This window comes from Micromonospora sp. NPDC049051 (assembly GCF_043197575.1).
GTDB lineage: Bacteria > Actinomycetota > Actinomycetes > Mycobacteriales > Micromonosporaceae > Micromonospora.
Window position 1 is genome coordinate 230,686 of sequence record NZ_JBICTL010000006.1, and the last position, 115,343, is coordinate 346,028.

The window sequence follows — 115,343 nt, forward strand, 5'->3', positions numbered from 1 at the left end:
CACCGGGATGCTGATGACGGCCGCGATGCCGAGGCTGACCGCCCAGGTGGCGAGCGTGTCCAGGTACTCGCGGACGAAGTCGGCGTCGTTCAGCAGGCCCCAGAGCGCCTGGGCGACCGCGGCCGGGCTCGGCAGCCCGGACGCGGGCACCACCTCGGCCGCCACCACGGCGGCCCAGCCGGCGATCAGGAGGCCCAGGCCCGCTGCTCCCCAGATCACCGGCTGGCCGCGCCGAAGCCCGCTGCGGATGGCGCTCATCCAGCTCGCTCGTAGATGAGGCCGGACGTATCCACCTTCTGGCTGATCGCACCGAACTCGTGGGCGATGTCGGCCATCTTCTGCAGCGCCGCCGCGTCCACCTCGCTGGACAGTTCCTCGAACTGGCTGGCCCGGATCGCCTCGACCGTCGTCTTACCGAATTCGGCGGCCATCGCCTGCCACTCCGCCTCGTTCGCCGGGTCCAGGATCTGGCTCAGTGACTCGTCCATGGCGGCTCGGAACTTCTCGATCCGGTCCGCGTTCCCGGCGACGAACTTCTCGGATGCGACGTAGTTGGCATAGTTGATCCGCCCCTGCACGTCCGCGTACGGCTCGCCGAGCCAGACCGCTTGGCCCTTGCGCACGAGGGCCTGGCCGATCGCCCCGCTGGCGTTGATCGCGTCGACCGCGCCGCCCTCCAACGAGGTGGCCATCTGCGCACTCGGGATGTTCACATACTTGATCTTCGTGTCGTCGCAACCGGCCTTGCGTACGGCGGCGCTCGTGTAGACCTGGCCTGGGCCGTTCAGTTCGGTGACCCCGATGGTCTTGCCGACCAGGGCGCAGTAGTCCTTCGCCCCGCTCTTGGTGGAGGCGAAGACCCCGCGGCTGCGCTCCGGGTCCGGCGTCGCCGGGTTGAAGTACGCCCCAATCACGATCTTGACCTTCACCCCCTGCGAGGCGGCCACGATGGCACCCCAGCCGCCGGAGAAGGCCAGGTCGACCTGGCCGGAGTCCGCCGCGGCGACAGCCGACGCGGCGGAGGCGAGGGTGACCGGCTCCACGGCGATGCCGTGCTTCTCGAAGATCCCCTTCTTCAGCGCCCAGACCAGGGTGATCTCGTTGGGGAAGCCGATCTGGGTGACCTTCAGCGGCTGCCCCAGGGACTTGTCGGTGGCCGTGGCCGAACCGCCGTCGGAGAAGCAGCCAGAGAGTACGAGCATGCTGGCGGTGGCCAGCGCGAGGCCGAGGCGTCCTCGTCTCATCAGTTGACCTCCCGGGCGGCGGGGCGGGGAATGGTCCCGTCCTCGACGAAGTCCTTCTGCAGCCTGTTTCGGTGCGCTACGCACGCTGGAGTCCACGGTGGAAACCATGGGAATGTCCTCCACTGAGTTGACAGGCATCCCGAGCGGGTGGCCGAGCCGGTCCGCGCGGAATCGCCGGCGATGCGGACGTCAGCGTGGTCTACCGGGCCGGCGGGTGTCCGCATTCGGTGGCGGGTCGCCTGATATGGGGGTTGAGAGAAGTGCGACGGCGTCCGATCGGATTGGAACGATCGGGCTTACTGGGTGACGCGGGCCAATTCCGCCAGGACCGTCGTGACCGGCAGTCAAATGGCCCGCGTCTCGGTCACGGACACCAGGGGGACGGCGGCCGTGCCGACAGTTAATCAGCGTGAAATGTTTGATCCGAATCCTCTATGCGAGATGGCATCTTGTCAAGTGATCCATCTGGTGCGGCGTCCCAGGTCGCGGCATGGTTCCCCTGCCCGGGGCAGGCGGCGGCCCTGACCGCGCGCGGAGGCTCGGATGCTGCTGCTGCGGAGGGCGCGCGGCCGCTGGGCTGGCGGATCAGCCGGGCCGCCTCAGGTCACGCGAAGGGCCGGAGCCGGCGCAGTTCGCTGATTACGGCGCCGTCGGCGAGATGGATCGCGGCGAACAGGCCCGTGACGCCGTTACGGACTGGTCGTGGGCGTGCCGCCAGGACATGCCCGGCATCATCGGCGGCACCGGCTGCGAGCGGTCCGACGCGTGAATTGACTTCCCGTCCACACGCAGCACGACGGCCCGTTCGGCCGGTTGTGGTGCTGAATCTGTCGCCCGTGATCGTCGCCCGGCTGCTGCCGCCGGGATCGCGTGTGCTGCCCAGAGCGAACAGAAGGGCAGCCCGCACTCAATTGCGGGCCGGATCACTCCGGCGGGAATCCGGCTTGGCTCTTGGCCTCTGCGTCGCGGGGTCGGACTGTTCGAGGTCTCGTTCCCTCTTGTCCGTGTGGTTGCCGCTGCTGGTCACGAGGTGCGAATCGTGGTGCGGTGCCTGCGGCGGTCGGGTGTTCGGGGGGTCGTCCGGGCCTGGTCGGCCGGGGTCCGGGCGGCTGGGTTCCGGGCGGCTGGGTTCCGGTCGGCGGCGGGGCGGCCGGCGGTGCTTGCCCACCTTCGGGTGGGGCGACTGTCCTACGGGGGTGGCCGTGGCCATCGGGCCACGGCCACCCCCGCTCACCGCGGCGGACGGCACGCGGTCCGCCGCGGTGGACAGCGGTCACCGAGCCAGGGCGACCGCGCGGGGGACGATGCCACCGGCGTCGAAGGCCGGGGGCAGACCGAGGTCACGGTCGATGACCAGCCAGAGTCGGATCAGGTCCCGCTTGCGCTCCGGCTCCGGGTAGTCCTGGTAGTCCGTACGGGCGTGCATGATCGTGTAGTTGTTCAGGAACTGGATGTCGCCGGGAGCGAAGTTCATGTTCAGGACGAACTCCTCTGAGTTGTTGAGTTCGTCGAGCAGGTCCATCGCCTCGATCTGGGCCGGCGTGAGCTCGGGAACCCCTTCGCCCCGGGGCGCCGACTCGATGTACGCCCGGCCGTAGTGCGCGAACAGCTTGCCCTGCTCGTTGCGGCCGAAGATCGGGCACTGGAAGAAGCTCTCCGGGCCGTTGCCGGAGCGACGGTCGTGCCACCAGTCCTCGGCCAGGACCTCGGCCAGGTCCGGGCGGCGCCGCACGATCTCGTCGTGGACGGCGACGGAGCTGACGATCGTGCTGACACCGCCGGACATGGCCGGGCGGATGCAGAGCAGCCCCACGATGTCCGAGGAGTCGGCGTGGTAGTCCAGCCGGGCGTTGGTCTGGAACCCGCGCACGAGCGGATCGTTGCGGTCCACCCCCTGATCCCGGATGTGGATCAGCAGGTCGTCCTCAGACTTCTGGTGGATCGGGATGCCGACGTAGAGCCCGATGCCCCAGTACATCAGCTCGGCCTGCCGTTCGGTCAGTCGCTCGACCGGCACACCACGCACCAGGACGAACCCACGGCCGTCGACCAGTTCGTCGACGGCGCCCTCCAGTACGGGAGCGAGCGTGGGCAGCACGAAGTTCTCCTTCGTGATCTCCCGCAACCCGATCCCGGGCCGGTCCACCGCCGCCAGCGCCGTCATGAGCTCGGCGACGTGCCCGTCGGTCAGTTCGATCTTCCAGTCCGGGCTGTTGACGATCTCGGGCCCACGCCATGCCGCTGGGCCGCCCACCACCTTGACCACGTCAGATCCTTTCATCGATGGAAAACTAGGTAAGACGTGTGAAGACGTTCTTCTGCTGGAGGTACTTCTCCATCCCGACGCCGCCGAGCCCGCTCTGCTTGTATCCCTGGGAGCCGATCGCCACGCCGCCGGTGCCGAACCACTGGTTCACGAAGACCTGCCCGGCCGCGAGGGAGTCCGTGACCGTGCCGGCTGTGGTAAGGCTGCTGGTGAACACTCCGGCGGTCAGCCCGTACCGCGAGTCGTTGGCCAGCCGGATGGCCTCCGCGGTGTCGTCGAACGGAGTCACGGTCACGACCGGGCCGAAGATCTCGTCCACCGCCGCCGGACAATTCGGGGCCACGTCCGCGAGCACCGTCGGGGGGATGTACCAGCCGTCGCGGCGTACCGGGTCGTCGTACCGCACGCCCCCGGTGAGGACCGTGGCCTGCTCCCGGCCGATCTCGACGTACTCCCAGATCTTGTCCCACTGGCTCGCGCCGTTGACCGGCCCCAACTGGGTGTCCGGGTCGAGCGGGTCCCCAACCACGAAGGACTCGGCGTGGGCGACGAACGCGGCGAGGAACTCGTCGTACACCAGCCGCTGCACCAGGATCCGGGAGCCGGACGCGCAGATCTGACCGCTGTTCGAGAAGCCGCCGATCGCACTCCACATGGCCGCGGAAGGCAGGTCCGCGTCGGCGAAGACCAGGTTCGGGTTCTTGCCGCCGAGCTCCAGCACCGTGCGTTTGATCGACGCCGCCGTCAGGCCGAGGATGTGGGCGCCGGTCTGCACCCCGCCCGTCAGCGACACCAGGTCGACGCCGGGGTGCGTCACGAGGGCCTCACCCACGACCCGTCCCGGGCCCGGCAGCACCTGCACCGCGCCGGGCGGGAACCCGACCTGCGTGATCAGTTGCGCGAGGCGCAGGAACGAGGCCGACGAGAGTTCCGCCGGCTTGAGGATGGCGGCGTTGCCACCCGCCAGGATGGCGGCCATCCGCTGCACCCCGGTCCACAGCGGCCCGTTCCACGGCAGGATCTCGAGCACCACGCCGACCGGCTCCCACCGTGACCGGTGGTGCACCACCGGGTCTCCGGTGTCGACGGCGGCCCCGGCCCGGAACGAGGCCCGGCTGGCGAAGTAGTCGAGCGCCTCCAACGACACCGCGATGTCGTTGGAGCGCACCCCGCTGATGGCCTTCCCACCGTCGACGGCCTCGAGGAAGGCGAGTTCGTCGGCGTGCTTCTCGACCAGTTCGGCCAGCCGCCGCAGCAGGTCGCCGCGGTCCCTGCCGGTCAACCGCGACCACGCGCCGCCGTCCACGGCCGCCCGGGCGGCCGTGACCGCCTGCTCGATCTGGCCGGCGTCGGGCACGGAGAACCGTCCCACCACCTGCCGGTTGTGCGGTGCCACGAGCTCACCGACGCCACCGGAGCCGGCCACGAGTCCGTCGCCGAGCAGGATGGGGAACGGGTCCGTGCCGAACAGCGACCAGCGCGGATCGGTGCGGCCGTTCGTGCTGTCAGCCATCTTTTCTTCCGTCCCGGGGCGTCACGGCATGCGCTCGTAGGCGGGCAGGGTGAGGAACTCGGCGAAGTCGTCCGCCAGGCTCACCTCGACGAAGAGCGCGCGGGCGGAGGCATAGCCGGCGGCGTCGAACGTCGGCCCCTGGGCGGCGGAGATCTTGGCGATCTCCTCGTCGATCACCTGCTCGACCAGGGCCCGGGTGACCGTACGCCCGTCGGCCAGCGCGGTGTCGTTGTGCACCCACTGCCACACCTGGGAACGGGCGATCTCGGCAGTGGCGGCGTCCTCCATCAGGTTGAAGATCGCGACCGCGCCGAGCCCGCCGATCCAGGCCGCGAGGTACTGCAGTGCGGCGCTCACGTTGTTCCGCAGGCCGGCCTCGGTGACCTGCCCGCCGGCCGACCGCACGTCCAGCAGCGCGGCGGCGTCGACCTTGACGTCGTCGCGGGTCCGGTCGAGCTGGTTCGGTGTGTCCCGCAGGAAGCCGTCGAAGACCTCCCGGCACAGCGGCACGAGGTCGGGGTGGGCCACCCATGACCCGTCGAACCCGATCGTCGCCTCGCGGGTCTTGTCCTCGCGGACCTTCGCGAGCGCCGTGGCGTTGACCTGTTCGTCCCGGCGGCTGGGGATGAAGGCCGCCATCCCGCCGATGGCGTGGGCACCCCGCGCGTGGCAGGTCCGCACCAGCAGCTCCGAATAGGCCTGCATGAACGGCGCCGCCATCGTGACCGAGTTGCGGTCGGGCAGGACGAACTCCGACCCGCGGTTGCGGTACTTCTTGATGATGCTGAACAGGTAGTCCCAGCGGCCGGCGTTGAGCCCGGAGGAGTGCTCGCGCAGCTCGTAGAGGATCTCTTCCATCTCGAACGCCGCCGGGATGGTCTCGATCAGCACCGTGGCCCGGATCGTGCCCTGCGCGATGCCGCGCTCCTGCTGGGCCCAGACGAAGATGTCGTTCCACAGCCGGGCTTCCAGGTGGCTCTCCAGCTTGGGCAGGTAGAAGTAGGGGCCCTTGCCGGCGTCGATCTGCCGCTGCGCGCAGTGGAAGAAGTAGAGCCCGAAGTCGACCAGCGCGCCGGCGACCGGCTGGCCGTCGACGAGGACGTGCTTCTCCCGCAGGTGCCACCCGCGGGGCCGTACGACGATCGTGGCGAGGTCTTCACCGAGGGCGTAGGACTTGCCGTCGGGCGTGGTGAAGTCGATGGTGCGGTCCAGGGCGTCCCGGAGGTTGAGCTGGCCCGAGACGACGTTCTCCCAGGTCGGGGTGATGGCGTCCTCGAAGTCGGCGAGCCAGACCTTGGCACCGGAGTTCAGCGCGTTGATCGTCATCTTCCGGTCGGTCGGGCCCGTGATCTCGACCCGCCGGTCCACCAGGCCCGGGGCCGGAGGCGCGACCCGCCAGTCGCCGGAGCGCACGTGCGCGGTCTCGGACAGGAAGTCGAAGTTGGCGCCGGCGTCGATCTCGGCCTGCCGCTTGACGCGCAACGCCAAGAGTTCGTCGCGCCGGGCGCCGAACCGGCGGTGCAGTTCGGCGACGAACGCCACCGCCTCCTGGGTCAGGATCTGATCGAACCCCGGCGCGAACTCGCCGGTGATCGTCACGTCAACGTTCTGCTGGTCGCTCACGGGCTGAACCTCACTGTTTTGTTCGCCGGTCACCGGCGTCCCGGGCCCCGCGACGATGCTCGCGCGGGTCGTCCGTCGGGCCGTCGAACACTCAATGGATGAGACGCTATCTCGTATTACGACATGCTCGTTCATCCTCGCTGGGCTGTCAACCCTCCTTGCCTGGAGGAGCCCGGGTCGGGGCCCGACCGCGGCGACCTCGAAGGAAACCGCCGCGCGGCTCGACACCGGCACACCGGTACACGAAGGCGACGGCGTCGCGGACCGGCTGCGGTACGACATCGGGTCCCCGGCCGCGCATGCGCCGCACGCGTGGCCGGGGACCCACCGAGATGCTGGAGTCGAGTCGGATGTGCGGTGACCGCCTGCGGCTCAGCGGGCGGCGTCGGCGATGGCGTCGACGGCGCGCAGCGCCAACGCGGTGATCGTCAGCATCGGGTTCAGGCCGGCGCCCGTGACGAACAGTCCGGCGCCTGCCACGAACAGGTTCGTCGTGCCGTGCACGAGGCCGCGGTCGTCCGCCACCGAGGTGGCGGGATCCGTTCCCATCCGGGTCGTGCCGTGCGCGTGGCCCGCGAACATCCCGCCGGGTACCGCCGACGGAGCGCTCGCGATCATCGTCGCTCCGGAGGCTTCGAGCAGTCGTACGCTCGCCGCGACGAGGTGTTCGATCTGTGCGATGTCCTCCGGGTGCCGGCGGTACCGCATCCGCACCGCGGGAGTGCCGGCCGAGTCCCTCCGCTCCGGGTCGAGCACGACCCGGTTGTCGGCCTGCGGCAGGTCCTCACCCAGGGAGTACACCGCCTGGTGCCGGGTGTAGGCGTGTGCCGCGAACTCCATCAGGCCCTGACCGTAGGCGGGCACTCCCGCCGGCAGCGGTGCCATGCCGCCGAGCGCGCGGGCGAAGAGGAGCGGTCCGCCCGCGAACGACACCGGCATGCCGCCGTGCAGCACTCCTCCTCGCCGGAAGCCGGCTCCCGCACGCCAGGGGCGGTCCTCGTTCAGGTCGTCGACGGCGACCTGCTGGGCAGGGCCGGAGTCGACGTGCAACTGCTCGTCGTAGACGCCCCAGGCGACGCCGCCGGTATGGAACGTCAGGTGCCGGCCGACCTGGTCGGAGTCGTTGCCGAGCCCCCGTCTGTGGTGCGTGGACGTGCTCTGCAACAGCAGTTTCGCCACGTAGACCGCGTTGTTGGCCAGCACCACGACGGAGGCCGGCTGCTCGCCGGCGGTGCCGTCCGAGCGCAGGTAACGGACCCCACGCGGTCGACCGCTCACCGGATCGCAGACGACCTCGGTGACCAGCGTGTCACCGGCGAGCCGCAGCCGGCCGGTCCGCAGCCCCAGCGGCAGCGCGAAGACGCTCGAGGACGCCTTGGCGTCGCGGTGGCAGGCGTAGTTCGTGCACAGACCGCAGCGGGAACACCCGGACCGCTCGCCGCGAGCTGCCGACAGGATCGCGGCCGGCGGCTGGTACGGGTGCCAGCCCAGGGACCGCGCGGCGTCGTCGAGGAGGGTCGTGCCGGGTACCCGGCGGACCGGCCGCTGCGGGAACGGCCCGCGGCGGGGCGGTTCGAACGGGTAGGTCCCGGCGTCACCGCTGACGCCGATCAACTGCTCGGCCGCTTCGTACCACGGCGTCATCTCGTCGTAGTCGATCGGCCAGTCCTCGACCGAGGAGCCGTCCGGGATCCCCACCGTACTCGCGACCCGGAAGTCGGACGGGTGGAAGCGGTACGCGAAGCCACTCCAGGCGAAGGGGCCGCCGACTCCGCGGTTGCGTTTGAGCCAGGTCGCCGTCGTCGCGGCACCCTCGAAGTCCAGCACCTCCGGGTCGGTCCACAGGTGCTTGCGGTCCACGGAGTTGACGAGTTCGTCGTCGGTGTAGTCGTCGGGTCGGGCCGGCTGCGGGCCGGCCTCCAGCCCGACGACGTCGAGGCCGCGTTCGGCGAGCGCCGCGGCGATCGTGCCGCCCGCGGCGCCCAGGCCGACGACGACGACGTCGACATGTTCATCGATAATCATGACTCTCGCTCTCGGGGTGGACCCGCCCATCCGAAGTAGGCCCAGCCGAGCCCGCCGCGGTTGACGCCCCAGCGTGGGTGGGCGAGGAACCCGTCCCACGCCCATGCGCGCAGCCGCTCGAACAGCTCGCCGGACTCGGTCTCGGCCGTGGCGAGCCACTGCTCCTCCCGCCCGGATGCCGCGGTGAGCGCGGCGCGCAGCGCCGCCGCCCAGGCGCAGTCCTCGGCGGTGAGCCGGCGCTGCACGTACGCGACGGTGTCGGCCACGACCGGACCGCCCGGCTGCGGCGGGTACGGCAGGACGCGGTCCAGCAGGCGGGCCAGCACTGCGGACTCCGCGGCGTCCAGCGGCCCGCCGTCGGGGCGGCCGGCCTCGACGTCAGGTTGGGGCACGTGTGCTCCTCAGTGGGTGGAGGCGGCTTCCTTGGCCGCCTTCGGCCGCATGACCAGCTGGAAGACCTCGCTGCGCAGCCGGGCGAACTCCGGGTCGAGCTTGGTCTGGACCTGGTCCCGTGGGCGCGGCAGATCGACCGCGAGGTCGGCGATGATGCGGCCGGGGTTGGCTGCCAGGACGACGACCCGGTCACCGAGATAGACGGCCTCGTCGATGTCGTGGGTCACGAACCCCACGGTGACCTTGTACTCGTCACGTACCCGCAGGACCAGGTCCTCCAGGTCGGCCCGGGTCTGGGCGTCCACCGCCGCGAACGGCTCGTCCATCAGCATGACCTGCGGCTGGACGATCAGCGCGCGGGCGATGGCGACGCGCTGCTGCATGCCACCGGACATCTGGTACGGGTAGAGGTTATGCGTGTCCGGCAGGCCGACCGCGACGAGGGCGTTGTCGACGCGCTCCCGCACCTCCGCCTTGCTCAACTTGTACGCCGCAGCCGCCATCGCCAGGTTCCGCTGCACGGTCAGCCACGGGAACAGCGAACGGGAGTAGTCCTGGAACACGACGGCCAGGCCCATCGGGGGCTTGGTGACGGCCTGGCCGCCGAGGGTGATCTGCCCGCTGGACGGTGGCAACAGCCCGGCCATCATCATCAGCAGGGTGGACTTGCCGCAGCCGGAGGGTCCGACGATGGAGACGAACTCCTTCTCGAAGATCTCGATCGACGTCGCCTCCAGCGCGAGTCGGTCGCCGTAGGTCTTCGACACCCCATCCGCTGTGAGCATCATGGTCGCTTCTCCTTGTTTCTGTGCGCCCGTCATCAAAGACCGCCCAGTCCGGTTCGCCGTTGCCACCGCACCGCACGCCGCTCCAAGGCGGTGAAGGCCATGTTGAGCAGGATGCCGATCAAGGCGATGAGCAGGAACGCGGACCACATCCTGACGTACTCGAACGTGCTCTGGAAGATCGCGATCTGGTAGCCGAGACCCTCGGTCGTCGCGTACAGCTCGGAGACGATGACCAGGATCAGCCCGATCCCGATGCTGACCCGCAGCCCGGTGAAGATCTGCGGCGACGCCGCGGGCAGGAGCACCCTCCGGTAGAGGGTGGGTCGGCTCAGCTGCATGCTGCGGGCGCTGCGCAGCCAGGCCGCGTCCACCCCTGCCACGCCGTCGGCCGTGTTGATCAGGATCAGCCACACCGTGCCGAAGAAGATCAGGAAGATGTTCATGCTGTCGGCGATGCCGAAGATCTGCACGGCGATCGGCAGCAGCACGACCTTGGGGGTGGCCATCCAGAACCTGATCACCGGATGGAACATCCGTGCCGTGAGTCGACTGCGGCCGATGATGAAGCCACAGACGATGCCGACGACGACGGCGAGCCCCCAACCGCGGGCCAGCCGCGACATGCTCGGTACCACCGTGTCGTAGAACAGGTCCGACAGGAACAGCCGCTGCCAGTCGGACGACAGCCACATGACCTTGAACTCGGCCATGACCTCGGACAGTGGGGGGAAGTACCTGGTCGGGCTGGTGCGCGCGACCGCTTCCCAGAGCAGCGGCACGATCGCGATCAGCCAGACGTTGGCGATCGAGGCCGACATCCGCCGCAGGGCCCGGCGCACCCGTACCGACGGGGGCACCTGCCGCAGCGCGCGGACCTTGGTCAGTTCGGCCGCCTCCGCGCTGGCGTGGCCGACGGGGCTAGCCAACGGGGGCCCACTTCACGATGCGCCGCTCGGCGGCGGCGATACAGGTGTACATGATTGCTCCAAGTGCGCCGATGCACAGCACGCCGGCGTAGACGAACTCGGCCATGAGCGCGTTCTGGTAGCGCAGCATGACCGTGCCGACACCGGACTTCGCGCCCAACAGCTCGGCCGACAGCACCACGACGAGCGCGGTGCCGGAGGCGATCCGGATGCCCGTGGTGATCGACGGCAGCGCGCTGGGCAGGACGACGTACAGCTGCCTGCGCCACCACGACCACCGCATCGAGCGGGCCGCGTCGAGGCGCATCGGTTCGGTGTTGGCCACGCCGTAGACGGTGTTGATCAGCACCGGCCAGAAGATCGCGTAGATCGCGACCGACACCTTCATCTCGACGCCCAGCCCGAACAGCAGGATCGCGATCGGGATGAGCGCGGTGGCCGGAATCGACCGGAAGGCGTTCACCGCCACCGCGCTCGGCCGGGCCAGACCCGGCGTCGTGCTGGTCAGCAGACCCGCCGCGACGCCCGTCACGGAGGTGATGACCAGCGCGAGCATCCATGCCAGCAGGGTGTTCCCGATGCCGACGACGAACTCTCCGTCGGAGAGAAGGTCGGGAAAGTGGGTCAGGACGGCCCACGGGCTCGGCAGCGACCCGCTGGGAACGACCTCCAGCAGGTGCAGGATCTGCCACCCGAGCAGGACCGTCGCGATCCCCAGCAGGCCGAGGCCGATGCCCGTCAACCTCTTCAACATGTGCTCCTCCTCCGTGCGGGCAGCCGCGGCACCGGTCTAGGCCTGGCGTGCGAAGGCGGGGACGACGTCTTCCCACTTGGTCTCGCCAGGGATCAGCTTCTGGTCGACCAGGACCTTCACGAGCGCCCGGTACGGATCCATGGAGACCTTGCCCTCGTAGTCGGACTCCGGCTCCTGCTTGATGATGTCGACGGGCTTCTTGCAGAACTTGGCCAGGACGGGGAAGCGCTTGTCGTCGTTGGCCGGGTCGTTCGCCGATTCCGAGGCCTTCTGCATGCCGTCGGCGAACCGCTTCGCGGTGTCCGGGTTCTTCTGCACCCACTCGGACTTCGCCAGGTAGAACGCGGTGGGGATCGGGCCGGTCCGCACGAAGAAGGGGTTGCCGAGCGACACGGTCGTGCCGGCCTTCTGGCCCTCGCTGACCTGTGACGCGGTGACCTGCGCGGCCTCGACCCGGTTGCCGACCACGGCCGGCAGCAGCTGGTCGAACGGCAGTTGGGTGAACTTCGCCGTGGACTTCTCGCCGACCTCCTGCTCGATCCAGTAGTTCGTCATCGCGTGGCCGATCGAGTTGAGGCCGTTGATCGCGATGGTCTTGCCCTGCAACTGCCGTACGGAGGTGATGCCGCTCTTGGCGTTCACGATCAGGCCGTTGGCCTGTTCGGTCGACAGGGCGCTGTTGCCGACGATCTGCACGGGCTCGCCCTTGCCGATCGCGGTGAAGGAGGTCAGGGCGTTGACGAACGCGACGTCTGTCTCACCGGCGGTCAGGGCGGCCAGGGCGGCCGCTCCGCTCTGCACCGGCACGAGTTCGACGTCCAAGCCGTCGAACATCTTCTGATCGATGCCCCAGGCGATCTGTTCGTTGCACAGTCCGATGGTGGTGACCCGGAGCTTGCCCGAGTTGGTCCCGTCCGAGCCGGAGCTGTCGGAGTTACACGCTCCGACCGCCAGGGCCATGGTGGCTATCAGTGTCACCGACGCGAATCGCTTCATTTGAGATTCTCCTCGACCAAGTGCGAAGGGGGGTCTGGCACTTCTGTCCTGATGGCGGCCGCCGCTCGATGTGGCGCTGCTCTCAGGGGGTCTGTTGGGTGAGAGGGTGGCACGGCCCCAGGCCGGAGTCAACGTTATGCGTAATGCCATCTTGCAGGGCAAGACGTCGACCTGGTGCCGTCGGGCGTCCGCGCGACGTCCTAAGCGGGCTGAGAATCGGTACATAGCCGTGCATTCGGGTCAGGCTGTGGCCGGCATCGGCCGGGGGCGCGGGTGCCGATGCCGGCCACAGCCCTGCCAGTCCCACTGCGCGGGCTGGCGGGAGAAGGTCACAGGTCGAGAACGAGCCGCTCCGACGTGCACCGACCGACGCAGATCATCATGCTGCGCCCGGCGAGCCGTTCCTCCGCGGTGAGCAGGGAGTCGCGGTGCTCGGGGGTGCCGGCGAGGACCCGGGTCTCGCAGGCCCCGCAGTAGCCCTTCTCGCAGTCGTAGGTCAGGCCGGGCACCGCCTCGCGCACCACCTCGATCAGGCGCTTGTCCCGGGGCACGGGCAGGGTCACCCCGGTACGGGCCAGGTGCACCTCGAAGGCGGTGTCGGCCGCCGTGTCGAAGTGGACCTCCAGATCGTCGCCGGCGGTGAAGCGCTCCACGTGCAGCTGGCCGGCCCGGTCGGCCGCGGCGCAGACGCGTTCCACCGCACCGATCATCGCGCTCGGCCCGCAGCAGTAGACGGCGGTGCCGGCTGCGGTGGCCCCGATGAGGGGGGCCAGGTCGGGCAGGCCCGCCTCGTCCTGCGGAAGCAGGGTGGCCCGGTCGCCGGCCAGGGCGAGCAGGTCGTCGGCGAAGGCCATGGAGGCGCGGCTGCGCCCGCCGTACACCACCCGGTAGGGCAGCTGTCGACGGGTGGCCTCGCGGACCATGGCCAGGACCGGGGTGATCCCGATGCCGCCGGCGAGGAAGAGGTATTCGTCGGCGTCGACGAGCGGGAAGTGGTTGCGCGGCCCGCGCACGGTCAGGGCGGCCCCGGCGCGGGCCAGCGCGTGCAGTTCGACCGAGCCGCCCCGGCCGGCGGGCTCGCGCAGCACGCCGATGCGGTAGTGGTCGGTCTCGCCCGGGTCGCCGCACAGCGAGTACTGCCGGATCCGCCCGGAGGGCAGCCGTACCTCCAGGTGCGCGCCGGGCGCCCAGGCCGGCAGCGGGTCGCCGGTCGCGGCGGCCAGGCGTACCTCGATGACGTCGGTGGCGGCCGGGGTGACGGCCGTGACGACCAGGTCCAGGTCCCTGGCCGGGCCGGCCGGAGCGGCGCCGCCCGTCGTCCCGGCGGCGCGGGGGCCGGGGGTGAACACGGCGGGGATGGCGTCCCAGCCGCTCTGGTTGCCCCGGGTGGGATAGCCGACCAGGCCCGCTTCGACGATGCGGTAGTCGGGCAGCCGGGTGAGCACCTGGGTGATCATCTCCTGGAACATCAGCCGGGCCAGGTGAGCCCCGGCGCAGCGGTGGCTGCCGATGCCGAAGCTGAGGTGCCGGGCCGCGTCGCGGTCGAGCCGGACCTGCTCCGGGTCGGGGAAGACGGCCGGGTCGTGGTTGGCGGCGACCCAGGGGATGAGGATCCGCTCCCCGGCGGCCACCGGACAGCCGCCGACGTCGGCGTCGGCCCGGGCGGTACGCGCCATCGACTGCGACGGGGCGAAGACCCGCAGGAACTCCTCGGTGGCGGTCCGCAGCAGGTCGGGGGAGGCGATCAGGCGTTGCCGCTGCTCGGGGTGGCGGCTCAGGTGCACCAGCGTGGATCCGGTCAGCGAGGTGGTGGTGTCCACCCCGCCGGCGATGAGCAGCCCGATCACCGAGACGAGTTCGTCGACGTCGAACAACTCGCCGTCGGCGCGGCGCTGGTTGGCCAGGTAGCTCACCGCGTCGGTGGTCGGCTCCGCCCGGCGCTCCTGGACGAGGTCGCGGATCCGGGAATCCATGTACGCCAGTCCCTCGGCGCCGCGGCGGGCGCGTTCGCTGCCGGGCAGAGCGGCGAAGATGTCGTGGATCGGGCCGGCGAGGCGGGCCCAGTCGGCCTCGGGGAAGCCGAGCCAGTCCAGGGTGACCGCGGCGGGCAGCGGATTCGTCAGGTCGCGGACGAAATCCACGGAACCCTGGGCGATGAAGTCGTCGATGATCCGGGTGGTGTGCCGGGCGACCATCGGCGCGAGCTTCGCGACCGCCTCCTGGGTGAGCAGCGGGTTGATCAGGTTCCGGTAGTCGGTGGCGGCCGGCGGGTCCAGTTCGATCGGGTACTGCTCCAGCCCCGGGCCGCGGGGGATGACGATGGCGGTGCCTGCGCCGCCGGCGGTGGACCGGGCGGAGGAGAAGGTGTCGTCGTCACGGGCCACCCGCACCACGTCGGCGTACCGGGTGGTGTAGACGAAGCCACCGTGGGCGTCGGTGCGTCCGACCGGGCAGCTCTGCCGGTACGCCCGGTAGTAGCCGACAGGGTCGGCGTTGCACCCGGCGGAATGGTGGTCGAAGCGGTCGGCTGCCGGGACGGGCGGCGCGACGAGTGGGGTGTCAGTCATGGTGGGGACTCCACAGCTGCGGTGTCGCGCGGTGTTTCCCAGCCGCGCCACTGGGTGTGTCAGATGCCGAGCGTAATGTGTCTCACATTGCGCAACAATGTTTCATCATCAGACTTTCGTCTGGTAGATGGCCTGGTCAGAAGGTCAGGACGGCCTTGCCGACCGCGCCGGCGCGCACCGCCGCCACCGCCTCGTTGATCTGCTCGAACGGGATGTGGGTGAGCAACCGGTCCACCGGGAACCGGCCGGCGGCGTGCAGGTCGAGCAGGCGGGGCAGGAACACCTGGGGCAGACTGCTGCCACCGATGATGCCGGTGACGCTGCGCCCGTTGAGGATGCTGCGCCACTCGAAGCTCATCCGCTCGCTCGGGCCGACGCCGACCACGCCGGCGCGACCCAGCGGGCCGAGCGACTCGACGGCGGTGCGCAACACGTCCTCCCGGCCCGTGGTGTCGATGGCGAAGTCGAAGCCGTACGGGGCGATGGCTCGCAGCAGCTCGCGCGGGTTCTCGGTGGCCGAGTGCACGCCGTGGGTGGCGCCGAGCAGTCGGGCGGTGTCCAGTTTGTCGGCGTTGACGTCGACGGCGGTGATGGTCGAGCAGCCGCTGACCCGTGCGGCCATGATCGCCGCGACACCGACCGCGCCGGCGCCGAAGACCACCAACGAGGAGCCGACCGGCGGGCGGAGCACGTTGAGCACCGCACCTGCGCCGGTGCCGAACCCGCAGCCGAACGGCCCGACCACCCGTAGGTCGGTCTGCTTGTCGATGGGCACCACCGCGCGGGCCGGGGCGACCACGTGGCTCGCGAACGACGACTGACCGAGAAAGTGCCCGTTGACCGGCTCGCCGGCGAGGGACAGGGCCGAGGTGCCGTCGGGTCGCCGGCCGCTGAAGTTGACGGCGTCGAAGTGGTGGCAGTACGCCGGGCTGCCGCTCAGGCAGAGTGGGCAGGTGCCGCAGGAGGCGAAGCTCATCGTCACGTGGTCGCCGATCGAGATGCCGGTGACCTGGTCGCCGACCTGCTCGACCACCCCGCTGCCCTCGTGGCCGAGCACCGCCGGAGTGGGGAAGAACGTGGCGAACTCCAGGTCCGTCCCGCAGATGCCGACGCTGTCCACCCGGACCAGCACCTCGGTCGGTCCCGGGCCGGCGAGGTCGACGTCCCGGAGGGTGAACGGGCCACCCGCCTCTTCCAGTACCGCAGCAGTAATTCGCACGAGGACTCCCTATGTATCGCAAAACGAGACAGCATATTGACATGCGGAACACGGAGGGTCAAGGATGCCCCCATGGCTGACCTGGACATTTCCGCTGCCCACCAGTTGATCGACGGGGTCTGGGCACCCGCTGCCGACGGCGGTGAGGTGCCCGTGCTCGATCCGGCGACCCGCGAGCGCATCCAGGCGGTGCCGCGCAGCGGGGCCGTCGACGTCGACCGTGCCGTCGCCGCTGCCAGCAAAGCCGCTCCGGCCTGGGCGGCGACCAGCCCCAGCGAGCGCGGAGCGATCCTCCGCCGCTGGGCCGACCTGATCGCCGCCAACGTCGAGACCCTCGCCGCGTACGAGGCCCGGGACGTGGGCAAGCCCCGGTCCGCCGGGCGCCTCAACGTCTACATCGCGCACGGCATCATCGACTACTTCGCCGGGGCGGCCGACAAGCTGACGGGGGTCACCCTGCCCAGCCGTACGCCGGACTTCTTCGGCTACACCCGGCTCGAGCCGCACGGGGTCTGTGCCGTGGTGCTGCCGTGGAACGTGCCGGCCGTGCTGACGGCCGCGAACGTGGCGCCGGCCCTCGCCGCCGGCAACACGGTGGTGCTCAAGCCCTCCGAGGTGGCCCCGCTCGCCCCGTTCGCGTTGGCCGAACTGGCGCAGTGGGCCGGCCTGCCGCCGGGGGTGCTCAACGTGATCACCGGCCTCGGACCCGAGGCGGGCGCCGCGCTGACCGGTCATCCGGGCGTCCGGCACATCAGCTTCGTCGGTTCCACCGTCACCGGGCGGGCGGTCATGCGGGCCGCCGCCGAGAACCTGGTGCCGGTGAAGCTGGAACTCGGCGGAAAGTCGCCGAACGTCGTCTTCGCCGACGCCGACCTGGACGCGGCCATCCCGGCGATCGTCGCCTCGATCACCGAGAACGCCGGGCAGAACTGCTACGCCGGCTCCCGGTTGCTGGTCGAGGAGTCGATCCGGGCCGAGGTGGTGGAGCGCGTCGCCGCCGGCATGGCCGCGGTGCGGACCGGCCCCTGGGATCAGGACCTGGACATGGGGCCGCTGGTCAGCCAGGCCCAGTACGAGCGGGTGCGCGGCTTCCTGGCCGAGGCGCCAGCCGCCGGGGCCCGCCTGGTCACCGGCGGGGAGAAGGCGACCGAGGCGCTCGGCGACGGCTGGTTCGTCGCGCCGACCGTCTTCGACCAGGTCGACTCGGGCATGCGGCTGGTGCGGGAGGAGGTCTTCGGACCGGTCCTGGCCGTGCAGGGCTTCCGGGAGACCGCCGAGGCGGTGGCGCTGATGAACGAGACCGACTTCGGGCTGCTGTCCTGCATCTGGACCAGCGACGTGTCCCGCGCGCTGCGGGTGGCCGGGCAGGCCCGCAGCGGACAGGTGGCGGTGAACCAGTTCCACGACGCCGGGGTGATCGGCTTTCCCTTCAACATGCAGAAGGAGAGCGGCTTCAGCCGCGGCGGCGGTTACGCGGCCCTGCGCGAGTACACCCAGGAGAAGGCGGTCGCGGTCCGCCTGCTCGATCGACCCTCGGCGTGACCGGGCGGGAGCGGTTCGCGTAACGCCTGGTGAGGCGTTGACAGAGCGCCGAGCCGCAGGCAAAGTACCTCGCTAATGCGAGACCGATCACAATTCAAGACGGCATATTGGACTGTAACCCAGGCGGGCGGGCCGGGCGGGTGATGGTGCGGACGGGCCCTGACGTCCTGCGCCTGCGCTGTCCGCCCGACCCCGGGTCCGGACCGGCGGAGGTCGTCGAGGTGCCCGCCGCCGCGCTCCACCACCTCGACCTGCTCCAGCGCCGCTCCGCCGTGCCCGCCGGTGTCGGCGCACCACCACCACCAAGGCGAAGGGACCCACCATGCTCACACGTATCGGACGAGGCCGGGCGGCGCTGGCCGCCACCGCCGCCGTCAGCCTTGCCCTGGTCGGTTGCGCCAGCAACGACGCGACCGCCCCGGGCGCCTCGGCGGGCCAGAGCACCACCACCGTGCTCGCCGGCCAGCCCGACGTCAACGGTGACGGCAAGGTCGTCATCGGCGTGCTCAGCCCCGGCGACATCAACGACAAGGGCTACTACGAGAGCTTCGTCGTCGGCGCGGAGACCTTCGCCAAGCAGAAGGGCTGGGAGATCATCAAGCGCGGCAAGGTGCCGCTCAGCGAGGCGCTCAACGCCGCCCGGGCCCTGTGCCAGCAGGGCGTGGACATGGTGGCGCTCGGGGCCTCCGAGCTCAAGGACGCCATCCCCGCCTCCGAGGAGCCGGTCTGCGCGAAGACCGCCTGGTACGTGCCGTCGTCGGAGAACATCGCGCAGACCCCCCGGGTGATGCTCTCCAACGACGATCCGAGTCACGCCGCGTTCGCCGGAGGCTACGCCGCCGGTCTGCTGATGAAGGAGCAGAACGCCACCAAGGCCGGGTTCGTCACCGGGCTCGAGGTCGACTTCGCCATCAACGCGGCCAAGGGGTTCAAGGCCGGCATCCGGATGGCCGTGCCCCAGGCCGACGTGGTCACCACCTACACCGGTGACTTCGACGACTCGGCCAAGGCCCGGGAGGCCGTGCAGGCGCAGATGAGCCAGGGCGCGAAGGTGATCTTCCCGTACCTGGGCGGGGCCACCGACGCCGCCACGAAGTTGGCCAACAGCCGGAACATGGTCACCCTCACCCCGGGCACGGACCGGTGCGCCTCGACCGACCCGCGCTTCGACATCTCGGTCATCTACGACCCGGGCGTGTACTTCACCAGCGCGCTGAACCTCTTCGCCGACGGTCAGCTCACCCTCGGCACCACGAAGAAGTGGCGGCTCGGCGTCGACCCGTACCCGGCGATCAAGTTCTGCGCCGACAAGGCGGAGCTGGCCAAGCAGATGGAGACGTTCGTCGCCGACATCGCCAGCGGAAAGATCAACATCGCGGCGGAAATCGACCGGCTCGGCTCCTGACCCGGCCACGACCTACGAGGTGCTACGGACTGTGGACGTTGACGACCAGGTGACGCCGGCACTCACCCTGCGCGGGGTCAGCAAGCGCTTCGGTCCGGTCGTCGCCTGCGACGCCGTGGATCTCGCCGTACGGCCCGGCGAGATCCACGGCCTGCTCGGCGAGAACGGGGCCGGGAAGTCGACCCTGATGAAGATCCTCCTCGGGCTGGTGCAGCGCGACGCCGGCACCATCCTGCGCGGCAGCGAACCGGTGGAGATCTCCACCCCGCAGGTCGCCGCCGATCTCGGTCTGGGCATGGTGCACCAGCACTTCAGCCTGATCGAGCCCCTCACCGTCTGGGAGAACGTCATCCTGGGCGATGCCGGGCGGGTCCACCGGGCCGCCGCCTGCGCGCAGGTGGCGGAGGTGGCCCGCCGGTACGGGCTGCCGATCGACCCGCACGCCCGGGTCTACCAACTCTCCGCCGGGGAACGGCAACGCGTCGAGCTGATCAAGTGCCTGCGCCGCGACCCGTCCGTGCTGATCCTGGACGAGCCGACCTCGGTGCTCACCCAGGCCGAGTCGGCCGAGCTGTTCACCGTGCTGCGCCGGGTGGTGCAGGCGGAGAACCGCGCGGTGATCCTGATCAGCCACAAGCTCGCGGAGATCATCTCGGCGACCGACCGGGTGACCGTGCTGCGCCGCGGCACCGTGGTGTTCCACGCGGCGACGGCGGAGACCACCCCGCAGCTGCTGGCCCGGCAGATGGTCGGCCGGGAGGTGTCGCTGCAGAGCGAGAGCGCCGCCCTGGGACTGCTGCCGGTGGCCACCCCCGCAGCCAGCCCCGCCCCCGCGGCCAGCCCCGCCCCCACGGACGCGACCGCGCCGGCGGAGACGACCGCGTCGGTGGCCGGACCGGCGGCGTTGCGGCTGCACGAGATCAGGGTGCTGGTCGGCGGCCTGCCGTTGCTTGACCGGCTCAGCCTCGACGTCGCCCCGGGCGAGATCGTCGGCCTGTACGGGGTGGAGGGCAACGGCCAGGCCGCCCTGGGTGACCTGCTCTCCGGGCTGGTGGTTCCGGACTCCGGCACCGTGGAGGTCGGCGGCCGGCCGGTCGATCTGGCCCGCGCCGGCGCGCTGCAGGACGCCGGCCTGGGCATCGTGCCCGAGGACCGGCACCGCTCCGGGGTGGTGCTGGACATGAGCATCGCGGAGAACCTGGTGATGAAGTCCCTCGCCGGGGTCTGCACCCGGGGGGTGCTCAGCCGCCGGCGGATGAACAGGATCGCCCGCCGGCAGATGGCCGAGTTCAACGTCGTCGCGCCGTCGCCGGACACCCCGGTGCGCAGCCTCTCCGGCGGCAACCAGCAGCGGGTGGTCCTGGCCCGCGAGCTGTCGGCCGGCCCCAGGGTGCTGGTCGCCGCGCAGCCCACGCGCGGCCTGGACGTCGGCGCCATCGAAGACATGTACCTGCGGTTGCGGCGCGCTGCCGCGGAAGGGGTGGCGGTGTTGCTGATCTCCACCGAGCTGGAGGAGGTGATGGCCCTCGCCGACCGGATCGCGGTGATCTCCTCCGGCCGGATCGTCGGGGTGCTTGCCACCGCTGAGGCCACCGCCGAACGTCTCGGCATGCTGGTGGGCGGGGTGAGCCACTGATGGCCGTCACCGACGCCACCGGCCGGCGGCTGCTGCACCGGCTCAGTCCCGGGGTGGGCGGCTGGCAGGTCGGCGCGGCCACGGTGGTCACCGTGGCCATCTCCGTCGGCCTGTGCGCGCTGCTCATCGCGGCCACCGGTGGATCCCCGACCGCTGCCGGCAAGGCGCTCTATCAGGGCGGCATGGCCACCCAGTCGGCGTGGACGAACTCCCTGCTGTACGTCGCACCGCTGCTGCTGGTCGCGGTCGGGGCCTGTGTCAGCGCCCGCTCCGGATTCTTCAACATCGGCCAGGAGGGGCAGGTCCTCATCGGGGCGCTCGCCGGCGCCTGGGTCGGGCTGCGGTTGGCGCTTCCCGGGCCGCTGCTGCTCGTCCTGGTGCTGCTGGCGGCGCTGCTCGCCGCCGGCGCCTGGGCCGGGCTCAGCGCCCTGATGTACCGGTTCCGGGGAGTCAACGTCGTGGTCAGCACCCTGCTGATGACCTTCCTGGCCCAGCAGCTGGTGGCGTTCGTGGTCAACACCCCGTGGCTGTTGCAGGAGTCCCGGATGGGCAACGGGGTGATCTCGCCGCAGTCGAACCCGCTGCCCGCGAACGCCTGGCTCGGCTCGTTCGGCGAGTTCCCGAACCTTCAGGTCAACGCCGGGCTGATCCTGGCTGTCCTGGTCACCGTCGCGCTCGCGGTGGCGATGGTCCGCACCCGGTGGGGTTTCCGGCTGAAGATGCTCGGCCTCAACCCGGTGACCGCCCGGCACGCCGGTGTGCGGGTCGGCAGGCTCGGCGGCCTGGCCCTGGCCACCTCGGGCGCGCTGGCCGGCCTGGCCGGGGCGCTGCTGCTGACCAGCCCGGTCGGTACGCACCGGCTGCAACCCGGCATGTCGCTCAACATCGGCTGGGACGGCCTGCTGGTCGCCCTGGTCGCCCGGAACAACCCGCTGCTGTCCATCCCGGTCGCGCTGCTGTTCGGCGTCCTGCGGGCCGGCGGCGGCTTCCTCGCCTCGACCGGCGTGCCGTCCTTCCTGGTCGACGTGGTCAAGGCGCTGCTGGTGCTGGCCTTCGTGGCGCCCCCGGTGCTTGTCGCGGCGCTGCGTCGGCGCCGGGCGGGCACGGCGACGGGGACCAGCGCCACCACCCCGGTCGAGCCTCCCCGCGCAGCGTCCCCGACCGCCGGGGACGACGCCGCGGCCGGGCCGGACCGCGCGCAGGTCGCCGGCGTGGCCAGCGACCCCGGTCACGCGAGCAGCCAAGACGTCATGGAGGGCAGGCCGTCATGAGCGCCGCCGACAACATCGCCACCATCCTTTCCAGCGGGGCCCGGCTCACCGTTCCGTTGGCGTTCGCCGCCTGCGGCGAGTACGTCGCCCAGCGCGCCGGCACCCTGAACATCTCCGTCGAGGCGATGATGCTCGGGGCCGCGTTCGGGTCGGTCGCGGTGGCCAGCGCCACCGGCAGCGCCAGCGTCGGGCTGCTGGCCGGCGCTCTGGTCGGGATGGCGGTGGCGTTCGTGCACGCCAACCTCTCCCACCGGGCGCAGATGAACACGTTCGTGGTGGGCCTGGTGCTCAACGCCCTGGTGCTCGGCCTCACTAGCTACCTGATCACGATCAGCAGCTTCACCGGGCACCAGGTGTGGCAGGTCGACCTGCCGGTGCTGCGGGACGTCCCGGTTGTCGGGCCGCTGCTGTTCGTGCAGCGCTGGCCGGTGTACCTGCTGCTGGTGATGATCCCGCTGACGTGGTGGTTGCTGGAACGCAGCCGCTGGGGGCTGGAGTTGCGGGCGGTCGGGGAGAACCCGCAGTCGGCCGACGTGAGCGGGATCCGGGTCAACCACCGTCGCCGGCAGGCGCTGCTGTTCTGCGGGCTGCTCGCCGGGCTCGGCGGGGCGTACCTGGCCGTGGGGGAGGTGGGCTCGTTCAACCAGAACATGACCGCCGGCCGGGGCTATCTGGTGATCGCCGCCGTGATCTTCGGGGCGTGGCGGCTGCGCCGTACCCTGATCGGCTGCGCGGTGTTCGGCCTGGCCGACGCGATGCGGTTGGCGCTGCCGGCGCTGGGGATCACCGTCAACTCGCAGCTGTTGATCGCCGCGCCGTACCTGCTGGCCCTGCTGGCGATGCTCTTCTTCGCCACGAAGGACCAGGAGCCGAGGGCCCTGGCCAAGCCGTTCCACCGCGGCACGGTCTGACCGTTCCGCCGACGCCGGGTCCGGCGGCGCCGCCGTACCGCAGCACATTCCGGTACGGCGGCTCGCCGGTGCGCCCCGCCATGCTGTCGCCCTTCGACGTCGCGCTGGGTAGAGTTCGTGATCCGTGCGACAACAGGTGCGAGGTGACGCGATGGCGGGCAGGGGCGGAGCGGAGAACGGCGACGCGCCGGCGATCCAGACCGTGCAGCGGGCCGCGACCATCCTGCAGGCGTTCTCGGCTGAGCGGCCTCGGCTCACCCTGGCCGAACTCACCGCCGACCTGAGGATCAGCCGGGCGACCGCCCACCGGTACGCCCGGGCGTTGCGCGCGGCCAACCTGCTCCGGTTCGACCTGGCCACCACCACCTACACGCTGGGCCCGCAGATCCTCGCGATGGAGGCGGCGGCCCGGGCGGCCCTGCCGATCGTCACCGCCGCCGAGCCCTACCTGGACCGACTGACCGGGCTGACCAACCAGAGCACGGTGCTCAGCGTGTGGAACGGGGAGAGCCCGACGGTGGTGCGGTGCATGGACAACACCAACGGTGACGTGCGGCTGAGCGTCCGCACCGGAACGCCGCTGGACCTGACCCGCTCGGCGCAGGGCCGGGTGTTCTGCGCGTACCTGTCGCCGGCCGAGACGCCGACGGTGGCCCGGCAACTCCGCCTGTCGAAGGAGTTGCGCGCGGTGGTGGAGCAGGTCCGCCGGGACGGGTACGCGGTCAACTCGCCGGAGGATTTCGGGGTACGGGTGCTGGCGGCGCCGGTGTTCGAACGTACCCAGGTGGTGGCGGCACTGGCCGTGCTCGGCACCAGCGTGGCGTTGGCCGGCGCGGCCGAGGTCGCCGTGCTGCGCCAGCTGCGGCAGGTGGCCGGGGAGCTGTCCGAGGAACTCGGCGCGGTGGGCGACTGACCGGTCGCGGCGTCCGGCCCGCGCGTCCCGGGGCGGTTACGCCTGGGGCGGGTGGCCGTTGCCGTTGACGCTGCCCAGCTCGGCGGTGACGACCGTGGCGGTCCGTTGCAGGGCGGTGGCGAGCAGGCTGTCGGTGCCCTCGGGGACCGAGGTGGTGGTGCCGACGATGGCCATCGCGGCGATCAGGGTGTTGCTGCGGAAGATCGGTGCGGCGATGCTGCGGACCCCGTTGACCGAGGGGGTGTTCGCTGAGATACCGGTACGCTTGATCTTGGCGATCTCGCGGCGCAGTTCGGCGGAGGCGGCCAGATCGTCGGCGAGGCCGGGCACCTCGGCCTCGGGCAGGAAGGCGCAGAAGACCCGCCCCTGCGCCGACTCGGTGCGCGACAGCCGCGAGCCGGTGCGGACGCTGACCCTGATCACCCGGTCGGTGTTGTCGTCGGCGCGGACCACCACGGCGGTGTCGCCGTCCCAGACGCTGAGCACCACCGTCTCGTCGATCTCGCGGACCAGTTGCTGCATGTGCGGCCCGGCGATGCTGATGACCGGCATCGCCGCCCGGGCGGCGGAGGAGAGGGTGAGGATCTGCGGACCCAGGGAGTAGAGCCCCTCCCGCTCGTCGTAGCGCAGCAGGTTGCTCTCGCGCAGCGCCTTGGTGTAGCGGTGCGCGGTGGCCTTGCTGGTGCCGAGGCTGGCGGTCAGCTCGTTGAGGCTGAGTCGCGGGCGGGCCGCAGTGAACGTGTTGAGGATGACCGCCGCACGTTGCACGGTCTGGATCGCCGGAGCGCTCTGGTCCGAGGTCTTCTCCGACGGAGGGCTGCGATCCGCCATGGGGGTTCCTTCTTGCGTAAGCTGAGACAGCATCATGGCATATGGTACCTCACTCTGTCGATGGGGTGTGGTATCGCACCGCGATCCCCGCGTACGCACGGGCGAAGCGTAGTAGTTCGGTCACCGCGTACCGGTCCCGGCGCGGGTCCCGCGGGTCCCCACCCAGCGGTGCCGGGCCCAGCCGGACGGTGGGCACGCCCCGACCGCGTAGCACCACCCCGTCGGTGGAGCCGGTCCAGCCCCGGATCGGAGCCGGTGGCGCCCCGTGCACGGCCAGCCAGACCGCGTGCGCGTGCCGGCTGACCGGCGCGTCGTTCGGCGTGGCGGCGGCCTCGTGCACCGCCCAGCCGTCCACAGTGAGCCGGCAGTCGCCCAGCGGGGTGTGCCGCAGCGCGTCGGTGAGCAGGTCGCGCAGCGTGGCGGTGATCGCCGCCGGGTCGTCGCCGGGCACGGTGACCAGGTACAGGTGCAGATCGAGTTGGCCGGGCAGCAGATCGGGTTTCCCGGGCTGGCCGGCGCGGATCGAGCCGACGCCGACCTCGGCGCCGACCTGGTCGGTGCGCCCCGCCCGCTCGCGCAGGTGCTGGCGGCGAAACGCCTCCAGCGCCGCCAGCACCGGTCCGAGATGCAGGATCAGGCCACCCGGGGGCGCCGCGGTGTCCCGCGCCAACGCCGGGTGGTGGCGGGTGGCCAGCCGTACCCGTAGGAACATCGCCCCCGGCTCGGCGGTGAGAATGCCGGGCGGGCCGCTCTTGGCCACGACGGCGGCGGCGGGTGCCGGCCGGTGGTCGAGGTGGTGCGCGACGCCGCCGGGGACCGGGCCGGTGGGGTGGTTGCGGTGCGTGCCGGCGGCGGCGAGCAGCAGGGTCAGCCGGTGCGCCTGCCCGGCGGTCCGCAGGGCGTACGCGGCGGCGGTGAACCCGACCAGGGCGGCTGCCGCGGCGGCGCGGGCGACGCCCAGGCCGAAGCCGTCGACCACCTGCTCCGGGTCGGCGGGTGCGGGTCGCCGCAGCGCGGGGACCGGCTCGGGGCGGCCGGTGATCGGCTCGTCGAAGGCCGCCGCTCCGGTGAGCGAGGTGTCCAGGTGCGAGTAGAACAACAGCTCGGGGGGCCCGGAGCCGAGGGCGGAGCCGGCGACCAGGTTCGCGCTGTCGGGCAGCGCGTCGCTGACCGGCAGCGGCTCGACCTGCCAGGACAGCTCGGGCCAGCGGGCGGCCGCGTACGCGGCGAGGCGTTCGGCAGTGGCCCGCTCCCGCCCGTACGGGCTGGGCTCGGCGGCCAGCACCGCGAGGGTGTCCAGGATCGCGTCGCGGTCGATCGCGTCGTCGACGGCCCGAAGCAGTGCCGCCGGTGTCTCCCTGACCATGGCCACCCTTCCCGCCGGTTCCTCTAATTCAAGATGACATCTCGTATGTTGACATAGCCCGTCCGAGGTCTCTAGCGTGGCGTGACATCAGCGACACCGCTATTCATGCCGAACCCGCAGGTCTCGAAGGTGACCGGGCGGCAGGCGGTGCGACAAGCCACCGACACGCGGGAGGACCGATGGCCTACGTGGTCACCGACGAGTGTGTGGACGTGCAGGATCGGTCCTGCGTCGAGGAGTGTCCGGTCGACTGCATCTACGAGGGCGACCGGATGATGTACGTCAACCCCGACGAGTGCGTCGACTGCGGGCGCTGCGAACCTGTCTGCCCCGTCACCTCGATCTACCACTTCGACGACCTGCCCACCGACAAGGCGCACTTCGGCCCGATCAACGCCGAGTTCTTCCTCGAGATCGGCACCCCCGGCGGGGCGCGCAAGATCGGCCGGGTCGGCCGGGACCACCCGGCGATCACCGAGAGCGCCACCTGATGGCCGGGCAGATCGAGGTCGACCTCGCCGTCATCGGCGCCGGGCCTGCCGGCCTCTACGCGACCTACTACGCCGGGTTCCGGGGCATGAGCGTGGCGGTCATCGACTCGCTGCCCGAACCCGGCGGCCAGATCGCCGCCCTGTATCCGGAGAAGGACATCTTCGACATCGCCGGCCTGCCGGCGATCAAGGGCCAGCAGCTCGTCGACGCGCTGCTCACCCAGGCCGCCACCGCCAAACCGACGTATCTGCTCGGGGAGAGCGCCGTCGACCTGACCCCCGGCGACGACCACGCGCTGATCGGCACCGACGCCGGCAGCCAGGTCCGGGCCAAGGCGGTGCTGCTGACCGCGGGCATCGGCACCTTCACCCCCCGCGAACTGCCCGTCGGCAGCGAGTATCTCGGGCGGGGCCTGCGCTACTTCGTGCCCCGGCTGGAGGACCTCGCCGGCCAGGACGTCGTCGTGGTCGGCGGCGGCGACTCGGCCGTGGACTGGGCCCTGGCGCTGGAGACGTACGCGTCCAGCGTCACCCTGGTGCACCGCCGCCCGCAGTTCCGCGCCCACGAGCGCAGCGTCACCATGCTGGAGCGCTCCAGCGTGCGCATCCGCACCCCGTACGAAGTCGTCGCGGTCACCGGCGAGCCGACCGTCACCTCGGTCACCATCGCCGAGGTCCGCGGCGAGGGCCGGGAGGAACTGCCCGCCCAGGCGGTGGTCGCCGCGCTCGGCTTCATCGCCGACCTGTCCGCGATGGAACGCTGGGGCCTGCGGATGCGCCGCCGGTACATCGAGGTGGACCGGTCGATGCGCACCAACCTGCCCCGCGTCTTCGCCGCCGGGGACATCACCGACTACGACGGCAAGGTACGGCTGATCTCCGTCGGGTTCGGGGAGGCCGCCAGCGCGGTCAACAACCTCGCGCCACTGGTCAACCCGGGACTGAGCACCGTTCCCGGGCACTCCTCGGACGCCGCGTGAGCGCCCCCGTCGCGGACGTCGCGCCGCGCCGCACCGCCGGCCCGCACCTGCTCGCCACCCGGCGCGGGATGGCCCGTCTCGCCGACGACGGCACCGCCGAGCTGCTCGACCTGCCGTACCCCGACGTGGCCGCGCTGTTGCGCGCCGGCGCCGGACTGACCCCGGCCGCCGAGGCCCCGGCCCTGGACCGGCTGCCCCTGGACACGCTCGCCGGGGACCTCGTCGCACCGTTGGGCAGCACCCGCGCGATCTGGGGGGTGGGCCTGAACTACCACTGCAAGGCCCGGCTCACCGGGCGGGGTGTCCCCGAACAGCCGCTGCTCTATCTCAAGGCCGCCAGCGCCGGCTGCGGCCCGGACGCGGTGGTGCCGCTGCCCACCTCGGTCAGCGCCCAACCGGACTACGAGGGAGAGGTCGCCCTCGTCATCGGCACGCGCATGCACCACACCCCGCCCGAGCTGGCCTGGGCGCACGTCGCCGCGATCACCGCCGCCAACGACCTCACCGCGCGGGACGTGATGAAGGCGTTGGGGAACCCCACCCTCGCCAAGAGCTTCCCCGGCTTCGGCGCGCTGGGCGCCTCCGTGCTCGACCTGTCCGCCGTTCCCGACCGCGACGCCATCACGGTGCGGACCACGGTCAACGGCGAACTGCGTCAGGAGGCGAGCACCGCCGACCTGATCTTCCCGGTGCCGGAGCTGCTCGCCTGGATCTCCCGGCACGCGGTGCTGGAACCCGGTGACGTGGTACTGACGGGCACTCCGGCCGGCACCGGACAGGACCTCGGCCGCTTCCTCACCCCGGGTGACCTGGTCGAGGTCACCGTCGGTGGGGTGCTGCCGCTGCGTACCCGGTTCCGCGCCGAAACCCCCGACCCCGACACCGCGCCACCGACCGGCGTCCTTCCCGCGGCGTGATTCGCCGCCGATTCCGAGAGTGAGACCAACCTGATGACCGAGAACTCCCCCCGGTACGACCTGGTGCTGGCCGGCGGCGCGGTGTTCGACGGCGCCACCGGCGACAGCCGGACCGCCGACGTCGCGATCGTCGGTGACCGGGTCGCCCGGATCGCCCCCGGCCTGGCCGCCGCGGGCACTGAGGTGATCGACTGCACCGGCCGGTACGTGCTGCCCGGCCTGATCGAGGCGCACACGCACATCTTCGCCGAGGTGTCCAAGGTGGGCGCCCCGCCGGACGAGGCGCACCTGCGCCGGGGCGTCGTGGCCGCCTGCGACGCCGGCACCGTCGGCGCCTCCACGTTCGCCGCCTTCGAGAAGTACGTCGCAGCCCCGGCGCAGCTCCGACTGGTGAATTTCCTCAACGTCTCCGTGCTGGGTCTGATCGACTTCCGCTTCGGCGAGCTGATGAACCCGGGGACGCTGGTGCCGGAGGACGCCCTGGCTGTCGCCGCGGCCAACCCGCACCGGGTACGCGGCTTCAAGATCCGGCTCTCCGAGGACGTCGTCGGCCTGGAGTGGCGGCCATTGCTCAAGCGCTCCCTGGCGCTGGCCGCGGAGGCCGGGCTGCCGCTGATGGTGCACATCGGGGAGACCCCGGAGCCGCTGCCGGTCATCCTAAACGAGCTGCGGCCCGGTGACGTGGTGGCGCACTGCTACACCGGCAAGCCGTACGGCATCCTGCGTGACGGCACCGTCCTGCCCGAGGTGTACGCCGCCCGCGAGCGCGGGGTGCTGTTCGAGTCCGCGCACGGCAAGAGCAACCTCAGCTTCGCCGTCGCGAAGCCCGCCATCGAGCAGGGCTTCCTGCCCGACGTCATCACCTCCGACACCAGCGCCCGCAACTGGCGTGGCCCGGTGTTCGACCTGGTCACCAGCATCTCCAAGCTGCGCGCCCTGGGCATGACCATGGCGCAGATCGTGCCACGGGTGACCTCGGCGCCGGCCCGGCTGCTCGGGTTGGACGCCGAGGGCTACGGCAGCCTGGTCGAGGGCGGGCCCGCGCACGTCACCGTGCTCGCCGACGCCGAGGAGGCGGTACTGCCGGACGCGGCCGGCAACAGCATGCCCGCCGTACGGCTGGAGCCGGAGGTGGTGCTGCGCGCCGGAGCGCGGATCGCCACCGTGCCGTGGCGCGGCCTGCCGGCGGATGGCGCGTGAGTCGACGATGACCGCGCGCGACCCGCTCGGGACGCACCGGGCCCGCCGCCGACTGCGCATGGCGCTGCGCGACGGCGGGCCGCTGGTGGGCACCTTCCTCAAGCTGCCCGGCGCCGACCCGGTGGCGCTGGCCGCCCGGTCCGGGCTCGACTTCGTCGTGCTCGACCTGGAGCACTCCGCGCTCGACGAACGCACCGTCACCGGCCAGCTCCGGCTCGCCGCGACGTCAGGCCTGCCCGCGCTGGTACGGGTGCCGTCGGTGGATCCCGGGCAGGTCAACCGCCTGCTGGAGGCCGGCGCGGTCGGCGTGCAGCTCTCCACCGTCCGGGCCAGTGCCGAGACGCGGGCGCTCGCCGACGCCGTCCGGTACGCCCCGGTCGGCCGTCGCAGCATCAGCCTGGCCCACCCGGTCGCCGGGTACGGCGACGGCGGGCTCGACGCCTACCTGGCGGCCGAAGCGGCCGACCCGCCGCTGCTGGTCGCCCAGATCGAGACCGCCACCACCGACGACCCGCTGTCGCAGTTGCTGGCCGGCGTGGACGTCGCCTTCGTCGGCACCACCGACCTGACGGTGAGCCTGGGCCTGTCCGCCCGCGACGACCCGGCGCCGCTGCTGGCCCGCACCGGGGAGGTGGCCAGGGCGGCCGGCGCCGCCGGTGTCGCCCTGGGCGGGTGGGTGTCGCGGCACAGCCCCGAGGCCCTGGCCCGGTACGGCCTGACCGACGCCCGGTACCTGGTCGTCGGTTCCGACCTGCAGCTGCTCGGCGCCGGCCTGCGTGGCCTGGTCGGGCGGTCCTGAACCCGTGGAAGGGGACTGACATGCTCAATCCGCAGCTCTACCGCACATCGGTGAACTGGGACGACATCCCGGCCACCGACGTGCGCCCCGGCGTGCGCCGCAAGGTGTACGCGACCGACGAGGTGCTCTTCGCCTGGCACGAGCTGGCCGTCGGGATGGACCTCAACCCGCACCACCACGACGACTTCGACCAGCTGGTGCTGATCCTGGGCGGTCGGTGCAACTACTACGTCGACGACGTGGCGCACCCGATGGGGCCGGGGTCGATGCTGCTGGTGCCCCGGGGTGCCGTGCACTACATCGAGCCGACCGAGGGGCCGTGCATCAACGTGGACGTCTTCGCTCCGCCGCGGGCGGACTTCCTGCCGTACGCCTGGCGGCCAGGGCAGAGCTGACCGGACGGCGGCCCGCTCGCCGGGCACCCGCGGACCGGTGGCGTGGGCACGGACGGCGCCCTGGTCGGCACGAGCCGGGTCGCGGCGGTGACGGTCGCTCCGGAGGGCGCGACGGTCGCCGTGCCGTGCCCGGTCGGGCGAAACATGCCGGCAGGCGTGGCGTGATGAGCTACAGACGGTAACTGAACTGACATAAGACCTGCTCTTGACAGGTGACAGCCTGCAATAGGAGCATCAGAGCGCGAGATGCTGTCTCGCATAACGTAGAAGGCGGTGGGTGATGACGCAGCAGTCGCCGGTACGCCCGCACGGCGAGCCCGGTGCCGGTGCGATGATCGACGAGGACTGGAACGCACTGCGGTTCCGGGTGCACCGTTCGGCGTACCGAGACCCGGCGGTGTTCTCCGCGGAGGTCGCCACCATCTGGGGGCGCACCTGGCTCTACCTCGGTCACGATACGGAGATCCCCAATCCGGGCGACTTCAAGACCCGGACCCTGGGCGGACGACCGTTGATCTTCGTCCGGGACTCGGACGGGAAGGTGCGCGCGTTCCTCAACTCCTGCCCGCACCGGGGCACGGTGCTGTGCCGTCACAACGAGGGCAACGCCAAGTTCTTCCAGTGCTTCTACCACGCCTGGGCGTTCAGCAACTCCGGTGACCTCGCCGCGCTGCCGGGCGACGAGGCGTACCCCGACGACCCGGCCTTCCGGGCGTCGATGTCGCTGCGTGAGGTGCCCCGGCTGGACATCCACGAGGGCTTCGTCTTCGTCTCCTTCACCGCGAACGTGCCCGACCTGCTCACCCATCTCGGCCCGGCCGCGCACTACATGTCGCTGACCGCCAAGATCGGCGAGCAGGGCTTGACGACCCTGCCCGGCGTGCAGCTCTACAGCGTCAAGGGGAACTGGAAGCTGGGCGTGGAGAACGCCATGGACGGCTACCACTTCGCGCCGACCCACAACACCTTCGTCGGCTACCTGCGGGAGACCGGCTTCGCCGTCACCGACGACGACCAGTACGCCTACGACCTCGGCGGCGGCCACGGTCTGCTGGTGCTGACCGGGCACAACGGCCGCATCGGCATGGTGTGGGAGCCGCGCTTCGGCGACGAGGAGAAGGTCCGCACCGACGCCAAGCGCCGCGAGATGGAGGCCCGGCTCGGTCCCGAACTGGCGGCCGAGGTCGCCGACGCCAGCCGGATCCTCTACGTCTTCCCCAACCTGTTGCTGTTCGACCTGGAGGCACTGACCATCCGCCAGCTCGAACCGGTCGCCGCCGACCGCACGGACGTCCGGGCCTGGCAGTTCGTCGAGGTCGGCGAGCCGGAGTCGGTGCGCGCGCTGCGGATCAAGACGATGGTCAGCTTCGTGGGCCCGGGCGGCCTGGCCACCCCGGACGACATCGAGGCGTACGAGGCGGTGCAGCGCGGCATCGTGGCCACCGCCGACGCGACCGACCCGGACCACGACTGGAGCGACATGTCCCGGGGCATGGCCAACGAGAAGCAGGGCAACCAGGGGCGATCCATCGACGAGGGCGCCATGCGCAGCTTCTGGCGGCACTGGGCCGACCGGCTGAACATGCCCACCAGCGTCGTCGGCACACCCCCGGCCGGCCCGCCGAAGCCCGGGCCGAGCGCGCAGCTGTCCGGCGCCGGTGCGACGACGGAAGGGGCATGAGCGCGATGTCGTCGACACCCGTCAGCCGCAGGGGAGTGGTCAGTGTGGGATCGCGTGAGGTGACCCGGGCGGAGGTGGAGGACTTCCTCTACCACGAGGCGCACCTGCTCGACACATGGCGCCTGGACGAGTGGTTCACCCTGTTCGAGGAGGGCGGCCGGCTGGAGGTGCCGACCACCGACTGGGCCGGCTGGGCCGCCGACACCGCCGGCTACTTCGTCTGCGACGACTACGAGCTGATCCAGGCCCGGGTCAAGCGGCTGAAGAGCCGCAAGGCGCACGCGGAGAACCCGCACTCGCGTACCCACCGGATGGTCTCCAACGTGGTCCTGCTGGAGGCCGGCGAGGAAACCATCTGGATCAACGCGAACTTCGTCATCCACCGCTACCGCGACGGCGGCGCCTACACCTACGTCGGCCGCTACGAGCACGTGCTCAAGGTCGATCCCGACGGGCTGCGGTTCCGGGCCCGCCGGGCGGTGCCGGTGATGGAGTCGATGGACCCGGGCGCGCGTCTGAGCTTCATCCTCTGACCCGGAAGGCACCTCCGATGATCACTCACATGCTGGTCTTCCGGTTCCGCGACGACCTGCCACCCGGCGCGGCCGAGTCGGTCCTGGCCGAGCTGGAGACCTTCCCCGACCGGTACCCGGCGATGCGCAACTGGCGTAGCGGGATCAACATCAGCAACCGGGACACCACCATGACCCACGGCTTCGTCGTGGAGTTCGACACCGAGCAGGAACTGCTCGCCTACCTCACCAGCGAGTCGCACGAGCGGTTCGTCCGGGAACGCTGGCGCCCCGTCATCGAACGCCAGGCAATCGTCACCCTCCCCGGGACCGGGGACGCGTCACGCACCGAGAGGAGTCGCTGATGTCCACCGAGGCCGCCACCCGCCGCCGTGGCCCGTACGGGATGGAGTACGCCCGAATCGAGGTGCCGGACCTGGCCGCCTCCATCGAGTTCCTCCAGTACCACGTCGGCCTGCAGTTGGAACAGCACGACGACGAGTACGCGTTCCTGCGCGCCGACATCGAGCACCACAGCATCGAGCTGGTGGCCGCTCCGCAGCGCGAGGTCTCCTGGACCACCGCGGTCGGGTTCAGCGTCGAGTCCGAGGCGGTGCTGGACGACCTGCGGGAGCGGGTGACCGCCGCCGGCCACGAGATCCTGGAGCTGGCCGACCGGGTCAAGGGGCTGGTGCAGGCCGGGTTCGCCGTGCGCGACCCCAACGGGCTGATCGTGGAGCTGTTCACCGAGTTCGTCGAGTACGCCGAGCCGCCACTGATCGAGCTGCGCCCGCTGGACCTGGTGCACCCGTTCCTCGCCACCGACAAGTACGAGGAGACCCTGGACTTCTACTCCAACGTGCTCGGGTTCCTCGTCTCGGACCACGTCGGCGACGTGACCGTCTTCCTGCGCTCCGAGGACCGCTACCACCACAGCCTCGCCCTGCAGCGCAACAAGGAGTTCTACGTAGCGCACCTGTGCTTCATGATGAAGAGCTTCGACCACGTGATGCGCGGCCGGGCCCGGGCCCAGTACAAGAAGGTGCCCATCGCCTCCGACCTGGTCAACCACTCGGCCTCGACGTCGATCGCCTTCTACATGCACGACGTGCGGCACGGCCCGCGCTACGAGCTGTGCGACCGGCACCGGGTGTTCACCCCCGAGGAACACGAGACGCACCGCGCCCGGCGGATGGCGGTGGACCCGCGCAACATCGACGTGTGGCGCCCGGCCGCCGACGACTGGGGACGCTTCTGAGCCGCGGTCCGTGGAGCGGCTCGTCCCCGCGGTAGGCGACGGCGTGGACATCCGTCGACGGATGTCGCCTGCCGTGCGGGGGCCCGTGCCTGGGCCGGTCGACGAGTTCCTGCCACGAGCACATCCACGTCGGGCGACCCGCCTCGACCGTCACGGCACCGCTCACCACAGAGCCGGACGCGGCACCACCCGCGTCCGGTGCGGCGGGAGGCCGCGCGGAGAAGGACCCACACGGCGGGTGTCGCGCCGCGCGGCCCACCCGGGCCGCCACGATCGAGGTCAGCCCGCTTGATCCTCAACCTCCGAGGGGCCTGTGGAGGCCCTGACCGATCACGGAAACAGCCCGACAGGAGTACCGGTGGACAAGGTCATCGCGAGTGCGGCCGAGGCGGTCGCGGACATCCCCAGTGGTTCCACGCTGGCAGTCGGTGGTTTCGGGTTGTGCGGAATTCCGTCGGTGCTCATCGAGGCCCTCCTCGACGTCGGCGTCACGGATCTGGAAGTGGTGTCGAACAACTGCGGTGTCGACGACTGGGGCCTGGGACGTCTGCTGAACGCGAAGCGGATCCGTCGGATGGTGTCCTCCTACGTGGGGGAGAACAAGGAGTTCGCCCGGCAGTACCTGTCCGGCGAACTCGAGGTCGAACTCAACCCGCAGGGCACGCTCGCCGAGCGGATGCGGGCGGGCGGGTCCGGGATCGCCGCGTTCTTCACCGCGACCGGTGGCGGCACCCAGATTTCCGAAGGCGGCCTTCCCTGGCGCTACGACAGCGAGGGCAACGTCGTCACCGCGTCGCCTGCCAAGGAGACCCGCGAGTTCGGTGGCCGTGAGTATGTGCTCGAGGAGGCGGTCGTCGCCGACTTCGGGCTGGTACGCGCCTGGAAAGGCGACCGGCACGGCAACCTCGTCTACAAGGACTCCGCACGTAACTTCAATCCGCTCGCCGCGATGTGTGGCCGCGTCACGATCGCCGAGGTCGAGCACCTGGTCGAGCCCGGCGACATCGACCCCAACGACGTGCACACCCCGGGCGTGTTCGTCCAGCGGGTCGTCGCCCTCACGCCCGAGCAGGCAGCCGACAAGCGCATCGAGAGGGTCACCGTCCGCTCCCGGTGAAGGAGGCGCCGGGCGGTGGCGCCCGTCGCCGTACCCACCGCGGGACCGGGCGTCCACAGCATCGAACAGGAAGGAAACGACCGTGGCATGGACTCGTGAGGAGATGGCCCAGCGGGCCGCCAGCGAGTTGACCGACGGCTCATACGTCAACCTCGGCATCGGCCTGCCGACGCTCGTCCCGAACTACGTCCCCGATGACGTCGAGCTCGTCCTGCAGTCGGAGAACGGACTGCTCGGTGTCGGCGCCTACCCGTACGAGGGCGAGGAAGACCCCGACCTCATCAACGCGGGCAAGGAGACAGTGACCTTGCGCAAGGGGGCGTCGGTCTTCGACTCATCCATGAGCTTCGGCATGATCCGTGGCGGCAAGATCGACGCCGCCATCCTCGGCGCCATGCAGGTCTCGGCAACCGGCGACATCGCCAACTGGATGATCCCGGGCAAGATGATCAAAGGCATGGGCGGCGCCATGGATCTGGTCCACGGCGCCAAGCGTGTCATCGTCCTGATGGAGCACACCGCGAAGGACGGCTCGTACAAGATCGTGAACGAGTGCTCCCTGCCCTACACCGGCCGCGCGGTGGTCCAGGAGATCATCACCGATCTGTGCGTCCTCCAGGTCACTCCGGACGGTCTCGTCCTCACCGAGCTGGCCCCCGACGTCAGCCTCGACGAGGTACGCGACAAGACCGAACCTGAGTTCGCGGTCGCCCTGAGGCGCCAGGACGACGCCGGGGTCTGATTAATCGGATGGGCCCGTCGGTGCTGGTCACTATGGTTGGTCGATGGACGTTGTCAGCACCGCCGACGTCTCGCCGGGCGACCGGTTCGCCTTCTGGCGCGAGGTCAGCGCGAAGCTCTGGGTGCCGTACGACCTGGCCCGGGAACGGCAGGCGGAGACCGGCTTCGAGGCACGGGTCGGCATCAGCGAGTTCGGCCCGGTGCAGGCGACCCTGATGACGACGACGGCGCACTCGGTGCGCCGTACGCCCCGGCTGATCCGCCAGGCCGACCCGGAAGTGTTCAAGGTCAGCTGCATGGTCAGTGGCAACGGCAGGCTCACCCAGGACGGCAGGTGCGCGGAGTTCGGCGCCGGGGACCTCGTGCTCTACGACACCTCGCGTCCGTACGTGGCCGAACTCCGGCCGGACGATGCGACGAGCCGGATGCTGCTCCTGCGTTTCCCACGGGCGCTGCTGCCGTTTCCTCCCCGGGACCTGCGTGAACTGAGCGCCGTCTGCATTCCCGGCGCCCGCGGCGTCGGCGCGTTGTCGTCGCGTTTCCTGCTGCAACTCGCCGACCAGTTGGACGCACTGACCCCGGCCGAGACCGCGCGTCTGGCCACCCTGACGCTCGACGTGCTGATCACGGCGTTGGCCGACGCGCTGGACGCCCGGACGGTCGTCCCCGCGGACACGTGCCGACGGGCGCTGACCGCCCGCATCCACGCCTTCATCCGCGACCATCTCGGTGACCCGGACCTGACCCCGAGCGCGATCGCCGCGGCGCACCACATCTCCCTGCGCTACCTCCACAAGCTGTTCGAGCAGGAGGAGCACACCGTCGCCGGCTGGATCCGCGAACGGCGCCTCGAGCGGTGCCGATGCGACCTCGCCGAACCCCGGCTCGCCGCCCGCACGGTCAACGCGATCGCCGCCCGGTGGGGATTCGCCAGCGCCGCGCATTTCAGCCATGCGTTCCGCGCCCGGTACGGCCAATCGCCCACCGAGTTCCGCCAGCAGCTTCCGAGCGTGCACGGAGACTGAACACCTGTGCACCCGGCCGCAACGACAGTCGCGGATGCAGCGGGCAGTCTCGTCTCAGGAAGTCGGCTTGTCCGAAGCGACAGCACTGAGAAGGGAATCGAATTGTGCGCTCGTGGGCGAAGAAGCTCCACCGGGCCACCGCCGTGGCCCCGGTCCTCGCCATCCTGCCGATCATGTCCGGCCCGGCGCAGGCCGCCGACGTGGCCTGCAACCAGAAGAACCAGAGGCTGACCGCCACGCCGTACGGCGGGAATCCGGGCGGCTCCGTCCTGATCGGTCGATCATCCGCCACCGGGCGGTGAGTAGTGTCGGCGTCATCGGCAGCCCCGTCGACGGGGCAGCCCGATGATCAGGGCGGCGCCGACGGTCAGGTGCATGCCGAGCAGCACCAGCCGGCTGCTGCCCACGCCGCTGCCCAGCGGGCCGGCCAGCGAGAGCACCAACACGATCAGCGCGATGACCCGGAACGTCCGGGCGGGACGGCGGACCGTACGCTCCAGCAGCGCGAGCAGGCCCCAGGCGGCCAGGCCGGCGACCAGCGCGGCCACCACGACGGCAGCCGGGCCGATGTGCCGCGTCGCCTCACCCTCGCGGACGGTGAGATCGATGCCGGCCCAGGGGTCGTTGAGGACCCACAGGAGAAGGGCGCCGGCTGCGCCCGCGGCGACGGTGAGCGCGCGGCCCGTGCGCCGCGTGGTGGTCCAGGTCGTGTCGGTCCGTCGCATGTCGTTCGTCATGCCGATGAGCGTCGCGGTCCGCACCGGGTGGACACATCGGTCCGCGAGCGGCGCCGGTCCTTCCTGGGAGAACGCGACCACCAACTTTGGCAGGTGTCGGGGCCGGGTGCCCGCCGGTTAGCCTCGCCGCGTGCACCGCTTCCCGCTCGGGTCGGAGGACTGCGACCGCCGCCCCGGTCTCGCCACCACCGCCGTGCTGCTGGGCGTGTCCGGCGTGCTGACCGCGGCGACGATCCTGGGCTGGTGGAGCGGCCGCTCGCCCGGCCCGCTGCTCGCGCTCGACCTCGCGGCCGGCGCGCTGAGCTGGCTGCTGACGCCGCTGATGTGGTGGCGGCCGGTCGCCAGCACGGCCGTGCTCACCGTGCTGGCCGCGGTGTCGCCGGCCGCCACCCCACCGGCCACGATCGGCGCGCTCCAGGTGGCGCGCCGCCGGCGCGCCGCGGTCGCGGTCGCGGTGGCGGCGGCCGGGGTCGCCGCGCACGCGGTCCAGGGCGTCTGGCGGTCCAACGGCGGCATGTCGTACGGCTGGTGGCTGGCGCTGGTCACCATCGGCTACGGTGCGCTGCTCGGCTGGGGCGCGTGGGCGCAGGCCCGCGAAGCGCTGATCCGCTCGCTGCACGAGCGGGCCCGCCGCGCCGAGGCGGAGCAGGGCCGCCGGGTGGCCGAGGCGCGCATGCTGGAACGCCGCAGGATCGCCCGGGAGATGCACGACGTCCTCGCCCACCGCCTGTCGCTGCTGGCGACGTTCGCCGGCGCGATGGAGTACCGCCCGGACTCCTCACCCGAGCGGTTGTCCCAGGCCGCGGGGGTCGTCCGGGACGGGGTGCACCAGGCGCTCGAGGAGCTGCGTGAGGTGATCTCGCTTCTGCGCGACGACGAACCGCCGGACGGCGAGAACAGCCGCCCGCAGCCGGTGCTGGCCGACGTCCCGCGCCTGGTCGACGAGTCCCGCGACGCCGGCGCCGAGGTGCTGCTGCGCGAGGCGGTGGACGAGCCGGCCGAGGCGCCCCCGTCGGTGGCCCGCACCGCGTACCGGGTGGTCCAGGAGGGCCTGACCAACGCCCGCAGACACGCCGCGGGCCAGCCGGTCCGGGTAGCCCTGCGGGGCGGGCCCGGCGCCGGCCTGGAGATCGACGTCCGCAACGTGCTGGCGGCGGAGCGCACGACGCCGCCCGGCTGGTCCGGGGGCGCCGGGCTGGTCGGGCTCACCGAGCGGGTGCACCTGGCCGGCGGGCGGCTCGACCACCAGGTGGTCGACGGGGAGTTCCGGCTGCACGCGTCAATACCATGGCCGGCATGACCCCGCCGGTGCGCGTGCTCGTCGTCGACGACGACGCGCTGGTCCGCGCCGGACTGACCATGATGCTCGACGGTGCCGAGGGCATCGCGGTGGTCGGCGAGGCCGCTGACGGCGACCAGGTGCCGGCCGCCACCGACGCGCACGCCCCCGACGTCGTGCTGATGGACCTGCGCATGCCCCGGGTCGACGGCATCACCGCCATCCGCCGCCTACGGGCGCGCCCGCGACCGCCCGAGATCATCGTGCTGACCACGTTCGACACCGACGAGAACATCCTGTCCGCGCTGCGCGCCGGGGCCAGCGGCTTCCTGCTCAAGGACACCCCACCGGCCCGGATCGTCGACGCGGTACGGCAGGTCGCGGCCGGCGAGCCGATCCTGTCGCCACGGGTCACCCGCCGGCTCATGGCCCGGGTCGCCGTCCAGGCCGGCGCGTACGCCCGGGCGAAGGCCGCCCTCGCGGTGCTCAGCCCGCGCGAGCGCGACGTCGTGGTGGCGATCGGTCAGGGGCGCAACAACGCCGAGATAGCCGCCGCGCTCGGCATGACCCTGGCCACCGTGAAGACCCACGTGTCGCACATCCTGACCAAGCTCGACCTCTGCAACCGCACCCAGATAGCGCTCCTCGCCCACGACGCCGAACTCTCCTGACCGCTGGGCTCGGCGACCTCCTCGCCACGGGCCTGGCGAAGCCGCACGCCCGCGGGACGCCGGTCAGCGGCCCACCCGCGGGGTGCGCGGATTCCGCCCGTCGAACGGCGGCCGGCGGTGCGGCTGAGCGAGGCCGTCAGCGGTTCTGCGCCGGTGCGGCGATGCCCTCCTCGATCGCCAGTCGGGTCAACTCCGGCCGCCGGCGGCGTCCCGTCTTCTCCCGGATCCGGTCCAGGTGGGAGCGGACCGTACGGACGCTGATCGCCAGCGCCTCCGCGATGTCCTGGTCCCGTTCACCGGCGGCCAGCAGCGACAGCACCTGACGCTCCCGGTCGGACAGCGGGACCCGGTACAACGGCTGTCGGCCACGGGACGAGTCCAGCAGGATCGAGGCCAGCGTCGGCGACACGTAGGTGTTGCCGGCGGCGATCTCCCGTACCGCCCGGAGGATCTCGTCGGCGTCGGCGTCCTTGGTCAGGTACCCGCGGGCCCCGGCGGCGATCGCGCCGAGCACGTCGGACTGGTCCCCGTGCGCCGACACGACCAGCACCCGGTGCCCCATGCCGGTGACCGCGACCACCGCCGCCGCGTCGCGTACGCCCGGCAGCCTCAGGTCGAGGATCACCACCCCGCCCCCGGGCTGCTGGTACGCCGCGAACTCCTCCACCGACCTCGCGGTGGTGCTGACCAGGATGTCCGGCGCGTCGCCGAGCGCGCGGACCAGCGCGGCCCGGTAGAGGGGGTGGTCCTCCACCACCGACACCTCGATCGTCGTCCCCCCGGTCACCGCGTCCCCTCCGTGCCGGCGGCCGGCCGGACCGTGACCGGGGCGGGCCGCTGGGCGGCGGCCGGCTCCAGCACCGGCCCGGTCGGGAACAGGGCCAGCACGCTCGGTGGCACCGCCGTGGGCTGGACCGTCCCGTAACCGAGTGCCTTCAGCGCGTCCCCGTCCGGTATCGGATACCGCACCCCCTGGTCGGTGAGGAGGAAGACGGTGCCGAGCGCGGCCTGCGGTGCCGGCCGCTCGCGCAACACGGCGGCCCGGCCGGCCGGCACGAACACCGCGTCGGCCCGGGATCCGCCACCGGCCGCGATCGGCGCCGCGCCGGCCGGCACACCCGTCGAGGCACCCAACCTGATCACCGCCCGGTCACCGTCCAGCGTCGCGCACACCGCGACCCCTTCGCCGGAGACCGCCAACGGCGGGGCGAGCCGGGCCGGATAGTCGCCGGCCGGCCCGGTCACCGGCTGCGACTGCGCCACGTCGGCCGCGGTCACCCCGATCTCGCGCGCCGCGCCGCCCGGGTACGCCGCCCGGTTGGCCGGGTTGCCGAGCACCAGTGCCGCCTCGGTCTGCCCGATCGCCAGCAGCCCGTCGGCGCGGACCAGGTAGTAGCGGGGCTCGGTGCCCACGTTCGTGGCGGCGAGCACCTGGCCGACCCGCGTCGGTTGGTCACCGACCCGGGGCCCGGCGGAGCCCACCCCGGCCACCGTGATCAGCCGCAGGTCCGGGCCGGGGGTCACCGCGTTCAACCAGGCCGTGCTGACCGGCAGTGGGCGTACCGCGTCGTAGCCGAGGGCCACCGCGGTGGCCGGGTCGGCGATCCGGTGCCGGCGCCCGGCCACCAACGCGTGCTCGGCGCCGTCCGGGCTGGCGACCAGCAGCGCCGTCGCCGCGCCCACCTCGGTACCGACAGGCGGCACCCCGGCCAGCGCCGTGGTGACCGGCGGGGTACCGGCCGGCCGTCCCTCGGCGCTGCGCGCGCAGACGGTGAACGGCGCGGTCAGCAGCCGGTCCCGCGCCGGCAACGACGACGGCGCGCCCGGGATCCCGAGCGGTACGCCACGCGGCGCACCTGCCAGGGACTTGCTCGACACCCGGCTGGTCGCGGTGCCGTCACCGCCGGCGAGCAGCCGCGCCGAGGCGTAGTTGAGCATCGGATGCAGCAACCCGTCGGTGCCCATCACGTACGCCGCGCCGGTGTCCTTCTCGATGACCACCTGGCCGGGCTTGCGCCAGTCGTTGTTCGCGCCCGGCCGCAGGAACCCGTACACCCCGAAGCCGGCGGTCACCAGCAGGGCCGCCGCGGCGCCGAGCGCACACCCGATGACCAGGCGGCGACTCGGCGACACCGGATGGTTGGCGTCGCCCACCTGGAGCGCCGAGACGAGGCGGCGGCGCAGGAACTGGTACGCCTGTAGTTGGTCCCGCTGTGTCCACATCAGTTCATCCCCGCCATGGTGCGGTGCACGCCCGGTGCACTAGAACTACGGATGCAAGGTACGGATCGACGACGAGTTCGACCCCGGGGAGCCACGCCATGCCACCAGCCGCACCCGCCACCGCGCTGCTGTTCAGGTCCGTACGGCCTGGTGGCGGGCCGTCGATGCCCGTACCGCCGGTGGGGCAGCGCAGGTGGCGCGGACTCGGCGTCGGCCGCCTGGTGCTCTGGCAGACGGCGGCGCTGGGCGCGGTGGCCGCCGGCGGCCCGTACGACGCGGTCGGCGGCACGGCCACCGCGGCGGCGGCGGTCGTGGTACTCGGTACCGGGGTGCGGTGGCGCGGCCGGTGGCTGTCCGACTGGGTGGCGGTCCGGCACCGCTTCCGGCGTCGTTCGCGACGCCCGTTGCCGGCGTTGCCCACGCTGCGGATCCGCACCGACGCCGACCGGGCGGGCAACCGGGTCGGGCTCGCCGGCGACGGCAACTCGTGGACCGCGCTGCTGCGCGCCGAACCCGACGGCGACCTCGACGACCTGCTGCGCCGGCTGGTGGCCCGCTACGACGACCCCGACCTGCCGCTGGCCGGCGCGCAACTGGTCGACTGGCACTCCCCGGGCACCGGCAACGCGGCCCGGTGGATCGCCATCCGGCTCGACCCCGCGACGGCCACCCGGGCGGTGCTGGCCCGGGGCGGCGGCCAGCCCGGCGCGGTACGTGCCGCCGGCGCCGCCGCGCTGCGACTCGCCGCCGACCTGCACGCCGCCGGGCACCAGGTCACCGCGCTCGACGGCGGTCAACTGCGCGACGCGTGGGCCACCGTGCTCGGCGTCGACCCACGGCGCGGGGGCGATCCGGGCACCGAGACCTGGCACCACTGGTCGCTGGGCATGCTGCACCAGGTCTGCTACCGGCCACGCCGGGCTGTCCGGAACCTGGCCGGGGCCGCGGCGCTGCTCCGCCGGCACGCCGCCGCACCGGCCCTGGTCAGCGCCGTGTCGGTGCGGTGGGACCGGCAGCGGGGCGGCGGTACCCGCAGCACGGCGCTGATCCGGGTCGCGGTGCCCGCCGGCCCGGCCCGGGAGGCGGTCGCCGACAAGGCCCGGCAGGCCACCGCCGGGCTCGGCGGGAACCTGGTGCCACTGGACGGGGCACATGCCGAGGCGGCGTGGGAGACGCTGCCGCTGGCAGGCCTGCCGGTGGGTTAGCCGCCCCATGCGCGTACCGCGCCGTAGATGTCGAGCACCGCGCCCGCCACCGGCACCAGACCGACCAGCGCCAGGAACTCGACCACGTCGAGCAGCCGGCCCCAGTACGGCGACGGTGTGTTGGCGGCCGCCCGGACCGCGTACGTCGCGCAGACCACTCCGGTCACCAGGAGCAGCGCGGCGAGGAACAGCCGCGTCCCGGGGCCGCCGGCCAGGCCCGCCCGGGCCGTCAGGCCCAGCACCGACCCGGCGCCGGCGACCAGCAGCGCCGCCCGCTGGCCGAGGCCGACGTAGGCACGGGCGCGCAGCAGCAGGCCGGTGCCGGCCAGCCCGGCCAGCGCCCACGCCCAGCGCCCGCCGGTCAGCAGGAGTATCCCGGCGCAGCAGGCCACGATGACCGCCAGGCCACACAACAGACCGGTCAGGACCCGCTCGGCCGCCTCGGTGTCACCGACCACCTCGGGCCCGAGGGTGGGCCGCTCGTCCCGGCGGAACGCCTCCACGTCGGTCGGCACGCCCGGTAGCGGCAGCCGGCCGAGCCGCAGCGCGAGCATCGGCAGCGCCGGGCTGGCCATCACGGCCGCGCAGCAGGTGACCGCCGCGACCGAGGCGGGCGAGGCGGCGGTGAGCAGGTCGGCGAGCGCGCCGAGAGTGCCGACCGCGGCGGCCACCGCGGCGGCGGCGAACCGCTGTTCGGCCACCACCACGGCGGCCAGCGCCGTGTAGAGGGTGGCCGCCGCGCCAGCCAGGGCCAGCCGGCCCGCGGACAGCCCCATCGCCGCGCCCGGACCGGCGGTCACCGACAGCCCGCCGATCAGCGCGGCCGGCACGCCACCGGCGGCCACCGCCGCGCCGAGCCCCCGATCGCCGTACGCCCGCGACAACGCCCCGCCGGCGACCAGCAGCACCACGGCCAGGGTGCCGGCGAGCAGCGCGGTGGTCAGCGCGGGCAGCCCGCTGTACCCGACCGCGACCGCGACCGCGGTGAAGGCCAGCGCGGCGACGGCACCGCCGACCCTCCGCGACACCGCCGCCCGCCACACGCCGGGCCGGTCCGCGGCGGCACTCGCGATGGCATCCACCACGTCGTCGAAGAGCATCGGGGTGGCCCGCCGGTCGACCGTGCCCAGGTAGAGCACTTCGCCGTCGCGTACGCCGGCGCCGCTGACCGTGACCGCGCCGTCGAGCGGTGGGCCACCGAAACGGCGCAGCTCCCAGCCGACCCCGCCGGCCCGGTCGGCGTTCGTGGCGAGGAGCCGGACCAGTTGCGGAAGCAACTCCGCGACGGTGCTCTGCACCGGCAGCGACACGTCGAGCCGGGCATGTGGCGCCACCACGGTGACGCGCCGGGGAGCGAGCGCAGTGGTCACTGCTGGGCCTCGCCGAGCAGCGGGGCGTACCTCGCCTCGCTGACCGAGGCGAGTTTGGCCAAGCCGTCGTTCACCGCCTCGAGCACGAGTTGGCCGAGGGCCTCGGCGTCGTAGCGGCGCAGCACCTGCGGGTCGATGGTCACGTCCGTGAACCGGCCGTCGCCCTTGAGCTTCACGGTCACGTCGCCGTTGCCGGCGTACCCGGTCACCTCCAGGGCCGCCACCGAGCGCTGGATGTCCTCGATCCGCTGCTGCTGCTCGCGCACCTGGGCGAGCAGATCCTCGATCGCCGGTTCCATCTGTCGTTTCCCCTCCGGTCTCCGCCGCCCGCCGGCGCCGCATCCGCCACCCGGGCTACGGCCGCCGCCCCTGTACGTCGAACAGGATCGACTCACGAGTATGCGTGGCGACGTTCCCGAGGTACACATACTGCGCGGCGGAAGTGTAGGCGTCGATGTAGTCGGCCCGTCCCGGGTCGGTCCGGGCCCACCGTACGGCCTCCTCGGCGGCAGCGCCGTGCAGCGTCCCGACCGGCACGGTCGGCGCCGACCCGCCGGTGCGCAGCTCGTAACTGGCGAGGTCGGCGGCTGCCGTGTAGACGGCGCCGTTGCCGGTCAACTGTGGATGGTGGAACACGTCGGCGGGCAGGCCCTGCGGCAGCACCGGAGCAGGCGCCTGCATGGCACCGGTGACGACGTTGGCCGTCTGCCCGAACGCGAACCCGGCGAACGAGCCGACCTCCGGCAGCTTGCCGACCCCGAACCCGACCACGTCCTTGACCGCGTTGGCGATCGCCACCTGCCGGGCGTACGCCTCCTGCGCGGTCCGGGTGGCCTGCTCGGCGTCCTGCACGTTGGCGTACCAGATGGCGTTGGCGGCCGCGGCGTTGGTCAGGCCGTCCACGTTGCCGGCGTACCGTCCGGCCTGCTCCATCGGGATCGTCCCGGTGTCGGCCTGCCGCAGCAGGTACTCCTGGTACAGGTCGGCGGCCGCGTTGATCTCGTCGCGGCCGTCCTGGGTGACCTGGCCGAGCATCAGCATGTGCCGGGCGTCGGTGCTGCCCAGCCGCTGCGCCGCCGGGTTGGTGTCCAGGCCGTCGAGCGGCTGGGCGTACAGGTCCATGTTCGGCGCGGTGGCCCGGGCGATCGCCTCGGCGAAGTGGGGGTTCTCCCGCATCGCGGCCAGCGTCTGCGGCAGCGACGCCGGCTCGGTGACCGTCTGGGCGAGGTTCACGTACGCGCCGCGAGCCAGGTCGTGTCGCGCGGGATCGGCGCTCGCGGCACCGATCCAGTCGACGACCCGGCCCGCGGTGGCGCCGTCGTCGGCCCACGCGAAGCCGGCCAGCCGGCGCAGCGTCTCGCCGTCGCCGGCCAGTGCCGCGTCGGCGACGTGGTTGCGGGTGGACACGTCGAGCAGCGAGGTCAACGTCGCGTCCACCCGCGGCTTGTCCCAGAGCACCGCGTCATTGGTCGACACGTAGTACCCGGGCTGGCCGGGGTTGTGCCGGGAGAGGTCGTCGAGCCGCTGGGTGACGTCGGCCATCTCGCCGACCCGGCGGGTCACCGCGGCGGAGTAGTCGGCCCCGGCGACGAGGTTCCGGTCGGCCGCGCCGGTCAGCTGGGACAGCGCCTCCCACTGCGCGTAGCGGGGCACGTCGAGCCGGTTGGTGTAGACCGTCTCGCCGAGCACCCCGGTCAGCGGCGCGCGGCCCGGCGTCGACGGCATCTCGTGGGTGAAGCCGAACGAGTTGGTGCCGATGTTGGTCTCGGTGGCGGCCCGGGTGTGCACGAGGTCGCGGACCGCGGCGGGCAGGTCGGCCGGGTCCCGCGACAGGATCAGGATGCCGTTGCCGACGGTCCGCAGCATCTCCTGTCGGTCGGCGGCGGCGAAACCGGGAGCAATCTCCCCGAACAGGCCGAACAGGCTGGTCTGGTAGCGGTGCTCGGTGGCGTTGAGGTAGGCCGGCAGGTCGAACACCCGGTCGCCGAGCGCGCCGTGGAACGCGGTGAGGAAGGCCTTGTCCGCGGCCGACGGCGGCTGCGCGGCGCGTGCCCGGTCGGTGACCACCGCGAGTTGCGTCATGGCCTGCCGGAACTGCGCCGGCGCGACGTCCCCGGCGAGCGCGGCCCGCACCGTCTCCCCGGCGGTACGCCCGTCGGCGCCGGCCGCGGCGGTCGACCCGGCGGTACCCGCGGGGGACGACCCGCCGAGTTCGGCGGCGACCTGCGCCAACACGACGCCGAGCCGCTCGTGGACGCCGCGCATCGCGGTCACCGCCTGCTCCCCGACGGTGCGGGCCTGCTGGATCAGCACGCCGATCTGGCTGATCGGCACCGCGCGGGCGGCGGCCACCAGGAGCTGGGCGTTCGCCCGGAAGCGGGCGATGACCACGTCGCCGGTACCGGCCGCCGCCTGCAACCCGCCGGCCGCGCGCTCCAGCGCCGCCGCGTGCCGGCGCAGCCGCGCCTCGGTGCCGTCGAGCCCCGTGGTGACCCGGCAGGAGGCGGAGCCGAACGCGTCGTACGCGGAGCCGTGCCAGTGCGCCCCGAGCCCGCAGCGGCGGCGGTCCAGGTCGCTGGAGACGCCCGCCGTCCGGTCGGCGACGGCGAGATAGGCCTGGGCGGTGGCCCGGAGCCCGGCCGGGTCGCCGGTGACCTGCCGGCGGTACTCGGTGAGCACCGTGGCGTACCGCTCGAGCAGCCAGGACAGTACGCCGGACAGGTCCATGGTGCTGCGGGCCAGGACGGGGAGGACGCCGGTCACCGGTCAGTCCACCTTGACCGAGCCGTCGGCACCGACGCTGATGTCGGCGTCGACGGTCTGTCCACCCGAGCTGGCGGTGACCTCGATGTCGAACGCGCGCCCGGTGTCGACAGGCACCTCGACCGTCACCGACAGGTCGCCCTTGGTGGCGGTGACCGTCACGTCGCCGTCGCCACCGGAGCCGCCTGGCGCGGGTACGGGCACGCCAACCGGCGCGGCCGGCGGGATCGGCAGGGTCTGCACCGGGCCGGTGGGCGTCGTCGTCACCGGCGCCGCACCGGAGAGCGAGGACTGTCCGGGTTGGACCGCGACCCACTGGTCGGTGCCGAGCGCCGACGGCGTGTAGCTGCTCATCGACCCGCCGGCCGGATAGCCCGCGCCGGTGAACGACGGCATGCCGTAGCCCCCGGTGCCGTAGCCGCCGCCCAGGGCGGCCTGCCCCGCGCCGGTGGCGACGCTGGCCATCGGTGGCGGCGCGAGCACCGGATTGCCCGCGCTCCCGGCCGGCAGCGCCGGAGCGGGCGTCGCCCCGCCGTCGTTGTTCTTCGAGAACAGCTGCTCGACCTGGTCGACGATGCCGGCCAGGCCGGTCAGGATCTGGCCGAGGTTGGTCACCCCGATGGCGGTGAGGATGCCGCCGATGCCGGTGAGGAAGGCCTTGAGGATGCCGGTGGTGCTGACCGCGAGCGCCCGTCCGGCCGCTTGGGTGTACGGGTTGGACATCAGCGCGGCGACCGTCGGGTTGACCGCGCCGATCACCGCCCGGTACGCCGTCTGCGCGGTGGTCAGCTGCGCGGCGGCACCCTCCAGTTCGCGGATGCCGGCGTACACGGTCTCGATGATCTTCTGGAAACTGGCGAAGGAGCTGTTCAGCTTCTGCACCACGGATTCGCTGGCCGACCCGGCGGACCAGACCTCACGGAGCTGCTCGCGGGCCCGCTCCAGGTCGGCGAGGAGGGTGACCAGCCGGGCCACCCGCGCGGTCATGGCGGCGGCATGGGCGAGGATGGCCGCCGGGTCGCCGCCCACGATCGAGGGCAGCGCGACGGTGCCGGGCCCGCGCCCGCCGGCGGCGGCGTCCATCGCACCCGAGTTGGGGATGTCAAGCACGGCGCACCTCTCTCGGCGTCACGTCGTCGGGATTCACCACAGCGCTGTCGCGTCCGTCATCGGCCGGTAGACGCGCACGCGCCCGAACTCGGCCGCCGAGCCGACCGCGCCGTGGTTGTAGAGCTGGCCGTTCGCGCCGGCGACACCGATCACCGGGCCGCCGTCACCGGTGAACGGCTGCACGACGACCACGTCGCCGGGGTGCACCAGGCCGGAGACGTCCCGCCCGCTGCCCGAGTACACCGCCAGCAGACCGACCCGTTCCTGGTTGGCGGGGCTGCGGTCGAGCCAGTCGGCGAAGTCCCGCGCGTCGCGGAAGGTCACCTCGGTCAGCGGGCGGGCGGAAAGCTCGCCGAGACCGGCCCGGCCCAGGTAGTTCAGCACGTTGCCGACCGACCCGGGCTCACCCGCCGCGCCCGCGCTGTCGTTGGCCGCGTAGCCGGCGAGCGCGGCACCGGGTTCCGTGCCGGGCGACGGACCGGCGCCGGCTGGCGATCCGCCGAGCGCGGCGGCGACCGCCCGGTCGGCGTCGTCGTAGTCGTTGGCGCTGCGGTGCACCAGGTCGTTGACCTCCTGCAACAGCTGAAGCAGCGTCCGCATGGTGCCGACGACCTGCCCCTGCATCGCGACGTTCGCCGAGGCGACCGGCGAGCCGAGCTTCGCGAACGACGTCGGCGCGACGGTCAACCGCTCCAGCTCCACCACCGTGCTGTACGCCTGGAGCAGGATGCCGACGACGTTGCCGACCACTCCGCGTACGGCGTCCGGCCGCACGTTGTAAGACGAGCCTGTCGTCATCGTTGGCACCTTCCCGCCAGATCGCCCGGCCCGTGCCACGCCGGGCCGGGCAGCTCCACCGCCTGAGGCGGCTTCCGGATGGTTGCGGGTCATCGTAGGTTGGTGCGCGCGAGCCCTTAAACGGCAAAACTACCCACGACCTGCCCCGTCAAAGTGACCACGGGTTACCGAGCCCATCGGGCCGAGGAGGCACCGCCGGATGTCTGTCGACACCTTCCGTCGTCGCCGGGCCATGCTGCCCGAACCACCGCGCGGTGAGATCATGCTGCAGGCTCCGCCCGCCCTGCCCCGCGGCGGCGGCCAGGGCGGCATGCAGCTGATGTTCATGCTGCCGATGATGCTCGGCATGGGGGCCATGTCGTTCGTCTACATCGGCCGGTCCGGCGGGGCGATGACCTGGATCTTCGGCGCGCTGTACATCAGCGCCATGGTCGGCATGCTGGTGATGAGCCTGTCCCGCGGCGGCGCCTCGAAGAAGGCCCAGATCAACGACGAGCGACGCGACTACCTGCGCTATCTCAGCGGGCTGCGGGGGCAGGTCCGTGAGGTGGCGGTCCGCCAGCGGGAGGCGGCCCTGGCGGCGCTGCCCGACCCGGCCGACCTGTGGTCGTTCGCCGGCACGGAGCGGCTCTGGGAGCGGGCGCGCACCGATCAGGACTTCGGCCGGGTACGGGTCGGCACCGGGCCGCAGCGGCTGGCCACCGCGCTGCGCGCGCCGCAGACCGCCCCGCTGGAGGACCTCGACCCGGTGTCGTCCACCTCGCTGCGGCACTTCATCCGCACCTACGCCACCGTCGGAGAGCTGCCGGTCGCGGTGTCGCTGCGCTCGTTCCAACGGGTCACCCTGACCGGCGACCGCCCCGAGATCCTGGACCTGGCCCGAGCCCTGCTGGCCCACCTGGCGACCTTCCACTCCCCGGACGACCTGCGCGTCGCCGCCTGCGTCGGACCGGACCGGCAGGACGGCTGGGACTGGCTGAAGTGGCTGCCCCACGCCGTGCACCCGGGCCGGGCCGACGCCAGCGGACCGACCCGACTGGCCGCCCCCAACCTCACCGAGCTGGCCGCGCTGCTCACCGACGACCCGGCCGCCCCGGCGACCCGCGGCCCGTTCAGGCCCGGGGCCCGACCCGAGGCGCCGCACCTGCTGATCCTCCTCGACGGCGGTGGCACGCTGCCCGACGCCGGCCTGGACCCACCCGGCGGGCTGGCCGGCACCACCGTCCTCGAGATCGGCGGCGGCCCCGGCGGCGGCGCACACGGTCTCGACCTGATGATCTCCGAGGGGCGCCTCGGCATGCGCACCCAGGACGGTGTCGCGCTGGTCGGCGTACCGGACCGGCTCAGCGTCGCCGGTGCCGAGGTGGTCGCCCGGCAGCTCACCGCGCTGCACACCGGCACACCGGCGGCCAGCGAACAGCCGATGTCCACCACCTTCGGCCTGGCCGACCTGCTCGGCATCGGCGACCCGCGCCGGCTGGACCCGGCGGTCACCTGGCGGCCCCGGTCGGCCCGGGACAGGCTGCGCATCCCGATCGGTGTGGACCTCGACGGGCGCCCGGTCGACCTGGACCTCAAGGAGTCGGCCGAGGGCGGCATGGGCCCACACGGGCTGGTCATCGGCGCCACCGGCTCCGGCAAGAGCGAGCTGCTGCGGACCCTGGTCACCGGTCTCGCCGCCACGCACTCCTCGGAGACGCTCAATCTCGCACTCATCGACTTCAAGGGCGGCGCCACCTTCGCCGGCATGACCGACCTGCCGCACACCTGCGCCGTGATCACCAACCTCGCGGCCGACCTGACGCTGGTCGACCGGATGGCCGACGCGCTCCGGGGCGAGCTGGTCCGCCGCCAGGAGCTGCTGCGCGCCGCCGGCAACTACGCCTCGGTACGCGACTACGAGCGGGCCCGGGTCGAGGGCGCCGCGCTGCAACCGTTGCCCTCACTGCTGGTGATCATCGACGAGTTCAGCGAGCTGCTGTCCAGCCGGCCCGAGTTCATCGACCTGTTCGTGATGATCGGCCGGCTCGGGCGCAGCCTCGGCGTGCACCTGATGCTCGCCTCGCAGCGGTTGGAGGAGGGCCGGCTGCGCGGCCTGGACAGCCACCTCAGCTACCGGATCGGGCTGCGCACGTTCTCCGCCGCCGAGAGCCGGGCGGTGCTCGGGGTGTCCGACGCGTACGAACTGCCGTCGGTGCCCGGCTCGGCGTACCTGAAGTGGGACACCACCACCCTGCAACGGTTCAAGGCCGCGTACGTCTCCGGCGAGCTGCCACCCGAGCAGACGGCGGCCGTGCCCGAGGAGATCCCGTACGAGCGACGGGTCCTGCCGTTCGGGCTCGCCCCACTGACGGTGGCCGACCCGGTGAACGCGCCGGCCCCGGCGGCCGACGCCGGCACCACGTCGCCCAACGGTGGGACGGTGCTGAGCGCGATGATCGGCCGGCTGCTCGGCAAGGGACCCGCCGCGCACCAGATCTGGCTGCCGCCGCTGGCCGAACCGCCCACCCTCGACCAACTGCTGCCGCCGCTGGGCATCGACCCGCGGCGCGGCCTGAGCCCGGTCGGGTGGGCCGGCAACGGCCAGCTCACGGTGCCCTTGGGCATCGTGGACAAACCGTACGAGCAGCGCCGGGACCTGCTCTGGACCCAACTGTCCGGGGCGGCCGGGCACGCGCTCGTGCTCGGCGCACCGCAGAGCGGCAAGAGCACCCTGCTGCGTACCCTGGTGACCGCGCTGGCGCTCACCCACACCCCGACCGAGGTGCAGTTCTTCCTGCTCGACTTCGGTGGCGGCGGCCTGGCCAGCCTGTCCGGCCTGCCCCACGTCAGCGGCTACGCCAACCGGATGGACACCGAGCGGGTCCGCCGGATCATCGCCGAGCTGACCGGCCTGCTGGCCGAGCGGGAGCGGTCGTTCGCCGCGCACGGCATCGACTCGATCGCCGACTTCCGCCGCCGGCCCCCGCCCAGCCCGGACGGGCGGAACTTCGGCGACGTCTTCCTGGTCGTCGACGGCTGGATGACCCTACGCCAGGAGTTCGAGCCGCTGGACGAGTCGGTCACCACCCTCGCCGGCCGAGGTCTCGGGTTCGGCCTGCACGTCGTCCTGTCGGCCAACCGGGCGATGGAGATCCGACCGGCGCTGCGCGACCTGATCGGCACCCACGTCGAGCTGCGCCTCGGCGACGCGGCCGACTCGGCGTACGACCGGCGGGCCGCGGCCAGCGTGCCGAAGGGCGTACCGGGACGCGGGCTGACCGCCGACAAGCTGCACTTTCTCGGCGGGCTGCCCCGCATCGACGGCCACACCTCGGTCGCCGACCTGCCGGACGGCGCCAGTGACCTGGTCAAGCAGGTGGACGCGAGCTGGCACGGCCCGCGCGCTCCCCAGGTGCGGCTGCTGCCCCGGCTGGTGCCGGCCGCCGAACTGCCCGGCCCCGTCCCCGGCGACCGGCGGATCCCGATCGGCCTGGCGGAGGCGGACCTGGGCCCCGCCCACCTGGACTTCGACGCCGATCCGCACTTCATCGCCTTCGGCGACGTGGAGTCCGGCAAGAGCGGCCTGCTGCGGGTGATCGCCCGACAGATCGCGGCCCGCTACCCGGTGGCCGACGCCGCCGTCATCATCGCCGACTACCGGCGCGGCCTGGTGGACGCGCTCAGCGGCGAGCACCTGCTCGGCTACGCCGGCAGCGAGCCGGTGCTCACAAAGCTCGTCACCGAGGCCGCCGAGGGGCTGCGGCGGCGGCTGCCCGGCCCGGAGCTGACCGCCGCCCAACTGCGCGACCGGAGCTGGTGGACCGGCCCGGAGCTGTTCATCCTCGTCGACGACTACGACCTGGTCGTGTCACCCAGCCACAACCCGCTCGCGCCCCTGCTGGAGTTCCTGCCCCAGGCCAAGGACGTCGGCCTGCACCTGGTGGTCACCCGCCGTTCCGGTGGCGCCAGCCGCAGCCTGTTCGAGCCGGTCGTGCAGCGGCTACGTGACCTGGGCACGCCCGGTCTGCTGCTGTCCGGGTCCCGGGACGAGGGCGCGTTGCTGGCCGACGTCAAGCCCAGCAAGCAGCCGCCCGGCCGCGGACAGCTGGTGGACCGGCGCACCGGGGTCTCGCTGGTGCAGGTCGCCTGGGCCGGGACCGAGCCCACCTGATCCGGGTCCCGGACACCGCTGGTCCGGCCGGCCGGCGCGCGGCGCCGGTCGGCCGGCCAACCGGGGCCGTGTGGGTAATAGTGCCGTGTCCGTGACGGGTACTTGTGCCGTACTAACGATGGGTGACGACTGAATAGCATCCCCAGCGTGTACGGCGCCGCGAGTCGGCGCGCGACTCCGCCAAGAGGAGGTGACCCGACGTGGCCAGTCCCGGATACCAGAGCGATGCCGCCGCGATGACGCGAGCGGTCAGCGGGTTCGACGAAGCCGCCACCAACGCGGCTCGGACCATGTCCGAGCTGGAGAGCGAGCTCGTGTCGGTACTGAGCCGGTACGCCGGTAACCAGGCCACCGCGTTCTGGCAGCTGCAAGGCCGGCTGCAGGAGAGCATGCGGATCGCCTCACGAGAACTGCAGACCATGTCCGGTCTGGTGAACGAGAGCTTCCGCAACTACAACACCGGTGACGTGGCGGCCGCCGACTCCCTGCGGGGCCTCACCGGCGCCGTGGGCGAGGGCAGCGCCGTGCTCAGCCGGCTGGCCGGTGCCTAGACCCTCTGCCCGGAAGGGGTGATGTGAGATGTCCGCCGATGTGATCAACGTCGAATTCGCCGCGCTGCGTGCCGCCGCCGACTCGTTGCAGGTCAAGGCCCGGGCGCTGAACAGCCACATGGACCAGCTGCAGAGCAGCCTGGCCCCGATCAAGCAGACCTGGTACGCCTCCGGCAGCACCGCCGGCCAGTCCGCGGAGCAGTCCGAGACGCGGCTGCGGGCGGCACTGGCCGACATCATCGCGGTGATCGGTCAGTTCTCCGGCAAGGTGCACGAGGCGCACGACACCCAGTTGGCGTTGGAGAACCGGAACACCAGCTTCTTCGCCTGAGCCGGGCGATCGGCGGCGTGCGGTGCGGGCGGACAGCCCCCACGGCACGCCGCCGCCCCACTTGCCGCCGCCCGCTGGCGGCGTTGTTCTCAGCCGAGCTCCGAGACAGGAGAGCGCGACGATGTCCCAGGAGGAGTCGTTCCGGGTCCACCTCGAATCGCTGCTGGCGTTCGCCCGCGAGTTGGAAGACCAACTGGAGGCGATGCGCAGGCCGACGGACGGCCTCGGACAGTTGCGTATCCGGCCGGTGCTGCTCGGCGAGTTCGGTGAGGCGGTGTCGCTGGCCGATCGGCACCGGGCCGCCGCCGAGCAGATGCACGAACTGCTGCACACCGTGCGGGAGGCGATCGCCTTCGCCAACGACGTGACCCGCATGATCGCGGACGGGTACGCCGACCACGACTTCGGCGTCGCCACGTCGTTCCGGGCCCACGGAAGGGACTGACACGATGCCGCGTCGACGCGGTCGGGCGCGTACCGACTTCAGCCAGTACAGCCATCAGCAACTCGCGCAGATGCTGCACGCCGGCAAACCGGAATCGGTGGTCGAGGCGGCGGAGGGCTGGGCAGCCGCCGGCACCGCGCTGCACGAGCGCGCCGGCGACATCGAACGCCAGCTCCGCGAGTTCGAGCAGTGGTGGGACGGCGGCGCCGCCCGGCAGTACCAGACGATGATCAACGATCTGACCTCGGGTATCCGGCAGGTCGCCAACACCGCGTACTCGGTGCGGGACCTGGCCCACTCGTCCGCCGACGCGCTCCGTGCGGCCCAGAAGGCGATGCCCGCGCCCGTCGCGGTACCCGACGTCGCTCCCTCCGTCATCGCCGCCGCGACGACGCCGTTGGTCGTGCCCGCGGACACGCCACCCGTCATGGTCGACGCGCTCCGCCAGCAGCAGGCCGAGGCGGCCACCGAGGTCCGGGCCCAGCAGCAGGCGCAGGCCGCCTCGAACGCGGCACACCAGCAGGCGGTGCAGGTGATGGCCACCCTCGCCGCCGACTACGTCACGAACGAGGACGCGATGCCGGTCACCCCGCGCGCCGCGTCCAGACCCACCACCGGCACGCCCATCGAGGAACCGCCGCCGGTCGCGCCCGCCCTGCCGCTGGTTCCGCAGCCCGGTGGCGAGGCGCCGTCCGTACCGGTCGAGACGCCTCCGACCGGGACTCCGGCCGAGCCGGGCCAGGCGCCGCCGGCGGCCCAACCCCGGCCGCTGTTCGGCACGATGTTCACCGCCGGGCTGGCTGCCGCCGCCGCCGCGCTCGGCGGGCGGTTCGCCACCGTGCCACCCGGGCTGGGCGCCAAACCGAAGACCGAGAACAAGGGTACGGAGCACAAGGGTGGCGCCCCGGTGGCGACGGCCGACGGCGGGGGTGCCGGCACCGGCGCCCGGATGTCCGCTGGCGGCGTGGGTGGCGGCGGGGGCGGAGGCGGCGCGGGCGTCGACCTGTCGCCGGTGGCGAACCAGTCCCTGGCTGGTCAGGCCGGCGGTCCGGCGGCGAGCGGGCTCGCCGGAGTCGCGGGAACCGCCGCCGGGATGGCCGCGGCGAAGGGCATGGCCGGCGGCTTCATGCCCGCGATGCCCTTCGCCCCGATGGGCGCGGGCGAGGGGGCCGGCGGCCGGCGCATCCCGCCCTGGCTCGTCGAGACCGAGGACGTGTGGGGCGAGCAGTCGGTGGTGACGCCGGCGGTCATCGGCGAGGAGCCCGAGCCGGGTCAGCCGGGCGGCCGGTCATGGAGGTGACCGCCGCCGGATTCCGCGCCGTTCCGAGCGCCCTGGACACCGCGGCGAGCGAACTCACCGGAAACGCCGAGCGGTTGAACACCATCCGCGGGCAGCTCGCCACACCGGCCATCGACGGCAGCGCGTTCGGGTTGGTGCCGCAGTCCCAACGGGTCATGCAGGCACACGGAAGCAGTCTGCAACTCAGCACCGTCGAGTTGGAGTCGGCGGCGACGCAGACCCGGCGGCTGGCCACCGGGGTGACCGCCGCGGTGACGAACTACCGGCGGGGTGACAACCAGGCGAGCCAGGCCTTCCGGCAGCTGCTGAGCGGCCAGGCCGGTGGCACCACGCTGGCCGCCGCCGGGGCCGCCGCGCCCGCCGGCACCGCCCCGTTCGGCGCCCGGATCGCGGCCAACCGGGCGGCGGTCACCGCCGAGCTGGCCGTCGAACGGCAGCGCCTCGCCGGCTATCAGGCCCAGCTCACCGGGGACCGGTCCGACGACCACCGGCTGAGCCAGACCATCGCCAAGTCGCAGGCGCGCATCGACCTGTACGAGAGCGTCATCGCCGAGAACCGCAAGATCCTCTCGTTCGACCCGTCCGGTGACGGATCGATGGTGGAGCTGGTCGGCGACATCGACGCCGGCACCCGCAACGTCGCGGTCTTCGTCCCCGGCACCACCTCCGAGCTGGCCAACTTCGAGCGCTACCACGACGGCGCGCTCGGCTTCGTCGACGCGGCCCCTCGCCGGGACCTGGCCATGGTCGTCTGGTTGGACGGTGACCTGCCGTCCAACCTGTTCCCGCAGGCGCCGTCGGCCCGCTTCGCCGACGAACTCGGGCCCAGACTCGCCGACTTCTCCGGCCAACTGCGCGCCGAGATCGCCGGCTCCGCCGCAGCGGGCAACGACGTGCAGATCACCTACGCCGGCCACTCGTACGGCGGTGCGGTGGTCGGGACCGCCGAGCAGCACGGGCTGGACGCCGACCGGATCCTGCACATCGAGTCGGCGGGCATGGGCCACCGCGTGGACGGGCCGGAGGACCTGCGTCCGGTCCAGCCCGACGTGCAGCGCTACTCGATGACCGCGCCGGGGGATCCCATCACCTGGGTCCGGGACATCAGCATCGGCAACTGGGGGCACGGGGCCGACCCGGACGAGTTCCCGGGTGTGGTTCGGCTGGAGACCGGCAACTACGCCGACGGCCGACCACTGCAGGGCAGTGCCGCGCACTCCGGCGTGCTCACCTACCACAGTGACGCCTGGTGGAACATCTACCAGGTGTTCACCGGTGGTCCGCTCGTCACGGTACCGTCGGCGCCGTGACCGAGCCGATCGACTTCGCGCCCCTGGCCGCCGTGGCCGGGCCGTTGCGGGCCGTGCTGGACGACATCGCCGCGCGGTTCGGCGCCGACGTCCGGATCAGCCGCGACGAACAGCTCGACTGCGACCCGTTCCGGCCGGCCGGCGTGCCGAGCGAGTCGGTGCGCTGGGAGTACAACCTGCGGGTCCCCGCCCGGCCCGGTGCCGTCGAGATCCTGCTGACCGAGGTGGTGCCCCAGCTGGGCGCGGACGGGTGGCGGACCACCGACCGCAGCGGCGACGCCGAGGTGGCCTACCAGTTCCAGCGGGACGGGGCGAATCTCGGCGTACACATCTCCCGGGACGGCACGGGCGACGTGGTGGTGGGCGGATCGAGCCGTTGCGTGCCGACCGGGGCGCGCTGACGCGGCGGGCCACTGTGGCCGGTCAGCCGCCGGGACGCCAACCGCGGGCCCGGCCTCGACGGGTCACCGCCGTACCGATCCCGAGCAGCAGCGCCGCCACGAGCCCGGCCAACGCCAGCGGCAGCACCCACGGGTCCACCTGCGGGCCGGGATCCGCACGGGCCGCGGCGACGGGCCGGGCGCTCGCGTCCACGGCTCCCGGCGGATCCTCGACACCCTCGGCGGCCACCGCCCGGTACGGGTCCACCATCCCCCAGCCGAGCTGCGGGTGGTGCCCGTCGAACGCCGTGCGGTGCGCCGTCGACTCGATCCGCCGCACGACCTCGACGGTCCTGAGCTCCGGCCGGTACGACCGCAGCAGCGCGACCGTGCCCGCCACGTACGCCGCCGCGTAGGCCGGATCGTCGACGGTGGGGGAGTGGCCCAGCCGGCCGTCGGCTCCGGCGGAGAGGCTCAGCAGTTGTCTGCCGGGGGCGGCCACCCCGATGTGGTCCCCGGACTCGGTGGAGGCCACGGCGCCGTCCGGGCCGAACGCGCCGACCGCCAGCACTCCGGGCAGCGCGGTCGGGTAGCTGGTCGCCCCCCTGGTCCGCGCGCCCGAGGAGGCCGGGGAGACCACCACGATGTCGGCCGCGATCGCCCGTGCCGTGGCAGCGCGCAACCGGGCGGTGTTGCGGGCCGCCGGTAGCACCACGTAGATCACCTGGGCCCGCGCGGTGACCGCGAAGTCGATGGCGGCGGCGAGCCGGTCGGGGTCGACGTCCTCGTCGCCCTGCCTGGTGGTCTGGGTGTAGCGGACCGGGAGCACGGTGACGCCGGGAGCCAGACCGGCGAAGGTCGTCTCGTCGTGCGGCCGGGCGGCGATCAGGCCGGCGGCGAACGTGCCTCGACCGTCACAGTCGTCCGTGGCGCCGGCACCGCCGCGCAGGACGTCCCGGCCCTTCTCCACCTGACCCGGGCGGAACTGTGCGTTACGGGCGTCGACGCCGGTGCCGAGCACCGCGACCCGTACCCCGGAACCCGTGCTCAACGGCCATACCCGGCGCGGCCCGAGCAGGTCCGTCGCCCACGGGGTGCCGGCCGTGTGCACCCCCACCGGCCTGGCGCAGCCGGCCGGCGCGGCCGATACCGGCGGCGTGACGCCGACCGCGCAGACGAGGCCCGCCAACGCGCAGAGAACGAGCCACGAGCCGCCCGGCCGGGCCGCCGCGCCGACGTCACGCCCGGGGCGGCCCGGCCGGATCATGCGGGCACCCGCAGGGTCACCCGGGTACCCCTGCCGGGCCAGGACTCCACGGTGGCCTTGCCGCCGATCTCGTACAGTCGGGCCACGATCGACTCCCGGATGCCGAACCCGGGCCGGCCGAGGACGTCGAAGCCACAGCCGTGGTCACGGACCACCACGACCAGGGCGCTGCTCTCCTCGTCGGCGCGGACCACCGCGTCACCGGTCCCGGCGTGTTTGGCCACGTTACCCAGCGCCTCCCGCACCCCACCGAGGACCGCGTCCCGGTACGGCCCCGACATCCGGCTGCCGGCGCCGGCGGCCACCACCAGCTCCACCCGCAGCCCACGCCCCGCGAGCTCCTCGACCAGTCCGGCCAACCCACTGGCGAGCGGGTTGTCGTTGCCGCCGCCGGGCTCGTCGAGTGCCTGACGCAGCCGGGCGGCCTGGGCCCGGGCGGTGGCCCGCACCTCGGCGAGCTGGGCCGCCGGCGAGGTCGCATCCGCCGCGCTGTGCAGGGCGATCGCCTCCATGGTCTGCAACACCGTGTCGTGCAGCGACCGCAGCCACCGGATCCGCTCGGCCTCCCGACCAGCGCGTATCCCGTACGACATGGTCAGGTGCAGGCTCAGCCCACAGGCCACCAGCGTGGCCAACGTGACCACCACCGCCAGCCCGAGCCACCCGACCCGGCCGGCGAGGGCCGCGCTGTCGGCGGCGGCGCCGAACGCGCCCATCGCCAGCTGGGCGGGCACCGACAGCAGCACCGCGAGCACGCCACCAACCAGGCCGTACGTGCCGGTCACCAGGACCACGACACCCGCCAGGTACGCCCAGAACACGTCGGTGTGCGGCGCCACCGCGCTCGCCCCCACATTCACCCCGTACGCCACGGCGAGGTCGACCAGCACGGCCCCGCGCAGCCGTTCGAGGTCCACCGTCGACCGCCGGTAGACCGCGACGAGCGCCGCGACGTTGGCTGCCAGCAGCAGGGCCGTGACGGGCAGCAGCGCCACCAGCGCCACCGGATCGCCACGCACCACGAGCAGGCCCAGGGCGAGGGGCAGGACGCACACCCGGTACGCCAGGGCACCGAGCAGCAGACAACGCGACGTCTGCCGGCGCAGTACGGCGCCGACGGTGCCGTCGACCGGACCGAGCCCCTGCGCGCCGACCTCGGAAATCGACAGTGGACGGCGCCTCAGTGCCACGACGCCCGCGACGGCCGCGCGGGTCAGCAGCGCGAACATCACGCCGGGCGCGGCAGCGCCGTCGAGTGCCACGGACCCTCCCGCGCTGCGCCGACCAGTGCCCACGCGTCAGCTCCTTGCCCACATCACGGACCGCGCGTAGCGACTGGCCCACACGAGGATCGTGCCAGTTTTCCCGACTTCTGACCTTCAGGGCAAGAGCCGACGGCCCATCGATAGAGGTCCACGCAAGTCGATCGTGTCGAGCGCGTGGGTACGGCGTTCCGGCCGGCAACTGTCCGAATAGGCCCTCGCCGGAGTCGCCGCTCAGCAGATCCGAATCGATGTCCACAGTAGCGGGTGGACGTGACACTGGCGGTCGAGGTCAGGGCCGGTAGGCCGAAGGGCTACGCACACCCTCGCTGACCCTGAGGTCAGAAGGTTCGTACTCGGTACTGCCGGATCCGGGCAACACCGGCGAGCGGATGCGCATTGGCGCCAGGGCGAGGGGGCCCGGCGTACGCCGGGCCCCCTCGTGAGCGGCCGGCCGCGCTGAGGTGGCGGCCGTACCTCCCCCCGATGGTTCAGTAGTGGACGCGAGCCCGGATCGCGCGGTGGTCGGAGTAGCTCAGGTCGGCGTTGTCGCTGCCGGTGTACTTCTTGTCGGCCGCGTCGCCCTCGTTGAAGGTGATGGTGTGCTCGGCGCCCATCGGCGCCACGCCGTTCGGACGCTTCGCGAACAGATAGTCGATTCGCCGGCTACCGCTACCGATCGTCCAGTGTTCGTCGAGGGCACAGGTGCGGATTGCCGCCTGGGTGCTGTGCCGCTCGGAGCAGTCGTTGTACGCCGCGTCCGCGTAGCCGTGGGTGCCTCGCATCGCGTTGTACCAGCCGGTCCAGTCCCCGCCGGCACGGTCAGGGGCGTTGGCGTCACCGCCGGCGATGTAAAGCGATCCACTGTGGGTGGCCATCTTCTGGGCCGTCAGCTTCGCGTTCGCACCGGCGCAGCCCGGCACACCGTTCGCAGGTTCGGGCACGTCGTGCTTGACGGTCGGCCAGTGGATCGAGCCGACGACCACGTCCTTGTTGGCGATCTGATCGCGCATCTGGAGCACGAGGTTTTTCGAACGGGCCTGCGTGTTCCATACACAGGCGCCGTCGACCTTCTTGTACGCCTGGAAGACGGTTCGGGCGCTCTTGATGTCGAACCGTCCTTCCCGGTAGATGAACGCGTTGCTCTGTTTCGCCTCCTCGTTGCCGCACGGAGAGTTCATCCGGGTGCCTGGCCGCGCTGTTCACCGAATGGACCAAGGGGTTCCTGGTAACCCGCGCGTCAGGAGAAACTGCTCGACGCCATCGACGCGGCTCTTGCGTCCCTTCGCAGGTGATCCGACGCCGATCGACGAGTCGGCAACTTGGGTCCTGACGAAAGCCGCCGTCAGGTTGGCCTTGACGGTACGCGTTGCCGGCACCGCACCACGGCACGGCTCGCGTACCTGATCAATGGAGCGCCGCCTCCGAGGTGACGCGGCTCGGCCGTTGTGGGCGGCTGCCAGGGCGTTCGGGACGTGACGAGCGGCCGATCCGTCAGCGGCCAGCGGCCAGCGGCCAGCGTACGACTGTCACCTGTCCGACATCGGTGTTCATCGATCACTACTCGTTGGTAGCTTGACGAGGTTCGTCGATACGGGGACGGCGACCAGGCTGATCAGGGCACTCGCGTGCCGTGTGACGGCGGTCGCGGTGGCGTCCGGCAGCATCGCGTCCACCACCCCCTTCGGCGGATCCGACCATCGGAGCAACGCGGAACACGGGGAGGGCACATGCACCACCGCAAGTCACCGCGTCATCGCACGACGGCCTGGTTCGCCAGCGCCGTCGCCGCACTGATCATCGCCGCCGGGGCGCCGGCCGCCGCCGCGCCGACGCCCCCGGCCCACGCCGGCGCGGAGTGCGCGCCGACCCGCTCGGAGTGGCTGCGCTGCGTGACGGTCACGGCGGCGCTCAACCGGGCACCGGCAGTCGGGCAGAGCGCCCGGCTCACCGTCACCGTCGACACCCAGGTGGCGATCGACGGCCTGCGGGTACGGATCGCGCTGCCGTCGGCCCTGACGCCGGCCGCGCCCCCGGCCGGCTTCACCTCGGCCCGGACCGCCTCGCGCGTACCGTCCGACGCCGGCCAGGTCACCACTCTCAGCACCACCGTCGACGCGGTGCCCGGCCGGGCCCTGCGCTACCGGATCGAGCTGACCGCCGCCGAGGCCGCCGCCACGGTGGTGCGGGTGCAGGCCACGTCCGCCGGCGGGCCGGTCCTCGGCAGCGACGAGGTCCACGTGCCGGTCACGATCGGCGCCACGCCGCGGGAGTCCCGACTGGGCAAGGCCGACGGGGACGCCGCGGCCGCGCAGACCCCGGCCGGCACCCCGGCCGCCCCGGCCAACCCGGCGGTGCCCTACCGCCCGGCCGGCACCGCCGGGCTGCCCACGCCGCACAGCGACGACGTCCGGTCGCCCGGACCGGCGCCCGCCCAGGTCACCTGCGTCACGGGCAGCTTCGACTACAGCGACAACAACGGCGCCTGGCACCCGTCGAAGAACCTCCAGTACCAGGTGTGGGACGACGACAACTTCGGCGACGACCTGCTGGCCACCGGCCTCACCGACGCCAACGGCGCCTACCGGGCCTGCTTCGACAACGACGACGGAATCGGCGGCGGCGGCCAGGACGTGTACGTCCGCGCGGTCACCGAGGGCACGCAGTACAAGGTGGAGGACTCCGACGACGACGCGTACGCGTTCCGGAGCACCACCCGCGACGACCTGGGCGACGGCCGCACGTACGACTACGGGCGGCTGCACATCGCGGACCCGACGCTGATGCCAGCGTTCCACGCGTACGACACCGCGGACGACGCGCTGTCGTGGACGCCCGGCGACTGCTGGGACATGCGCGACGAGAGCTGCCAGAACATCGACATCGAGTGGGAGCCCGGCTCGACCGACGGCACCTACTACGACACCGGCGACGACGAGGTACGGCTGCTCGCCGCCGACCCGGGCACCCCGTGGGTGGTGATCCACGAGCTCGGCCACGGCGTCATGGACGACGTCTACGAGGACAACTACCCGCAGATCGGCGCGGAGTGCAGCCCGCACTACGTCACCCGTCGCTCCGGCCCGGCCTGCGCCTGGTCCGAGGGCTTCGCCGACTGGTTCGGCGCCGCCGTGCTGAACCAGCCCGACCTGCCCGGCCGGGGCAACATCGACACCGCGACGTGGGGCACCAACGGCTGGGACGACGGCGACCAGGTCGAGGGGCGCGTCGCCGGCGCGATCTGGGACCTGATCGACGCCGGGACCGAGGGCACCGACGCCTACAGCGACTCGCTGACGGACGTCTGGAACACGTTCCTGGACCACCGGGTGACCAGCTTCGCCGCCTACTGGGCGGCACGCGGCCGGGACGGCCACGAGGTCGGCGACCCGGCGCTGGGATCGCTGTTCCAGAACACGATCGACTACGGGTTCCGCCGGGGGCTGACCGACGGCGCCGAGGTCAGCGCCACGACACCGCCGAACGACCAGAACTTCCGGTACGACACGCGCCACGAGGCGTGGTCGGTCGTGGCGGTACGCCCACCGGCGGGCGCCGACGACGACCTGACGCTCTTCGACGACCGGGCGCAGACCCAGCGGCTGGAGGACAGCCTGCTCGGCGCCGACACGACCGACTTCGTCGCCGTCGACTCGAACGCCGGCCGGCGTCCGCTCGGCGACTACTACCCCCGGGTGCACCGGGTCACCGGCACCGGGGCGTACACCATCGAGCTGGCCGACGGCGGGCAGACGCTGGTGGACACCGCGAAGCGGCAGATGGGCGCGGGTGACGTGGTCGCGGTCTGGAACTCCTGTCTGACCGCCGGCCAGCAGGTGACCTTCACCGTCACGCCCGGCGACCCGGGACAGGACGCCGAGCTGTTCGTGGTGTCGTCGACGGCCGGCGCGCCGGCCACGTACGTGCGCGACCGGGCGAGCGCGGCGGCCTCGACGGGAGCCGGGGCCGGCCAGCCGGAGTCGGTCGGGTACACGGCACCGGCCGACGGCTGCGTCGGCGTGATCGTCGTCAACCGCGCGGGCAGCGGCGTCTACACGCTGACCCGTTCCTGATCGGCGTAGCTCCGGCGGGTGCCCGTGGGGGCACCCGCCGGAACCCGCACGTCACGGGGAGCGTCTTACGGTGATGACCCGACGCCTGCTGCTCGGCACGGTGCTCCTGCTCGCCGCCTGCGGTGACGGGCCGGCGCCCCGGCCGCCGAGCGACGCGCGGACCGTCATCGCCGAGGTCGACCGGCGTGGTGGTCCCGCCGTCGCCGCCGGGCAGTGGGCGCTGCCGGCGCTCACGCTCTACGGCGACGGCACCGCCGTCACCCGGGGAGACGACCGGGGCGCACTGCTGACCGGCCGGCGCCGGACGCTCTCGGCGGCACAGGTCGACGCGCTGTTCCGGCGGGCGACCGAGACGGGCCTCCTCGCCGACCGTGACCACCCGCGGCGGGTCACCGACGCGGTCACGCTCACCGTGCGGCTGACCACGACCGACGGCACGTACGAGACGTCGGTGACGCAGCCGTCGCCCGGCGAGGCCGGCGACCGGGGCGCCGTGATCGCGTTCGCCGACGCGGCGGCGAACGCGGGCGTCGACGCCGGGGAGTACCTGCCGCAGCGGGTCGCGGTGCTGGTGGTGGCCGACACGGAGGACGACTCCGACGTGCGGCCCTGGCCGCTGGACGTGCCGCCGTCCGCGATGGACGGCGCACCCCGGCGGCCGTGCCGGGTCGTCGACGGCGCGGCCCTGGCGGCGCTGCGGGCCGAGGCCGGCGCGGCCCGCCCCGAGACCCGCTGGCAGGCCGACACCCAACGCGTACGCCTGGTGCTCCGGCCGCTGCTGCCGCACGAACGCGACTGCGCGGACCTCGACTGAGGAGGCGGCCATGGGGCACCGCGACGGTGGGACCACCCCCGCCACCACGCCGGGTTGTCGAAGACGGGCCAGCAGTGATCGGCGTACTATCCCGGCGGCCCCACGTGCGCTAGCGTGCCACCGTGGAGCCAGTCCAAACGCGACACTCGGGCACCCCGGAGCACGATGCCGGCGTGCGCCCAGACGGGATCGCACCCCGCCCGATGCCGGAGGTCGGTGGCGCTGTCACGCTGAGCTCGGCGGAGCTGCGCAAGGCCATCTCCCAGGCGAACGACGCCACCATCGAGCTCACCGGCACGCGCAGCGCCTGGGCCGGCGCCACCGATGAGCCTCGGCAGGCGCTCGGCCTCCGCGAGGCGACCCAGACCTACCTCGACATGCAGGACGCCTGGTTCGACGAACTCGGCGTCTACATCGAGGTGCTCTCGCTGGTGCACGACGGCCTGGAACGCGCCGCCGACTCCTACGAGGACAGCGAGTACGTGGCGGCGCAGGCCCTCGCTCGGGAGCTGTAGCCGTGGCGTCGCGGGAGCAGATCGGCGACATCATCAACGGCATCGAGAACGAGTACGCCGATCTCGCGCGCGACAGGGAGGACGCGAGCGTCAGACGCAGGGCGTTGCAGACGAGCATCGTCTCTGTCCTGCACCTGATCGGGTCTCCGCCGCCGGGCCGCCCCGCGGACCTGCGCACGCTCGCGCAGTCCTTCAGGAAGCTCGGCACGCGGGTCGAGGAGATCGCCGCCGACGTCGAAGGGCTGGCGCGGAAGCGACTGCCCGAACTCTGGGAGAGTTCGGCCGGCCTGTCGGCCCGCGAGGTCGTCAGCGCGACGAGCAAGCTCATGGACCGGACCCAACCGGCGATGCGGCTGGCGGCGCGTGCGCTGACCGAGCACGCCGAACGCGTCGAGAAGCTCAACGCCCGGCACCGGGAGCACTACGCCGGGCTCACTGACGTGTTCCACGACGCGGCGAGGGCCACAAGCCGGGCCGAACTCGACCGGCTGACGACCCGCGCCCTCGACCTGTACGCGGACTGCCGGCAGGTCTACCAGCGCAGTCTGGCGGCTGCCGACGACCTCGTCGAGGAACTCAAGGCGGTGCAGAAGCGCGCCGTCGCGCAGCGGTTCGAGGACATGGGCGCGGCGAACGCGGTGATGCTGGCGACGGCGACCCGGGGCGGCAAGTTCAAGACGATCCTCACCGAGGCCGAGGCCAGGAAGGCGGCCGAGCTGCGGCAGAAGCTGTCTCCGGAGGAGCGCGCCCGCCTCGGCGCCCTGCTGTCCGAGGCGCCCACGCCGGAACACCAGGCCTATCTGCTCAAGGCGTTCGCGGCCGGTCACAGCCTGGACGCGGTGGGGAGGTTCGCCGAGCAGATCAAGGACAAGAGCCCGACCTGGCTGAGCAGCCAACCGAACCTGATCCGCCCGGCCGGCAACCAGAACTCCGGGAACCCGAACGATCCGAACGCCACCAACCAGAACGCCGACGACCAGAACGCGAACAGTCAGAACGCCAACGACCAGGGCCAGCAGGCTCCGCAGGCCGGGCAGAACCCGCCCGGATCGCCGGGCTCGTCGAACTCCCAGCCGGGCAGCTCGGACCCGTCGGCGGGGGACCCGAACAGCACCGGCGACAACCAGACTGGCGACCCGGGCGACAACGGCACCGGTCAGAACGGCAACAGCACCGGTGCCGGTGGCAACCCTTCGGAGCAGCCGCGACAGCCGACCGGCGAGATCAGCGCCCGGGCCAACCCGTACTGGGCGGGCATGGCCGGCGAGACTCCCGAGGGCATGGCCGAGGGGCTCAACGCCCACGCCGCCGAGCTCGGCACCACGTACGAGTCGCGCGAGGTCGACCGCGGCTCGGTACGCGACGCGCTGAAGGATTCGGTCAGCGCGGTCGACAAGGGGCACGGCGTCCCGGTGCGCATCGGCGACGCGCAGTCCCAGCAGTGGTTGCTGCTGATCGGGCGCGACGGGGACGAACTCATCTTCGACAACCCGGACGGGAAGGTCGTGCGGGTCAAGGAGGACGACTTCCTCAACGGTTGCCTGGGCGAGGACAAGAAGGCGGTCGTCTCCAGTGTGGTGCTGCCGAAGGGCACCGCTACGACGGCCGCGCCGGCGTAGGCGGGCGGTTCACCCGCCAGTTCCGCAGGCCGGGATCCCGTCCGGAACCGGCGTCGTCGGCTCGCCGGCAGTGGCACGGAGGTCCGTCGTACGTCTCGCGCCCGGTCACCGCCTCGCGCGCGACCCGGTCGCGGGATGGCCGATGACGGCGAGGCTCTCCCGCTGGGGGAGTTCCACCGCCACGGCGACCGTGCTCCTGCTGGCGGCCTTCGTGGCGAGGGCACCGATGGCGAGGCTCCGGCCGGAGCCGTCGGTGACGAGGCCGGCGTTCAGCCGCAGGTCGGCGACGGGCGAGCCGAACGCGGTCGCCGCGGCCTCCAGCAACCGCTGGCGGGCCACGGCCGCGGCGACCCGGATGGGGGTGTGAGTCGAGACGGTCGTGTTCGATCCGCCGGTGACCTGGTTGAACATCAGATCCGGCCGGGCGTCGGTCAGCGTGACGTGGACGCGCGTCCGGGGCACGGACATCTCCTCGGCGATCAGCATGGCGATCGTGGCGGTGGTGCCCTGTGCCACCCTGGCCCGGGGCAACGTGAACGACACGCTCCCGTCCTGGCTGACCTCGACCGAGATCAGTCTCGACGCCGGCAGCGCCGCCGCGGTCATGATGTCGTTGAGGCCGAGCAGCCCCGCCAGGTCCGACGGCGGTAGCGGTAGCTGGGCCGCTGCCGGGCAAGCCGCCGCCAGTTCGGCCGCCGTCACGAGGATCGGGGCAGCCAGCACGTACCCGAGGTACCGTCGCCGGGGGATGGGTTCGACCATGGTGGCTCACTCGGGGCGTTTCGTCGTGAGGATTTCGATCGTCGTCGCCGGCGTGCCGGGAGTTGCCGATTCCCCGCCCGTCGACAGGACCCTGCGCCTGTGCAAATCAGTCATGCCTCGACTCCTCACCGCGTCACTGTCAACGGGCATGCTGTCTCGCAAACGGAGTTGCGGTTTGTCGGCGGTGCGCCGGAAAAGCCATGGACGCGGGACCGGCCCGCGCCCGTAGCCTGTGACGCTCGCGATCAGAAATCGCGGTTGCCGAGTGGGATCTCGATGTTGATCGACTGCCCCTCGGACAGGAAGAGCAGAGCCAACTTGCGCAGGAACTCGTCGAAGAGCCAGTAGCACTCCGGGGCGAGGGGGAGCGGGAGCAGCGCTTCCCGGACGGCGATGAACGGCCCCCAGGACGTGCGCAGCAGCGTGTCCCAGAGCAGGTCGCGGGGGATCTGGAGCCAGTTGGCGATCTGGTTGCCGAGCATGAACCGCGTGAACGAGCCGAGGATGGGCTTGCTCAGGAGGCCGGCGTCGATCTCCTTACCGAGGCCGAGCAGGATGTCCGCCAGCGCGTTGCCCTCGCGGGTCGGGGCCAGGATCGGGTCGAGGACCTCGCTGGCCTGGGCGTTGGCCTCACTCCACGACGCCGGGATGTACTCGTCCTTGATGCCGAGCATGTGGCCGGCCACCTGCCACAGGTGGAGGAAGGCCGTCGACTCGTTGGCGGGGATCGGGACGTTCCAGTCGTCCAGCTTCCGCATGACGGTGGTCGGCAGGCTGTGCCAGGTGACCATCAGGTCCCGCTGACTGATCGGGATGTCCTCGGGCGCGACCTCCGTCCAGTCCGGAGACTGCGGCAGGAGGTGGCGCACGCCGGCGTGCGCCAGCCGGGTCTTCACGGCGGTCACGATCATCGAACCGCTGGGCTGGTAGGCGTTCGCGGTCCCGATGTCGTACCCCAGCTTGGCGGTCTTGGAGATGCGGTCCTTCATGTCCGCGCCGCCCTTGGAGTAGTAGACGGCGCGGGCCTCCTTCGGGATGACCGTGCTCATCATGCCGCTGGCCAGGCCGTACAGCACGCCGAGGTAGAGCCCCCGCTTCTCGTTGAACTGCACCGCGGTGGCCAACTTGCCGTGGTCGACCCACGACGGCAGCGTGCGGGCGCGCTCGATGAACTGGTGCACATCCGCCGGCAGCCCGTCCGGCAACGGCTGACCGTTCTTGGTCCAGGTCCGGAGCAGCCTGTTGACCAGGGGCACGTCACCCCGGTCGAGCAGCGAGGCGACCAACGGGTCCGCCTCCTCGTCCCACACCCATCGCGGGTCGACGCCCGCGCCGGCGCCCGCCACCGAGCCCTTGGGGGACCAGGTCCACTGGGCGTGCGCCGGCGTGGCGGCGCTCAACGCGCCCAGCGCGCCCAACGCCCCACCGGCCTTCAACATCCTGCGCCTGCTGACAGGTTCCACGTTTCACTTCTCCTCAAGGTCGAGGCCGCTGATACGATGAAACGAATATTGCGCCCGTGTATCAAATGAGAGCACACTGTGTCGGTGATCACAAGGCTCGCTGTGACAACGGTCTATGTTTCGTCCGAGCTGGACCAACGGGCGCCGCAGTCGATCTGTTTCTGCGGTCCCGCAGGGGTGAGCAAAAGGGATCGGATGTAGCAGCATGGCTGGGCGGCGGCGCTCGTGGAGATGAGCCTGCGAGTCGCCGCCGGGCACCGGATCGCGGCGCTGGGTCCGCGACGAGACCTCCCGGAGGGGAATCCGACATGACCATGGTCAAGGGACTGCTTCAGGGCAAGGTCGCCTGGGTGACGGGCGCCGGCCAGGGGGTGGGGGCGGCGATCGCCGAAGGGCTGGCGGAGGCCGGCGCGTCCGTGATCCTTCAGTCGCGTCGGATGGAGGCGCTGCGCGCGGTGCGGGACAAGATCGTGGCCAACGGGGGTGCGGCGGACGTGGTCGCCGGTGACGTGACCGACGAGTCCGTCGCCGATGCCGTCGTGGCGTTGGCCCGGCAGCGCTGGGGCCGTCTCGACATCCTGGTGAACAACGCCGGGATCAGCCCGGCGCTGCAACGCAGCGAGCAGTTGAGCGTCGCGGACTGGCAGCAGGTGATCGACACGAACCTGTCCGGGGTGTTCATCTGCGCCCGCGCCGCCGGCGCGATCATGATCGAACAGGGCGCGGGCAGCATCGTCAACATGTCCTCGGTCCACGGTCAGGTCGGCTTTCCGCGACTGGCCGCCTACAGCGCGAGCAAGGGCGGAGTCGAGCAGCTCACCCGGACGCTGGCGCTGGAGTGGGCGGCTGCCGGCGTACGCGTGAACGCGGTGGCGCCCGGTTACCTGGAGACGCCGATGACGGAGGGGTTGCGTAGCCACGACCAGTGGTCGAAGCGGCTGCGTGAGCGGATCCCGATGGGCCGGTTCGGTCTGCCGCGCGAGGTCGTCGGCGCTGTCGCCTTCCTGGCGTCGGACGCCGCCAGTTACGTCACCGGCAGCGTCCTGCACGTGGATGGCGGCTGGACGGCCCAGTGACAGGTCGGGAGCCGCGGGCGGAGCCCGCGTCCCGTCGCGCTCCCGGTTCGCCCGCAGCGACGTCGCGGTCACCGTCGGCCATCCTGCGGGACGGGCCTGACTGGTTAGTCTGCGTTCGTCCGCCGATCACGCCGGTAACCCGGACGAGCACGTGCTCTCAATCGCTCCTTCCCAGGAAGTTAACCCTCGTTTACAGTGCTGTCATAAGGCTGCGGCGCCCTTGACGGCACCACGGTGAGGGTTCGCCGGCCTCCACATCACCAGGCCCGGTCACGGTTGAAGGAGTAACCCATGGACCCTGCCGACGCCCTTGCCGACCGGTGCGCCAAGACGGCTGCCGATCTGACTGTTCCCGCCCTCCTACACCGCAACGCCACCGAGTTCGCCGACCTACCGGCGCTGACCACGTTCAACCGCGACGACACCCGCACGTGGGCCGAGCTTCGCGACGAGGTCGCCGAGCTGTCCGGCGGCCTGGCCGAGATCGGCCTGGAACCGGGCCGCCACATGCTGATCATGATGTCGAGCCGGCCGGAACACTGGCTGGTCGACCTCGCCGCCGTCCATCTGGGCGCGGTGCCCTCCACGATCTATCCGACGCTGAGCGCCGAACAGATGCGCTACCTGGCGCTGCACAGCAACGCCCAGGTGCTTGTGCTGGAAGGGCCCGCCGCGCTGGCCCGCTGGCGTCCGATCCTGCCGGAGCTGCCCGACCTGCGCCGGATCGTGCTGGTCGACGAGGCCGAACCCGGCGACACGGGCCCGACGACGGTGCCGCTGTCGCAGGTGCGCGCCCTCGGCCGGGCCGCGCACCAGGCCGACCCGGACGCCTTCGAGCGGCGCTGGCGCGAGGTCCGACCCGAGCAGCCGGTGACCCTGCTGTACACCTCGGGGACGACCGGTGAGCCGAAGGGCGTCGTGCTCAGCCACCACAACGTGATCTATCAGGCCGTGTCCCTCGAGGCCAACGTGTCGGTTCCCAACCACGCGCCGTCGGTGGCCTACCTGCCGCTGGCCCACATCGCCGAGCGGTTCCTGGGCATCTACAACCCCATCTACCGCGCCGGCCACGTGACCATCTGCCCCGACCCCACCCAGCTCATCGCGACCCTGCGCGCGGTCGGTCCCCCCTCGTTCTTCGGCGTACCGCGGATCTGGGAGAAGATGGCCGCGGGCGTCCAGGCCCATCTGGCCGCCGCGGAGCCGGCGGTGCGGGACGCCTTCAACGCCGCGAGCGCCGTCGCCCTGGAGGCGTACGAGCTGCGCGCGGCGGGCCAGGCGGTGCCCGAGGAATTGGCGGCGCGGTTGGCGCAGGCCGAAGCCACCGTACTGCGACCGCTGCAGTCCACGCTGGGCATGCAGAACATGGTCTGGGCCGGCAGCGGTGCGGCCCCGATCCCGGTCGACGTCCTGCGGTTCCTCGCCGGGCTCGGCATCGACGTGCTGGAGGTGTGGGGCCTGACCGAGACCACCGGCACCGCCACCATCAACACCCCGGAACTCTTCCGCACCGGGACCGTCGGCCGGCCCCACATCGGGATGGAGGTCCGCCTGGCCGACGACGGTGAGATCCTCGTTCGGGGGCCGCTGGTCTGCTCCGGCTACCTGCGCGGCGACGGTGGCGTCGAGCCGGTCACCGACGCGGACGGTTGGCTGGCCACCGGCGACGTCGGCACGCTCGACGAAGACGGCTTCCTCACCGTCACCGACCGCAAGAAGGAACTCATCATCACCTCGAGCGGCAAGAACATCTCGCCGGCGCACATCGAGGGGCTGCTCCGGGCGCACCCGCTGATCGGTCAGGCGGTCGCGATCGGCGACCGGCGACCGTACGTCACGGCGTTGATCGTGCTGGACGACGAGGTCGCGCCCCAGTGGGCGCGGGCGCACGGCATCAGCGAGGCACAGCTGCCCGGTCTGGCCTCGGAGCCGCTGCTGCTCGCCGAGATCCAGGCCGCCGTCGAGGCTGCCAACGCCAAGCTCGCCCGGCCCGAGCAGGTCAAGACCTTCCAGGTGCTGCCGTCGAGCTGGACGCCGGAGTCGGGCGAGCTGACCCCCACCCTGAAGCTACGGCGTCGGGTCATCGTCGACCGGTACGGCGACAGCATCGACGCCCTCTACGGGTCGACGGGTGCGGCGGTCGGGTCCGCCACGGGTTAGTGCCGGGTCGAGGTCGGGCGGCGGTGGCGGCGCACCGAGATCGGTGAGCTGGTATCCGTGTGGATAGCCGGGGTAGGTGCGGTTGCGTGGCGCGTGGGTCAACCGACTCGTGCGGCGCGGGGGCAGCATCCGCACCACCCCGGCCCGGGCGCGCAGACCACCCGTGACCACGGTGGACAGCCAGCGCGGTGCGGCCGGCAACCCGAAGGCGGCGCGCAGCTCGGCGGGCAGCAGTGCGACCACGCCGAGCCGCGCGCCGCGGCGCAACGGCCTCGGGTACCACGAGCCGAACAGGTCCAGGGTGTGTTCGGCGATCCGCTGGTTGGTCGGGGCGTAGCGGAAGGCGGTGTGCTCGTACTCACGCTTGAAGTCCCAGAACGCGTCGAAGTCGTCCGGCACGTCGCGGATGCCCATCCGCGTACCGACCGCCCGGTAGTAGTGGAACGCGGCCAACCGCTCGTGCTCGTGCAGCCGGCGCCAGCCGAACCGGTCCAGCCACTCGATCGGCTCGTACACGAACGTGGACAACACGTAGCGCATGTCGTCGTTGGAGATCACGTACCGGTGGTGCGCCCGGTTGATGACCTTCAGCGCCTGCCTGCCGCGCGGCGAGTCGTATCCGTGCTCCGCCATCTCCGCCATGAGCAGGGCCGTGTCGTCGTACCGCTGCTGCGCCCGGAGCCGGAACTCGCCGGTCGCGTCGAGCAGGGCGGAGATGCTCGGCACGCAGTACGTGCGCAGCAACGCGAGCTCCAGCGCCCGCTGGTAGTCGAAGGGAAACTCGTATCCGATCGAGATCCGGTAGATTTCGTGATGGTCGCGTACGGGGTCGAGGGCCTCGATACGACGCAACCAGCGGTATCGACCGCCATCAGCCATCGCCACCACCTCGCAAGCAGATTCGGCGACCGTCCGCCTCGTGTCAAGGCAGGACGAGGCGCCCCGGCCGACGTCGCCTGCCGATCGCGCATCGACAGGCGTCATCCGTACCCTCGCCGCCGCGGGCTCTTCGCGGTCGTGCGATGTCCCGACGACCGCTGTCTCTCCTGCCAGCCGCGACCGACGTTCCGACCCATGCCACACGGCGAGAGGAAGCCATGATGGACGCCACCAGGGCCCGAGCCCGCTTCTCCGAGCTGCGCGGGGAGGACGGCCTGGTCTCCGCCGCCGAACTCGACGAGATCTGGGCGGCGTTGGACACGGTTCGCCCCGAGGAGATTCTCGGCGAGTGGAAGGGCAGTGAGTTCGTCACGGGACACCCCCTCAACGGGCAGCTCGACCGGGCGGGGTGGTATGGCAAGACCTTCGTCACCGTCCAGGACGCCAAGCCGTTGATCTGCCGGAACGACAAGGGCGAGCTGTACTCCAACACGGTGCTCGGCAAGGGCGAGGCGAGCCTGTGGACCGTCGAGTTCCGTGGCGAGTCGACCGCGACGATGGTCTACGACGGACAGCCGGTCTTCGACCACTTCAAGCGGGTCGACGAGCACACCCTCATGGGGATCATGAACGGCAAGCGATTCGCCGCCGAGGGCCCGTTCTTCTACTTCGTTCTCGAGCGCGTCGCCTGAGTCAGGTCGCACGGAGGAGTTCGTCATGCGGATCCGGGCAGCCGTCACCGACACCCCGGGCGGGCCGTTCGTCATCCAGGCCGTGGACCTCGAAGCACCACGGCCGCACGAGGTGCTGGTCAGGATCGCCGCGGCAGGCCTGTGCCACACCGACCTCAGCATGCAGGCGATCTGGCCCCGGCGGCTCACTCCCATGGTCTTCGGCCACGAGGGGGCCGGTGTGGTCGAGGCGGTCGGCGTGGCGGTCACCAGTCTCGCGCCGGGCGACCACGTCTGCCTGACCTTCAACAGCTGCGGATCGTGTGAGCAGTGCGCGGCCGGCCAGCCGGCCTACTGCGACTCCCAGCGGAGCCTGAACACCTCCGGCGGCCGTGGCGACGGCAGCACGCCGTTGTCGCGCGACGGCGCCCCCGTGCACGGCGGCTTCTTCGGCCAGTCCAGCTTCGCCACGTACGCGCTCGCGCATGAGCGCAACACGATCCGGGTGCCCGCCGACCTGCCGGCCGTCGTCGCCGCGCCGTTGGGCTGCGGTGTGCAGACGGGGGCGGGCACGGTGATCAACCGGCTGCGCCCCGAGCCGGGGAACTCCCTGGTCGTCATCGGTGCCGGCGGGGTCGGGCTCAGCGCGTTGATGGCGGCGGTCGTCCTGGGCTGCGACCCGGTCATCGTCATCGAACCGGTCGCCTCGCGGCGCGCCCTGGCTGTCGAGCTCGGCGCGAAGGCAGCCCTGGATCCGAAGGCAGCCGACGACCTGGTCGCCACCGTGCGTGACCTCACCGGCGGCGGCGTACACCACGTCGTGGACACCACCAGCCGACCGGAGCTGCTCGGGCTGGCCGTCGCAGCCCTGCGTCCCCGGGGCGACCTGGCCCTTGTCGGCATCGGGTCGACGGTCTCATTCGACGTCATGAGCCTGCTCACCAAGGGGGTCCGGGTGCACGGCGTGATCGAGGGCGACGCGGACCCGGCGCGCCTCATCCCCGAGCTGGTCGATCTTCACCAGCGCGGGCTCTTCCCGCTGGACCGGCTGATCGCCACCTTCCCCTTCGAGGACATCGGTGACGCGGTGGCCGGCATGCGTGCCGGCACCGCGATCAAGCCTGTCCTCACCTTCGGCTGACGGGCAGAGCCGGATCGGCCGGCCATCCGCGTGGATCACGTCCGCCGCAGCCAGCCGCCCCTGTCGACCTGCTCCGGGCCGCCGGGCGGCACCCTCCTCCCGGGACTCGGGTGGAGGTGATCTCGTATCGAAGATGACCTCTTGCCGGCAGAGTCAAGCTCCTCTATGTTAATAGAAAATCACACGCCCGGATAACTCGAAACCTGCCTGTATCGCCTCTACGGGCCGGTGTTCAGGGCGATGTCCGGCCGACCGGGAAGTGGTGCTGAATGGAAAATCTCAGCAGAAGAGGCATCTTGACCCTCGGTGCTGCGCTGGGTCTGGTAGCCGTGACGGAGACGCCCAAGGCGTGGGCGTGGTCGTCCGCCAACTCGATCGCCGGGACCAACTCGGTCACCGACCCGTGGGACGTCTGGGACGACGACACCGACCCGCTCCTCGTCTCGCTGCTCGACAACGGCCAGATCCCGGCGGTCAACAACGCCTTCAAGTCGTACATCAAGAACGGCGACGCGATCCCCGCCGGGCTGCCCCCCGCGCTCACCAACTACCTGCGTACGCACAACAAGCTTCCGGCCTGGGCCGACCAGGCCAAGCTGGACCGCGCCGCCGCCTTCAACAAGCGCATGAGCCTGTACCTGTTCGTGCTCTACGGCCTGGGCAGCGGAATCATGAGCACGGTGATCCCGCGGGAAGCCCGCAACGTCTACTGGTCCGAGGGCGGCGCCGACATGAAGTCGCGCGCGGCCAAGACCTTCACGTACGGCTACGACCTGAACGCGCCCGATGCCTTCAAGCCGTCAGGCATGTTCATCACCACCTCCACCAAGACCCGCCTGACGCACGCCGCGGTGCGGCACCTGTTGCCGCAGTCGGCTGCGTGGCGGGGGGTCACGGACCACCCGATTCCGATCAGCAACGGCGACATCCTGATCACCTTCCACAGCCTGGGCACCTACGTGCACCGCAAGCTGACGGAGTGGCGCCGCTTCGGCCTTCGGATCTCGGCCGCGGAGGAGGAGGCCTTCCTGCACATGTGGCAGGTCGCGCTGTACCTGCTGGGCGTGCGGCAGGAGTTCATCCCGGCTACCTGGGCCGCCGCGTACGAGCAGTCGGAGTACGCGCTGACGCCGCTGCTCGCGCCGACGCGGGAGGGCATCGACCTGGCCGACATCCTGTTGAACCTGACCTCGTCGGCCGACCTGGGCATCACCAAGGGGTTCCAGCGCGAGTTCTCGCGCTACGTGCTCAGCGACGAGATCGGCAACTGGCTGAGGCTGCCGCGTGACTTCGTCTCGCGGGGCGTGATCGAGACCGCGTGGCCGACGTTCGTCATGTTCCGCGAGGGGTTGTCGCCGGTCATGCCGGGCACCTTCTCCATGTTCGACAAGTTCATCCGTGGCCTGGCGATGCTGTTCCTCAACAACGGCACCTCGGCGAGCCACACCCCCATCACCATCCCGACCCACAACCGCCCCGGCGCCTGACCGGCGCTGCGTTCAGCAGGTCAGGGCGCCGGTCACCAGAGCGGTGACGGCGTTCCGATGGCCGGGCGTGTCCTGCCAGCGCAGGGCGCGCCCGGCCTCGACCACCACGCCGAACCCCGCGTGGACCAGCAGCCGGGCCTGTCGCGGGTCCAACTCCGGACGGACCGTCCGCAACTGCTGCTCCCAGAGGGCGATGTGCTCACGCTGCGCGACGATCAAGGGGCGCCGCAAGTCGGCCGGAAGGCTGGCGACCTCGGCTTCGGCGACACTGTTGAGGGCGTTGTGCTCGAAGCAATAGGCCACGTACGTCGCCGCCAGCGCGACCAGGGCCTGCCGCGGATCGGTCGCCTGATGAAGGCTCCGGTCCACCGCCTGGGCCAGCAGTCCCGCCGCCTGCAGGCAGGCGGCCACCAGGATGTCGACCTTGCCGGGGTAGTGCCGGTAGAGCGCGGACGGGGCGAGCCCCACCGCCTGCGCGATCTGTACGTTCGTGACGTTGGCGAATCCGTCCCGCGCGAACAACGGGACGGCCGCCGCCAGGATCTCCGCGCGCCGAGTGCGCGGCACGGGCTGGGCGGGCAGTTCGACCAGGCCCGGGGTGTCCGTGACCACCGCCGCCGGATCGGTGGCGACCACGCGCATGGCGGATGCCAGCAGCAGATCCTCGATCCGGCGTTGGGCGATCGAGGTGTGGTGCATCGTGACGGACCCGATCACCCCGAGGGCCGCCACGGTCCGCAGGAGCTCGTCGGGCAGCGGGTACTCGCGCCGCACCATCTCGCTCACCCGCCCCACCACGTGGGCGAACTTCGTCCGGAGCAGCCGGCGGTCCTCGCGCTCGAGGTAGCGGGCCTCCCAGCGGTAGAGGCCACCCGACGCCCGGTGGGAGACCGTCACCCGGGTGAGGGCGACGAGCACGTCCCGCAAGGCCGCCTCGGGCGGCCACTCGTCGACGATCTCGACGAGCTTGTCGACGATGACGTTCGCGCACTCGGCGAACAGCGCGTACTTGTTCGGGAAGTGCCGGTACAACGCCGCCGCGCTGATCCCCACGACCGCGGCGATCTCCTCCATGGAGGCCCCGTGGTAGCCGCGCTCGCTGAACACCTGGCCGGCCGCTTCGACGATGATCTGCTTGCGGTTGCGAGGTCGGGTGGCCGAGGTCGGCCCGGAGGTCACCAGATGACTCGATCAGACGTGGGCGGGCGCAGGACCATGAGTATTAGTCAATCACAGCACCATCGCAGCCCTCGACGTCACCACCAGGTCACGCACGGTCGATGCCGAAGGCTTCCGACAGCGGGAGGCGCGGGCGGTCGACCGCCGGTCATGCCTGTAGCACCGCGAGGGCGAGACGGGCCGTCTGGGCGTCGTAGCCCTCGGTGCGGTCGAAGCGGCCGAGCCGGCCGATGTCGGTGACCACGTTGAGCGCGGCGTGCACGAGCACACGTGCGTCGGCGCCGGGAAGGTCCGGTCGGACCGTACCGACGAGTCGCACCCATTCCTCGACGTGCGCGCGCTGCGCCCCGCGCAGCTGGTGGCGGTCCTCGTCGGGCAGGTTGTTGTTCTCGGCCAGGTAGACCGCGACGAGGTCGCTCTGACCGAACGCGAAGGCGACGTAGGCCTGCACGACCCGGCGCAGGGCGTCGGCCGGGTCGCTCGCCTCGGCGATCGCCGCCGTCGTGGCGCCGGCGAGGCGGTCGGTGGCGCGGTAGTAGGCGGCAGCGAGCAGGTCGGCCTTGCTGGGGAAGTAGCGGTACACGCTGGAGGCCTGCATGCCGGCCGCGCGCCCGATGTCCTCGACGGCGACAGCATGGTAGCCGTGGTGGTGGAACAGGCGGATCGCCTCGCTCAGCAGCAGTTCGCGGCGCGACGCCGGGCGCACCGGCGCGGTGCCGGGCGTCGCGCGCCGCGGTGGCGGCAACTGGGGCGCGTCGGCCCGCAGCAGGGTCCAGGCGACCCGGGTGAGCAGCTTCTCGGTGTCGGTGCCGGTTGCCGCCGCACGGTAGGTGGTCACGCTGCCGAAGGCGCTGAGCGCCGCGTTCACCAGCAGCTCCGCCTGCCCGGCGGTCAGTTCGGGCCGCAGCTCGCGCAGGGGCCCGGCGAGGCGGCCGACCAGCGTGGCCAGGGTCGCGGCGAACTCCCGCCGATGCTCGGGGGTGAGGTAGCGGCCCTCCCACTGGTACAGCCCGGCGACGCGCCGTTTGTTCACGGAGATTCCGGCGATCGTGCCCAGCAGTTCGTCGAGGACTGCCTCGGTGGTGCCCGCCTGCGGCTCGGCGGTCGCGGCGAGCAGGGCGCCGACGACCTCCCGGGTGGCGTGCACGAGGATCGCGTACTTGTTCGGGAAGTGCCGGTAGACGGCCGGGCCGCTGATGCCGACGACGGCGGCGATCTCGTCGACGGAGACCCGGTGGTAGCCCCGCTCGCAGAACAGCTCGGCACCGGCCAGCGCAATGCGGTCCTTGCGGTCTTTCGGCCGCTTCGTCGCTACGGGGCCCACACCGCTCGCTGCTGGTCGCACCCCTACACGTTAGCGCCCCCTCGCGATGACGCCTCGGTGGCCGTCGGTCTTTCCGCTCGCCGTACGCGGGCGAGGCCGATGGCGGCCAGCGTGCTTCGTGCGCGGGAGCTCCTTGACAAGCGGCTGCGAACTCAACGAAAGTTAGGCTGAATTCGCATTGGGGTGAGTGGCGAGGAGCTTGGCCATGACGACCGAGGTGTTCATCTACGACGCGCTGCGCACACCACGCGGCCGGGGGAAGCCGAACGGATCGCTGTACGGGGTTAAGCCGGTTTCGCTCGTCGCCGGTCTGATCGAGGAGAGCCTGCGGCGGATGCCCGGCCTGGATCCGGCGCTGATCGACGACATCGTGCTCGGGGTGGTGTCCCCGCTGGGCGACCAGGGCGCCGACATCGCCAAGACGGCCGCCATCGCCGCGGGCCTGCCCGACACAGTGGCCGGCGTCCAGCTCAACCGCTTCTGCGCCTCGGGCCTGGAGGCGGTGAACATCGCCGCGCAAAAGGTGCGTTCGGGCTGGGAGGACCTGGTCCTGGCCGGCGGCGTCGAATCGATGTCCCGGGTCCCGATGGGCTCCGACGGCGGAGCGTGGGCGCTGGATCCGGAGACCAACTTCACCACCAACTTCGTGCCGCAGGGCGTCAGCGCGGACCTCATCGCGACCCTCGACGGCTACGACCGCGACGTGGTCGACGGCTACGCGCTGCAGTCGCAGGCCCGGGCCGCGAAGGCGTGGGCCAACGGCTACTTCAACCGCTCGGTCGTACCGGTGCGGGACCGCAACGGACTGGTGGTGCTCGATCGCGACGAGCACATCCGTCCGGACTCGACCGCCGAGGGCCTCGCCGCACTCCGTCCCTCCTTCGCCGGCATCGGGGAGAAGGCCGGCTTCGACGCGGTGGCGCTCCAGAAGTACCACTGGGTCGAGCGCATCAACCACGTGCACACGGCGGGCAACTCGTCCGGCATCGTCGACGGCGCCTCCCTGATGGTCCTCGGCAGCGAGGCGGTCGGCACGGCGGCCGGCCTCACCCCGCGGGCGCGTGTCGTCGCCACCGCACTCAGCGGCGCCGATCCGACGATCATGCTCACCGGCCCGGCCCCGGCCGCCCGCAAGGCGCTGGCCAAGGCCGGCCTCCGCGTCGAGGACCTCGACCTGGTGGAGATCAACGAGGCCTTCGCGGCCGTGGTCCTGCACTTCGTCGCCGACATGGGCCTGAGCATGGACGTCGTCAACGTCAACGGCGGTGCGATCGCGATGGGGCACCCGCTGGGAGCCACCGGAGCCATGATCCTCGGCACCCTCGTCGACGAGCTGGAGCGGCGCGGTGGTCGCTACGGGCTCGCCACGCTCTGCGTCGGCGGCGGCATGGGCATCGCGACCGTCATCGAACGAATCTGAGGAGTCAGACGAATGGTCAACACGATCCGGTGGGAACACGGCGACGACGGCGTCGTCCTGCTCACCCTCGACCATCCCGGGCGTTCGGCGAACGTGATGAACGACGAGTTCACCGCGAGCTTCATGGCGACCGTGGACCGGCTCGAGGCCGAGCGCGACCAGATCGCCGGCGTGATCGTCACCTCGGCCAAGAAGACGTTCTTCGCCGGTGGCGACCTGGAATCCCTGCTGCGGCTGGCGCCCGCCGACGCCGAGGCGTCCGAGGCCGACACCCGCGCGCTCAAGAACGCCGTGCGCCGGTTGGAGACACTCGGTCGTCCGGTCGTGGCCGCCATCAACGGGTCGGCCCTCGGCGGCGGGCTGGAACTCGCCCTGGGTTGCCACCACCGCATCGTGGTCGACGACCCGGCCATCGAGATCGGCTTCCCCGAGGTCACTCTCGGCCTGCTGCCGGGCTGCGGTGGCGTCGTGCGCAGTGTCCGGCTGCTGGGCGTGATCGACGCGCTGACCAACTGGCTGCTGCGCGGCCAGCGGCGCCGACCGCAGGACGCACTCGCGCACGGGCTGGTCGACGAGCTCGCCGCCGACGCGGCGGGCCTGATCGACGCCGCCCGCGCCTGGATCGCCGCGAACCCCGACGCGACGCAGCCCTACGACCGCAAGGGCTACCGGATCCCGGGCGGAACCCCGGCCACCCCGGCGCTCGCCGCCCAGCTGCCGGCCATGCCCGCCACCCTGCGCAAGCAGCTCAAGGGTGCGCCCTATCCCGCGCCGGTCAGCATCCTCGCCGCCGCCGTCGAGGGCGCGCAGGTCGACCTGGACACCGCCTTCACGATCGAGGGGCGGTACTTCATCGAGCTGGCCACCGGCCGGATCTCCAAGAACATGATCAAGGCGCTCTTCTTCGACGTGCAGACCGCCAACTCGCGGGAGGTCGGTGAGGGGCATCCGCCGCTGCGGCGGGTGGCGGTGATCGGCGCGGGCATGATGGGCGCCGCCATCGCCTACGTGTGCGCCCGGGCGGGGATGCAGGTGGTGCTCAAGGACGTGACCCTCGACGGCGCGCTGCGCGGCAAGGCCTACTCGGTGGGCCTGCTCGACAAGGCCGTCGCCCGGGGCACGACCACCGCGGACGACCGCGATGCGATCCTGGCCCGGATCCAGGCGACCGAGGAGCTCGCCGACCTGGCCGGCGTCGACCTCGCCATCGAGGCGGTCTTCGAGGACCCCGCGCTCAAGCACAAGGTGTACGGCGAGATCGAGCAGGTCGCGCCGGACGCGCTCATCGCCTCCAACACGTCCACCCTGCCCATCACCGTGCTCGCCGAGGGCGTCAGCAAGCCGGAGGAGTTCGTCGGGCTGCACTTCTTCTCGCCGGTGGACAAGATGCCGCTGGTCGAGGTGATCCGCGGCGAGCGGACCAACGAGGCCACGGTGCAGCGGGCCCTGGCCGTCGTACGCCGGCTCCGCAAGACGCCCATCGTCGTCAACGACAGCCGCGGCTTCTTCACCAGCCGGGTCATCGGGACGTTCACCAACGAGGGCGTGGCGATGCTGGCCGAGGGGATCCCGGCTGCCACGATCGAGCAGGCCAGTAGCCAGGCCGGATACCCCGCGCCGGTCCTCGCGCTGATGGACGAGCTGACCCTCACCCTGCCCCGCAAGATCCGGCAGGAGACGGCCGCGGCGACGGTCGCCGCCGGCGGCACCTGGGAACCGCACGCCGCCGACGCCGTCATCGACCGGATGATCGACGAGTACGGCCGGCCCGGACGCTCGGGCGGCGCCGGATTCTACGACTACCGCGACGGCAAGCGGGTCGGGCTCTGGCCGGGCCTGCGGGACAACTTCGGCGGTACGAACCTCGACACGCCCTTCGAGGACCTCAAGGAGCGGATGCTCTTCATCGAGGCGATCGAGTCCGTGCGGTGCCTCGAGGAGGGCGTGCTGACCTCGGTGGTCGACGCCAACGTCGGCTCGATCCTGGGCATCGGCTACCCGAGCTGGACCGGCGGTGTGTTGCAGTACATCAACCAGTACGAGGGCGGGCTGCCGGGCTTCGTCGCCCGCGCGCGGGTGCTCGCGGAGCGCTACGGCGACCGGTTCAGCCCGCCCCAGCTACTGCTGACCAAGGCCGATCGGGGCGAGCGGTTCGAATAGGTCGGTCAGAGTCCGGCGGCGAGTCGTTGGGCGTTCATGTACGCGATGGCCTCCACGGAGATCATCGGGTTGACGCCCAACGACGCCGGGAAGGTGGACGCGTCGGCGAGGACCAGGTTCGGGACCTCCCACGTGGTGCCGTCGGGCCCGGCGACCGACGTCGCCGGGCTGCCGCCCATGCGGGCCGCGCCCATGATGTGCAGGGCGGCCATGGCGATCTGGCCGGGTGCGGTCCCCAAGGTGTCCGTGTGCCGGATGAAGTCGTCGATGGAGCCCTGTCCGCGTTCCCAGATCCTGCCGCGCTGGTGCCCGGAGAACAGCTTGCGGGCGCCGGCCGCCTCGACGATACGGGCGGCGCCCTCGATACCGGCCCGCATGTGGGCGGCGTCGTACGCCGAGAGGCGGTAGTGCACCACCGGCTCGCCGTCGCTGCCGACCTTGACCTGTCCACTGTCGCGGTCGCGGGTGATGATGCCGACCCCGCTGAGGTTCGGCAGCGACCGCATCTGGTCCAGGTGGGCCTGGGCGCCCCTCCAGCTCATGAACGACACGGCGGTGGCGGGGTTGGTGGCGGCCGTCTCGTAGATGACGCCGTAGCCGCGACCGTCGAGATCGGCGTGTTCGGTGGAGTACCGGGTCTGCATCCCGCCCTCCCAGGGCCGGACCTCCTCGTCGAACACGCCCCAGACGCCGGTGGCCGGGTGCAGGTGCAGGTGCCGGCCGATGTTCGGGTTGGTGAGGCCGGAGCGGCGCAGCAGGGCCGGCGTCTGCACGCTGCCGGCCGCGGCGACCACGGCGCGGGCGCGGATGGTCACCGGGTTACCGTCGGCCGTGTGGCCGGCGACGCCGGTCGCCCTGCCGGCCTTGACGGTGACGGTGCGCACGTCGACGCCGACGACGAGCCGTGCGCCTGAGGCCTGGGCGTCGACGAGCCAGGTCTTGGTCGCGGACCGCTTGGCGCCGATGCGGCAGCCCAGGCCGCACCGCCCGCACTCGATGCCGGTGTCGCAGCCGTCGACGTTGCGGGGCATCTCGTCGACGTGCCAGCCGAGCTTGGCCAGTCCGCGCTCCATGAGCGCGTCCCGGGACGAGATCCGGCCGTGGTCGCGATTGACGCCGAGCCGGGACCACACCGCGTCGAGGCAGGTGTCGTACTCGTCCGTGGCGAACTGCGGCACGCCCAGCGCGGCCCACTCCTCGCGTACGCGTGGCGGGGTGCGGAACGACGTGGTGTAGTTGACGACGGTGCCGCCACCGAGGCACTGGCCCTGGAGGATGCTCAGCTGGCCCTCGGCGGTGGCCGCCGGGCCCGGGGCGTAGAGCCGCGACAGTCCGGACAGTTCCCCGCCGTCGAAGTCCCGATCGTCGTAGTACCCGCCCTTCTCCACGACGATCACGTCCAGGCCACGGCCGGCGAGGACGGCCGCGGCGGTACCGCCGCCGGCGCCCGACCCCACGATGACGACGTCGCAGTCCAGGCTGGTCGCCTCGGTCGGGCGGAGCGGAGCGAGGACGGGCTCGGGGGCGTCGGTCCTGGTGCCGAGCGGACCGGGGTAGCCGATGGCCTGCCACACCGGCGATCGACCGGTCGGCCCGGGTGCCATGTAGTAGGACAGGGTGGCGGCGCCCTTGAGGGCCTGGAAGAGCGCCCGCTTGCGGGTGACGCCGGAGTTGGCCAGGGCGAGCAGCATCTGCTCGCGGCGCTGCTGGGTCTGTCGGGAGAAGCGCCGTGCGCCTCCGCCGAGGACCAGCCGGGTGACGGGGGACTCCCACAGGTCCAGCAGCCGGAGGAACTGCTTGACCTCGGCGGCGCGAGGGTTGTGCAGGACCAGCGCGGCCATGATCTCGACGGCGCCGAGTTGACTGGCCGGCGGCAGGTCGGCCCCGTCGCCTGGTGCGAACGTGTCGCAGATGCTCGCCAGGGCAGCGCGCTGTTTGGCAGATAGTTCCATGGTTCTTCCGTTTCAGAGCGGTGGGCGGGTTTCCGAGTGGCCGGCGTCAGGCGTGGGGGCGGTACCGAAGTAGGCCTCGGCGACGCTGCGCCGGTCGGCGCGGAGCTCGGCGGCGGATCCGGTGAGCACGACTCGGCCGTGGTGCAGCACCATCGCCCGGTCGGCGATGGACAGGGCGAGATCGATGTGCTGCTCGACGAGGACGATGCCGACACCGAGCCGGTCGGCCAGTGCACGGATGCCGGGCAGCAGGGCCTGGACGGCGATCGGGGCCAGACCCATGCTCATCTCGTCGATGAGCAGGACCCGTGGCCGGCAGACCAGTGCCTTGGCGATGGCGAGCATCTGCTGCTCACCGCCGGACAGCTGACCGCACCGACGCGACATCAGTGGTTTCAGGGCGGGGAAGAGGTCGAGGGCATGCCCGAGGTTGGCGCGCCATCCTCGGGCGAGGGCGAGGTTCTCGCGTACCGACAGGTTGTGGAACACCCCTCGGGTGTCAGGCACCAGGATCAGGCCCGCGCGGGCGTTCTGCTCCAGCCGTCCACGCAGCGGCCGGCCGAATGCGGTGACGGTACCGTCCATCGGCCGGATGACCCCGGCAGCGGTCAGCAGCGCCGTGGTCTTTCCCGCGCCGTTGGGGCCGAGCAGGGCGAGGACCTCGCCCTCGCCGACGTGGAGGTCGAGCTCCCGGACGGCGGGGACACCGGCGTAGCCGGCCGTGACGCGGTGCAGACTCAGGACATCGCTCACGGCACGAGCTCCGATCCGAGATACGCGGTACGCACGGCCGGGTCGGACAGCACGGCACCCGGTGTTCCGGAGGCGATGACGGCCCCGTAGTCCAGGACGTACACGCGATCGCAGATGTCGGCGACGAGGTTCATGTCGTGCTCGATGAGCAGCACCGCCCGGCCCGATGCGGCGATGGCACGGACGTGGCCGCCGAACTCGGTGCTCTCGTCGGTGTCCAGCCCGGCCGCCGGTTCGTCGAGCAGGAGGACGCGAGTGGCGCCGGCGAGGGCTCGGGCGGCACCGACGACCTTCTGCCGGCCGAGGCTCAGCTCGTCAGGACGGTGATCGGCGATCGCGTGCAGGCCGAACATCTCCATCACGCCGTCGACGTCGTGGGCCGGCTGGCGACGACCGACAAGGTCACTCCAGAGGTTGTGCAGGGGTCCCCGGCCGGACGCGATCGCGATGTTCTGGCGCACGGTCAGGCCGGTGAAGAGTTCTCCCGCCTGCCAGGTCCGGGCCAGGCCGGTACGGCGGCGCTCATGGGGCGCGAGCCGGTCGATCCGTCGTCCGGCCACGCTGATCGTGCCCTGGGCCGGGGTGAATCCGGTGACGGCGTCGACGAAGGTGGTCTTGCCGGCGCCGTTGGGGCCGATCAGCCCGACGACCTCGTTCTCGTTGACCTGGATGCTGATGTCGTTGTTGGCCACCACGCCGCCGTAGCGGACGGTCAGGCCGGTCGTGGTGAGCAGCGGCTGGGTCTCACTCACGAGGTGACCTCCCGGCGGGTGTGTCCGCGCAGCAGGCCGGTGGCGCCGCCGGCGATACCCGCCGGATTGAGTACGGCGGTCACGACCAGGGCGCAGGCGGCGATGAGGGTGTAGTACCGGCCGAGGCCGAGCGTGCCGTTGAGCAGCGTGTAGAGCACGCCGAGGGGGGCGACGAGTCCGGCGATGAGCGCACCGCTGATCCGGGTGATCCCGCCGACGTAGGCCATGCACAGGACGCTGAGTCCCACGATTATGTTGAACGACTCGACCGACAGCTGTGAGCGGCTGTAGCCGATGAGGCATCCGCCGACACCGGCGAGGAACGCGGAGAGCGCGAAGCCGGTCAGTTTGACGCGGGCCACGTTGATGCCGGCGCTTGCCGCGGCCCGCTCGTTGGACCGGACGGCCAGGAACGACTGGCCGGTGGCGCCGGCCAGGATCCGGGCGACGGCCAGAGTCAGCACACCGACGATGACGATCACCGTGGTCGCGAACGCGGAGGTCGTCAGGTCGGTACCGCGGCGTACCGCCAGATCCCAGCCGAACAGGGTGGGGTCCGCGATGAGGTTGCCCTCGAACGGGGTCAGCGCCGGGTTGGCGAAGACGAGTTGCTGCAGGGCGACGGCACCGGCCAGGGTCACGACCGCGAGCTGCGCCCCGCGAACCCGCAGCGCCGGCAGGCCGACGACCACACCGACGAGCGTGGCGGCGCCGGCCGAGACCACGATCGACAGCGGGAACGGTATGTGCCAGGACATCGTCGCGCGGGACAGCAGGAAGCCGGCGGTACCGGCGAAGGCCATCGCGGCGAGCGAGATCTGACCCAGATAGCCGGTGAGCACGACCAGCGAAAGTGCGATGAGCGCCATGATGATCGAGGTGACGACGCCGAACCGCCAGCTGCCCGACGTCAGGCCGACGGCCAGGGCCGCCGCCCCGGCCAGCGCCACGGCGGCCGGCAACGGCCGTCGGGGCAGCTCCACCGCCGGCATACGTACCGTGCCCAACGCGCCCCGTGCGGGGATGTGCCGCCCCAGGACGACCAACGCGACGATCACGAGCAGGAACGGCACCACGTCGCCGAGGCCAGCCTGGGCCCAGACCGGCCAACCATCGAAGCTGCTCAACAACAGCAGCACCGACTGGAGGACGCCGATACCCACACCGGCCAGGCACGCGATGATGACCGAGGTCAGGCGGGCCAGCAGGGCGGCGGCGAGCCCCGGCAGGACATAGAACATGTAGCCGATCGGGTCGAGGCCGAGCGTCGGGGCGGCAAGGACCGCCACCAGGGACGTCGCCGCACCGGTGAGCAGCCACATGACGCTGGCCAGCCGGTCGGGCGACAACCCGGTCAGTCTGGCGGCCAGCTCGTCTTCGGCTCCGGCCCGGGTCGCCACGCCCAACCTGGTGAACCGGAAGTAGACCGAGAGGACCACCGCCACCGTCAGGGCCGCGACCAGCAGTAGCAGGTCACTGACGTTGACCACGGTGCCGCCCACGGACAACGTCCGGTCCGTGAGCAGGGCGGGCGCGAGCACGCCGTCGGTCGAGAAGCGCAGCGGAACCAGCGCGGCGATCGCCAGCATCAGCCCGACCGATGCGACCACCTGTGACAACGGTGGAGCGGTGCGCAGCGGCCGGAACACCAGCCAGTGCGCGGCGATCGCCAGCCCGGCCGCGCTGAGTACGCCGAGCGCGACAGCGGGCCAGGCCGGCAGCGGCTGCGAGCTGAGCTGCACCGAGCCGACGGGAAACACGAGCGTGCCGCTCTGCCGCAGCTCGGCCACCACCCACACCGCCCAGAGGGCCAGGGAGCCCTGCGCGAAGTTGAGGACCCCGGTGGCGGCGTACAGGGACACGATGGATGCGGCGATCACGGCGTACACCGCACCGCCGGCGAAGCCGAGCGTGACGAACAACAGGAGTTGATCCATGGTCGATTCCTTGTGCTGGCCCGGATGTGGACGGTGGGCGACGGCGTGCGGCACGCGCACGCCGTCGCCGGGGGCTTACACCGCGCCGGGGATGACGCTCATGACCTGGGGGATGGGCGTGATCCAGGTGTCGGTGACGGGCTTGATCGAACCGTCGGGCTGGACCACGAACAGCAGTAGCTGGGTGGTGCAGTTGGGCGAGGTGGCGCTGCCGCAGGTGACTTTGGGGCCGAGGAAGCTCGGGAAGTCCTTGAGCGCCTTGAGTGTCTTGAGGACACCGGGGCCGGTCAGGTCGGCGTCGGTGGCCGTGGACATCGCGTTCGCGAAGTTCATGAAGAGCGCGAACTCCCCGAACGCGTAGTACCCGGCGGTGCCGCCGGACACGGCGGAGATGTACTTCTCGGCAAGTGCCAGATCGCGCTGGGCCTCCGGGGGCGCGTACCGGGCGGCGGCGGGCAGCCAGTTCGACGAGTACAGAGCGCCGCCGGCAGCCTGCTGCGGGGCACCCTTGACGTAGTCGGTGCACGCGGCGGTGAAGATCTCGCCCTGGTACCGCAACTGTCGCAATGCCTTGACCAGGGCGGTGCAGACGGCCTCGCTCGGCGCGGCGACCAGGCCACCCACATCCGGGTTGTTCCGGGCGATCGTGGAGGCCACGGCGGTGAAGTTGGGGTTCGTGGGGGAGAAGTAGATGCCCTTGGCGTCGATTTCGAGCGCCTTGGCCACCACCGGAAGGAGATTGTCGATGGTCTGGTGCGACGACGGGGTGTCGACGAGGGCCAGCGTCACCGACTTCTTACCTTCGGTCTTGAACGCCTGCAGGGCGCCGATGAGGAAGGCGGCCTGCGGCGCGGCGAAGAACACGCGGTTCTCCGCCTTGGCGCCGGTCACGGAGTCGAACGGAATCATGCCGACGAGCGGGATCTGTGCGGCGGTCAGGGTCGGCAGGGCCGCGCTCGACGACAGGTTGTAGCCGTCCATGACGGCGACCACCTTCTTCTCGACGAACATGTTGGCACACGACTGTGCCCGCTCAGGCGTCGTGTCGGTGTCGCACGAGACGACCTCGATCGGGTGGCCGTTGATGCCGCCGAACTCACCGTTGATGTAGGACACCGCCGCCTTGGCCCCGGTGTCGGCGCCCGGCTGGGGGACCGGTCCGCCGGACGGGTTGAGGAAGCCCACGACGATCGGTGGCTTGGACAGCGTCGAGGTCGTGCTCTGGGCGCTCGGGGCGTCCGAAGCGCAGCCGGTCGCGGCCACCATGGCGGCGACGAGAATCGTGGAAGCCCGGATGACGGCAGGGGCTCTATGCATGGAACCTCATTTCGACGCGATGGTCGGTGCCGTCAACGGTTCGAGGCGCCGACCGAACGACTCTCCGTGATGCGACGGGCCGGTCCTGTGGCGTTACGTCAGACATTGCCGCTGGTGACCGGCGGTGTCGGTGAATGCCAGGGACGGCGCACCGCCGGACCGGTGCGTGACCGGACCGGCGGTACCGGCGGTGACATGCGATCGGCCCGCGACCGATAGCGCGGGCGTCTTGGTTCGTGCTTACGGCACTGTAAATCACACATAACTTCTTGGGAAGGGTCGCGGACCTCGCCTGACAATCGGATTTCCCGCGCTCTTCGAGCTTTGTGTGGCCTGTGGGACCTGGGCGTCGGCTGGACGGCGGCGATGCCGGGTGGCCTGAATCTGACCAATGTCTGCGAATCATGCCTAACAAAACACCCCGGCCTGTGAGTGTTCGGCACACTCGCAGGCCGGGGTGTGCACCGTTGGTGACGCGTTCACCGACGGCGTGTCACTGGGGGCCGGTGGCGATGGCGGGATCCCGCGTCCGACCGGCGGCGGGCGCGGTGCTCAGGTTGGTCGTGGACGAGCCTTACTGCAACTGGTCGGACAACCCGTAGGTCTTCGCGATGATCTCGCGCTGGATCTCGCTGGTGCCGCCGTAGACGGTGGACACGATCGAGGACCGGACCAGGCGCTCCATGTCGAACTCGGTCGCGTACCCGTAGCCGCCCATCATCTGCATCGCGTCCAGGGCGACGCGGCGGGCGACCTCGGTGGCCTTGAGTTTGGCCATCGAACTCTCCCGGGGCAGCACCGTGTCCGGGGACCGGTCGACCTTGGCGGCGGTGTCGTAGATCAGCAGCCGGGCACACTCGATCTCGGTGGCCAGGTCGGCCAGGCGGTGCCGGATCACCTGGAACGACCCGATAGGCCGGCGGAACTGGCGTCGGTTCTTGACGTAGTCCACGACGTCGTCGAACGCGCGCTGGGCGGTGCCGAGCATGACGCTGGCGAGGATCAGCCGCTCCATGTTGAGCCCGGCCATCAGCTGCCGCCAGCCGTGGTCGATCTGGCCGACCACCGCGTCGGCGGGCAGTACGCAGTCGGCGAAGTAGAGGTCGTTGACCTCGCGCCCGCCCATGGTGTCGATGCCGGAGATGGTCAGCCCCGGCGCCGTGGCGGGGACCAGGAACATGGTCAGGCCGTCGTGGTCGCCGGCCCGGCCCGAGGTGCGGGCGACCAGCAGGATGTGCTCGGCGAGATGGGCGTTGGAACACCAGGTCTTCTGGCCGTTGATGACGAACCCGTCGCCCCGGCGCTCGGCGCGGCAGCTCAGGTTGGCCACGTCCGAGCCGGCCTCGGGTTCCGACATCGCGACGGCCTCGATGACGCCCCGGGCCACCCCGCTCAGGATGAGCTTCTTCTGCTCCGGTGAGCCGAACCGCTCGTAGGTGGCGGCGACGATGATCGACGTGGTGAAGCCGCTGATCGGCGCCATCGCCTTCCCGGTCGCCTCCAGGAAGAGGCACAGCTCCACCATGCCCGCGCCACCGCCGTCGAACTCCTCCGGCAGCGACAGGCCCAGCCAGCCGAGGTCGGCCATCTTGCGGTACAGGTCCGGGCTGTGGGTCTCCCGTCCGCCGTCGGTGAGTCTCTGCCGCTGTTCACGGGTGCCGACCTCGCGGCGGCAGAAGTCCTGCACGGCCGTGACAAGGGATCGTTGCTCGTCGCTCCACTCCACAGCTGTACCTCCAGCGTCACAAAGGGATTGACAGCAAGGCTAGACTATCGAATATCAAATGTCAGGAGGCTGTGCCGATGACGTCCCTCGTTGAGCACCCTCGCCGGCTCCGCGTCGTCGACCCGATGACCGGCGAGTCCCGCACCGAATACGACACCGCCGACGAAGCCGCGGTGCGCACCGCCGTCGAGCAGGCGCGCGATGCCGCAGGCTGGTGGTCCGGCCTGGACGCCCGGCAACGCCGGCGCCATCTGCTCGCCTACAAGGCGCTCGTCGCGAGCCGCATCGAGGAGCTGGCCGCCCTCATCCGCAGCGAGACCGGCAAGTCGGTCGCGGGGGCCCAGCTGGAGGTCATGCTCGCCGTCGAGCACCTGGACTGGGCCGCCCGGCACGCCCACCGGGTGCTGAAGCGGCGGTCGGTGTCCTCCGGCATGCTCGCGTTCAACCAGGCCAGCTCGGTGGAGTACGTGCCGTACGGCGTCGTCGGCGTGATCGGGCCGTGGAACTACCCCGTCTACACGCCGATGGGGGCGGTCTCGCACGCGCTGGCCGCCGGCAACGCGGTGGTGTTCAAGCCCAGCGAGTTCACCCCTGGCGTCGGCGTGTGGCTGGCGGAGCGCTGGAGTGAGCTGCTTCCCGACCGGCCGGTGCTGCAGGTCGTCACCGGTGACGGCACGACCGGGGCGGCGCTGTGCCGCGCGGGGGCCGACAAGATCGCGTTCACCGGATCGGCCGCGACCGGGCGTGCGGTCATGGCCGCCTGCGCCGAGAGCCTGACCCCCGTCGTGATCGAGGGCGGAGGCAAGGACGCGCTCATCGTCACGGCCGACGCCGACCTCGACGCGGCTGCCCAGGCGGCCGTGTTCGGTGGCTTCGGCAACGCCGGGCAGACGTGCGCCGGAGTCGAGCGCGTCTACGTCGAGCAGGCCGTCTACGAGCCGTTCGTGGCCAAGCTGACCGAGCTGGTGCGGCAGGTCCGGCCGGGTGCCGAGCCGGATGCGCCGTACGGGCCGATGACGACGCCGGCCCAGTCCGGAATCGTGCTGAGCCACATCACCGACGCGCTCGAACGGGGCGCCCGGGCGATCGTCGGTGACGCGAGTTCGGTGCGGCCTCCGTTCGTCGACCCGGTCGTGCTGGCCGACGTCCCCGAGGACAGCGCGGCGGTCACCGACGAGACGTTCGGTCCGGTGCTGGTGGTCAACCCGGTGGCCGACGCCGACGAGGCGCTGCGCCGGACGAACGCGACCAGCTACGGGCTCTCCGGCTCGATCTTCACGCGTAGTCGCCACCGCGGGTTGGCGCTCGCCGCACGGCTGCGGGCCGGCGCGGTCTCGGTCAACTCGGTGCTCGGGTACGCCGGGGTGCCGTCACTGCCTTTCGGTGGCGTCGGTGACTCGGGCTTCGGGCGGGTCCACGGCGCGGACGGTCTGCGCGAGTTCAGCCGGCCACGGTCGGTCACGTGGCAGCGCTTCCGGGCACCGATCGATGTGATGACGTTGCAGCCGACCGCTTCCGCCATGCGGACCTCGCTGTCGATGTTCAAGTGGCGTCATGGTCGCCGGTGACCTACTCGCTCCACAGCCCCAGACCATCGAGATGCTTGACCAGGCGCTCGGCGCCGTCGGTGAAGTGGCGGGCCATGACCGGTCGGACGGTCTCGGGATCGTGGGCCTCGAGCGCGCTGATCAGGGCCTCGTGATCGGCGATCATCCCCGCCCGCCACTCCGGGTTGGCCGCGTAGAACCGCGACGGTGTGTAGCGCGTCGCGGTCCGCAGCAGCCAGGACAGCTTGCGCGCGTCGGTCAGCCGGTTGATGCTGCGGTGGAACTCGAACTCGAGCTGCTCGACCTTGCTGATCTGCCTGGCCTGGGCGGCCCGGCGCAGCCGCTCGTGCTGCTGGCGCAGGTCGTCGAGCTGGGCCGGCGTGATGCTGACGGCGACCCGGGCGGCGAGCTCACCGGCGATGTCGCCCTGCAGGCTGAACACGTCCAGGATGTCCTGCCGGGACAGCGGCGCGACCACGTGGCCGCGGCGCGGCTGCAGCTCGACCATGTCCTCCGCGCGCAGCATGAGCAGGGCCTCGCGGACCGGCGTGATGCTCAGCCCGGTCTCCTGGGCGACCTCCTCGAGCCGGATCCGTTCGCCGGGGCGCAGCTGGCCGGACATGATCCGGTCGCGCAGCAGGATCGCCACCGTCTCTGACAACTGAGGATGAGAAACGTCTCGAACCTTGCTTCGCTCCGCCACACGGGTAAGACTATCAAATGTCAAATGTCACAAGGGATGCGCGGATGAGCTCGTCGATGCTTGAGGCCGAACCGGCCGGTTGTGGTTTGCGGGCCGCCACCAGCGCCGGCGTCCGCACGATCTGGTTCGACCGGCCCGAGCAGCGGAACGCGATGACGCTGGACATGTTCCGTGACTACTACGCGGCGCTGCTGGCCGCCGACGCGGATCCGCAGGTGCGGGCGATCGTGGTGACCGGCACCGGCGACTGGTTCTGCGTGGGCGCCGACCCGGAGGCGCTGCAGGCGCTGCTCGACGAGCGTCACCGCGACCGGCTGGTGGACGAGTTCGGCTTCGAGCCACATCTGCCGATGACGCTGGGAACGCCGATCATCGCGGCGATCAACGGCGGGGCCGCCGGCCTCGGCCTGGTCCACGCACTGTATGCCGACGTGCGGTTCCTGTCGGCGCAGGCGCGCGTGGCCGCCGCGTTCAGCCGGCTCGGCCTCATCGCCGAGTACGGCAGCGCCTGGCTGTTGCCCCGGCTGGTCGGCGTGGGCAACGCGCTGGATCTGCTGGTGTCCGGCCGCAAGATCGACGCGGCGGAGGCGCTCCGGATCGGACTGGTGCAACGGGTGCTCCCACGCGACGAGGTGCTGGCCGAGGCGCAAGCCTATGCCGAGGATCTCGCCGCGCACTGCTCGCCGGCGTCCATGGCGGTGATCCGACGGCAGGTGTGGTCGGGCCTGGAGACCGGGGCGGCCGAGGCGGCCGCCGACGCCGGCCGGCTCATGACCGAATCCCTCGCCGGGGCCGACTTCGGTGAGGCCCTCGCCAGCCAGGTCCAGGGGCGTGCTCCCCGCTTCGCGGCGCGGGCCGGCGCATGAGCGGCCCGCTGGCCGGCGTCCGGGTCGTGGAGCTCGCCGGGATCGGGCCGGGCCCGTTCGCGGCGATGCTCTTGGCCGACCTGGGGGCCGACGTCGTCCGAATCGACCGACCGGAGCCGGGCGCGCTGGCCGCCGGCGACCCGAGGCGGGACCTGCTCAACCGGGGCAAGCGGTCGGTCGTCGTGGACCTCAAGCATCCCGACGGGGCCGAGGCCGTCCTCGCACTGGTCGACCGGGCCGCGATCGTGATCGAGGGCTGGCGTCCCGGAGTGGCCGAGCGGCTCGGCATCGGGCCGCAGGCCGCGCTGGAGCGCAACCCGGCTCTCGTCTACGGGCGGATGACCGGATGGGGACAGCAAGGGCCACTGGCCCACGCCGCCGGCCACGACATCGGCTACATCGCCGTCGCCGGGGCGCTCCACCCGATCGGCCGTTCGGGCGGGCCGCCGCAGATCCCGCTCAACCTCGTCGGTGACTTCGGTGGTGGCTCGCTCTATCTCGTCGTCGGCTGTCTGGCGGCGCTGCACGTGGCCCGGAGCACCGGCCGTGGGCAGGTGGTCGACGCCGCCATCGTCGACGGCACGGCCCACCTCACCACGCTGTTCGCCGGTCTCCTCGCGGGCGGCGCCTGGCAACCCGAGCGCGGCGGCAACCTGCTCGACGGCGGGGCGCCGTTCTACGACGTCTACGCCACCGCCGATGGCGGGCACATGGCGGTGGGCGCACTGGAACCCCAGTTCTACGCCGAGCTGCTGCGGCTGCTCGGGCTGGCCGACGCGGACCTGCCGGCCCAGCACGACGTCGCCGGATGGCCGGTGCTGCGCGCGCGCTTCGCGGAGGTCTTCGCCCAGCGCACCCGCGACGAATGGACCGGGCTGTTCGAGGGCACCGACGCCTGCGTGGCGCCGGTGCTGTCGCTCGCCGAGGCGCAGCACCATCCGCACCTGGTGGCGCGCGCTACCTTCGAGGAGCACTTCGGAGTTCGACAGCCCGCCGTGGCGCCCCGCCTGTCGCAGACACCGGGTCAGATCGGCGGCAGCCCGCCGGTGCCGGGCGCGGACACCGAGACCGTGCTCACCGAGTGGGGTCTCGGCGCACATCTACCGCAGTGGCTGGGCAACGGCGCCGTCAGCCAGACACGAGGAGAGCGTTGATGCGTATCGCGACACCGCTGGCCTATGCCACGGACCCCAGGAGCGGCGCCGACGCCGTGGCCGCCTGGGAGGATGACGGTCTCGACGTGGTCTGGGTGTCGGAGGCCTACGGCTTCGACGCGCCGACCATCATGGGCTACCTCGCCGCGAAGACGACCCGGCTGCAGATCGGCTCCGCCATCCTGCCCATCTACTCCCGTACCCCGGCACTGCTGGCGCAGACCGCGGCCGGCCTGGACGCGATCTCGGGCGGCCGGGCCATTCTCGGCCTGGGCGCGTCGGGGCCGCAGGTGATTGAGGGATGGCACGGCATCGCCTACGACCGGCCGCTTGCCCGGACCCGCGAGGTGATCCGGATCTGCCGGCAGGTGTGGCGACGCGAGACGCTGGTCAACGACGGCATCTACCCGCTGCCGCTGCCGGCCGGGGAGGGCACCGGCCTCGGCAAACCGCTGAAGATCCTCACTCACCCGGTACGCGACCGGATCCCGATCTACGTGGCGAGCCTGGGCGACAAGAACGTGCAGATGACCGCCGAACACGCCGACGGGTGGCTGCCGTTCCTCTACGACCCCGAGCGCGCGACCGATGTCTGGGGCGGCGCGTTGGCGGCCGGCCAGGCCAGACGGTCCGACGATCTCGGACCGCTCGAGGTCGTGGCCGGCGGCCCGCTGGCCATCGGCCCGGACGTGACCGGCCTGCGTGACCTCGCCCGGCCGCTGATCGCCCTGTACGTCGGCGGCATGGGCGCCAAGGGCCGCAACTTCTACCACGACCTGCTGTCCCGCTACGGCTACGCGGCGGAGGCGGACCGCATCCAGGACCTCTACCTGGCCGGCCGCAAGACGGAGGCCGCCGCCGCCGTGCCGGCGGAACTGCTGGAGCGCACCAGCCTGATCGGGCCGGAGAGCTACGTGCGAGACCGGGTCCAGGCCTACCGCGACGCCGGTGTCACGATTCTCAACGTCACGCCGTTGGGTTCCGATCCGCGGCGCCTCATCGCCGCAGTGAAGGACATGGCCCAGTAGGGCCTGTGCAGCAAGGAGCTGACGCACATGGGGAACCGCAGCATCCTCTCCGCCGACCACCTCGCGTTCGCCGAAATGGTGCGCGCCTTCATCGACAAGGAGATCACACCGAACCACGACCGCTGGGAGGACGACGGCATCGTCGACCGCGGCGTGTGGCGGGCCGCCGGTGCCGCCGGCCTGCTGGGATTCTTCGTCGACGAACGGTACGGCGGCGGCGGGGTGACGGACTGGCGCTTCAACGCCGTCCTCACCGAGGAGATGGCCCGGGCGGGCGCGAGCGGCCCGGCGTTCGGCCTGCACAACGACATCATCGGGCCGTACCTCACCGATCTGACCAACGACGAGCAGAAACAGCGGTGGCTGCCGGGGTTCTGCTCCGGTGAGCTCATCACCGCGATCGCCATGTCCGAACCCGGCGCCGGCAGCGACCTGCAGGGCATCACGACCACCGCGGTACGCGACGGCGACAGCTGGGTCCTCAACGGGCAGAAGACCTTCATCAGCAACGGCATCCTGGCCGACCTGGTCATCGTCGTGGCCCGTACCGACCCGAGCGCGGGGCACCGGGGGATCAGTCTGCTGGTGGTCGAGCGCGACATGCCCGGCTTCGAGCGGGGCCGCAACCTCGACAAGATCGGGCAGAAGGCGCAGGACACCGCCGAACTGTTCTTCGCCGACGTCCGGGTGCCCGCGGCCAACCTCCTCGGGGTGGAGGGCCAGGGCTTCGCCTACCTGATGCGCAACCTTCCCTTCGAGCGGCTGTCGATCGCCGTCGCGGCGCTCGCCGGCGCCGAGGCGGTGTTCGAGCAGACCCTCGCCTACTGCAAGCAGCGCCAGGCGTTCGGCCGCCCCATCGGCAACTTCCAGCACAACCGGTTCGTGCTGGCCGAACTCGCCACCGAACTGCGCCTCGGCCGTGTCTTCGTCGACCAGTGCCTGGTCGAGCCCACCCTCACGGCGGAGACGGCGGCGATGGCGAAGTGGTGGTGCACCGAGTTGCAGCACCGCACCGTCGATCGTTGCCTGCAGTTGCACGGCGGCTACGGCTACATGCGCGAGTACCCGGTGGCCAAGGCGTACCTGGACGCCCGCGTCCAGACGATCTACGGCGGCACCACGGAGATCATGAAGGAGGTGATCGGTCGGTCACTCGGCTTGTGAACCGTATTCCAGCATGGGCACGAGGAACCGCCGGGCCACGGCGCGCAGCTGTTCGGCGTCGTCGATGTCCACGACCTGACTGGGGGTGATCAGGAACGAGCAGGACAGCCGCGTCATCAGTTCGGCCACCACCTCGACGTCGGCCGTGTCGGAGATGTTGCCGGCGCGTTGCTCGCGGCGGAGCTGGCCGGCGACGAACCGTTGCACCGTGGCCAGCGTCCGCCCGCCGTCGCTGATCATCGAGGGGACGAGCACGTCCGGCTCGCCGGCCATCAGCCCGCCGATCAGCGGGTTGCGGCGGAAGGCCTGCAAGGCGCTGACGAAGCCCAGCACCACCCGGTCGCCGACGGTCGAAGCCTGCTGGATCTCGAGGAGGAACTGGTCGAAGTAGCGGCGGAACTCGCGACGGACCACCTGTTCGACCAGCCTGTCCTTGCTGGCGAACCGGCGGTACGCCGTGATCCGGGAGACCCCGGCCCGCCGGGCCACGTCCTCCATGGTCGACCGCCGGATGCCCATGCGGCAGAACTGCTCGTAGGCGGCGTCGAGAATCCGCGCGGCGACCTCGTCGTTGTCGTCGGCGCGTTCCAACGCGTCGGTGAAGGCGCGCTCGAGCAGTGACTCCGAACCGGATGCGGCGCCCAGCGCGGACAGCAGCGGCTCTACGGTGTGCCCGTCGTGACCTGCCTCGGACAGACCGGGGGATGACGCGTTCGCGGAATCGGTCCGGGCCATGGTTGCCCTCTCGTGAGATACGGTGACGCGATTTTTGCATCACGGTACCAATCACGAGCTCGGAACTTCGAACACTGCGGAGCCTGTCCGCCGTGGCGGGCGCCGGTGTGCTGGCTCCTCGACGTGCTCGGGACGGGCCGGGTTGGCGGGGAGGTGGCGCTGCGTGGCGTCACTCCCGGGCAACTGTCTGCGATGCTGTCGTCCATGCCTTCCTATCCGCCCACCTTCGCCGACCAGGTCGTCGCACAGCCACCCCGTGCCCAGTTCGAGGCGTTCCTCGACGAGCACCGCCGCGCGCTCAACGGCTGCCTGGACGGGCTGACCGAGGAACAGGCGCGCCGATCGTTGGTGGCGTCCCGGACGACGCTGCTGGGTCTCGTGAAGCACGCGACCTTCGTCGAGAGGGTCTGGTTCGACGAAGCCGTCACCTGCCGGTCGCGAGCTGAGATCGGCATCCCTGCGACGCCGGACGAGTCGTTCATCCTCGATGACGACGACACGATCGCCACCGTCCAGCGCGCACACCGCGAAGCCTGCGAAGCAGCACGCCGGGCGACGTCATCCCTGGGTCTGGACGACATCCTGCGCGGGAACAGACGCGGCCCACTTCCGCTGCGATGGGTGTATCTCCACGTGCTGCGCGAGCTCGCCCAGCACTGTGGGCACGCGGACATTCTCCGGGAGCAGCTCCTCAACGAGTAGTGCGCGACTCGGTGGGGCTCTCCGGGCGTCGGTGCCGGGCGACCGGCGTCGGGTCTGCGGGTTGATCGGGGACAACCCTCGGCAGGACACGCTCGTAAGATCATCGTCATGCAGCTGATCGAACGGCCGTGGGGTGTCACCGCGTACGGCGCGGCGAGCGTGAAGTCCATGCCGGACATGGTCCGGGCGAGGTTCCGGGTCGTCCGGGTGGAACAGACGCCGTCAGACGCATTCGCCACGGCGGCTGAGGCGGTGGGCGCGGTGCGTCAGGCGCTGCGGAACCACGGCGTCGCCGACAGCGCCGTGGAGCGGTCACGGCTGGACCTCAAGAGTTCGTGGAGCGGCTACGGCTCGGAACGGGTGTTCCTCGGCTACCAGTGCCAGGCGTCGTTCGCCATGGAGTCGCGCCGTCTGGATGTCGTTCAGCAACTGCTCGACGACGTTGTGGCCGCTGGTGCGAACGAGATCGAGGCGGTTGACTTCGACGTCACGACGAAGGCCGAGATGCGTGCGGAAGCTCGGCGTCAGGCGGTAGGGGCTGCTCGACGGAAGGCCGAGTTGTACGCCGACGCGGCCGGTGTCCGGCTCGGTGCTGTCGTGCACATCGACGACGTCGATCCAGAAGACGTGGGACACGAACGTTACCGTGGCCACGGTTCGGGCGGCCAGGCTTCCGCCCAGGATCTCGCACCCGGGCACGTGGTGGTCTCGGCTGCGGTGATCCTCGGTTTCTCGATCACCCACGACTGACACCGCGTCCTGAGCGCACCGGATGCTCCACCGCCACCGTCGGGCGTGACACCGGCGGGATGGTGTCCGGGCCGGCCTGGCGTCGTCTTCGCGATGCGGTCCTGCTGCGCGGCGGTGCTCCGGTGGGCGCCGAACGACGTGCGGGACCCCCTTGCCGAGATCCATTCACGAGCGTAGGAAGAACACCACGCTGCAACCACCACCGCCGGCTTCCGCAGCGCGTGACCGTCCAGTGTCGAAGGAGACGCGCGTGACCACACCCAGACGGCTTCGTCTCGTCATGTCCGCGCTGGTGACCGCAGGTGCCGTCCTGCTCGGCGCGGGCGCCGCCGCGGCGCCGCCCGCGACCGCCGTACCGGCCGGACAGGGCAGCTGCGACCCGATCGATCCGACAGCCTGCCTGCTGCCGTTCCCGAACGACTTCTTCACCGTGCCGGACCGGACCAGCCGGACCGGCAAGCGGGTGCGGTTCGCCGCCTCCGCGATGCCCGCCAACGCGACGGGTACTCCGATCGACCCGACGGAGTGGAACCGGCAGGACGGGTTCAGCCCCGGCTCGCCGATCCTGGTGCACGTGCCCGGCCTCGACGTCGCCGCGACCGGGATCGCGCCGGTCACCGACATCGGCCGCTCGCTGGCACCGGACGCGCCGATCGTGCTGCTCGACGCCCGCACCGGCAAGCGCACGCCGTACTGGGCCGAGCTTGACGCGCGCGCAGCCGACCAGCCGGACCGGCAGGTGCTGATCGTCCGGCCGGCGGTGGCGTTGACCGAGGGCACCCGGTACGTCGTCGGCCTGCGCGGCATGCGTGACGCCGACGGGGCGCTGATCCCGGCGCCGAAGGCGTTCACGTCGTACGTGACCGGCGCCGGCCTCGACCGTCGGGACCCTCGTGTCCCGCAGGTGAAGCGGATCCTCGCCGACCTGACCCGGGCGGGCGTCAAGCGGCACAGCCTCTACCTCGCCTGGGACTTCACCGTGGCCAGCCGGCAGAGCCTGACCGGGCGGACGCTGGCGATCCGTGACAGCGCGTTCGCCGCCCTCGGCCGGGCCGCGCCGTCGTTCACCGTCACCCAGGTGACCGACTACCCGCCGGAGCAGGAGCCGCTGATCGCCCGGCAGGTGACCGGCACCGTCGAGGTGCCGTCGTACCTGACCGGCGACGGGCTGCCCGGCTCCCGGCTGCACTACGGCCCGCTCGACGGCGGCGGGACAGCACCGACGCCGGACGCCCTGCCCACGCCGTCCGGCGCGACGGTGGCGGCGGACTTCGTCTGCAACATCCCGCGCAGCGCCTCCGCCGCGAGGCCGGCGCACCTCTCGCTCTACGGCCACGGTCTGCTCGGCCGGCCGACCGAGATCAACGCCGCCAACGTCAGGACGATGTCGCACACGTACGACTTCACCTTCTGTGCGACCAGCTGGATCGGCATGGCCGCCGGCGACCTCTCCTACGTGGCCGGCGCCTTCACCGACCTCCGGGCCTTCCCCGCCGTGGTCGACCGGTTGCAGCAGAGCTACCTGAACTTCCTCTTCCTGGGCCGCACGATGATCCATCCGGGCGGGTTCGCCGCCCATCCGGCGTTCCGCGACGCGACCGGACGGCCGCTGATCAACGTTGCCGGCGGGCTGCACTACGACGGCAACAGCCAGGGCGGCATCAACGGCGGCGCGCTCACCGCCATCGCCCAGGACTGGACCCGGTCGGTGCTGGGCGTGCCGGCGATGAACTACTCCACGCTGCTGCAACGCAGCGTGGCCTTCACCCCGTTCCAGGCGACCCTGGACCGCTGGTACCGGGACAAGGCGGACCAGCAGCTCATTCTCGCGCTGCTGCAGATGCTGTGGGACCGGTCCGAGGCCAACGGGTACGCCCGGCACATGACCGACCGGCCGCTGCCGGGCACCCCGGCACACCAGGTGCTGATGCACGTGGCCTTCGGTGACCAGCAGGTTTCCCCCGCCGCGGCGGAGGTCCAGGCGCGCACCATCGGCGCCCGCCTGCACACCCCCGCCCTCGCCGACGGCTGGTCACCGGACGTAAGGCCGTACTGGGGCATCGCGCCGATCCGCAGCTACCCGTACACCGGCTCGGCGATGGTGGTCTGGAACAGCGGCGCGGCGTACGCGCCACCGCCGACGAACCTCGCCCCAACCGGGCCGGAGTACGGCGAGGACTCGCACGAGTTCCCGCGCGCCCAGGCCGCGGCCCAGCGGCAGAAGGCGGTCTTCCTGCTCACCGGCAAGGTCATCGACGTCTGCGACCGGAAGCCCTGCGCGTGACGCGGTAACCGGTAGCGCGCGGTTTCCCGGTCGTGCGCGGGCGTTCCGGGAGCACGACGCCGACGGCGGTGCCGATGATCATGAACGCCAGCCGGACCCCTCCGGCTGGCCGCTGCCCGGCGGGCCGCTGTCGTCAGGACCTAGGCGGGAACCCGCTGCGGGTCACCGGCGGCGTCGTGGGCGGCCATGCTCTCCTGCCGCTGGGGCTCCTCGCGCAGGATGGCGCAGTGCAGCCACGCGTCCGGGATGGCGAAGCCGTCCACGAGCGTCCGCATGTGCGGGCGCAGCTCCTTGAGCAGGCTGTTCACCACGCCGGTGATCGCCTTCGAGCGGGCCGGCGTGAGACGGCCGTGCTCCAGGAACCAGCCCTTGTGGGCCTCGATGACGCTGAGCGCGTACAGGTCACAGACCTGGGAGAGCAGTTCCTGGACCGCCGGGTCCGCAGTGTCCTCGATGCCGGCGACGAACGCCTCCAGGGTGACCCGGTCGATGTGCGCGGCGGCCACGGCGAGGACGTGGTCCTGCACGTCGTTGAAGATGTCGAAGGGACGGTCCTTCTTCGTGGCCGCGCCGCCGCGCAGGCGACGGACCGCGCCGTCGAGGAGGTGCCGCTCCCGGTCCTCGAAGAGCTTGAGCTGCCAGCCGCGGTCGGTGACGGCGACCTCGTCGTCGCGCCCGGGCACGGCGCTGATCAGGCGCTCGATGAGCGACCGCGCGGCGGTGCGCTCGAGCACCATCTCGCGGACCTGTTCGGCGACGAAGGAGGCGCGCCCCCAGCCGTCCAACGAGCCGAACTCGTCCCGGTAGCCGGTGAGCAGCCCCTTGGCCACCAGTTGCAGCAGCACCGTGTTGTCGCCCTCGAACGTGGTGAAGACGTCGGTGTCGGCCTTGAGGCTGGGCAGCCGGTTCTCGGACAGGTAGCCGGCGCCGCCGCAGGCCTCGCGGCAGGTCTGGATGGTGCGGGTCGCGTGCCAGGTCTGCGCGGCCTTGAGGCCGGCGGCCCGGGACTCCAGCTCCCGCTGCCGGTGCTCGTCGACCGGCCCGTCGCCGCTCTGCACCTGACTGAGCGCGGCGACCAGCTCGGCCTGGGCGAAGGTCAGCGCGTACGTGGTGGCCAGCGCGGGCAGCAGCTTGCGCTGGTGGGCCAGGTAGTCGTTGAGCAGCACCTCCCGCTCCGCGTCGGGAGTGCCGAACTGGCGGCGGATGTCGCCGTAGCGTACCGCGATGGCCAGCGCCGACTTGGTGGCCGCCGACGCGGCGCCGCCTACGCTCACCCGACCACGGACCAGGGTGCCGAGCATGGTGAAGAACCGCCGCGAGTCGTTCTCGATCGGGCTGGAGTACGTCCCGTCCTCCGCCACGTCGCCGTACCGGTCCAGCAGCATGTCCCGGGGCACCCGCACGTGGTCGAAGCTGAGCCGCCCGTTGTCGACGCCGAGCAGCCCGGCCTTGGCCCCGGCGTCGCCGATGGTCACGCCGGGCAGCGGGGCGCCCTGCGCGTCGCGGATCGGCACCAGCCACGCGTGTACGCCGTGCCGCCGCCCGCCGGTGATCAGCTGCGCGAAGACCACCGCCATCCGCCCGTCCCGGGCCGCGTTGCCGATGTAGTCCTTGCGGGCCGCCTCGTGCGGGGTGTGCAGGTCGAAGGTCTGCGTCTGCGGGTCGTACGTGCAGGTCGTGCGCAGCTGCTGGACGTCGGAGCCGTGGCCGGTCTCGGTCATCGCGAAGCAGCCGAAGATCCGGCCGGAGATGATGTCCCGCAGGTAGGCGTCGTGGTGCCGTCGGGTGCCGAGGGCCGCGACCGCGCCGCCGAACAGGCCCCACTGCACACCTGCCTTGACCATCAGCGACAGGTCGACCTGGGCCAGCATCTCGGTGGCGACGATCGACGCGCCGACGTCGGATCCGCCGCCGTACTCGGTGGGGAAGCCCGAGGCGATCCCCAGCTCGACGGGGAGCTCGTGGAGCAGCCGGGTGATCCGCTCACGTGCCTGGTCACCGCTCTCGCCGTACACCGGGAGGAAGCGCGCGTCGAGGTGCTCCCGGTGCGCCTTGCGGACCTCGGCCCACGGCCCGTCGAGCGTCTCCTGCAGGCGGGCGAGGTCGATGCGGCCGGACGCGTGCTCGGGCATGGTCACCCCTCGAATAGCGGACATATACGCACAGTCTGTACCCGATCAAGGGTACCGGCTGGACGGAGCCCAGGCACCGGTCGCCGGCAGGACAAGGTCACATCTCACGTCGACGACCACGCCGATCCCTGTCCCGCCGCGCCGCCGTCAGGCCAGGAGGCGCTCGCGCATCGTCGCGCCCAGGTTGATCGCGCCCACCGGCCGGGGACCGGTCGGATCGTGCACGGCGAAGCTGTTGTTGCGGCGCATCAGCTCACGGACCGGAGGCGGCAGCCGGGGTGGGTCGTCCATCGCCGCGAGGACCTGCGCGGCGCTCGAGATCAGTCGGTCGGCCAGGGCCGCGGCGTCGGTGTCGAGCCGCACCCGGCCGTACTCCCAGCCGGCCGTGGTCAGGTCGAGCACCTCGAACACGCGGGTCACCAGCGGGTTCGGGTCGGTCACCCGGTCGAGCCGGGGCGCCTGGCTGCCGACCACCGTGACGGCGGCGGCCACCTGGGCGTACGGGTGGAAGCCGCACGGCAACGCGAACAGCGGCCACCGCAGGGCCTGGCCGGCCTCCACCCACAGCGGCCGGTAGTTGCGGCGGTTCACCAGGAGCCGCCGGCCGGTCCGTCGGTGGATGTCCTGGGCCTGGGCCTGCAGGTCCGCGTGGGCCTCGTCGGCGACCTGGCTCACGATCCGGGCCGCCACCACCAGCCCGTCGTCGCTGTCGAGCGTCGCGGCGATCGCCTGGACCTGCTCGCCGAACGGGACCCGCGCGTGGGTGCCGTAACGCTGCCGGACGTCCCGTAGCAGCGCTTCCTGTCGTCCCGCGTCGAGTTGGACCCGCCCGCCGCCCAGTAGCCGCTGCAGCCAACGCATGTCGCCTCGTTTCAGCAGAGCCGTCCCGGACCGCGGCAATGCTAGTGCGTCGGAGGTGGCACGCACGGCAGGGGTGGCCGGTCGGCACGGCGCACCCGTGTGCCCGGCTGGCGACGGTGTCGCGGCCCACCCGGTGTCGCGGCCCGCCACCGGCGCTGACGGCACGGCCCGTTACGACTTGACGAACGACATGTTATCGCTCACAGTCGATGGCTGAGGGCGTCGGCAGTGGCTCACCGGGCGAGCCGTGCTGATCCGCCTCGGTTCGGGATCCGCCAGGGCGTGCACGTGACGTGTCGGCGCTTGATTCTGCGCGCAAGGGGCCTGGCCGCCCGTCGTGTCGCGCTCATCTCCGTACGCCATGAGGTTCTGTCATCTAGGGAGGATCATGTCCGCCGTTCGTAGAGTTCTGTCGATCGCGCCGCCGTCGCGGCGGCGCGGGTGGTTGCTGCGGATCGTCGCCGCCGGCATGACCGTGCTGGTCGGTGGCGCCGTCGCGGCGGTCGTGTCGTCGCCACCCGCCGCCGCGGCCACGGTCGACACCAGTGCCTGGTACGTGTTGCTCAACCGCAACAGCGGCAAGGCGCTGGACGTGTACAACCTGGCCACGAATGACGGCGCCCGCATCGTGCAGTGGGCGCGCAACAACGGCAACCAGCAGCAGTGGCAGTTCGTGGACTCCGGCGGTGGCTACTACCGGCTGCGCTCGCGACTGTCGGGCAAGGTGCTGGACGTCTACAACTTCTCGACCGCCAACGGCGGCAGCATCGTGCAGTGGACCGACAACAACACGACCAACCAGCAGTTCCGGCTGGCCGACTCCGCCGGTGGCTACGTCCGCCTGGTCAACCGCAACAGCAACAAGGTGGTGGAGGTGCAGGGCGCCTCGACCGCCGACGGCGGCAGCGTCGTGCAGTACGACGACTGGAACGGCAACAACCAGCAGTGGCAACTCGTCCGCGTCGACGGCGGTACCGACCCCACCACGCCGCCGCCCACGACGCCGCCCCCCGGCACGTGCGCCCTGCCGTCGACGTACCGCTGGTCGTCGACGGGTGCGCTGGCGCAGCCGAGGGCGGGATGGGTGTCGCTGAAGGACTTCACCCACGCCCCCTACAACGGTCGGCAACTGGTCTACGCGACCACCCACGACACCGGGACGACGTGGGGCTCGATGAACTTCGGCCTCTTCACGAACTGGTCCGACATGGCCTCGGCCAGCCAGAACCAGATGCCGTTCGCCGCCGTCGCGCCCTCGCTGTTCTACTTCGCCCCGAGGAACATCTGGGTCCTGGCCTACCAGTGGGGCGGACCCGCCTTCTCCTACCGCACGTCGAGCGATCCCACCAACGTCAACAGCTGGTCGGCGCCGCAGACGCTCTTCTCCGGAAGCATCTCCGACTCGGGCACCGGCCCGATCGACCAGGCCGTCATCGGTGACAGCACGAACATGTACCTGTTCTTCGCCGGGGACAACGGCAGGATCTACCGGGCCAGCATGCCCATCGGCAACTTCCCGGGCAGCTTCGGCTCCACCTCGACGGTGATCATGAGCGACACGACGAACAACCTGTTCGAGGGCGTCCAGGTCTACAAGCTCCAGGGCCAGGAGCGGTACCTGATGCTCGTCGAGGCGATCGGCGCGCAGGGCCGCTACTTCCGCTCCTTCACGGCCACCAGCCTGGGCGGTACGTGGACGCCCCAGGCCGCCACCGAGGGCAACCCGTTCGCCGGCAAGGCCAACAGCGGCGCCACCTGGACCAACGACATCAGCCACGGCGAGTTGATCCGCAGCAACGCCGACCAGACCATGACCGTCGATCCCTGCAACCTGCGGTTGCTCTACCAGGGTCGTTCCCCCAACTCCGGCGGCGACTACGGTCTCCTGCCGTACCGGCCGGGTCTGCTGACCCTGCAGCGGTGACGGCGTGACGCGGTTCGGCCCGACCGTCGCCGTCGGCTCCTGACCTCCGCGCGAGAAACGGCGGGGCGCCGACGAGCAGCGAGCGAATCGCGATCAGGATCATGCGAAGGGGCGGGCCCGGCACTGTGCCGGGCCCGCCCCGAAGCGTGCGGGGCGCGAGGCGCCGGGCTGCGCAGCCCGACGCCGGCGTCCCCGGTCCGGCCCGAACGCGGCGATTGTCCCTCCATTTCGGAGCTGTTGCCGGCTGATGTCTTGACGGCATTCGATGTGAGCGTTAACACTGAAGCGTCGTCGCGCGGAGGTGGTCATGGGCGGGTGGGACGGTACGGGCGATCGCTACGTGGTCGGAATCGACTACGGCACGCTCTCCGGGCGGGCCCTGGTGGTCCGGGTCCGCGACGGCGCCGAAGTCGGAACCGCGGTGCACGAGTACCGCCACGGCGTGCTCGACGCGGTGCTCCCCGACGGCGGCCCCGCACTGCCCCCCGACTGGGCCCTGCAGGATCCGCAGGACTACCGCGACGTCCTGCGCCACGCGGTCCCCGCCGCCCTGGCCGACGCCGGCGTCGACCCGGCACGGGTCATCGGCGTCGGCACCGACTTCACCGCCTGCACCGTGCTGCCGACGCTCGCCGACGGCACCCCCCTGTGCGAGGTCCCCGAGCTGCGCCACCGGCCGCACGCCTGGGTCAAGTTGTGGAAGCACCACGCCGCCCAGCCGCACGCCGACCGCATCAACGCCCTGGCCCACGAGCGGCACGAGCCGTGGATCGGCCGCTACGGCGGCAGGATCTCCGCCGAGTGGCAGTTCGCCAAGGGCCTGCAGATCCTCGACGAGGATCCGGAGGTCTACCACCGCGCCGAGCGCTTCATCGAGGCCGCCGACTGGATCGTCTGGCAGCTGTGCGGCGAGGAGACCCGCAACGTCTGCACCGCCGGATACAAGGGCATCCGGCAGGACGGCCGATACCCGTCGACCGACTACCTGAGCGCCCTGCACCCGCACTTCGCCGACTTCCTGACCAAGCTGGACGGCCCGCTGCTCCCGCTGGGCGGGCGGGCCGGCACCCTCAGCGCCCGCGCCGCCGCCTGGACCGGGCTGCCCGAAGGCATCGCGGTCGCGGTCGGCAACGTCGACGCCCACGTCACCGCCGCAGCCGCCCAGGCCCTGCGGCCCGGTCGACTGGTGGCGATCATGGGCACCTCCACCTGCCACGTCGTCAACGGTACCCACCCGGCCGAGGTGCCGGGGATGTGCGGTGTCGTCGACGGCGGCATCAGCGCGGGCGCGTGGGGCTATGAGGCCGGGCAGAGCGGCGTCGGCGACATCTTCGGCTGGTTCGTCAGGCACGCCGCCCCGGCCGGGATCGCGTCGCACGAGCGGTTGACCGAACTGGCCGCCGACCAACCGGTCGGGGCACACGGCCTCGTCGCGTTGGACTGGTGGAACGGCAACCGGTCACCGCTGGTCAACCACGACCTCAGCGGGCTGGTCGTCGGCCTGACCCTGGCCACCCGGCCGCAGGACGTCTACCGGGCGCTGCTCGAGTCCACGGCGTTCGGCACCCGGATGATCATCGAGGCGTTCGTCGAGGCCGGGATACCGGTCACCGACCTGGTCGTCGCCGGTGGCCTCGCCTCGAACCGGCTGCTCATGCAGATCTACGCCGACGTCACCAACCGCCCGCTCGGCATCATCGGCTCCAGCCAGGGTCCGGCGCTCGGCTCGGCGATCCACGCGGCCGTCGCCGCCGGGGCGTACCCGGACGTCCACCGGGCCGCCGAGGCGATGGGCCGGGTGCACGAGGGCGTGTACCAGCCGCACCCGGACGACGCGCGGGCGTACGACGCCCTCTACGCCGAGTACCGCACGTTGCACGACCACTTCGGCCGCGGCGGCAACGACGTCATGCTCCGCCTGCGGGCGATCAGGAACACGGCCCTGGAAGCGGCACGGACCGACCCGGTTCTGGAGGTGCTCGGATGAACACCGACGTGGCGCGGCAGGTGAGCGCCCTGCGGGAGACGGTGGCCCACCTGCACGGCGAGTTGACCCGGTACGCGCTGGTGGCCTGGACCGCCGGCAACGTCTCGGCGCGGGTCCCGGGCCAGGACCTCATGGTGATCAAACCCAGCGGAGTCGACTACGACGCCCTGACGGCGGACACCATGGTCGTCTGCGACCTGAACGGGACCGTGGTCGACGGGGGCGGGACACCGTCCAGCGACACGGCCGCGCACGCCTATGTCTACCGGGCCATGCCGCAGGTCGGCGGCGTCGTGCACACGCACAGCAGCTACGCCACCGCCTGGGCCGCGCGGGGTGAGGCCATCCCGTGCTGGCTGACCGCGCAGGCCGACGAGTTCGGCGGAGAGATCCCCGTGGGTCCGTTCGCGCTGATCGGTGGGGACGACATCGGCAAAGGGATCGTCAGCACCCTGTCCGGGCATCGCTCGCCCGCGGTGCTCATGCGCAACCACGGGGTCTTCACGATCGGCAGGGACGCCCGGGCCGCGGTCAAGGCCGCGGTGATGTGCGAGGACGTCGCCCGCACCGCGCACCTGGCCCGGGCACTCGGGCAGCCGCTGCCGATGGCGCAGGCCGACGTCAGCTCGCTGTACGACCGCTACCAGAACGTCTACGGCCAACGCCCGACCACCGGGTCACCGGGAGCGCCACGAGGTTCCTGACCGGCGGCACCCGCCCGGCAAGGCCCTGCTCGACGCCCCTGACCACCACACCGGGACACGCACGCCCAGGCAGGTGTCCGGATCACCCCACCCGAGGAGAACCGATGAGAACCAGGAGAACGATACGCACCCTCGTCGCAGTCGTCGCCACCGTGCTGCTCACGGGCAGCGCGGCGGCCTGCGGCAACAGCGACACGGGCGGTGGCTCCGCCGACGACGGCACGCTCACGCTGGGCTTCTCGCAGGTCGGCGCGGAGAGCGGCTGGCGGACGGCGAACACCACCTCGATCAAGGAGGCCGCCACGGCGGCCGGGATCGAGCTGAAGTTCGACGACGCGCAGCAGAAGCAGGAGAACCAGATCAAGGCGATCCGCAACTTCATCCAGCAGAAGGTGGACGTCATCGCCTTCTCGCCGGTGGTCGAGTCCGGTTGGGACACCGTGCTCAAGGAGGCCAAGGACGCCGGCATCCCCGTGATCCTCACCGACCGCGCCGTCGACTCGGCCGACAAGTCCCTCTACAAGACCTTCCTCGGGTCGGACTTCGTCAAGGAGGGCCGCCTCGCCGGCGAGTGGCTGGTGGCGCAGACCAAGGGCGCCAGTGGCCCGGTGCACATCGTCGAGCTGCAGGGGACGACCGGATCGGCGCCGGCCAACGACCGCAAGGAGGGCTTCGCCGAGGCGATCGCCGCCAACCCGAACCTGAAGATCGTCGCCTCGCAGTCGGGGGACTTCAAGCGGTCCGACGGCAAGCAGGTCATGGAGCAGTTCCTCAAGGCCAACCCGAAGATCGACGTGCTCTTCGCGCACAACGACGACATGGGTCTGGGCGCGCTGGAGGCGATCACGGCGGCCGGCAAGGTGCCCGGCAAGGACATCACCATCATCACCATCGACGCGGTGAAGGACGGCATGCAGGCCCTCGCGGACGGCAAGTTCAACTTCATCGCCGAGTGCAGCCCGCTGCTCGGCCCCCAGCTGATGGACCTGGCGAAGAAGGTCCACGCCGGCGAGGAGGTGCCCGCCCGGATCGAGACCGAGGAGACCACCTTCACCCAGGAGCAGGCCAGGGAGGCACTGCCGAACCGCAAGTACTGACCGGTGCCGGGGCCGCCGCCCGGCGGCGGCGACCCCGGCTCGTCGCTGGCCCTTCTCGTCACGCCACCATCCAGAAGAGGTCCGATCAGATGACGGGTAGCCGTCCGGTCCTGACCATGACCGGGATCAGCAAGACCTTCCCCGGGGTACGCGCGCTGCACGACGTCGACTTCCGGCTCTTCCCCGGCGAGGTCCACGCCCTGATGGGCGAGAACGGCGCCGGCAAGTCGACCCTGATCAAGGTGTTGACCGGCGTGCACGCCATCGACGAGGGCACCGTCGTGCTCGACGGCGAACCGGTCGCCTTCAGCGGCCCGATGCAGGCGTCGGCCCACGGTGTGAGCACCGTCTACCAGGAGGTCAATCTCTGCGCCAACCTGTCCGTGGCGGAGAACATCTTCATCGGCCGGGAGCCCCGCCGGTTCGGCGCGATCCGCTGGGGCGAGACGCGCCGGCGGGCGCGGGAACTGCTGGCCCGGCTGGACCTCGACATCGACGTCACCGCGCAGCTCGGGACGTACTCCCTGGCGGTGCAGCAGATGGTGGCCATCGCCCGGGCGATCGACGTACGCGCCCGCGTGCTGATCCTGGACGAGCCGACGTCCAGCCTGGACGCCGGTGAGGTCGCCCAGCTGTTCCGGATCATGCGGCAGCTGCGCGACGAGGGCATCGCCATCCTGTTCGTGACGCACTTCCTCGACCAGGTCTACCGCATCGCCGACCGCATCACGGTGCTGCGCAACGGCGCCCTGGTGGGGGAGTACCGGACCGAGGAGCTGCCCCAGCTGAGCCTCGTCGAGAAGATGATCGGCAGGGAGCTCGACGTCCTGGAGCGCCTCGACGAGCAGCAGCGGCGGCCCACTGCCGTCTCCTCCGACGCGGTGCCGCTTTTGGACGCGTCGGCGCTGGGCCGCAGGGGCGCCGTCGCCCCCTTCAGCCTGCGGATCCACGCCGGTGAGGTGGTCGGACTCGCCGGCCTGCTCGGCTCCGGCCGCACCGAGGTGGCGCGTCTGCTGTTCGGTGCCGACCGCGCCGACCACGGCAGGGTCGCCATCGACGGCGGCGGGACGCAGCTGCGCCACCCCGGCCAGGCCATCGACCGCGGCGTCGGGTTCTGCTCGGAGAACCGCCGTATGGAAGGCGTCATCCCCGAGCTGTCGGTGCGGGAGAACATGATCCTCGCGATGCAGGCGGCCCGTGGTTGGCTGCGCCCGATTCCCCGCCGCCGGCAGGACGAGCTGGTCGAGAGGTACGTCCGGGCGCTCAGCATCCGGCCCGCGGACCCGGATCTGCCGGTGCGCAACCTCTCCGGCGGCAACCAGCAGAAGGTGCTCCTGGCCCGCTGGCTCATCACCGAACCGCGGCTGCTGATCCTCGACGAGCCCACCCGCGGGATCGACGTCGGCGCGAAGGCCGAGATCCAGAAACTGGTGGTCCAGCTCTCCGACGACGGCATGGCGGTGTTGTTCATCTCCGCCGAGCTGGAGGAGGTGCTACGGCTGAGCCACCGCGTCGCCGTGATGCGCGACCGGACGATGGTCGCCCAGCTCGACAACGACGACACTCTCGACGCCGACCGCGTCATGCGGGCCATCGCCCGTCACACCAGCGGCGAGGAGGTGTCCCGGTGAACGCCGTCGCCGACCGCCTCCGTCCGCTGACCGGCCACCGCCTGTTCTGGCCGGTGCTCGTGCTGGTGGTCATGATCCTGGCCAACGCGGTCTACCGGCCCGGCTTTCTCTCCGTCGAGGTGAAGAACGGGCAGCTCTACGGCACCCTGGTCGACATCCTCCGGCTGAGCGCACCGCTGATGCTGGTCGCGCTGGGCATGACCCTCGTCATCGCCACGGGCGGCATCGACCTCTCCGTCGGCTCGATCTGTGCCATCGCCGGCGCCGTCGCCTGCCTGCACATCAGCGCGGCGCCCGACCAGAACAGCCCGTCGACCGTCCTCACAGCGCTCGCGCTGGCCTTCGGCGCCGCGCTCGCGCTCGGCGCCTGGAACGGGGTCCTGGTCGCCGTCATCGGCATCCAGCCCATCATCGCCACGCTGATCCTCATGGTGGCCGGTCGGGGTGTCGCGCAGTTGGTCACGGAGGGGCAGATCCTGACGATCAACTCCGGGCCGTACCGGGCGATCGGGCTCGGACACTTCCTGACCCTGCCGCTGGCCATCCTCATCGCACTCGGGGTGGCCCTGCTCGTCGCCGCCCTGACCCGTCGTACCGCGCTCGGTCTGATCGTCGAGTCGGTCGGGGGCAACGCCGAGGCGAGCCGGCTGGCCGGCATCCGATCCGGTCGCGTGGTCTTCCTCGTGTACGTGGTCAGCGCCGCCTGCGCCGCGATCGCCGGGTTCATGATGACGGCGAACGTGTCCAGCGCCGACGGCAACGCCGCCGGGCTCTGGGTGGAACTCGACGCGATCCTCGCGGTGGTCATCGGCGGCACCTCACTCGCCGGCGGCCGGTTCTTCCTCGGCGGCACCATCCTCGGTGCGCTGATCATCCAGACCCTCACCACCACGGTCTACGCCATGAACGTCTCGCCGCAGACGGCCCTGCTGTTCAAGGCCGTCGTCGTCATCGCCGTCTGCCTCATCCAGTCACCGGCGTTCCGGGCCAGGTTCCGCCGCCGTGGCGGGAGAAGGCCGGGGTCCGCGGTGCCGCGCCGGGAGAAGGAGCAGGTGCCGGCATGAGCAGTACGCCACTGACCACCGTGCGCACCTGGCGGCCCGGTGTGCCCCGGCGGCACGTCCCGGTCCTGGCCACGCTCGCCCTGCTGCTGGTCATGTACGGCGTCGGCGTGTCCCAGTACCGCGCGTTCTCCAACGTCCAGGTCGTCTTCAACGTCTTCATCGACAACGGGTTCCTGCTGGTCGTCGCGGTGGGCATGACCTTCGTGATCCTCACCGGCGGCATCGACCTGTCGGTCGGCTCCGTCGTCGCGATGACCGCCATGGTGTCGGCGTCGCTGCTGCGGGCCGGGCTGCCGGCGGCACTCGTGCTGGTCGTCGCGCTGCTGATCGGCCCGATCCTCGGGTTCCTGATGGGCTGCGCCATCCACTTCTTCGAGATCCAACCGTTCATCGCCACCCTCGCCGGGATGTTCTTCGCCCGGGGCATGTGCACGTTCATCAGCGACGCGTCCATCCCCATCACCGACGGGTTCTGGACGGCGGTGTCGCAGGAGCGCATCGGCGATCCCCGCGGCAACTTCGTGTCGATCAGCGTGCTGATCGCGTTCGCGGTGGTGCTCGTCGCCGCGTACGTGCTCACGTACACCCGCTTCGGCCGCAACGTGTACGCGATCGGCGGCAACCCGCAGTCGGCGTTGCTGATGGGCCTGCCGGTGGGGCGCACCCGGATCGCCGTCTACACCGTCAGCGGGTTGTGCTCGGCCGTCGGCGGCATCCTGCTGTCGTTCTACACGCTCTCCGGCGCGCCGCTGATCGCCGTCGGCATGGAGCTGGACGTGATCGCGGCCGTCGTCATCGGCGGCACCGTGCTCACCGGCGGGTCCGGCTACGTCTTCGGCACCGTGCTCGGGGTGCTGGTGCTCGGCGTGATCCAGACCCTGATCACCTTCGACGGGAGCCTCAACTCCTGGTGGACGAGGATCGTGATCGGTGGCCTGCTCTTCGCCTTCATCCTCCTCCAGCGCCTCGTCGGCATCCGCCTCAAGTGACCGCCCTCTCGGAAGGCAACCGCATGGCAACGCACCCCGAACCCGAGGTCTGGTTCCTCACCGGCAGCCAGGGCCTGTACGGCGAGGACACCCTCCGGCAGGTAGCCGAGCAGTCCCGGCAGATCGCCGCGCGGCTCGACGAGTCGCCGGACATCCCCGTCCGGGTGGTCTGGAAGCCGGTCCTGACCTCCAGCACCGCCATCCTCGACGCGTGCCGGGACGCCGCCGTGCGGGGTGCGGTCGGGGTGATCGCCTGGATGCACACCTTCTCGCCGGCCAAGATGTGGATCGCCGGGCTGGACGCCCTGCAGACGCCGCTGCTGCACCTGCACACCCAGGCCAACGTCCTGCTGCCCTGGGACGAGATCGACATGGACTTCA

The 115,343-nt window shown here is 71.6% G+C and carries 98 protein-coding genes (2 of these 98 only partly in view); 57 read left to right on the forward strand and 41 right to left on the reverse strand.

Annotated elements, in window-relative coordinates; all coding sequences use genetic code 11:
* From ACGFIR_RS25060 to ACGFIR_RS25120, 13 genes are all read right to left on the reverse strand, one after another.
* On the reverse strand, positions 1-258 hold the 5' portion of the coding sequence (locus ACGFIR_RS25060) for an ABC transporter permease (RefSeq protein ID WP_393006459.1). 528 nt of this gene lie to the left of the window's left edge; only the first 258 of its 786 coding nucleotides appear in the window; the start codon lies at positions 256-258; its stop codon lies beyond the left edge, outside the window.
* Positions 255-1,244, reverse strand: coding sequence for an ABC transporter substrate-binding protein (locus ACGFIR_RS25065; RefSeq protein ID WP_393006461.1), 990 nt, complete (start codon positions 1,242-1,244; stop codon positions 255-257). Before ACGFIR_RS25065 ends, ACGFIR_RS25060 begins: the two co-directional genes overlap by 4 nt.
* 1,273 nt (positions 1,245-2,517) lie before the next feature.
* Entirely contained in the window at positions 2,518-3,525 is a 1,008-nt protein-coding gene (locus ACGFIR_RS25070; protein WP_393006463.1) for a TauD/TfdA family dioxygenase, read from the reverse strand.
* Positions 3,526-3,535: 10 nt separating this feature from the next.
* On the reverse strand, positions 3,536-5,023 hold the full coding sequence (locus ACGFIR_RS25075; protein ID WP_393147486.1) for an aldehyde dehydrogenase family protein: 1,488 nt from the start codon (positions 5,021-5,023) through the stop codon (positions 3,536-3,538).
* 21 nt (positions 5,024-5,044) lie between these two features.
* A complete protein-coding gene (gene aceB, locus ACGFIR_RS25080) occupies positions 5,045-6,646 on the reverse strand; it encodes a malate synthase A (protein WP_393006467.1) in 1,602 nt (533 codons plus the stop codon).
* 372 nt (positions 6,647-7,018) lie between these two features.
* Positions 7,019-8,671, reverse strand: coding sequence for a GMC oxidoreductase (locus ACGFIR_RS25085; RefSeq protein ID WP_393147488.1), 1,653 nt, complete (start codon positions 8,669-8,671; stop codon positions 7,019-7,021).
* On the reverse strand, positions 8,668-9,063 hold the full coding sequence (locus ACGFIR_RS25090) for a hypothetical protein (RefSeq protein ID WP_393006471.1): 396 nt from the start codon (positions 9,061-9,063) through the stop codon (positions 8,668-8,670). Before ACGFIR_RS25090 ends, ACGFIR_RS25085 begins: the two co-directional genes overlap by 4 nt.
* 9 nt (positions 9,064-9,072) lie before the next feature.
* Complete coding sequence (locus ACGFIR_RS25095; RefSeq protein WP_393147490.1) at positions 9,073-9,849, reverse strand: ABC transporter ATP-binding protein; 777 nt, start codon at positions 9,847-9,849, stop codon at positions 9,073-9,075.
* Positions 9,850-9,884: 35 nt separating this feature from the next.
* Positions 9,885-10,778 (reverse strand): ABC transporter permease, encoded by an 894-nt coding sequence (locus ACGFIR_RS25100; RefSeq protein WP_393147492.1) that lies wholly within the window; start codon positions 10,776-10,778, stop codon positions 9,885-9,887.
* Positions 10,771-11,532: an ABC transporter permease gene (locus ACGFIR_RS25105; protein WP_393006477.1), complete on the reverse strand. Its 762-nt coding sequence runs from the start codon at positions 11,530-11,532 to the stop codon at positions 10,771-10,773. Before ACGFIR_RS25105 ends, ACGFIR_RS25100 begins: the two co-directional genes overlap by 8 nt.
* A 36-nt stretch (positions 11,533-11,568) precedes the next feature.
* Positions 11,569-12,528 carry an ABC transporter substrate-binding protein gene (locus tag ACGFIR_RS25110; protein ID WP_393006479.1) on the reverse strand — a complete coding sequence of 320 codons (960 nt, stop codon included), beginning with the start codon at positions 12,526-12,528 and terminating at the stop codon, positions 11,569-11,571.
* Between the two features lie 329 nt (positions 12,529-12,857).
* The gene (locus ACGFIR_RS25115; protein WP_393147494.1) at positions 12,858-15,095 is read right to left on the reverse strand and encodes a cytochrome P450; all 2,238 of its coding nucleotides are present in this window, start codon (positions 15,093-15,095) and stop codon (positions 12,858-12,860) included.
* A gap of 136 nt (positions 15,096-15,231) precedes the next feature.
* A complete protein-coding gene (locus ACGFIR_RS25120; RefSeq protein ID WP_393006483.1) occupies positions 15,232-16,314 on the reverse strand; it encodes an NAD(P)-dependent alcohol dehydrogenase in 1,083 nt (360 codons plus the stop codon).
* A 72-nt stretch (positions 16,315-16,386) separates the two neighbouring features.
* Here ACGFIR_RS25120 and ACGFIR_RS25125 point away from each other — a divergent pair, with 72 nt between their 5' ends.
* From ACGFIR_RS25125 to ACGFIR_RS25150, 6 genes are all read left to right on the forward strand, one after another.
* Entirely contained in the window at positions 16,387-17,856 is a 1,470-nt protein-coding gene (locus ACGFIR_RS25125) for an aldehyde dehydrogenase family protein (RefSeq protein WP_393147496.1), read from the forward strand.
* Between the two features lie 322 nt (positions 17,857-18,178).
* Positions 18,179-19,261 (forward strand): BMP family protein, encoded by a 1,083-nt coding sequence (locus ACGFIR_RS25130; RefSeq protein WP_393006487.1) that lies wholly within the window; start codon positions 18,179-18,181, stop codon positions 19,259-19,261.
* A 31-nt stretch (positions 19,262-19,292) separates the two neighbouring features.
* Positions 19,293-20,897 carry an ABC transporter ATP-binding protein gene (locus ACGFIR_RS25135; protein ID WP_393147498.1) on the forward strand — a complete coding sequence of 535 codons (1,605 nt, stop codon included), beginning with the start codon at positions 19,293-19,295 and terminating at the stop codon, positions 20,895-20,897.
* Complete coding sequence (locus tag ACGFIR_RS25140; protein ID WP_393006490.1) at positions 20,897-22,168, forward strand: ABC transporter permease; 1,272 nt, start codon at positions 20,897-20,899, stop codon at positions 22,166-22,168. The genes ACGFIR_RS25135 and ACGFIR_RS25140 overlap by 1 nt, the downstream gene beginning before the upstream one ends.
* Positions 22,165-23,079, forward strand: coding sequence for an ABC transporter permease (locus tag ACGFIR_RS25145; protein ID WP_393006492.1), 915 nt, complete (start codon positions 22,165-22,167; stop codon positions 23,077-23,079). Before ACGFIR_RS25140 ends, ACGFIR_RS25145 begins: the two co-directional genes overlap by 4 nt.
* A gap of 151 nt (positions 23,080-23,230) precedes the next feature.
* Entirely contained in the window at positions 23,231-23,992 is a 762-nt protein-coding gene (locus ACGFIR_RS25150; protein WP_393006494.1) for an IclR family transcriptional regulator, read from the forward strand.
* Positions 23,993-24,028: 36 nt separating this feature from the next.
* Here the strand turns inward: ACGFIR_RS25150 and ACGFIR_RS25155 are convergent, their stop codons facing one another.
* Positions 24,029-24,823: an IclR family transcriptional regulator gene (locus ACGFIR_RS25155; protein WP_393006496.1), complete on the reverse strand. Its 795-nt coding sequence runs from the start codon at positions 24,821-24,823 to the stop codon at positions 24,029-24,031.
* Between the two features lie 49 nt (positions 24,824-24,872).
* Positions 24,873-26,189 carry a hypothetical protein gene (locus ACGFIR_RS25160; RefSeq protein ID WP_393147500.1) on the reverse strand — a complete coding sequence of 439 codons (1,317 nt, stop codon included), beginning with the start codon at positions 26,187-26,189 and terminating at the stop codon, positions 24,873-24,875.
* Positions 26,190-26,368: 179 nt separating this feature from the next.
* Here ACGFIR_RS25160 and fdxA point away from each other — a divergent pair, with 179 nt between their 5' ends.
* The 14 genes from fdxA (at position 26,369) to ACGFIR_RS25230 (ending at position 37,607) form a co-directional block, all read left to right on the forward strand.
* On the forward strand, positions 26,369-26,680 hold the full coding sequence (gene fdxA, locus ACGFIR_RS25165; RefSeq protein ID WP_393006500.1) for a ferredoxin: 312 nt from the start codon (positions 26,369-26,371) through the stop codon (positions 26,678-26,680).
* On the forward strand, positions 26,680-27,660 hold the full coding sequence (locus ACGFIR_RS25170) for an NAD(P)/FAD-dependent oxidoreductase (RefSeq protein WP_393147502.1): 981 nt from the start codon (positions 26,680-26,682) through the stop codon (positions 27,658-27,660). Before fdxA ends, ACGFIR_RS25170 begins: the two co-directional genes overlap by 1 nt.
* On the forward strand, positions 27,657-28,577 hold the full coding sequence (locus tag ACGFIR_RS25175; protein WP_393006504.1) for a fumarylacetoacetate hydrolase family protein: 921 nt from the start codon (positions 27,657-27,659) through the stop codon (positions 28,575-28,577). The genes ACGFIR_RS25170 and ACGFIR_RS25175 overlap by 4 nt, the downstream gene beginning before the upstream one ends.
* A 33-nt stretch (positions 28,578-28,610) precedes the next feature.
* Positions 28,611-29,777, forward strand: a complete 1,167-nt coding sequence (locus ACGFIR_RS25180; RefSeq protein WP_393006506.1) for an amidohydrolase — start codon at positions 28,611-28,613, stop codon at positions 29,775-29,777.
* Positions 29,778-29,784: 7 nt separating this feature from the next.
* Complete coding sequence (locus ACGFIR_RS25185; RefSeq protein ID WP_393147504.1) at positions 29,785-30,576, forward strand: HpcH/HpaI aldolase/citrate lyase family protein; 792 nt, start codon at positions 29,785-29,787, stop codon at positions 30,574-30,576.
* Between the two features lie 20 nt (positions 30,577-30,596).
* Entirely contained in the window at positions 30,597-30,971 is a 375-nt protein-coding gene (locus ACGFIR_RS25190) for an AraC family ligand binding domain-containing protein (protein ID WP_393006510.1), read from the forward strand.
* A gap of 280 nt (positions 30,972-31,251) precedes the next feature.
* A complete protein-coding gene (locus ACGFIR_RS25195) occupies positions 31,252-32,652 on the forward strand; it encodes a Rieske 2Fe-2S domain-containing protein (RefSeq protein WP_393006512.1) in 1,401 nt (466 codons plus the stop codon).
* A 44-nt stretch (positions 32,653-32,696) separates the two neighbouring features.
* Positions 32,697-33,185: an aromatic-ring-hydroxylating dioxygenase subunit beta gene (locus tag ACGFIR_RS25200; RefSeq protein WP_393006514.1), complete on the forward strand. Its 489-nt coding sequence runs from the start codon at positions 32,697-32,699 to the stop codon at positions 33,183-33,185.
* 17 nt (positions 33,186-33,202) lie between these two features.
* A complete protein-coding gene (locus ACGFIR_RS25205) occupies positions 33,203-33,529 on the forward strand; it encodes a Dabb family protein (RefSeq protein WP_393006516.1) in 327 nt (108 codons plus the stop codon).
* Complete coding sequence (locus ACGFIR_RS25210) at positions 33,529-34,422, forward strand: VOC family protein (protein ID WP_393006518.1); 894 nt, start codon at positions 33,529-33,531, stop codon at positions 34,420-34,422. The genes ACGFIR_RS25205 and ACGFIR_RS25210 overlap by 1 nt, the downstream gene beginning before the upstream one ends.
* 358 nt (positions 34,423-34,780) lie before the next feature.
* Positions 34,781-35,539, forward strand: coding sequence for a CoA transferase subunit A (locus ACGFIR_RS25215; protein WP_393006520.1), 759 nt, complete (start codon positions 34,781-34,783; stop codon positions 35,537-35,539).
* Positions 35,540-35,621: 82 nt separating this feature from the next.
* Positions 35,622-36,281 carry a CoA transferase subunit B gene (locus tag ACGFIR_RS25220; RefSeq protein WP_393147506.1) on the forward strand — a complete coding sequence of 220 codons (660 nt, stop codon included), beginning with the start codon at positions 35,622-35,624 and terminating at the stop codon, positions 36,279-36,281.
* A gap of 43 nt (positions 36,282-36,324) precedes the next feature.
* On the forward strand, positions 36,325-37,305 hold the full coding sequence (locus tag ACGFIR_RS25225; RefSeq protein WP_393147508.1) for a helix-turn-helix domain-containing protein: 981 nt from the start codon (positions 36,325-36,327) through the stop codon (positions 37,303-37,305).
* Between the two features lie 104 nt (positions 37,306-37,409).
* Positions 37,410-37,607 (forward strand): hypothetical protein, encoded by a 198-nt coding sequence (locus ACGFIR_RS25230; RefSeq protein WP_393147510.1) that lies wholly within the window; start codon positions 37,410-37,412, stop codon positions 37,605-37,607.
* Positions 37,608-37,619: 12 nt separating this feature from the next.
* Here ACGFIR_RS25230 and ACGFIR_RS25235 read toward each other — a convergent pair whose 3' ends face one another.
* Positions 37,620-38,042, reverse strand: a complete 423-nt coding sequence (locus tag ACGFIR_RS25235; protein ID WP_393147512.1) for a DUF6069 family protein — start codon at positions 38,040-38,042, stop codon at positions 37,620-37,622.
* Positions 38,043-38,172: 130 nt separating this feature from the next.
* Between ACGFIR_RS25235 and ACGFIR_RS25240 the strand changes: the two genes are divergently transcribed.
* Together ACGFIR_RS25240 and ACGFIR_RS25245 are read left to right on the forward strand one after the other, a co-directional pair.
* Positions 38,173-39,342 (forward strand): sensor histidine kinase, encoded by a 1,170-nt coding sequence (locus tag ACGFIR_RS25240; protein ID WP_393147514.1) that lies wholly within the window; start codon positions 38,173-38,175, stop codon positions 39,340-39,342.
* Positions 39,330-39,992 (forward strand): response regulator, encoded by a 663-nt coding sequence (locus ACGFIR_RS25245; RefSeq protein WP_393147516.1) that lies wholly within the window; start codon positions 39,330-39,332, stop codon positions 39,990-39,992. The genes ACGFIR_RS25240 and ACGFIR_RS25245 overlap by 13 nt, the downstream gene beginning before the upstream one ends.
* A gap of 136 nt (positions 39,993-40,128) precedes the next feature.
* Here the strand turns inward: ACGFIR_RS25245 and ACGFIR_RS25250 are convergent, their stop codons facing one another.
* Positions 40,129-40,779 (reverse strand): LuxR C-terminal-related transcriptional regulator, encoded by a 651-nt coding sequence (locus tag ACGFIR_RS25250; RefSeq protein WP_393006534.1) that lies wholly within the window; start codon positions 40,777-40,779, stop codon positions 40,129-40,131.
* Positions 40,776-42,215 carry a type VII secretion protein EccB gene (gene eccB / locus ACGFIR_RS25255; RefSeq protein WP_393006536.1) on the reverse strand — a complete coding sequence of 480 codons (1,440 nt, stop codon included), beginning with the start codon at positions 42,213-42,215 and terminating at the stop codon, positions 40,776-40,778. The genes ACGFIR_RS25250 and eccB overlap by 4 nt, the downstream gene beginning before the upstream one ends.
* 98 nt (positions 42,216-42,313) lie before the next feature.
* Between eccB and ACGFIR_RS25260 the strand changes: the two genes are divergently transcribed.
* Entirely contained in the window at positions 42,314-43,420 is a 1,107-nt protein-coding gene (locus ACGFIR_RS25260; protein ID WP_393147518.1) for a type VII secretion protein EccE, read from the forward strand.
* On the opposite strand, the gene eccD is transcribed toward ACGFIR_RS25260, so the two are convergent.
* The 5 genes from eccD to ACGFIR_RS25285 are packed head-to-tail and all read right to left on the reverse strand — an operon-like array spanning position 43,417 to position 49,461.
* On the reverse strand, positions 43,417-44,790 hold the full coding sequence (gene eccD / locus ACGFIR_RS25265; RefSeq protein ID WP_393147520.1) for a type VII secretion integral membrane protein EccD: 1,374 nt from the start codon (positions 44,788-44,790) through the stop codon (positions 43,417-43,419). The genes ACGFIR_RS25260 and eccD overlap by 4 nt on opposite strands.
* On the reverse strand, positions 44,787-45,089 hold the full coding sequence (locus ACGFIR_RS25270; RefSeq protein ID WP_393006542.1) for a YbaB/EbfC family nucleoid-associated protein: 303 nt from the start codon (positions 45,087-45,089) through the stop codon (positions 44,787-44,789). The genes eccD and ACGFIR_RS25270 overlap by 4 nt, the downstream gene beginning before the upstream one ends.
* Positions 45,090-45,144: 55 nt before the next feature.
* Positions 45,145-47,553, reverse strand: a complete 2,409-nt coding sequence (locus ACGFIR_RS25275; RefSeq protein ID WP_393147522.1) for a WXG100 family type VII secretion target — start codon at positions 47,551-47,553, stop codon at positions 45,145-45,147.
* A 3-nt stretch (positions 47,554-47,556) separates the two neighbouring features.
* Positions 47,557-48,663, reverse strand: coding sequence for a WXG100 family type VII secretion target (locus tag ACGFIR_RS25280; protein ID WP_393147524.1), 1,107 nt, complete (start codon positions 48,661-48,663; stop codon positions 47,557-47,559).
* Between the two features lie 33 nt (positions 48,664-48,696).
* The gene (locus ACGFIR_RS25285) at positions 48,697-49,461 is read right to left on the reverse strand and encodes a WXG100 family type VII secretion target (RefSeq protein ID WP_393147526.1); all 765 of its coding nucleotides are present in this window, start codon (positions 49,459-49,461) and stop codon (positions 48,697-48,699) included.
* Positions 49,462-49,660: 199 nt separating this feature from the next.
* Between ACGFIR_RS25285 and eccCa the strand changes: the two genes are divergently transcribed.
* The 7 genes from eccCa to ACGFIR_RS25320 all read left to right on the forward strand — a co-directional run bounded on the left by eccCa (position 49,661) and on the right by ACGFIR_RS25320 (position 57,952).
* A complete protein-coding gene (gene eccCa, locus ACGFIR_RS25290) occupies positions 49,661-53,614 on the forward strand; it encodes a type VII secretion protein EccCa (protein ID WP_393147528.1) in 3,954 nt (1,317 codons plus the stop codon).
* Positions 53,615-53,814: 200 nt separating this feature from the next.
* Complete coding sequence (locus ACGFIR_RS25295; protein ID WP_393006552.1) at positions 53,815-54,165, forward strand: WXG100 family type VII secretion target; 351 nt, start codon at positions 53,815-53,817, stop codon at positions 54,163-54,165.
* Positions 54,166-54,193: 28 nt separating this feature from the next.
* Entirely contained in the window at positions 54,194-54,496 is a 303-nt protein-coding gene (locus ACGFIR_RS25300) for a WXG100 family type VII secretion target (protein WP_393006554.1), read from the forward strand.
* A 121-nt stretch (positions 54,497-54,617) separates the two neighbouring features.
* Entirely contained in the window at positions 54,618-54,941 is a 324-nt protein-coding gene (locus ACGFIR_RS25305) for a hypothetical protein (protein WP_393006556.1), read from the forward strand.
* 4 nt (positions 54,942-54,945) lie between these two features.
* A complete protein-coding gene (locus tag ACGFIR_RS25310) occupies positions 54,946-56,241 on the forward strand; it encodes a WXG100 family type VII secretion target (protein WP_393006558.1) in 1,296 nt (431 codons plus the stop codon).
* Entirely contained in the window at positions 56,232-57,551 is a 1,320-nt protein-coding gene (locus ACGFIR_RS25315) for an alpha/beta hydrolase (RefSeq protein WP_393147530.1), read from the forward strand. The genes ACGFIR_RS25310 and ACGFIR_RS25315 overlap by 10 nt, the downstream gene beginning before the upstream one ends.
* Positions 57,548-57,952 carry a hypothetical protein gene (locus ACGFIR_RS25320; protein ID WP_393006562.1) on the forward strand — a complete coding sequence of 135 codons (405 nt, stop codon included), beginning with the start codon at positions 57,548-57,550 and terminating at the stop codon, positions 57,950-57,952. The genes ACGFIR_RS25315 and ACGFIR_RS25320 overlap by 4 nt, the downstream gene beginning before the upstream one ends.
* A 22-nt stretch (positions 57,953-57,974) precedes the next feature.
* On the opposite strand, the gene ACGFIR_RS25325 is transcribed toward ACGFIR_RS25320, so the two are convergent.
* From ACGFIR_RS25325 to ACGFIR_RS25335, 3 genes are all read right to left on the reverse strand, one after another.
* A complete protein-coding gene (locus ACGFIR_RS25325) occupies positions 57,975-59,198 on the reverse strand; it encodes a S8 family serine peptidase (protein WP_393006564.1) in 1,224 nt (407 codons plus the stop codon).
* A complete protein-coding gene (locus tag ACGFIR_RS25330; protein ID WP_393147532.1) occupies positions 59,195-60,460 on the reverse strand; it encodes a sensor histidine kinase in 1,266 nt (421 codons plus the stop codon). The genes ACGFIR_RS25325 and ACGFIR_RS25330 overlap by 4 nt, the downstream gene beginning before the upstream one ends.
* Positions 60,461-60,951: 491 nt before the next feature.
* Complete coding sequence (locus ACGFIR_RS25335; protein WP_393006567.1) at positions 60,952-61,641, reverse strand: hypothetical protein; 690 nt, start codon at positions 61,639-61,641, stop codon at positions 60,952-60,954.
* Between the two features lie 549 nt (positions 61,642-62,190).
* On the opposite strand from ACGFIR_RS25335, the gene ACGFIR_RS25340 reads away from it, so the two are divergent.
* The 4 genes from ACGFIR_RS25340 to ACGFIR_RS25355 all read left to right on the forward strand — a co-directional run bounded on the left by ACGFIR_RS25340 (position 62,191) and on the right by ACGFIR_RS25355 (position 67,481).
* On the forward strand, positions 62,191-64,533 hold the full coding sequence (locus ACGFIR_RS25340) for a hypothetical protein (RefSeq protein ID WP_393006569.1): 2,343 nt from the start codon (positions 62,191-62,193) through the stop codon (positions 64,531-64,533).
* Positions 64,534-64,603: 70 nt separating this feature from the next.
* On the forward strand, positions 64,604-65,347 hold the full coding sequence (locus ACGFIR_RS25345; protein WP_393006571.1) for a hypothetical protein: 744 nt from the start codon (positions 64,604-64,606) through the stop codon (positions 65,345-65,347).
* Positions 65,348-65,520: 173 nt separating this feature from the next.
* The gene (locus ACGFIR_RS25350) at positions 65,521-65,862 is read left to right on the forward strand and encodes a hypothetical protein (protein WP_393006573.1); all 342 of its coding nucleotides are present in this window, start codon (positions 65,521-65,523) and stop codon (positions 65,860-65,862) included.
* Positions 65,863-65,864: 2 nt separating this feature from the next.
* Entirely contained in the window at positions 65,865-67,481 is a 1,617-nt protein-coding gene (locus ACGFIR_RS25355; RefSeq protein WP_393147534.1) for a hypothetical protein, read from the forward strand.
* Positions 67,482-67,586: 105 nt separating this feature from the next.
* On the opposite strand, the gene ACGFIR_RS25360 is transcribed toward ACGFIR_RS25355, so the two are convergent.
* Together ACGFIR_RS25360 and ACGFIR_RS25365 are read right to left on the reverse strand one after the other, a co-directional pair.
* A complete protein-coding gene (locus ACGFIR_RS25360; RefSeq protein ID WP_393006577.1) occupies positions 67,587-68,243 on the reverse strand; it encodes a molybdopterin cofactor-binding domain-containing protein in 657 nt (218 codons plus the stop codon).
* Between the two features lie 245 nt (positions 68,244-68,488).
* Entirely contained in the window at positions 68,489-69,706 is a 1,218-nt protein-coding gene (locus ACGFIR_RS25365; RefSeq protein ID WP_393006579.1) for an oxygenase MpaB family protein, read from the reverse strand.
* Positions 69,707-70,014: 308 nt separating this feature from the next.
* Here ACGFIR_RS25365 and ACGFIR_RS25370 point away from each other — a divergent pair, with 308 nt between their 5' ends.
* Positions 70,015-70,782: an SDR family NAD(P)-dependent oxidoreductase gene (locus ACGFIR_RS25370; protein ID WP_393147536.1), complete on the forward strand. Its 768-nt coding sequence runs from the start codon at positions 70,015-70,017 to the stop codon at positions 70,780-70,782.
* A 291-nt stretch (positions 70,783-71,073) separates the two neighbouring features.
* Positions 71,074-72,942, forward strand: a complete 1,869-nt coding sequence (locus ACGFIR_RS25375; protein ID WP_393147538.1) for an AMP-dependent synthetase/ligase — start codon at positions 71,074-71,076, stop codon at positions 72,940-72,942.
* Here ACGFIR_RS25375 and ACGFIR_RS25380 read toward each other — a convergent pair.
* Positions 72,850-73,821, reverse strand: a complete 972-nt coding sequence (locus tag ACGFIR_RS25380) for an oxygenase MpaB family protein (RefSeq protein WP_393147540.1) — start codon at positions 73,819-73,821, stop codon at positions 72,850-72,852. The genes ACGFIR_RS25375 and ACGFIR_RS25380 overlap by 93 nt on opposite strands.
* Before the next feature lie 221 nt (positions 73,822-74,042).
* Here ACGFIR_RS25380 and ACGFIR_RS25385 point away from each other — a divergent pair, with 221 nt between their 5' ends.
* From ACGFIR_RS25385 to ACGFIR_RS25395, 3 genes are all read left to right on the forward strand, one after another.
* Positions 74,043-74,513 carry a DUF4334 domain-containing protein gene (locus tag ACGFIR_RS25385; protein ID WP_393006587.1) on the forward strand — a complete coding sequence of 157 codons (471 nt, stop codon included), beginning with the start codon at positions 74,043-74,045 and terminating at the stop codon, positions 74,511-74,513.
* Positions 74,514-74,538: 25 nt separating this feature from the next.
* Positions 74,539-75,633 carry an NAD(P)-dependent alcohol dehydrogenase gene (locus ACGFIR_RS25390; RefSeq protein ID WP_393006588.1) on the forward strand — a complete coding sequence of 365 codons (1,095 nt, stop codon included), beginning with the start codon at positions 74,539-74,541 and terminating at the stop codon, positions 75,631-75,633.
* A gap of 269 nt (positions 75,634-75,902) precedes the next feature.
* The gene (locus ACGFIR_RS25395) at positions 75,903-77,120 is read left to right on the forward strand and encodes an oxygenase MpaB family protein (RefSeq protein WP_393147542.1); all 1,218 of its coding nucleotides are present in this window, start codon (positions 75,903-75,905) and stop codon (positions 77,118-77,120) included.
* A 12-nt stretch (positions 77,121-77,132) separates the two neighbouring features.
* Here ACGFIR_RS25395 and ACGFIR_RS25400 read toward each other — a convergent pair whose 3' ends face one another.
* A complete protein-coding gene (locus ACGFIR_RS25400) occupies positions 77,133-78,299 on the reverse strand; it encodes a TetR/AcrR family transcriptional regulator (protein WP_393147544.1) in 1,167 nt (388 codons plus the stop codon).
* A 148-nt stretch (positions 78,300-78,447) separates the two neighbouring features.
* Positions 78,448-79,644 (reverse strand): TetR/AcrR family transcriptional regulator, encoded by a 1,197-nt coding sequence (locus ACGFIR_RS25405; RefSeq protein WP_393147546.1) that lies wholly within the window; start codon positions 79,642-79,644, stop codon positions 78,448-78,450.
* 184 nt (positions 79,645-79,828) lie between these two features.
* Here ACGFIR_RS25405 and ACGFIR_RS25410 point away from each other — a divergent pair, with 184 nt between their 5' ends.
* Complete coding sequence (locus ACGFIR_RS25410) at positions 79,829-81,043, forward strand: acetyl-CoA C-acetyltransferase (protein ID WP_393147548.1); 1,215 nt, start codon at positions 79,829-79,831, stop codon at positions 81,041-81,043.
* Between the two features lie 12 nt (positions 81,044-81,055).
* On the forward strand, positions 81,056-83,203 hold the full coding sequence (locus tag ACGFIR_RS25415) for a 3-hydroxyacyl-CoA dehydrogenase NAD-binding domain-containing protein (protein ID WP_393147550.1): 2,148 nt from the start codon (positions 81,056-81,058) through the stop codon (positions 83,201-83,203).
* A gap of 5 nt (positions 83,204-83,208) precedes the next feature.
* Here ACGFIR_RS25415 and ACGFIR_RS25420 read toward each other — a convergent pair whose 3' ends face one another.
* From ACGFIR_RS25420 to ACGFIR_RS25445, 6 genes are all read right to left on the reverse strand, one after another.
* On the reverse strand, positions 83,209-85,155 hold the full coding sequence (locus ACGFIR_RS25420) for a GMC family oxidoreductase N-terminal domain-containing protein (RefSeq protein ID WP_393147553.1): 1,947 nt from the start codon (positions 85,153-85,155) through the stop codon (positions 83,209-83,211).
* A 12-nt stretch (positions 85,156-85,167) separates the two neighbouring features.
* Complete coding sequence (locus ACGFIR_RS25425) at positions 85,168-85,908, reverse strand: ABC transporter ATP-binding protein (RefSeq protein ID WP_393147555.1); 741 nt, start codon at positions 85,906-85,908, stop codon at positions 85,168-85,170.
* Positions 85,905-86,660, reverse strand: a complete 756-nt coding sequence (locus tag ACGFIR_RS25430) for an ABC transporter ATP-binding protein (protein WP_393147557.1) — start codon at positions 86,658-86,660, stop codon at positions 85,905-85,907. The genes ACGFIR_RS25425 and ACGFIR_RS25430 overlap by 4 nt, the downstream gene beginning before the upstream one ends.
* The gene (locus ACGFIR_RS25435) at positions 86,657-88,597 is read right to left on the reverse strand and encodes an ABC transporter permease (protein ID WP_393147559.1); all 1,941 of its coding nucleotides are present in this window, start codon (positions 88,595-88,597) and stop codon (positions 86,657-86,659) included. Before ACGFIR_RS25435 ends, ACGFIR_RS25430 begins: the two co-directional genes overlap by 4 nt.
* 75 nt (positions 88,598-88,672) lie before the next feature.
* Positions 88,673-89,914: an ABC transporter substrate-binding protein gene (locus tag ACGFIR_RS25440; protein WP_393147561.1), complete on the reverse strand. Its 1,242-nt coding sequence runs from the start codon at positions 89,912-89,914 to the stop codon at positions 88,673-88,675.
* Between the two features lie 574 nt (positions 89,915-90,488).
* On the reverse strand, positions 90,489-91,640 hold the full coding sequence (locus ACGFIR_RS25445; RefSeq protein ID WP_393006610.1) for an acyl-CoA dehydrogenase family protein: 1,152 nt from the start codon (positions 91,638-91,640) through the stop codon (positions 90,489-90,491).
* Between the two features lie 77 nt (positions 91,641-91,717).
* Here ACGFIR_RS25445 and ACGFIR_RS25450 point away from each other — a divergent pair, with 77 nt between their 5' ends.
* The gene (locus tag ACGFIR_RS25450; protein WP_393147563.1) at positions 91,718-93,208 is read left to right on the forward strand and encodes an aldehyde dehydrogenase family protein; all 1,491 of its coding nucleotides are present in this window, start codon (positions 91,718-91,720) and stop codon (positions 93,206-93,208) included.
* A 1-nt stretch (position 93,209) separates the two neighbouring features.
* Here the strand turns inward: ACGFIR_RS25450 and ACGFIR_RS25455 are convergent, their stop codons facing one another.
* On the reverse strand, positions 93,210-93,848 hold the full coding sequence (locus ACGFIR_RS25455) for a GntR family transcriptional regulator (protein ID WP_393006614.1): 639 nt from the start codon (positions 93,846-93,848) through the stop codon (positions 93,210-93,212).
* Positions 93,849-93,934: 86 nt separating this feature from the next.
* Here ACGFIR_RS25455 and ACGFIR_RS25460 point away from each other — a divergent pair, with 86 nt between their 5' ends.
* From ACGFIR_RS25460 to ACGFIR_RS25475, 4 genes are read left to right on the forward strand one after another with little or no spacing between them, the layout of a single operon-like run.
* Positions 93,935-94,756 carry an enoyl-CoA hydratase-related protein gene (locus ACGFIR_RS25460; protein ID WP_393006616.1) on the forward strand — a complete coding sequence of 274 codons (822 nt, stop codon included), beginning with the start codon at positions 93,935-93,937 and terminating at the stop codon, positions 94,754-94,756.
* On the forward strand, positions 94,753-95,910 hold the full coding sequence (locus tag ACGFIR_RS25465) for a CaiB/BaiF CoA transferase family protein (RefSeq protein ID WP_393147565.1): 1,158 nt from the start codon (positions 94,753-94,755) through the stop codon (positions 95,908-95,910). The genes ACGFIR_RS25460 and ACGFIR_RS25465 overlap by 4 nt, the downstream gene beginning before the upstream one ends.
* The gene (locus ACGFIR_RS25470; RefSeq protein ID WP_393147567.1) at positions 95,910-96,938 is read left to right on the forward strand and encodes an LLM class F420-dependent oxidoreductase; all 1,029 of its coding nucleotides are present in this window, start codon (positions 95,910-95,912) and stop codon (positions 96,936-96,938) included. Before ACGFIR_RS25465 ends, ACGFIR_RS25470 begins: the two co-directional genes overlap by 1 nt.
* A 27-nt stretch (positions 96,939-96,965) precedes the next feature.
* Positions 96,966-98,102 (forward strand): acyl-CoA dehydrogenase family protein, encoded by a 1,137-nt coding sequence (locus ACGFIR_RS25475; RefSeq protein ID WP_393147569.1) that lies wholly within the window; start codon positions 96,966-96,968, stop codon positions 98,100-98,102.
* Here ACGFIR_RS25475 and ACGFIR_RS25480 read toward each other — a convergent pair.
* Positions 98,088-98,837: a TetR/AcrR family transcriptional regulator gene (locus ACGFIR_RS25480; RefSeq protein ID WP_393147571.1), complete on the reverse strand. Its 750-nt coding sequence runs from the start codon at positions 98,835-98,837 to the stop codon at positions 98,088-98,090. The genes ACGFIR_RS25475 and ACGFIR_RS25480 overlap by 15 nt on opposite strands.
* 204 nt (positions 98,838-99,041) lie before the next feature.
* Between ACGFIR_RS25480 and ACGFIR_RS25485 the strand changes: the two genes are divergently transcribed.
* From ACGFIR_RS25485 to ACGFIR_RS25495, 3 genes are all read left to right on the forward strand, one after another.
* Positions 99,042-99,539, forward strand: coding sequence for a DinB family protein (locus ACGFIR_RS25485; RefSeq protein WP_393006625.1), 498 nt, complete (start codon positions 99,042-99,044; stop codon positions 99,537-99,539).
* 108 nt (positions 99,540-99,647) lie between these two features.
* Positions 99,648-100,289: an SIMPL domain-containing protein gene (locus ACGFIR_RS25490; RefSeq protein WP_393006627.1), complete on the forward strand. Its 642-nt coding sequence runs from the start codon at positions 99,648-99,650 to the stop codon at positions 100,287-100,289.
* Between the two features lie 250 nt (positions 100,290-100,539).
* On the forward strand, positions 100,540-102,573 hold the full coding sequence (locus ACGFIR_RS25495; RefSeq protein WP_393147573.1) for a hypothetical protein: 2,034 nt from the start codon (positions 100,540-100,542) through the stop codon (positions 102,571-102,573).
* Between the two features lie 140 nt (positions 102,574-102,713).
* Here the strand turns inward: ACGFIR_RS25495 and ACGFIR_RS25500 are convergent, their stop codons facing one another.
* Both ACGFIR_RS25500 and ACGFIR_RS25505 read right to left on the reverse strand, forming a co-directional pair.
* Entirely contained in the window at positions 102,714-104,705 is a 1,992-nt protein-coding gene (locus ACGFIR_RS25500; protein WP_393147575.1) for an acyl-CoA dehydrogenase, read from the reverse strand.
* Positions 104,706-104,852: 147 nt separating this feature from the next.
* A complete protein-coding gene (locus tag ACGFIR_RS25505; protein WP_393006630.1) occupies positions 104,853-105,566 on the reverse strand; it encodes a hypothetical protein in 714 nt (237 codons plus the stop codon).
* Positions 105,567-105,954: 388 nt separating this feature from the next.
* Between ACGFIR_RS25505 and ACGFIR_RS25510 the strand changes: the two genes are divergently transcribed.
* The 8 genes from ACGFIR_RS25510 to araA form a co-directional block, all read left to right on the forward strand.
* Entirely contained in the window at positions 105,955-107,490 is a 1,536-nt protein-coding gene (locus ACGFIR_RS25510) for a non-reducing end alpha-L-arabinofuranosidase family hydrolase (RefSeq protein WP_393006632.1), read from the forward strand.
* Positions 107,491-107,797: 307 nt separating this feature from the next.
* Positions 107,798-109,477, forward strand: a complete 1,680-nt coding sequence (gene araB, locus ACGFIR_RS25515; RefSeq protein WP_393147577.1) for a ribulokinase — start codon at positions 107,798-107,800, stop codon at positions 109,475-109,477.
* Entirely contained in the window at positions 109,474-110,181 is a 708-nt protein-coding gene (locus ACGFIR_RS25520; RefSeq protein ID WP_393006636.1) for an L-ribulose-5-phosphate 4-epimerase, read from the forward strand. Before araB ends, ACGFIR_RS25520 begins: the two co-directional genes overlap by 4 nt.
* A gap of 104 nt (positions 110,182-110,285) precedes the next feature.
* A complete protein-coding gene (locus ACGFIR_RS25525) occupies positions 110,286-111,278 on the forward strand; it encodes an ABC transporter substrate-binding protein (RefSeq protein WP_393006638.1) in 993 nt (330 codons plus the stop codon).
* A gap of 89 nt (positions 111,279-111,367) precedes the next feature.
* Positions 111,368-112,909 (forward strand): sugar ABC transporter ATP-binding protein, encoded by a 1,542-nt coding sequence (locus ACGFIR_RS25530; RefSeq protein ID WP_393147579.1) that lies wholly within the window; start codon positions 111,368-111,370, stop codon positions 112,907-112,909.
* Positions 112,906-113,973, forward strand: coding sequence for an ABC transporter permease (locus ACGFIR_RS25535; RefSeq protein WP_393147581.1), 1,068 nt, complete (start codon positions 112,906-112,908; stop codon positions 113,971-113,973). Before ACGFIR_RS25530 ends, ACGFIR_RS25535 begins: the two co-directional genes overlap by 4 nt.
* Positions 113,970-114,962, forward strand: a complete 993-nt coding sequence (gene yjfF, locus ACGFIR_RS25540; RefSeq protein ID WP_393006644.1) for a galactofuranose ABC transporter, permease protein YjfF — start codon at positions 113,970-113,972, stop codon at positions 114,960-114,962. Before ACGFIR_RS25535 ends, yjfF begins: the two co-directional genes overlap by 4 nt.
* A 23-nt stretch (positions 114,963-114,985) precedes the next feature.
* Positions 114,986-115,343, forward strand: the 5' portion of a protein-coding gene (araA, locus tag ACGFIR_RS25545) for an L-arabinose isomerase (RefSeq protein ID WP_393006646.1). The gene runs 1,145 nt beyond the window's last position; the window shows 358 of its 1,503 coding nt (coding positions 1-358); it begins with the start codon at positions 114,986-114,988; its stop codon lies off the right edge, out of view.

Bases quoted from the DNA above. Each gene is read 5' to 3' on its own strand.
- ACGFIR_RS25065 (WP_393006461.1), bottom strand. From the start codon at position 1,244: ATGAGACGAGGACGCCTCGGCCTCGCGCTGGCCACCGCCAGCATGCTC.
- ACGFIR_RS25070 (WP_393006463.1), bottom strand. From the start codon at position 3,525: ATGAAAGGATCTGACGTGGTCAAGGTGGTGGGCGGCCCAGCGGCATGG.
- ACGFIR_RS25075 (WP_393147486.1), bottom strand. From the start codon at position 5,023: ATGGCTGACAGCACGAACGGCCGCACCGATCCGCGCTGGTCGCTGTTC.
- ACGFIR_RS25085 (WP_393147488.1), bottom strand. From the start codon at position 8,671: ATGATTATCGATGAACATGTCGACGTCGTCGTCGTCGGCCTGGGCGCC.
- ACGFIR_RS25095 (WP_393147490.1), bottom strand. From the start codon at position 9,849: ATGCTCACAGCGGATGGGGTGTCGAAGACCTACGGCGACCGACTCGCG.
- ACGFIR_RS25105 (WP_393006477.1), bottom strand. From the start codon at position 11,532: ATGTTGAAGAGGTTGACGGGCATCGGCCTCGGCCTGCTGGGGATCGCG.
- ACGFIR_RS25110 (WP_393006479.1), bottom strand. From the start codon at position 12,528: ATGAAGCGATTCGCGTCGGTGACACTGATAGCCACCATGGCCCTGGCG.
- ACGFIR_RS25115 (WP_393147494.1), bottom strand. From the start codon at position 15,095: ATGACTGACACCCCACTCGTCGCGCCGCCCGTCCCGGCAGCCGACCGC.
- ACGFIR_RS25125 (WP_393147496.1), top strand. From the start codon at position 16,387: ATGGCTGACCTGGACATTTCCGCTGCCCACCAGTTGATCGACGGGGTC.
- ACGFIR_RS25130 (WP_393006487.1), top strand. From the start codon at position 18,179: ATGCTCACACGTATCGGACGAGGCCGGGCGGCGCTGGCCGCCACCGCC.
- ACGFIR_RS25140 (WP_393006490.1), top strand. From the start codon at position 20,897: ATGGCCGTCACCGACGCCACCGGCCGGCGGCTGCTGCACCGGCTCAGT.
- ACGFIR_RS25145 (WP_393006492.1), top strand. From the start codon at position 22,165: ATGAGCGCCGCCGACAACATCGCCACCATCCTTTCCAGCGGGGCCCGG.
- ACGFIR_RS25150 (WP_393006494.1), top strand. From the start codon at position 23,231: ATGGCGGGCAGGGGCGGAGCGGAGAACGGCGACGCGCCGGCGATCCAG.
- ACGFIR_RS25155 (WP_393006496.1), bottom strand. From the start codon at position 24,823: ATGGCGGATCGCAGCCCTCCGTCGGAGAAGACCTCGGACCAGAGCGCT.
- ACGFIR_RS25160 (WP_393147500.1), bottom strand. From the start codon at position 26,189: ATGGTCAGGGAGACACCGGCGGCACTGCTTCGGGCCGTCGACGACGCG.
- fdxA (WP_393006500.1), top strand. From the start codon at position 26,369: ATGGCCTACGTGGTCACCGACGAGTGTGTGGACGTGCAGGATCGGTCC.
- ACGFIR_RS25170 (WP_393147502.1), top strand. From the start codon at position 26,680: ATGGCCGGGCAGATCGAGGTCGACCTCGCCGTCATCGGCGCCGGGCCT.
- ACGFIR_RS25180 (WP_393006506.1), top strand. From the start codon at position 28,611: ATGACCGAGAACTCCCCCCGGTACGACCTGGTGCTGGCCGGCGGCGCG.
- ACGFIR_RS25185 (WP_393147504.1), top strand. From the start codon at position 29,785: ATGACCGCGCGCGACCCGCTCGGGACGCACCGGGCCCGCCGCCGACTG.
- ACGFIR_RS25190 (WP_393006510.1), top strand. From the start codon at position 30,597: ATGCTCAATCCGCAGCTCTACCGCACATCGGTGAACTGGGACGACATC.
- ACGFIR_RS25195 (WP_393006512.1), top strand. From the start codon at position 31,252: ATGACGCAGCAGTCGCCGGTACGCCCGCACGGCGAGCCCGGTGCCGGT.
- ACGFIR_RS25205 (WP_393006516.1), top strand. From the start codon at position 33,203: ATGATCACTCACATGCTGGTCTTCCGGTTCCGCGACGACCTGCCACCC.
- ACGFIR_RS25210 (WP_393006518.1), top strand. From the start codon at position 33,529: ATGTCCACCGAGGCCGCCACCCGCCGCCGTGGCCCGTACGGGATGGAG.
- ACGFIR_RS25225 (WP_393147508.1), top strand. From the start codon at position 36,325: ATGGACGTTGTCAGCACCGCCGACGTCTCGCCGGGCGACCGGTTCGCC.
- ACGFIR_RS25235 (WP_393147512.1), bottom strand. From the start codon at position 38,042: ATGACGAACGACATGCGACGGACCGACACGACCTGGACCACCACGCGG.
- ACGFIR_RS25245 (WP_393147516.1), top strand. From the start codon at position 39,330: ATGGCCGGCATGACCCCGCCGGTGCGCGTGCTCGTCGTCGACGACGAC.
- eccB (WP_393006536.1), bottom strand. From the start codon at position 42,215: ATGTGGACACAGCGGGACCAACTACAGGCGTACCAGTTCCTGCGCCGC.
- ACGFIR_RS25260 (WP_393147518.1), top strand. From the start codon at position 42,314: ATGCCACCAGCCGCACCCGCCACCGCGCTGCTGTTCAGGTCCGTACGG.
- ACGFIR_RS25270 (WP_393006542.1), bottom strand. From the start codon at position 45,089: ATGGAACCGGCGATCGAGGATCTGCTCGCCCAGGTGCGCGAGCAGCAG.
- ACGFIR_RS25285 (WP_393147526.1), bottom strand. From the start codon at position 49,461: ATGACGACAGGCTCGTCTTACAACGTGCGGCCGGACGCCGTACGCGGA.
- eccCa (WP_393147528.1), top strand. From the start codon at position 49,661: ATGTCTGTCGACACCTTCCGTCGTCGCCGGGCCATGCTGCCCGAACCA.
- ACGFIR_RS25300 (WP_393006554.1), top strand. From the start codon at position 54,194: ATGTCCGCCGATGTGATCAACGTCGAATTCGCCGCGCTGCGTGCCGCC.
- ACGFIR_RS25305 (WP_393006556.1), top strand. From the start codon at position 54,618: ATGTCCCAGGAGGAGTCGTTCCGGGTCCACCTCGAATCGCTGCTGGCG.
- ACGFIR_RS25310 (WP_393006558.1), top strand. From the start codon at position 54,946: ATGCCGCGTCGACGCGGTCGGGCGCGTACCGACTTCAGCCAGTACAGC.
- ACGFIR_RS25315 (WP_393147530.1), top strand. From the start codon at position 56,232: ATGGAGGTGACCGCCGCCGGATTCCGCGCCGTTCCGAGCGCCCTGGAC.
- ACGFIR_RS25325 (WP_393006564.1), bottom strand. From the start codon at position 59,198: ATGATCCGGCCGGGCCGCCCCGGGCGTGACGTCGGCGCGGCGGCCCGG.
- ACGFIR_RS25335 (WP_393006567.1), bottom strand. From the start codon at position 61,641: ATGAACTCTCCGTGCGGCAACGAGGAGGCGAAACAGAGCAACGCGTTC.
- ACGFIR_RS25340 (WP_393006569.1), top strand. From the start codon at position 62,191: ATGCACCACCGCAAGTCACCGCGTCATCGCACGACGGCCTGGTTCGCC.
- ACGFIR_RS25360 (WP_393006577.1), bottom strand. From the start codon at position 68,243: ATGGTCGAACCCATCCCCCGGCGACGGTACCTCGGGTACGTGCTGGCT.
- ACGFIR_RS25370 (WP_393147536.1), top strand. From the start codon at position 70,015: ATGACCATGGTCAAGGGACTGCTTCAGGGCAAGGTCGCCTGGGTGACG.
- ACGFIR_RS25375 (WP_393147538.1), top strand. From the start codon at position 71,074: ATGGACCCTGCCGACGCCCTTGCCGACCGGTGCGCCAAGACGGCTGCC.
- ACGFIR_RS25380 (WP_393147540.1), bottom strand. From the start codon at position 73,821: ATGGCTGATGGCGGTCGATACCGCTGGTTGCGTCGTATCGAGGCCCTC.
- ACGFIR_RS25385 (WP_393006587.1), top strand. From the start codon at position 74,043: ATGGACGCCACCAGGGCCCGAGCCCGCTTCTCCGAGCTGCGCGGGGAG.
- ACGFIR_RS25390 (WP_393006588.1), top strand. From the start codon at position 74,539: ATGCGGATCCGGGCAGCCGTCACCGACACCCCGGGCGGGCCGTTCGTC.
- ACGFIR_RS25395 (WP_393147542.1), top strand. From the start codon at position 75,903: ATGGAAAATCTCAGCAGAAGAGGCATCTTGACCCTCGGTGCTGCGCTG.
- ACGFIR_RS25410 (WP_393147548.1), top strand. From the start codon at position 79,829: ATGACGACCGAGGTGTTCATCTACGACGCGCTGCGCACACCACGCGGC.
- ACGFIR_RS25415 (WP_393147550.1), top strand. From the start codon at position 81,056: ATGGTCAACACGATCCGGTGGGAACACGGCGACGACGGCGTCGTCCTG.
- ACGFIR_RS25420 (WP_393147553.1), bottom strand. From the start codon at position 85,155: ATGGAACTATCTGCCAAACAGCGCGCTGCCCTGGCGAGCATCTGCGAC.
- ACGFIR_RS25435 (WP_393147559.1), bottom strand. From the start codon at position 88,597: ATGGATCAACTCCTGTTGTTCGTCACGCTCGGCTTCGCCGGCGGTGCG.
- ACGFIR_RS25440 (WP_393147561.1), bottom strand. From the start codon at position 89,914: ATGCATAGAGCCCCTGCCGTCATCCGGGCTTCCACGATTCTCGTCGCC.
- ACGFIR_RS25450 (WP_393147563.1), top strand. From the start codon at position 91,718: ATGACGTCCCTCGTTGAGCACCCTCGCCGGCTCCGCGTCGTCGACCCG.
- ACGFIR_RS25460 (WP_393006616.1), top strand. From the start codon at position 93,935: ATGAGCTCGTCGATGCTTGAGGCCGAACCGGCCGGTTGTGGTTTGCGG.
- ACGFIR_RS25465 (WP_393147565.1), top strand. From the start codon at position 94,753: ATGAGCGGCCCGCTGGCCGGCGTCCGGGTCGTGGAGCTCGCCGGGATC.
- ACGFIR_RS25470 (WP_393147567.1), top strand. From the start codon at position 95,910: ATGCGTATCGCGACACCGCTGGCCTATGCCACGGACCCCAGGAGCGGC.
- ACGFIR_RS25475 (WP_393147569.1), top strand. From the start codon at position 96,966: ATGGGGAACCGCAGCATCCTCTCCGCCGACCACCTCGCGTTCGCCGAA.
- ACGFIR_RS25480 (WP_393147571.1), bottom strand. From the start codon at position 98,837: ATGGCCCGGACCGATTCCGCGAACGCGTCATCCCCCGGTCTGTCCGAG.
- ACGFIR_RS25485 (WP_393006625.1), top strand. From the start codon at position 99,042: ATGCCTTCCTATCCGCCCACCTTCGCCGACCAGGTCGTCGCACAGCCA.
- ACGFIR_RS25490 (WP_393006627.1), top strand. From the start codon at position 99,648: ATGCAGCTGATCGAACGGCCGTGGGGTGTCACCGCGTACGGCGCGGCG.
- ACGFIR_RS25500 (WP_393147575.1), bottom strand. From the start codon at position 104,705: ATGCCCGAGCACGCGTCCGGCCGCATCGACCTCGCCCGCCTGCAGGAG.
- ACGFIR_RS25505 (WP_393006630.1), bottom strand. From the start codon at position 105,566: ATGCGTTGGCTGCAGCGGCTACTGGGCGGCGGGCGGGTCCAACTCGAC.
- ACGFIR_RS25510 (WP_393006632.1), top strand. From the start codon at position 105,955: ATGTCCGCCGTTCGTAGAGTTCTGTCGATCGCGCCGCCGTCGCGGCGG.
- araB (WP_393147577.1), top strand. From the start codon at position 107,798: ATGGGCGGGTGGGACGGTACGGGCGATCGCTACGTGGTCGGAATCGAC.
- ACGFIR_RS25520 (WP_393006636.1), top strand. From the start codon at position 109,474: ATGAACACCGACGTGGCGCGGCAGGTGAGCGCCCTGCGGGAGACGGTG.
- ACGFIR_RS25525 (WP_393006638.1), top strand. From the start codon at position 110,286: ATGAGAACCAGGAGAACGATACGCACCCTCGTCGCAGTCGTCGCCACC.
- ACGFIR_RS25530 (WP_393147579.1), top strand. From the start codon at position 111,368: ATGACGGGTAGCCGTCCGGTCCTGACCATGACCGGGATCAGCAAGACC.
- yjfF (WP_393006644.1), top strand. From the start codon at position 113,970: ATGAGCAGTACGCCACTGACCACCGTGCGCACCTGGCGGCCCGGTGTG.